This window comes from Thalassobaculum litoreum DSM 18839 (assembly GCF_900102465.1).
Classification (GTDB): domain Bacteria; phylum Pseudomonadota; class Alphaproteobacteria; order Thalassobaculales; family Thalassobaculaceae; genus Thalassobaculum; species Thalassobaculum litoreum.
This window is the reverse complement of sequence record NZ_FNBW01000013.1, coordinates 62,742-160,259: the sequence shown is the minus strand read 5'-3', so window position 1 is coordinate 160,259 and position 97,518 is coordinate 62,742. Positions and strand designations below refer to the sequence as shown.

Annotated in this window: 81 protein-coding genes and 1 pseudogene; 49 read left to right on the top strand and 33 right to left on the bottom strand. The window is 65.4% G+C overall.

Features of this window, described 5'->3' with window-relative positions:
• Both BLS34_RS26255 and lepB read left to right on the top strand, forming a co-directional pair.
• Positions 1-246: hypothetical protein (locus BLS34_RS26255; RefSeq protein WP_215906168.1), on the top strand; the 246-nt coding region annotated here is incomplete at its 5' end.
• On the top strand, positions 219-809 hold the full coding sequence (gene lepB / locus BLS34_RS19585; RefSeq protein WP_093153044.1) for a signal peptidase I: 591 nt from the start codon (positions 219-221) through the stop codon (positions 807-809). The genes BLS34_RS26255 and lepB, both read left to right, overlap by 28 nt.
• Here the strand turns inward: lepB and BLS34_RS19580 are convergent.
• Both BLS34_RS19580 and BLS34_RS19575 read right to left on the bottom strand, forming a co-directional pair.
• Positions 782-1,390: a recombinase family protein gene (locus BLS34_RS19580; protein WP_215906167.1), complete on the bottom strand. Its 609-nt coding sequence runs from the start codon at positions 1,388-1,390 to the stop codon at positions 782-784. The two genes, lepB and BLS34_RS19580, sit on opposite strands and share 28 nt — an antisense overlap.
• 512 nt (positions 1,391-1,902) lie before the next feature.
• A complete protein-coding gene (locus tag BLS34_RS19575) occupies positions 1,903-2,661 on the bottom strand; it encodes a hypothetical protein (RefSeq protein ID WP_139189402.1) in 759 nt (252 codons plus the stop codon).
• Between the two features lie 947 nt (positions 2,662-3,608).
• Between BLS34_RS19575 and BLS34_RS19570 the strand changes: the two genes are divergently transcribed.
• The 4 genes and pseudogenes from BLS34_RS19570 to BLS34_RS19555 form a co-directional block, all read left to right on the top strand.
• On the top strand, positions 3,609-4,166 hold the full coding sequence (locus BLS34_RS19570) for a hypothetical protein (protein ID WP_093153039.1): 558 nt from the start codon (positions 3,609-3,611) through the stop codon (positions 4,164-4,166).
• Positions 4,167-4,271: 105 nt separating this feature from the next.
• On the top strand, positions 4,272-6,050 hold the full coding sequence (locus tag BLS34_RS19565) for an SIR2 family protein (protein ID WP_093153036.1): 1,779 nt from the start codon (positions 4,272-4,274) through the stop codon (positions 6,048-6,050).
• Complete coding sequence (locus tag BLS34_RS19560) at positions 6,047-7,480, top strand: argonaute/piwi family protein (protein WP_215906166.1); 1,434 nt, start codon at positions 6,047-6,049, stop codon at positions 7,478-7,480. The genes BLS34_RS19565 and BLS34_RS19560 overlap by 4 nt, the downstream gene beginning before the upstream one ends.
• Before the next feature lie 198 nt (positions 7,481-7,678).
• Positions 7,679-8,086 (top strand): annotated as a pseudogene (locus BLS34_RS19555) (IS630 family transposase); the annotation flags it as partial.
• 42 nt (positions 8,087-8,128) lie between these two features.
• Here the strand turns inward: BLS34_RS19555 and BLS34_RS19550 are convergent.
• Entirely contained in the window at positions 8,129-9,361 is a 1,233-nt protein-coding gene (locus BLS34_RS19550; RefSeq protein WP_093153033.1) for an ATP-binding protein, read from the bottom strand.
• 421 nt (positions 9,362-9,782) lie between these two features.
• Here BLS34_RS19550 and BLS34_RS19545 point away from each other — a divergent pair, with 421 nt between their 5' ends.
• Together BLS34_RS19545 and BLS34_RS19540 are read left to right on the top strand one after the other, a co-directional pair.
• A complete protein-coding gene (locus BLS34_RS19545) occupies positions 9,783-10,292 on the top strand; it encodes an antirestriction protein ArdA (RefSeq protein WP_093153030.1) in 510 nt (169 codons plus the stop codon).
• An 86-nt stretch (positions 10,293-10,378) separates the two neighbouring features.
• Positions 10,379-12,094 (top strand): ParB/RepB/Spo0J family partition protein, encoded by a 1,716-nt coding sequence (locus BLS34_RS19540; protein ID WP_093153027.1) that lies wholly within the window; start codon positions 10,379-10,381, stop codon positions 12,092-12,094.
• Positions 12,095-12,226: 132 nt separating this feature from the next.
• Here BLS34_RS19540 and BLS34_RS19535 read toward each other — a convergent pair whose 3' ends face one another.
• Positions 12,227-15,757 carry a type ISP restriction/modification enzyme gene (locus BLS34_RS19535; protein ID WP_093153025.1) on the bottom strand — a complete coding sequence of 1,177 codons (3,531 nt, stop codon included), beginning with the start codon at positions 15,755-15,757 and terminating at the stop codon, positions 12,227-12,229.
• Positions 15,758-16,365: 608 nt separating this feature from the next.
• Between BLS34_RS19535 and BLS34_RS25580 the strand changes: the two genes are divergently transcribed.
• Positions 16,366-18,726, top strand: a complete 2,361-nt coding sequence (locus BLS34_RS25580) for a hypothetical protein (protein WP_139189401.1) — start codon at positions 16,366-16,368, stop codon at positions 18,724-18,726.
• Between the two features lie 55 nt (positions 18,727-18,781).
• Here the strand turns inward: BLS34_RS25580 and BLS34_RS19530 are convergent, their stop codons facing one another.
• Positions 18,782-20,032 (bottom strand): relaxase/mobilization nuclease domain-containing protein, encoded by a 1,251-nt coding sequence (locus BLS34_RS19530; protein WP_093153022.1) that lies wholly within the window; start codon positions 20,030-20,032, stop codon positions 18,782-18,784.
• Positions 20,029-20,460 carry a hypothetical protein gene (locus BLS34_RS19525; RefSeq protein WP_093153019.1) on the bottom strand — a complete coding sequence of 144 codons (432 nt, stop codon included), beginning with the start codon at positions 20,458-20,460 and terminating at the stop codon, positions 20,029-20,031. Before BLS34_RS19525 ends, BLS34_RS19530 begins: the two co-directional genes overlap by 4 nt.
• A 291-nt stretch (positions 20,461-20,751) precedes the next feature.
• Here BLS34_RS19525 and BLS34_RS19520 point away from each other — a divergent pair, with 291 nt between their 5' ends.
• The gene (locus BLS34_RS19520; RefSeq protein ID WP_028795077.1) at positions 20,752-23,043 is read left to right on the top strand and encodes an NADP-dependent malic enzyme; all 2,292 of its coding nucleotides are present in this window, start codon (positions 20,752-20,754) and stop codon (positions 23,041-23,043) included.
• Positions 23,044-23,056: 13 nt separating this feature from the next.
• Positions 23,057-24,565: a magnesium transporter gene (gene mgtE / locus BLS34_RS19515; protein ID WP_093153017.1), complete on the top strand. Its 1,509-nt coding sequence runs from the start codon at positions 23,057-23,059 to the stop codon at positions 24,563-24,565.
• 112 nt (positions 24,566-24,677) lie between these two features.
• Here the strand turns inward: mgtE and BLS34_RS19510 are convergent, their stop codons facing one another.
• Complete coding sequence (locus BLS34_RS19510; RefSeq protein ID WP_093153014.1) at positions 24,678-25,733, bottom strand: alcohol dehydrogenase; 1,056 nt, start codon at positions 25,731-25,733, stop codon at positions 24,678-24,680.
• Between the two features lie 48 nt (positions 25,734-25,781).
• Positions 25,782-26,315 carry a 2,4'-dihydroxyacetophenone dioxygenase family protein gene (locus BLS34_RS19505; protein ID WP_038015129.1) on the bottom strand — a complete coding sequence of 178 codons (534 nt, stop codon included), beginning with the start codon at positions 26,313-26,315 and terminating at the stop codon, positions 25,782-25,784.
• Positions 26,316-26,690: 375 nt separating this feature from the next.
• On the opposite strand from BLS34_RS19505, the gene BLS34_RS25970 reads away from it, so the two are divergent.
• The gene (locus BLS34_RS25970; protein ID WP_156907355.1) at positions 26,691-26,867 is read left to right on the top strand and encodes a hypothetical protein; all 177 of its coding nucleotides are present in this window, start codon (positions 26,691-26,693) and stop codon (positions 26,865-26,867) included.
• Here the strand turns inward: BLS34_RS25970 and BLS34_RS19495 are convergent.
• Together BLS34_RS19495 and BLS34_RS19490 are read right to left on the bottom strand one after the other, a co-directional pair.
• Positions 26,864-27,739, bottom strand: coding sequence for a DMT family transporter (locus BLS34_RS19495; protein ID WP_028795072.1), 876 nt, complete (start codon positions 27,737-27,739; stop codon positions 26,864-26,866). The two genes, BLS34_RS25970 and BLS34_RS19495, sit on opposite strands and share 4 nt — an antisense overlap.
• An 11-nt stretch (positions 27,740-27,750) precedes the next feature.
• Positions 27,751-28,650: a DMT family transporter gene (locus BLS34_RS19490; RefSeq protein ID WP_051244914.1), complete on the bottom strand. Its 900-nt coding sequence runs from the start codon at positions 28,648-28,650 to the stop codon at positions 27,751-27,753.
• A gap of 163 nt (positions 28,651-28,813) precedes the next feature.
• Here BLS34_RS19490 and BLS34_RS19485 point away from each other — a divergent pair, with 163 nt between their 5' ends.
• From BLS34_RS19485 to BLS34_RS19460, 6 genes are all read left to right on the top strand, one after another.
• The gene (locus BLS34_RS19485) at positions 28,814-29,860 is read left to right on the top strand and encodes a cyclase family protein (RefSeq protein ID WP_093153009.1); all 1,047 of its coding nucleotides are present in this window, start codon (positions 28,814-28,816) and stop codon (positions 29,858-29,860) included.
• Between the two features lie 14 nt (positions 29,861-29,874).
• The gene (locus tag BLS34_RS19480) at positions 29,875-31,983 is read left to right on the top strand and encodes an acetate--CoA ligase family protein (protein ID WP_093153006.1); all 2,109 of its coding nucleotides are present in this window, start codon (positions 29,875-29,877) and stop codon (positions 31,981-31,983) included.
• Positions 31,984-32,009: 26 nt separating this feature from the next.
• Positions 32,010-33,026, top strand: coding sequence for an NAD(P)H-dependent flavin oxidoreductase (locus tag BLS34_RS19475; RefSeq protein ID WP_093153004.1), 1,017 nt, complete (start codon positions 32,010-32,012; stop codon positions 33,024-33,026).
• Positions 33,023-33,607: a histidine phosphatase family protein gene (locus BLS34_RS19470; RefSeq protein ID WP_093153001.1), complete on the top strand. Its 585-nt coding sequence runs from the start codon at positions 33,023-33,025 to the stop codon at positions 33,605-33,607. The genes BLS34_RS19475 and BLS34_RS19470 overlap by 4 nt, the downstream gene beginning before the upstream one ends.
• Positions 33,608-33,716: 109 nt before the next feature.
• The gene (locus BLS34_RS19465) at positions 33,717-33,968 is read left to right on the top strand and encodes a hypothetical protein (RefSeq protein WP_093152997.1); all 252 of its coding nucleotides are present in this window, start codon (positions 33,717-33,719) and stop codon (positions 33,966-33,968) included.
• 1 nt (position 33,969) lies between these two features.
• The gene (locus BLS34_RS19460; RefSeq protein WP_093152994.1) at positions 33,970-34,365 is read left to right on the top strand and encodes a hypothetical protein; all 396 of its coding nucleotides are present in this window, start codon (positions 33,970-33,972) and stop codon (positions 34,363-34,365) included.
• Between the two features lie 167 nt (positions 34,366-34,532).
• Here the strand turns inward: BLS34_RS19460 and BLS34_RS19455 are convergent, their stop codons facing one another.
• Positions 34,533-35,492: a Gfo/Idh/MocA family protein gene (locus BLS34_RS19455; protein ID WP_093152991.1), complete on the bottom strand. Its 960-nt coding sequence runs from the start codon at positions 35,490-35,492 to the stop codon at positions 34,533-34,535.
• A gap of 171 nt (positions 35,493-35,663) precedes the next feature.
• Entirely contained in the window at positions 35,664-37,247 is a 1,584-nt protein-coding gene (gene ggt, locus BLS34_RS19450) for a gamma-glutamyltransferase (RefSeq protein ID WP_093152989.1), read from the bottom strand.
• Between the two features lie 169 nt (positions 37,248-37,416).
• On the opposite strand from ggt, the gene BLS34_RS19445 reads away from it, so the two are divergent.
• From BLS34_RS19445 to BLS34_RS19435, 3 genes are all read left to right on the top strand, one after another.
• Positions 37,417-38,577 carry an acyl-CoA dehydrogenase family protein gene (locus BLS34_RS19445; RefSeq protein ID WP_093152986.1) on the top strand — a complete coding sequence of 387 codons (1,161 nt, stop codon included), beginning with the start codon at positions 37,417-37,419 and terminating at the stop codon, positions 38,575-38,577.
• Positions 38,578-38,590: 13 nt separating this feature from the next.
• Entirely contained in the window at positions 38,591-40,129 is a 1,539-nt protein-coding gene (locus BLS34_RS19440; protein ID WP_093152983.1) for a class I adenylate-forming enzyme family protein, read from the top strand.
• 375 nt (positions 40,130-40,504) lie between these two features.
• Positions 40,505-42,127, top strand: coding sequence for a BCCT family transporter (locus tag BLS34_RS19435; RefSeq protein WP_028795061.1), 1,623 nt, complete (start codon positions 40,505-40,507; stop codon positions 42,125-42,127).
• 85 nt (positions 42,128-42,212) lie between these two features.
• Here the strand turns inward: BLS34_RS19435 and BLS34_RS19430 are convergent, their stop codons facing one another.
• Both BLS34_RS19430 and BLS34_RS19425 read right to left on the bottom strand, forming a co-directional pair.
• Entirely contained in the window at positions 42,213-44,198 is a 1,986-nt protein-coding gene (locus BLS34_RS19430) for a TRAP transporter permease (RefSeq protein ID WP_028795060.1), read from the bottom strand.
• Positions 44,199-44,231: 33 nt separating this feature from the next.
• Positions 44,232-45,389, bottom strand: coding sequence for a TAXI family TRAP transporter solute-binding subunit (locus BLS34_RS19425; protein WP_093152980.1), 1,158 nt, complete (start codon positions 45,387-45,389; stop codon positions 44,232-44,234).
• 122 nt (positions 45,390-45,511) lie between these two features.
• On the opposite strand from BLS34_RS19425, the gene BLS34_RS19420 reads away from it, so the two are divergent.
• Entirely contained in the window at positions 45,512-46,393 is an 882-nt protein-coding gene (locus BLS34_RS19420) for a beta-keto acid cleavage family enzyme (RefSeq protein WP_028795058.1), read from the top strand.
• Here BLS34_RS19420 and BLS34_RS19415 read toward each other — a convergent pair whose 3' ends face one another.
• Positions 46,394-46,798: a RidA family protein gene (locus BLS34_RS19415; protein WP_093152976.1), complete on the bottom strand. Its 405-nt coding sequence runs from the start codon at positions 46,796-46,798 to the stop codon at positions 46,394-46,396.
• Positions 46,799-46,938: 140 nt separating this feature from the next.
• Between BLS34_RS19415 and BLS34_RS19410 the strand changes: the two genes are divergently transcribed.
• The 4 genes from BLS34_RS19410 (at position 46,939) to BLS34_RS19395 (ending at position 51,459) form a co-directional block, all read left to right on the top strand.
• The gene (locus BLS34_RS19410) at positions 46,939-47,532 is read left to right on the top strand and encodes a TetR/AcrR family transcriptional regulator (RefSeq protein ID WP_093152971.1); all 594 of its coding nucleotides are present in this window, start codon (positions 46,939-46,941) and stop codon (positions 47,530-47,532) included.
• Between the two features lie 122 nt (positions 47,533-47,654).
• Entirely contained in the window at positions 47,655-48,659 is a 1,005-nt protein-coding gene (locus tag BLS34_RS19405) for a zinc-dependent alcohol dehydrogenase family protein (protein ID WP_028795055.1), read from the top strand.
• Between the two features lie 76 nt (positions 48,660-48,735).
• Complete coding sequence (gene pcaF / locus BLS34_RS19400) at positions 48,736-49,944, top strand: 3-oxoadipyl-CoA thiolase (RefSeq protein WP_028795054.1); 1,209 nt, start codon at positions 48,736-48,738, stop codon at positions 49,942-49,944.
• Between the two features lie 3 nt (positions 49,945-49,947).
• Complete coding sequence (locus BLS34_RS19395) at positions 49,948-51,459, top strand: 3-hydroxyacyl-CoA dehydrogenase (protein ID WP_093152968.1); 1,512 nt, start codon at positions 49,948-49,950, stop codon at positions 51,457-51,459.
• Here BLS34_RS19395 and BLS34_RS19390 read toward each other — a convergent pair.
• The gene (locus tag BLS34_RS19390) at positions 51,456-52,742 is read right to left on the bottom strand and encodes an adenylate/guanylate cyclase domain-containing protein (protein ID WP_093152966.1); all 1,287 of its coding nucleotides are present in this window, start codon (positions 52,740-52,742) and stop codon (positions 51,456-51,458) included. The genes BLS34_RS19395 and BLS34_RS19390 overlap by 4 nt on opposite strands.
• A gap of 101 nt (positions 52,743-52,843) precedes the next feature.
• Between BLS34_RS19390 and BLS34_RS19385 the strand changes: the two genes are divergently transcribed.
• From BLS34_RS19385 to BLS34_RS19330, 12 genes are all read left to right on the top strand, one after another.
• On the top strand, positions 52,844-53,752 hold the full coding sequence (locus BLS34_RS19385; protein ID WP_093152963.1) for an EamA family transporter: 909 nt from the start codon (positions 52,844-52,846) through the stop codon (positions 53,750-53,752).
• A 23-nt stretch (positions 53,753-53,775) separates the two neighbouring features.
• Positions 53,776-54,105 carry a hypothetical protein gene (locus tag BLS34_RS19380; protein WP_093152961.1) on the top strand — a complete coding sequence of 110 codons (330 nt, stop codon included), beginning with the start codon at positions 53,776-53,778 and terminating at the stop codon, positions 54,103-54,105.
• On the top strand, positions 54,102-55,484 hold the full coding sequence (locus BLS34_RS19375) for a metallophosphoesterase family protein (RefSeq protein WP_093152958.1): 1,383 nt from the start codon (positions 54,102-54,104) through the stop codon (positions 55,482-55,484). The genes BLS34_RS19380 and BLS34_RS19375 overlap by 4 nt, the downstream gene beginning before the upstream one ends.
• A gap of 39 nt (positions 55,485-55,523) precedes the next feature.
• Positions 55,524-56,414 (top strand): phytanoyl-CoA dioxygenase family protein, encoded by an 891-nt coding sequence (locus BLS34_RS19370; protein ID WP_028795049.1) that lies wholly within the window; start codon positions 55,524-55,526, stop codon positions 56,412-56,414.
• 121 nt (positions 56,415-56,535) lie between these two features.
• Entirely contained in the window at positions 56,536-58,185 is a 1,650-nt protein-coding gene (locus BLS34_RS19365; RefSeq protein WP_175474305.1) for an FAD/NAD(P)-binding protein, read from the top strand.
• A 96-nt stretch (positions 58,186-58,281) separates the two neighbouring features.
• Positions 58,282-59,412, top strand: a complete 1,131-nt coding sequence (locus tag BLS34_RS19360; RefSeq protein ID WP_093152953.1) for a M14 family metallopeptidase — start codon at positions 58,282-58,284, stop codon at positions 59,410-59,412.
• Positions 59,409-59,765, top strand: coding sequence for a Spx/MgsR family RNA polymerase-binding regulatory protein (locus BLS34_RS19355; protein WP_093152950.1), 357 nt, complete (start codon positions 59,409-59,411; stop codon positions 59,763-59,765). Before BLS34_RS19360 ends, BLS34_RS19355 begins: the two co-directional genes overlap by 4 nt.
• A gap of 10 nt (positions 59,766-59,775) precedes the next feature.
• Positions 59,776-60,873: an NAD(P)/FAD-dependent oxidoreductase gene (locus BLS34_RS19350; protein WP_093152948.1), complete on the top strand. Its 1,098-nt coding sequence runs from the start codon at positions 59,776-59,778 to the stop codon at positions 60,871-60,873.
• A gap of 10 nt (positions 60,874-60,883) precedes the next feature.
• Positions 60,884-61,528, top strand: coding sequence for a LysE family translocator (locus BLS34_RS19345; protein ID WP_093152945.1), 645 nt, complete (start codon positions 60,884-60,886; stop codon positions 61,526-61,528).
• Complete coding sequence (locus tag BLS34_RS19340) at positions 61,525-61,815, top strand: (2Fe-2S)-binding protein (protein WP_093152943.1); 291 nt, start codon at positions 61,525-61,527, stop codon at positions 61,813-61,815. Before BLS34_RS19345 ends, BLS34_RS19340 begins: the two co-directional genes overlap by 4 nt.
• On the top strand, positions 61,815-63,206 hold the full coding sequence (locus BLS34_RS19335) for an NAD(P)/FAD-dependent oxidoreductase (protein ID WP_093152940.1): 1,392 nt from the start codon (positions 61,815-61,817) through the stop codon (positions 63,204-63,206). Before BLS34_RS19340 ends, BLS34_RS19335 begins: the two co-directional genes overlap by 1 nt.
• A gap of 165 nt (positions 63,207-63,371) precedes the next feature.
• Positions 63,372-64,163, top strand: coding sequence for a DUF1194 domain-containing protein (locus BLS34_RS19330; protein WP_093152938.1), 792 nt, complete (start codon positions 63,372-63,374; stop codon positions 64,161-64,163).
• A 9-nt stretch (positions 64,164-64,172) separates the two neighbouring features.
• On the opposite strand, the gene BLS34_RS19325 is transcribed toward BLS34_RS19330, so the two are convergent.
• Positions 64,173-65,888 (bottom strand): hypothetical protein, encoded by a 1,716-nt coding sequence (locus BLS34_RS19325; protein WP_093152935.1) that lies wholly within the window; start codon positions 65,886-65,888, stop codon positions 64,173-64,175.
• Between the two features lie 151 nt (positions 65,889-66,039).
• On the opposite strand from BLS34_RS19325, the gene BLS34_RS19320 reads away from it, so the two are divergent.
• Positions 66,040-67,062, top strand: a complete 1,023-nt coding sequence (locus tag BLS34_RS19320) for a DUF6635 family protein (RefSeq protein WP_139189400.1) — start codon at positions 66,040-66,042, stop codon at positions 67,060-67,062.
• Positions 67,063-67,144: 82 nt separating this feature from the next.
• Positions 67,145-68,170 (top strand): isopenicillin N synthase family dioxygenase, encoded by a 1,026-nt coding sequence (locus BLS34_RS19315; protein WP_093152930.1) that lies wholly within the window; start codon positions 67,145-67,147, stop codon positions 68,168-68,170.
• 9 nt (positions 68,171-68,179) lie between these two features.
• On the opposite strand, the gene BLS34_RS19310 is transcribed toward BLS34_RS19315, so the two are convergent.
• Positions 68,180-69,370 carry a benzoate/H(+) symporter BenE family transporter gene (locus BLS34_RS19310; protein WP_093152928.1) on the bottom strand — a complete coding sequence of 397 codons (1,191 nt, stop codon included), beginning with the start codon at positions 69,368-69,370 and terminating at the stop codon, positions 68,180-68,182.
• A gap of 97 nt (positions 69,371-69,467) precedes the next feature.
• On the opposite strand from BLS34_RS19310, the gene BLS34_RS19305 reads away from it, so the two are divergent.
• Entirely contained in the window at positions 69,468-70,151 is a 684-nt protein-coding gene (locus BLS34_RS19305) for a GntR family transcriptional regulator (RefSeq protein ID WP_093152926.1), read from the top strand.
• A gap of 154 nt (positions 70,152-70,305) precedes the next feature.
• Positions 70,306-70,845, top strand: coding sequence for a peroxiredoxin (locus tag BLS34_RS19300; RefSeq protein WP_028795037.1), 540 nt, complete (start codon positions 70,306-70,308; stop codon positions 70,843-70,845).
• 72 nt (positions 70,846-70,917) lie between these two features.
• Here the strand turns inward: BLS34_RS19300 and BLS34_RS19295 are convergent, their stop codons facing one another.
• The 10 genes from BLS34_RS19295 to fliF form a co-directional block, all read right to left on the bottom strand.
• Complete coding sequence (locus tag BLS34_RS19295) at positions 70,918-71,634, bottom strand: HAD family hydrolase (RefSeq protein ID WP_093152924.1); 717 nt, start codon at positions 71,632-71,634, stop codon at positions 70,918-70,920.
• 24 nt (positions 71,635-71,658) lie between these two features.
• Complete coding sequence (locus tag BLS34_RS25575) at positions 71,659-73,617, bottom strand: hypothetical protein (protein ID WP_139189399.1); 1,959 nt, start codon at positions 73,615-73,617, stop codon at positions 71,659-71,661.
• Positions 73,618-73,641: 24 nt separating this feature from the next.
• Positions 73,642-74,436, bottom strand: coding sequence for a MinD/ParA family protein (locus BLS34_RS19280; protein WP_093152916.1), 795 nt, complete (start codon positions 74,434-74,436; stop codon positions 73,642-73,644).
• A 20-nt stretch (positions 74,437-74,456) separates the two neighbouring features.
• The gene (locus BLS34_RS19275; protein ID WP_051244909.1) at positions 74,457-75,416 is read right to left on the bottom strand and encodes a flagellar biosynthesis protein FlhF; all 960 of its coding nucleotides are present in this window, start codon (positions 75,414-75,416) and stop codon (positions 74,457-74,459) included.
• Positions 75,417-75,496: 80 nt separating this feature from the next.
• Positions 75,497-77,632, bottom strand: coding sequence for a flagellar biosynthesis protein FlhA (gene flhA / locus BLS34_RS19270; protein WP_093152914.1), 2,136 nt, complete (start codon positions 77,630-77,632; stop codon positions 75,497-75,499).
• Positions 77,633-77,756: 124 nt separating this feature from the next.
• The gene (flbD, locus tag BLS34_RS19265) at positions 77,757-79,184 is read right to left on the bottom strand and encodes a sigma-54-dependent transcriptional regulator FlbD (protein ID WP_093152911.1); all 1,428 of its coding nucleotides are present in this window, start codon (positions 79,182-79,184) and stop codon (positions 77,757-77,759) included.
• Between the two features lie 26 nt (positions 79,185-79,210).
• Complete coding sequence (locus BLS34_RS19260) at positions 79,211-80,068, bottom strand: motility protein A (protein WP_028795030.1); 858 nt, start codon at positions 80,066-80,068, stop codon at positions 79,211-79,213.
• Positions 80,069-80,133: 65 nt separating this feature from the next.
• A complete protein-coding gene (fliN, locus tag BLS34_RS19255; RefSeq protein WP_028795029.1) occupies positions 80,134-80,505 on the bottom strand; it encodes a flagellar motor switch protein FliN in 372 nt (123 codons plus the stop codon).
• A gap of 12 nt (positions 80,506-80,517) precedes the next feature.
• A complete protein-coding gene (locus tag BLS34_RS19250; RefSeq protein ID WP_093152908.1) occupies positions 80,518-81,375 on the bottom strand; it encodes a FliH/SctL family protein in 858 nt (285 codons plus the stop codon).
• 122 nt (positions 81,376-81,497) lie between these two features.
• Positions 81,498-83,183, bottom strand: coding sequence for a flagellar basal-body MS-ring/collar protein FliF (gene fliF / locus BLS34_RS19245; RefSeq protein WP_028795027.1), 1,686 nt, complete (start codon positions 83,181-83,183; stop codon positions 81,498-81,500).
• 289 nt (positions 83,184-83,472) lie between these two features.
• Between fliF and BLS34_RS19240 the strand changes: the two genes are divergently transcribed.
• Entirely contained in the window at positions 83,473-85,032 is a 1,560-nt protein-coding gene (locus tag BLS34_RS19240) for a tetratricopeptide repeat protein (protein ID WP_093152905.1), read from the top strand.
• Between the two features lie 126 nt (positions 85,033-85,158).
• On the opposite strand, the gene sciP is transcribed toward BLS34_RS19240, so the two are convergent.
• The 4 genes from sciP to BLS34_RS19220 all read right to left on the bottom strand — a co-directional run bounded on the left by sciP (position 85,159) and on the right by BLS34_RS19220 (position 89,611).
• Positions 85,159-85,482 (bottom strand): CtrA inhibitor SciP, encoded by a 324-nt coding sequence (gene sciP / locus BLS34_RS19235; protein WP_084618949.1) that lies wholly within the window; start codon positions 85,480-85,482, stop codon positions 85,159-85,161.
• A gap of 269 nt (positions 85,483-85,751) precedes the next feature.
• A complete protein-coding gene (locus tag BLS34_RS19230; RefSeq protein WP_028795025.1) occupies positions 85,752-87,041 on the bottom strand; it encodes a flagellar hook protein FlgE in 1,290 nt (429 codons plus the stop codon).
• Between the two features lie 114 nt (positions 87,042-87,155).
• On the bottom strand, positions 87,156-87,824 hold the full coding sequence (locus BLS34_RS19225) for a flagellar hook assembly protein FlgD (protein ID WP_051244908.1): 669 nt from the start codon (positions 87,822-87,824) through the stop codon (positions 87,156-87,158).
• An 11-nt stretch (positions 87,825-87,835) separates the two neighbouring features.
• Positions 87,836-89,611 carry a flagellar hook-length control protein FliK gene (locus BLS34_RS19220; RefSeq protein WP_175474304.1) on the bottom strand — a complete coding sequence of 592 codons (1,776 nt, stop codon included), beginning with the start codon at positions 89,609-89,611 and terminating at the stop codon, positions 87,836-87,838.
• Positions 89,612-90,065: 454 nt separating this feature from the next.
• On the opposite strand from BLS34_RS19220, the gene BLS34_RS19215 reads away from it, so the two are divergent.
• Complete coding sequence (locus BLS34_RS19215) at positions 90,066-90,896, top strand: flagellin (RefSeq protein WP_028795023.1); 831 nt, start codon at positions 90,066-90,068, stop codon at positions 90,894-90,896.
• A gap of 298 nt (positions 90,897-91,194) precedes the next feature.
• Complete coding sequence (locus tag BLS34_RS19210) at positions 91,195-92,025, top strand: flagellin (RefSeq protein WP_028795022.1); 831 nt, start codon at positions 91,195-91,197, stop codon at positions 92,023-92,025.
• A gap of 50 nt (positions 92,026-92,075) precedes the next feature.
• On the opposite strand, the gene BLS34_RS19205 is transcribed toward BLS34_RS19210, so the two are convergent.
• On the bottom strand, positions 92,076-93,839 hold the full coding sequence (locus BLS34_RS19205; protein WP_175474303.1) for a tetratricopeptide repeat protein: 1,764 nt from the start codon (positions 93,837-93,839) through the stop codon (positions 92,076-92,078).
• A gap of 175 nt (positions 93,840-94,014) precedes the next feature.
• On the opposite strand from BLS34_RS19205, the gene BLS34_RS19200 reads away from it, so the two are divergent.
• From BLS34_RS19200 to BLS34_RS19185, 4 genes are read left to right on the top strand one after another with little or no spacing between them, the layout of a single operon-like run.
• Positions 94,015-94,452, top strand: a complete 438-nt coding sequence (locus tag BLS34_RS19200) for a flagellar biosynthesis repressor FlbT (protein ID WP_051244907.1) — start codon at positions 94,015-94,017, stop codon at positions 94,450-94,452.
• A gap of 17 nt (positions 94,453-94,469) precedes the next feature.
• Positions 94,470-94,913 carry a flagellar biosynthesis regulator FlaF gene (gene flaF, locus BLS34_RS19195; protein WP_038015221.1) on the top strand — a complete coding sequence of 148 codons (444 nt, stop codon included), beginning with the start codon at positions 94,470-94,472 and terminating at the stop codon, positions 94,911-94,913.
• A gap of 13 nt (positions 94,914-94,926) precedes the next feature.
• Entirely contained in the window at positions 94,927-95,352 is a 426-nt protein-coding gene (locus BLS34_RS19190) for a hypothetical protein (protein ID WP_093152897.1), read from the top strand.
• Positions 95,352-97,271, top strand: coding sequence for a hypothetical protein (locus BLS34_RS19185; RefSeq protein ID WP_093152894.1), 1,920 nt, complete (start codon positions 95,352-95,354; stop codon positions 97,269-97,271). Before BLS34_RS19190 ends, BLS34_RS19185 begins: the two co-directional genes overlap by 1 nt.
• Positions 97,272-97,518: the final 247 nt, after the last annotated feature.

Below are 97,518 nucleotides of genomic sequence, written 5' to 3'. Positions count from 1 at the left end.
AGCAAATGGTGGAGCATGAAGGGCAGCATCACTGGCGATAGCCTTGCCTCCAAAGACTACGTCGACACCGCCGTCGCAGCGGGGGGCGTCAACGGGCGCTATCAATTGATGTGCACAAACTATGGAGTGTATTACAATAATATTACATGTCTTAGAATGGATACCCAGACGGGAAGCGTAATTTGTAAGGATAGAAGTCAACCGGGTGGCGGCGTGCAATGGGGAAATTGCTCGATTCCGTGGTAGTTTTAGGTCATTTTGTATTTTATTTATTTCTGACAGTTCTATGTTTTTATAGAATTATAGCGGATAGTGCTGCTGGAGGCTTCACTGAAGATATTATCTGCACGCTCCGGCCTGTGGACATTGCAGGTAATTCCCTCGCGCCGGTTGTGGCCGATGGTGGGACTGTGATGATGTACCCTGCCAATTGTTCTGGCTCCGCGCAAACTGGCGATCTCGTGGTGTTCCGATCCGGCGCACACAAGATGCCGATCATCAAACAAGTGCGCGGTGTGGCGGGTGATACCTTCGCGATGCGCGGGGATGGCCGCATCATTTTGAACGGTGACGTGCTCCGCAACGCACTCGGCCAACCCTACATCCTCTCCGCTGGGCGCTCTAAAATGATCGCGCTCTATGAACGGGATTTCGATGGGGTGATTCCGCTGGATGCTTATCTCGTGCTCGGCACAATGACCGGCGGCGGGCTGGACAGCACGCGCCTCGGCCTCATCAGCCACCGCGATGTTGTGGGCGTCGTGCGCATGGGTGACGGCGCTCAGGCCGCCTCTAGCGCCAGCCCATAACGGATGAACGCGCGGTCCAGCGTGATCGGCGCAACGCCAAGGGCCATTGCCAGGTCCAGCACGTTCCCACCCGCGTCTGTCATACATTCGTATGCGCCCAGCGCTTGCTCGAACGTGAGCGCGCAGGGCCGCCCAAGCGTCTTGCCTCGGCGGCGGGCGGCTTTCAGGCCCTCAATCGTGTTCTCGGAAATAATGTCCCGCTGGAACTCCGCGAACGCGGCGAAGACGTGGAACACCATCTTGCCGCCCGGCGTGGCGGTGTTGATGCCCTCGCTGAGCGAGCAGAAATTTATGCCCTCTCCATTGAAGCGGACCAGCAGGTCGGAGAGGTGGAATACCGATCGCCCGAGACGGTCCAGCTTATACACCACCACCATGTCGCCGGGCCGGGCCGCCGATAGCAGCTCATCAAGGCCGGGGCGTTCCGCCTTCGCGCCGGATATCCCGTGATCGGAGAACACCGCGTCGCACCCGGCTTGCTCCAGCGCGTCGATCTGCATGCGGAGTTTTTGGTCGGGCATGGAGACGCGCGCGTATCCGAGCTTCCGCCCCGATCCCGCTGTCATTGTCACGGCCATCATCGGAGCCCCCCGGCGTTGACAAAAACGACGGTTTTTGTCGCATGGCGCGGCCCTGTCTCCGGACGGTTGGTGCGGGAATCTGGCTCCCGGATTTCTGCGGTTTTGAAGTGCTGCGATCTCATAGTTACGGTACATTCTCAAAGAATCAATAATGGTCATATTTGAGTCTGGCAAAATCCGCCGTCATCGCAATATCGGTGATGTGTTCATTGGCGATATATCCACAGAAAGCACGCGCAGCAGAGTTCACGAGTGCGGATGTCTTGCGCTGGAGCAAGAGTGGTCAGGAATCGTATTTGGATATATCGTTAACGATGACAGGCGTGATTGCATCACAATTGGATTCAGGGAAATCTGGCTGCATCGACCAGTGGCACCAGAAGGAACGACGGTCGGGATACGAAAAGACGCTTCGGAACATGCGAGAAAACCCGACCTATCATCCGCAGGCTGTCATTCTCTGGCTGGTCCAGCATGAGTGCGGCAAGCTCGGGAAGTAGTCGCTCCGAATGTCAGCTTGGCGCTCCGGTCGGAAGATCAAAGCTCGAGGGCTTTGCTGACGCGTCTGCCAACTCTTGTTCGGGATCGGTGATCCCAAGCTGGCGTGCACCCTGTTCGATATCGTCCTGAATCTGCTTCAACTCATCGGGGGTCGGCGGATTGTCCGGGTCTTCCATACGGTCGTGCGCAGGTCCCAGAACATCGTTCTGATAGCGCAGCAGATCTTCGACCCGTTGGCGCGCATCGCCTTCGGCTTTCCGGCGGGCCAGCAGGTCTTCGTAGCTCGGCTCCCCACCCTTCCAGACAATCGTCTCCGCATCGGGGCCGGAGACAAGCTCGCCGTCTTCGGTGCGGATGTTCCCATCGGCATCGCGGAACACGCGCGTGCCGTCCGGCAGGCGGGCGGCATTATCGAGGGTGGACTGTAGGTCGGTTTCGGTTTGGCTGAGGGCGGCGTGCGCTTCTTCCAGCGCCGCTTCGGTCGCGGTCTCCGCCGTGCGAAGCTGATCGAATGTGTCGTTATACAAGGCGCGGTATGTCGGATCGTTCAGCAGGACTTGGAGACGCGTCAGGGACGCGGTGCGGTCCCGCTCCTCTTTTTCCTTCCGGTCACGCGCGCCGACCGGCTCCTCGCCCGGATGGTCGAGACGCTTGATCCGGCCAGTTTCACGGCCCGCCGTCTCATTGGCCAGGTCGTCGTGAATCCGTCGCCGCTGTTCCGCCTCTAGCCGCGCTTCCCTGTCATGAAATTCGTCATCGTCCAATGCCATACACAATCCCCTGAATATCTTCATATTATATCAAATTGTAACTTATTCTGCAATTTTCGGCGGCATACGACCGCATGATTCGTGGAGTATTGGTGGCAATGGCGGTGAAACGGACTGAGACGATGAACCGGGTCAAATTCTGAATGAAGCGGCGTGTCAGTGGCTCAATCCGATCCGTCATTCACCGTGGGATAGCTGATTTGCGCTGCGCGCAAGCTGACCCTGACTGTCGTCAGGGAGCTTGCTCAGCCGCCGGGTGCGGCTGAGGCAGGGAGACGCTGCGCTCTCCCGTGCACCCTCACGCTGTTGGCGCTTACGCGCCAATCGGACCGTATCGCCGGTCCATCCCTCGAAACGACACCGGCGTTTCAATCCCGGCCGAGCGCTCGCCAGCCGCTCGTGATGTGACGCATCCGGGGCATCGAGCCCACGCCTGCGCCAGAGAAACGTCTTGCCGTTTCATCACGCGCGCCGACAAGTCTCATGCAGAGTGTCGTGCTGCCCCTGCAAGAATCCGATGCCTCAGTTGGGCCCCGCCGTCCCCCTAGACCCCAGGAGCACTGGGAGCACATGATGAGCATATGAGCACAAGAGTACGGTGAGCACAGGCGTCCATTGCGTAACCCGATGTACTGTATGGCCAAATCGCGTTCTCCGCGCGAGTTCCTTGTCCACTGGTGCTTCGAACGAGAGTCATTTGTTGTCTGTTCGGATCGTCAATATGTATCCTTCATGCATTTGCCAAAACATCCTGCGCGTATTAACTAATTGAAATAACGTATTTTTTTCCCAATATATCGTTCATCAGATGATGCTGCTGTCGGGCGTGGTGTCCAATCCATGTCAAGCCAGCACACCAGACAAGTGGCCACTCATTGGCACACATCACTCTGAAGGGCCGGGGGTCCACACTCCGGCCCGACCTTACAGAACGCTAGGGGGATATGATGGTTGCTGGAAACAAACTGATTGTCCGAAGCAAGAAGCGAGTCAGCAAGATTGCTCGCCAGAAGCTCACGCTGCGGGATGAATTATGGGCTGGATTGGATATCTCGCAGCTATGGGATCGGGAGAAGTCAGACGGCTGGCTCAGCGTCCCGCGCGCGATGCCGCTTCTTTTGCAGATCATGGACAGCTTGTCCAAAGGTAAACCTGTCTCCTCGACCTATCTCGAACTCTGGTGCCGCACCTACGATGACGCGTTCATTATCGCCAACAAGGAACGCGAGATGGCTTTCTTCTCGGGCTTCACCGGAGAACGCGCTGTGCGGACTTGGTCGTCGCGTATGCGCATCCTTAAGAGCCTCGGGTTCATCGACATCAAAGAGGGCCCCAGCGGACCTATCAGCTACGTGCTACTGTTGAATCCCTATCATGTGGTGCGCGCTCATTATGAGGCTGGGCATGTCAACGAGGCGTTCTTCAATTCATTGAGGCAGCGGGTGATCGAGATCGGAGCAGACGATTTAGATACGATACCGACAATAAAAAAGAAAGAAAAATGAATAAAAAATTACGATATATTATGTGATATGAGCATCAGATGGTAAGGTGTTAAACAAAATAAATATTGAATTTTAAGAGGGTAATGAACAAAAGGAAAATCTGATATGGACGAAACGAAACTGGTCACTATCCAGGACGGCATCACGCACATGGATGTTGCAGCGTTTCTTCGTGCCTATCAGATGCGGGTCGGCAACATCATGTGGTTCCTTGGAGCCGGCGCTTCTCGGGCCGCTGGGATTAAGACCGCTGGTGATATGATCTGGGATTTCAAACAGAACCTGTACCGCTCACACAAGAAGCTCCCGCCCAATGCGATCACTGACCCAGGTGATCCAGTCGTTCAGCGCAAGCTGCAACGGTACTTTGACGAGCTTCAGGATTTTCCGGCGAGTGGCGCTGCAGATGAGTACGCTCGCTTCTTCGAAGCGACCTATCCGAATGCCAAAGACCGTCAGGCCTACCTCGAACGGCTCATAAAGCTTGGAAAGCCGACCTACGGACACCTGGCACTCGCCCTCCTGATGCGTGAAGGATGCTGCCGCCTCGTCTGGACGACCAACTTCGACCGCACCGTCGAGGACGCTGCCGCTAGGATTTACGGTTCGACGAATGACCTCGTAGTGGCCGATCTCGGCGAGCCACGGAAGGCGGCCGATGCGTTCGACGCTAGGCGCTTCCCGATCTACGGCAAATTGCATGGTGACTATCACTCTGCCTCACTCAAGAACACCGATGGTGAACTCAGACATCAAGATGCCGAGATGCGCCGTGCCTTTGTCCAGGCGTGCGGCTCCAACGGGCTGGCAGTGGTCGGCTATAGTGGCCGGGACGCGTCCGTAGTGGAAGCTTTGCGGGAGGCGTTGAACGAAGGTCGAGGTTTCCCGAATGGCTTGTTCTGGTTCAAGCGCTCCGGCGAGGCGCCGTTCGAGGCGGTGACCGAACTGATCGCGGAAGCTCGTCGTCTTGGTGTAGACGCTCACCTTATCGACAATGAGACATTCGACGAGCTTCTATCTGACCTTGTTCGGTTTCTACCTGAAACTTCCGACAAGCTCCGGGATATTGACGGCGCGAAGCCGCCGCGTCTCGGCAGTGCGGCGCTAAAGCCTCCTGGCGCAATTGTTCCTTCTATCCGGACGAACGCGCTACCGGTCATCTCGCACCCTGTCATGTGTCAGTTGATAGATTGTGAGATTGGCGGATGGTCCGAAATCCAGGACGCCATCGAGAAGGCTGGAGTCGACATCGTAGCCCGGCGCACCAGAGATGGCGTCATCGCGTTTGGCCGCGATCCGCATGTCCGGGCGACCTTTGACCCCTTCGGCATCAAGAGGTTTGAAACACGCTCGATCCCTGACAAGAGCCTCGCTTATGAGAGCGAGGAACGTCGCCTTATCCGAGATGCGCTTATGCGAGCCCTGAGCAACCGTGCAGGTATCCATTTACTACGCCGCGGCTGGCGGGTTTTCGCGCTTCCTGACCCAAAAACTGTGACGCCAGCTCACTTTCAGCGCGGCAGTATCAGGCCTATCGATAGTCTGACTGGTGTGATTGGTAATACCGGGATTCGCTGGACTGAATGCTGCGAACTTCGCCTCGACTACAAACTTGACCGGCTTTGGCTCCTGTTGGACCCGCGCATTCATCGGAATATCCCTGAGCGAGCCACCGCAGAGGAGATCGACGAGTCCAAGGAATTCGTACGCTCTCGTTTGGCGGGGCGCTTCAACCCGAAGGCCAACGCTATGTTGAGCGGATGGACCAGCCTGCTTCTTGGAACTGACCGCACTGTCACCTTACGCAGTTTCGGTATATCCGACGGTATCGATGCAACCTTCGAGATGTCCACCGTCACAGGATTCAGTGGGGCGAGCCGATGACAGCGTCCCCTCAACCATTCCAACTGCCTGGCTACGCCGTTTTAGCGGAACAGGAACTACGTTTTGGGGCCGAGGATCCAAGGGCCGTAGAAGCTCATCCCCTGGAAGGATTGCTTCGGTTTGGTCCGTACTCTCGGGATAAACTCGCTGCGATCGCCGACCCCATTCGCGTCGCCATCATTGCTCCCGCTGGACAAGTAGAGCGGGTCAACGGTCTCTTGCGAGAGCTTCAACAATCCCATCAACCGCGCGAGCGGCGACCGTACCTTCGCGGCTTTCCAGGTTTCTCAAAGGTCTTCCACGTGAATATGGGGCCTGCTGGTCCTCAGGCAAACGTCGAGTTGCCCGGCGATTTGACCGAGCAAATTAAGCGAGCCGAAAAGCCTCATCTCAAGCTTGCTGAAGCGCTTCAGCACGCGCTTCGTACCCTCCGTCATCAACGCGACGCCTTCGATGTAGTCTACATTCTACTGGACAAGGCATGGGAGGTCGGTTTCTTCGGTGGCGAAACAGATGATTTCAATCTGCATGACTACGTGAAGGCTATTGCCGCCTTTGAAGGCATACCCACCCAGTTCCTAAATGAAGACCGTTCTTTGGCTTATCACTGCCGCGCCAGTGTGATGTGGCGTTTGGGTATCGCTCTTTATACAAAAGCCGGTGGAGTGCCCTGGGTTCTGGCCAACATTGATCCGGGTACGGCTTATATCGGTATCGACTACGCACTTCGACCGAACACTGACGCAGATTCAAGATTTGCAATTTGTTGCAGCCAAGTCTTCGACGCGGAAGGATCGGGCCTGGAATTTGTCGCCTATGAAGCCAGCGGTGTCCGGATGTTCGGAAAGAATCCGTTCCTCCATCGGGATCAGATGATGAAGGTTATGTCCCGCAGTCTGGCCGTCTACCAGCGCAAACATGCTGGAGCCGTCCCGTCGCGTATCGTGGTTCACAAGAACACGGAATTTAAGCCCTACGAGATTGATGGAGTTTTCGACGCCTTTCCGAATACCGAAAATATCGAACTTGTTCATGTACAACAAAACAGTGGATGGAAGGGTGTATATATAATCAAACCACAACAACCGAACGGTTACCCGTGCCTTCGTGGTAGTACATTCCAGATAGGGCAACACACATCTTTGCTATGGACACAGGGCGATCTCCCTGTCGTTAGCAATAATGGAAAGTCATACTTCAAAGAAGGAAAGGGAACGCCGGAGCCGCTAATACTGAACCGCCACGCTGGGCGCGGCTCGATGGACGATTTGTGTAAAGAGACGCTGGCGCTGACGAAGATGGACTGGAACAATGATGGCCCTTATGACCGTATGCCAGTAACGCTCAACTTTGCCGGCACGCTCGCATCTGTAGTCAAGCAGATGCCAAAGCTTGAGCCGCGCTCTTACCCGGTCCGTTTGTTCATGTAGAACACGGAGGGGACGATTTATTGGCGTCGATTGACACCTTTGTGAGCTCTCCACCACGTTGATGATCTACACGGGCCGCATGCGCTAGTGGATTGTTCGGGTCAAATGAGTCCCTGTGGGGGATTCCCCTGAGGCGGGTTTGGTGCGAGTCTGCACAGCATGCGCACCGGGATCATGTTCACGCTGTCGAGGATGACGGGGATGAACATGCAGCGCCATCGCCACCAGGAGTTCATCCGTTTCCTGAACCGGCTGGAACGCGACATTCCCGCCGGCAAGGTCGTCCACGTCATCCTCGACAACGTGTCCTCCCACAAGACGCCCGAGGTCCGGCGCTGGCTCGCCCGCCACCCGCGCTGGACCTTCCACTTCACCCCGACCTCGTCGTCATGGCTGAACGCGGTCGAGGGCTTCTTCGCCCGGCTCACCCGGCGTCGCCTGAAGCACGGCGTCTTCCACTCGGTCTGCGATCTGCAGGCCGCCATCAACCGCTTCCTGGCCGAACACAACGACGGCGAGGCAAAGCCCTTCGCATGGCGCGCCGATCCCGACGCCATCATCGCCGCGCGCAGCCGGGGGTTCCAAACGTTGGAATCAATCCACTAGCGTGAAGCAGTCAAATCGCGCGGTTGGTACGAGTGAACGACTTTACGACCACATGGCACTGAAGGGCACCGCCCACATTCCATTGCCGAAGGAGCCGGGAAACTCGCCGGTGTAGAGGACGATCCCGGTGAAGGGCCGGTCCTTGGCAAGGTTGTCACGGAACCATTCCAGATGCGTGAAATCACGCTTATTGACACTCGCGGCGGCCTTCACCTCGATCCCCAGCAGTGCGCCGTCGTCCCGCTCGATCATGAAGTCGATCTCGCGTTTCTCCCGGTCCCGGTAGTGGAACAGCTCGCAGCCGTCACCGGCGGCGTCGATCTGCGCCGAGATCTCGTTGAGAGCGAGGGTTTCAAACAGCTTGCCGACGCGATCCGCATCAAGCCGCACCTGATCGATCCGCCAGCCAAGGACGGAGGCCATCAGCCCGCAGTCGCTCATGAACAGTTTGTCCTGCTTGCCGACCCGCTCATAGTCCGTGCGTGTCCACGGGCGTACCCGCTCCGTCACATACAGCGTCTCGAGCGCGTTGATATAGGACTCCAGGGTCGGACGCCTGATCGAGAGCCCGGACCCGATGGCCGAGACATCCATCAGCTTGGAGGACCATGCCGCAAGAACCGACACCAGGTCGCGCATGGCGTCGATCCGCTGAATCCGGGCGATGTCCCGCAGGTCGCGATCGAGCAGCGCCTCGACATAGTCGCGGTGCCAGCGCCGCCGGGATCGCCCTTCAAGGCGCACGGCCTCAGGGAAGCCGCCACGGAAAGCGATCTCGATCAGTTCGTCGCGATCGAATATCGTCCAGCCGTGATCATACGATCCGGCAAAGGCCAGGTCGAGGAACCGCGGCTTGCTTTCGACAAGCTCGCCCTGTGCGAAGGGGCGCAGCCGTACCTTCGCGATACGCCCCGCCAGTGATTCCCGCACGCTGGGCAGCTCCTGGACGTTGACCGAGCCGGTCAGCAGGAATTGGCCGGGGCGATTATCCTCGTCCACGACCTTCTTGATGGCGGGCAGCAACTCGGGAACGCGCTGGATCTCGTCGATGATGAGCGTCGGGGCATCGTGCCGCACAAATCCGTGCGGGTCGCTCTCCGCAGCCTGTCTCAGGGTCTGGTCGTCGAGTGTCCGGTATTCGGCTTTGTCGGCGGCAAGGGTGCGGGCAAGCGTCGACTTGCCGCACTGGCGCGGGCCGGTGAGCAGCACGACGCGCCGCTCGGCCATCGCCGCTTTCAGGCCCGCTTCCTGCCATCGTGGATATAGCTCTGTCATTCAATGCCTCGTCTTGCGCTGTGCTAGCCTGCGGAGATCGCCGTTCTCCGGTCCGGACCCCCGCGATTTTGCAAATTTAGCGCTGACAATTTTATAAACTAAGTGCCCGCGATTTTACAAATAATCAGACCGCGATTTTATAAGTATCCTGTGGATAAGTATTCCAAAGAGGTTGCGCGCGCCCTTCGGGCCGGGCTGTCGTGAACCGAACCCCGCCAGCGGGTTTCGGCCATACGGCATCCATCCCTCGCGCAAGAGCTTAGGGGCCAGCCCCTCGGCGCACTTCGGAAGAAATAGACGGTCTCCCGAGGCTCGGCTGCGCCTGCGCCCGCCGTCGATTTCTCCCTCCGTTTGCACACCCCGTTCTCGGCGAAGGCCAAGGGTTCAAAAGCGAACCCCTAGCCCAAAGGAGACAGGGAAAATGACCACAACACTTCATGCACAGCCATACGATATTTCAGCCAGCGGTTTCTATTTCGAGACGGTGGAGCAGTACGAGGCCAAGGCGGCCAAGGCCATCAACGACTACGGTGCGAGCGTCGAGGAATTCGAAATTCAATTCATCGACGGCGAGGAGATTGATTGCGCCCTTGCCGGAGCATGGGCGCTCAATCAGGCAAACTTTGCGGCCTATCTGGACGCGGTCGGGCAATGGGACGAAGACCGCAAGCAGCGCTACATCATCGCCGTTGGCGAATGCGGTTATGACCATGAGCAAGTCGCGGACGACCCCGATGCGGGCATGGTCGATATCTACCAGATGGACACTCTGCGGGAGCTCGCCGAGGCATTCGTGGACGAAGGGCTCTTTGGGGACATCCCCGAGGCAATAGCCCGATATCTCGACTATGACGCCATCGCCCGCGACCTCGGTATGGACTACGCCGAGACAACCATTGCCGGACAACGCCTGATTTACCGCTGCGATTGAGAGGGGATTGCAGCCCCGAGCCTCCGGCCTGTTCGGAGGTTCGAGGGTGCAATTCCGCACCGCCTATTGAACGAAAGGACACTATTATGAAACTTCAACACATTGACTTGAACGACCTCAAAGCCACCCGCCTGAATGTGCGGAAAACAGGGGCCAAGGATATCGCCGACATCCTGCCCAGCATCCGCTCCCAAGGCTTGCTGCAACCGCTTCTCGTGCGCCCCAATTGCGAGGGATACGAGATCATCGCCGGACAGCGGCGCTATCACGCGCTGCGAAAGCTGGCGGACGAAGCCGGAGGCAACGGCAGCGCCCCCGTTCCCTGCCTCGTCATGGACGCGGGCGATGATGTAAAAGCCGTCGAAGCCTCTTTGGCTGAAAATCTCGCCCGCCTGCCGATGGACGAGATCGACCAGTACAAGGCGTTCGCCGCACTGGTGAAACAGGGGCGCAGCGCCGATGACATCGCCGCGCATTTCGGGATCACCGAGCGGATGGTCAGCCAGCGGCTCGCTATCGCGAATCTGATAACGCCAATCCTCAAAGCCTACCAAGGCGGCGACATCCATCCCTCCACCTTGCGCATACTGACCATGGCGACCAAGGCGCAGCAAAAGGCGTGGTGGGCGCTCTACGAGAGCGAGGACGGGCACGCCCCCGAAGGATACCGCCTGAAAAACTGGCTGTTCGGCGGGGAACAGATTCTCACCACCAGCGCTCTGTTCGACCTGTCCGCATATGACGGAGCGCTGATCTCTGACCTGTTCGGTGACGAAGTATACTTCGACGATCCCGCCAAGTTCTGGAGCTTGCAGAACACCGCCATCGCGGCGCTGCGCCAATCCTATCTCGATGACGGCTGGCAGGACGTGGCCATTCTGGAGGCCGGCGAACACTGGGCCTCATGGGAGCATGTCGATACATCCAAGGAAGATGGCGGCAGGGTCTATATCCGCATCGCCGACAATGGCGAGGTTACGGCTTATGAGGGACAACTCCCCCGCAAAGAGGCCGAGCGGCGGCTAAACGCCGACAAGGGCGGGGATACGCCCAAACCCAAGCCCGAAATCACCAAGGCCATGCAGAACTATCTGGAACTCCACCGTCACGCGGCGGTGCGGGTCTCGTTGCTGGAACACACCGACATCGCTTTGCGACTGGCGGTGGCGCAGGTCATCGCGGGGTCCGAACTTTGGGACGTGACCGCCGAGCCGCAAAAAGCCGCGACCGAGGCCATCGGGCAGAGCGTGGAGAGCGGCAAGGCCGAACAGAGCTTTGAAGAAGCCCGCAAGACGGTGCGTGGCTTGCTTGGCATAGAGGGCCACACCGACCGGACGCTGGTCACCCGCAAGGACGATTGGGACCGATCCCACGACCTCCATGAGGTGTTCGCCAAATTGCTGACACTCGACGACAACGCGGTCATGCAGGTTCTCACCTTCGTTGTCGCCGAGACGCTTCCCTCTGGCAGCGCGATGGTCGAGGCTTTGGGCAAGTTGCTCGGCACGGACATGGCGACATGCTGGTCACCGGACGAGACGTTCTTGGGTTTGCTACGCGACAAAGAGGTCATCAACACCATGCTCGGCGAAGTGGCGGGCAAGCCAATTGCCGAGGGCAACCTGACCGCCACAGCCAAAGTCCAGAAGGGGATCATTGCCGACTGCCTGACTGGCGCACGCAAATCTGCCAAGCCGGACTGGCAGCCCCGCTACATGCGCTTCCCCATGGCGGCCTACACCAAGCATGGCGGCATCCGTGCTGTGGATGATTGGAAAGCGGTCGGCAAACACTATCGCTGAGCCGCAAGTCTTCGGGGCACCGTCCGGACGCATCCGGCGTCCGGACGGCAACCCGGTCGGCACTGTTTCTCAGGCCGTTAAATCTTCATTCGTCATGCTCACAAATGCCAAGCGGATCTCCCGTGACTGCGATTACCGCTCGATGGCCAATTCGTCAGCAGTGAAAGCGTTTTCGGCTGCTGACGAATAGAGTTCGTCAAGTTTCGGGCTTAACGCGTGGATAGCAGCGATGCGCTGCACCATCGATCGGAACCACCGCCGCTCCTCCGTTGTAAGAGGTTCCCCGTTGCGGTGGTTTGCTTGCCGATATCCCAGCCACTTCTTCAGCACCGGATAGCCGCCGAGTTCATACTTCCATACGGCTTCGGGGACATTGGCGAAGAAGACGTCTTCGGCGATGTACAGATCGCCCGTGCGCTCGCCCCACATTGGCACCGGGTCCTCATCGTGGCTGAAGGGCCTTGGTACCCAACGGCCCTTGGAACCACCCCAGTAGTTCACCGTGATCTTGAGGTCTTCGGGCCGGATAGCCTTGCCATCCTGTCTTCGGAGTTGAGCTAACCGCGCCATACGCTTCTCATCCAGCACGGCTATCACCTCCTCTTGAGCATCGGAGTAGCTGTTGAGGAGACGCGCGATTCTGTCACCTGCATCGGCGATTTCCCGGACGAGCGCAGAATCCTTGGGCACGGGGAGGTGCGCCCAATCAGCGGATAAAGCGCTGCGGTGATCCGACTGATACGAAGGCGCATGGAGGATTGCTAGCGACACGCGAAACAACTGACCCACAAACTGGCGGGCGCTCGCGTCCCTGCGTTCGCCTTTGAAGCCAAAGTGAGCGCGCAGTATGCGCCATGTGGCTTCCGGCAGATTGGCGTCGAGGTCAGCGAGAAATCCTTCACCGCGCGTTTCACGCGGAATAACCACTGACCCGCGTTCATGGACGTGCAGATTTACGAGAGTCGTTGCAAACAACGGTCGCGTTTCGGAAATCTTTCGTGGCTCCGGTACCGTAATAAGGAATTCGTTATTAGAGAGGTTAACGCCGAATTCGGGTCGTGGTCTGTTGAGCCACTTATGTTGTGTTTCATAGTATATCCAGCGTTGGTCGAAGGGAAATGTAAGGAACGCTTTCAGCTTAACTTCGTCGAAGCCGCCCGCAGCTTTAAGCTCTCCCCAAACCTTCTCAGGATCGTATCCAGCATGAACCGTTGCCGCGTCGGGGCAAATCTGGGCAGCGACCTCGAAAGAGGCTGCATTCAAGTATGCCTGCATGCGCGTGCGAAGAGACTTTTCGTCGGTGTCAATGACGCTTCCATCCAAGCCTCGATTGTGGTTTACGCCCTGGAAGCGCACGGGGAACAACTCATCAAGTCCTGGCCACGCTTCGTAAGCTGGTTCCTGTTCATGGGGAGAAAGACGCCAGCGATTCTCCACCGTTGGCGCAATCGGGCTATAGGCGGGCACTTCGGCACCACCCTCAGAATCTCCACCCGATAAACTGGAGAGCAAAGCGGTGCGCTTCCAGTTCGCAAGCCCCCAGAAATCCCGATAGAAAACTGCCGTTTCGCCGGGCTTGTTCTTCGCGGCTGGTAGCTTCAACCATGTAACGATAGCCGTCCCCGGCTGAATACCACGCTGATCTGTATCGGTCGTGAAGGCGCTCTGATCTGCCGTGCCTTCGCCGGGTAAACCTTTGGGGATGACCTTGCCGGTCTTGAATTTGTCGCCGTTGAGATTGTCGATCCAAACCTTGTGGAAGTTCGTCAGCAGCGAGCGCCGCATCATTGGGTGCGAGCGCCCTGTTAGATAAGAGGAGTTGGATATGTAGGAAACGACGCCATGCTCGGCAGCCTCGCCGATACGTTGCTCGGCGAGACGCAAAAATCGGACATAGAGATCGTCGAGGAGCTGCTTGCGTACGCCAAACTCCTTGTACAGAAGGCTTTGACCGCGCTGCTTCTTTTTCGGACGACCGAAATTATCGAGCTTGATCTGGCCGTCTCTTCCGCGCTCCTCGACCAACTCGATGCCCTTGTACTGGGCCACCAACTCGGCCTCTTCAGCTTGGGCCGCTCCAGCAAACCGATCGTAAGGCGGATTGCCAAGCACCACGATGATCTTCGCCGAGTGTTTAAACGCTTGGGAGGCATCGAACTCCTGCTGCATTTCCGGGAAATTGATCCTGAATTCACCGTGATCGTGCCAGCCCGTCAGAGCGTTTGTGAGAAAGATCGAAAGCCGGTGTCCTGCTGGAAGCGTCACGCCCAGCTCAGCGAGAAGGATGTACAGCTGTAACTGCGAGATGGCGAAGGGGGCGGTCAGAATCTCAAAGCCAATGATCCGTTCTTCGAAGGCTTTGAGTAACTCCAGGCCGACAACATCTTCATCACCTTCGCGACGGAGTTCCTCGGCGATACAGCGAGCTGTTTCCAGTAAATATGCGCCTGTCCCGCAACAGGGATCGAGTACGACCACCGCCGGGTCGGCCAGGCCTCGCGGCCGGTTGAGGTCGCTCTTGAGGATGTGATGAACGCGCCGAACCTGATAGCGCACAATCTCAGGCGGCGTGTACCAGACCCCTAACTCTTCCCGAAGTTGCGGGTCGTATGCTTCGAGGAACGGTTCATAAAAGTATGTGATCGCTGCAACGGCGGGATTCTCATCGTCGACTGTCGGAAAACTCATCCGGTTGCTGAAGAGCTCGCGGTCCACGCGGTTCAGCGTGGCGACAGCGCGCTCTAGGTGCGTTGCGAGTTGTAACTCGCGTAAATAGTGTGGGTGCCGGATATCGTAGAAGAGCTGCTCCAGGAACGGAATGCGCAGATGGGACTGCGCTTTTTCCAGATCGAATGGCTCCTCATCCTCGGTTCGCTGCCAGAGAACCCATGCCGCAAAAAGGCTGTAGAACGCCGTCTGAATGAGGCTGGACCGGAAGAACCGGTCACCCTTTTCATCGCCGATGTTGAAGGACAGGCCGAGAGCCTGCCTATAGTCATCTAGCAACGGTGCAATTGGAGCAAGATCGTCTGGTAAAGCATCTTTGGAATCCCGAGCCTGCCTTGCTAATACTTTGGCAAGGTCTGCCGGATCAGCAATCGGAGCGTAGTCAGTAATCGAGCGCGTAACGAGTTCGATAAGCGAATAAACTGCATCGTCATCGACGTGAAATGACCCGCTCTTGCCAGACGCGTTCTCCCACAAATCAACGTTGGTGATCAGCTCTCGCTGGTCCGGAGGAACCGGCGTGCCAGCAACCCGAGTATAGGTTGGCGCGCAAGTGAGCAGGCCGAATCCGCGAACATTGGTGATCAGCACGACTCCGGTTCGAGCAAGATAGCGCCCGATCTGATTATCCCGTTCTGTCGAGACAGCAATCTCTTCCAGGGCAACATCCGGCTTCTTCACCTCGCCAAAGACACCGACGAACAGGGCGGCGTCAGCGAATACAAAATCTGGCCGGTCCGTTCCCCGCGTTTTGGCTTCTGACGTGCCAGTGCGGACTTCAAAGGGCAGGCCCTGTGCGTGCAGAACGAGAGCCAGGAGGTCGCGGATCGCGGGATAAAACGTCTCTTCAGTCGTTGTGCCGAGCCTACTGAGGCGGCGCGTTTCAGTGACGTATTGCGCCGCGCTAACAACAACCGGACTTGCTGACAGGGCCATGCGAGGGATGCTTTCAACTCGGTTGCAAACGGCTTATCCACAATTGGGGCCTGCGGCCCCATTGCCGTCAAGGCCTAGCCCCTCGGGCGTAAATCGGGGACCTTCAACCTTGCCGGAATGTCCATTCAGCATCCCCTCAGATACGTGCTTGCGCCGAGGCCATAGGCGGCGGGCAGTTCCCTGGATTTTGTCGCATCCGCGCCAAGTCACTGCGACAAAATGTGGGCCGCGCTACCTTTGCGGGCCAGGCTCAGATTGCACGGTTGTCTATGCCGTAGAGACGCTGCGCGGATTGGCAGAGCAGTTTGTGGATGACGGTCTATCCGGCGACATCCCCGCGGGCCTCCAATTTTACATCGATTATGGCGCCATCGCGCGAGCTCTCGGTATGGATTACGCCGAAATCAGAATCGCCGGTCAGCGGCTGATATAACGCTGCCGGTAACTTTCACTCACACGACGGCCATTGCCGACTCATATCATTCGTGGAAAGAGCGACGAGCCGCGCCCAGTGGCTGCCCTTGCTTTAGACATGGCAGAAAAGTACGCTCGCGGGCGCCTGTGCGCATTCCAATGCCGCCGCGTTCACTCCCGCTGGAGCAGCAATTATGATGGGCAGCATTGAGCGCGCTGTTAGCCGCGAACTACGGGCACATCACCGTCATAATTCATCGTTCCGATCGCTTTCAGGCCGCCAGGGCTACGCTCTCTATCGTCTATTCAACGGAATACGGTGGACGGCATTGCCGTTCGGATTCTTTTTTATAGCCGTTGCGGCATGCTTCAGTTTGATCTTTATCAAAACTGTCGATTTAGACGAACATCAGGCCAACTTGATCCAAGACGCGGTCGGCTATCTGTTAGCGGCTCAGGTGACATTATTTGCGGTCGCGATCCCAATCATTATTGCCGGTGCCCAACTTCTTCTCGATGGCCGATCTGCAAAAGGCCGGGAACTGGACTTGGCTGTACTCCTGGAGTTTGGGAGACCGCGAGAAATCGCCTGGAGTTCACTTTTTCTCACTGCAGTCCTAATTGCTATGCTCGTGTGGCCGCACGAAATCGTGCTCGGATCGCAGCTAAGCGGGGCGCGCCCCTATATCCTGAGCGGAGCGATCTTATGGTTTCTGGCGAATTTGGCCGGATACCTTGTGCTCGTTTGCACCGCGATCGATCTGGTATCCCGCCGAGGCCGTATTCGGCTGCGAAAAACGTTGGTTGCCTGGGTTGGTTTTGAGGAGGAGGTAGGCAAACGAATTCGTTTTCGTATTTGGCACGAGTTCCGAGAGGAACTCTCCAGGTACGGCCTTGCATTAACGACGGTACAAGAGCTTCCGCAAGACTATCAATGGTTCGGGTTTTCGGTCCACGGCACTGTAGAAGATGTTCGGACTGTAATGCTTCGAGCAGCACTTCGCTGGCTTCGTTTTCGTAGCGGCGCTGTATCGAGAATAGTGGGAATAGGATTTTATTTGAAGGCCGAACACAAGCCAGGGCGACAGTTTGCTGTTTATGAACGTCCCGACTTGATCGGTCGACTATTGTTGCGAGCGTCTTTGAAAATTAGCCGCCGTACATCGAGCGTAGTGGACCGTTTTCAGCCTAGTGACGTACTTGACGCGCTTGGATCGGATGTCGAGCACCAGATTCTTACGGGGACGCCGACCGACGCCCGCGCGGAGTACGATGAGCTATTGGACATGTTCCACGCGCTCTTGGCGGCCTCGGCAAAGGAGGACGGAAACTACGCAACCGAAGTACCATTGATGTCGCTGCTACGCCATTGGGCGCGCCCCGTATACTCGGTCAGTTGGGCAGCAGGAGCCGCATTGAGCAAATCACATGAGTTCGCGGCTTCTATCTCAGATAGTCTTGCAAGGGTCTGCAATCGTTCAATAAGGGCCGGGCTTTCGCCGGAGGTTGCTCAGACTTTTGCAGAGGCGCTTGGCCTGTTGCAGTACGTTGCGTCGCGAAAATCAAAAGAAGACGGAAGATTGGATTCGGCGAGCTATAGGGAGTTCCTGCGGCATAGTCAAAGGGCCACCGGTAATTTAGTTCACGGTGTCGACCGACTACCGGAAAGTGAAGGTCTGTGGTCAAAGTTCCAGAATCATGCGGAGATGCGATTGGCACTCACTAAGCAATTGGCTCAAAATATCGGATACGTAGCATGGATTGGTGATCTGTTTGCTTTTGAACGATATGGCGTTGTATTTCTGGATTTTGCACGGCAGCTTGGTCCAGCGAGTGTTCGAAGAAACTGGTCTCGGTTGCCCATAGACCTATGGAAATGGAGTGAATCGGAAATTACGGATGTGATGCCTGCTGGAGAAACCCTCGAAACTATCGCTGTTGATTGGAATCGGCAAAACTCACTTGATCATTTGCTTTTATTTCAACTGATATGGGCGCAGTGGTTCGCAGAGGGGGTGCGAGTTGATGACGAATGGGTAGCCTTGCTGACTAAACTAATTGGCGCAGTGCGGCGGGAATCACCTGATATTGAACATTATTCATTCTCATTCGGTCCGTTTCTTCAGCGCTTTATCATTGTTTGCGAGGCGAACTCTCGCGGCCATGACGAGTTACTCAATGAATTCGTCCACGATGTTGATAGAATACGCGATTCTGACAAGGAGGGCGGATTCTATTATTCCGACGCGATTAATTTCGTAGAAGACTTGGTGCCGGGTGTTGTGATCTATGCGTTGCTTTCTTTCAATTCATGTGAAATGCCGGGAACAGAGCGCCAGATGGTCAATTTCAGGGACCATGAGCTAATGGAAACTGAAAATGCTCGGCGAATTCTCTGGAAAATGTATGATATTTCATCCAACCTTCCGGATAACCTTGTGCAGGTCATGGAGCGGCATTTTTCGGACTGGACCGAACGCTTAGCAGCTCTTCAAGAGTCGTTCGAGCGATGTGCTGAGTTGTTTGGTGACCGGCCAACACAGGAGTCGGTCTAAGAACCGTGCTCAAGCCTGAGTGCTGATTGTTATAGGCGGACACTCGCATTCGTGTTCAAACTTCCGGCCCGTCCCTACCGTAGTCCATTTGCATATCGTTGTAGGCGCTGAAATCCCGTTCGATGCGGCGGCGCTCGTGCGTAAACTCCCTTCTCAGTTGCATCCGGAACAGATCGACATGACGGCGCTGTTCGAGGTGCCGCTGGATCAACGCGTCGCATTCTTGCTGATCGCGCCGCAGGGATTCCAATGCCTCGCGCTCGTTGAGGGTGCGGATGCGCCTGTTTTGGCCCCGCAAGGTGTCCCAGAGGCCCCGGAAACCGGTCCTGAAGCGCAATTGCCGGGCGCGGACCTCGTTCTCCCGGCGCTCTTCCTGCCGTCGTTCGATCGACTGCCGTTCAAGCCGCTGACGGCGGACCAGTTCGGCTTTCCGGCGCTCGAATTCCTCCGACTTCCGATCTGCCGTATCCTCGATCTCGCCCTTGAAGCGCCGGAGGTTGGAGAGCATCAGGGCGGCGGTCATGGCCTTCGCCTCGCCGACCGTGAGGAAGCGTTCGGGCTTGTCGCGTTCGCTGCCGGTCTTTTCCCGCACGTCCTTTATCCGCAGACCCAGCATCTTGGGCACTGAGTAGACCTCGCCGAACATGTCGACACAGACGAGGCCCGCCCGGTCGCCCTTGGCCAGCTTCATCCCGCGCTCTTGCAACGCCGCCTCGAATGCGGCCTTGGAATCCGAAACCGCCCAGGCCGTCTGAATGGCACTGCGGGCCGTGCGTGGATCGCGCCCGTGCTTCCTGGCTTGATGATATTCCTTGAGCGTGAAGCTTCTGGGATCGCGGTTTTCCCGGTCCAACAGGCCGTCAGGCACCTTCCAGCCGTGACGTAAGAACAGCTCGCGGGTGAGGGGTTGCAATGCCATCCGGTCACCCCGTAGCCGCACCGCCTTCATCGCCCGCGCGTCGATCAGTGACCAGACGGCATGCGCGTGCCTGCGCCCATTCTTCTCGTGGAACACGATGGCGCGGGGCTGGCCGGTAAGCTTCAGCACTTTCTCAGCCTTCTCGACAGCTTCAAGTATCGCCGCCATGCTGGCCGTCTCTCCGGGCGGCGGGTTGACCGAAAGCGAGTAGAGGAACTTCTGGCACTTGGTCCCCCGGCTGATCGCATATGTCTCGTTCAGCGCGCCCATGAGATCGCTCGCCACGAAGCCGCGTAGCTCGTGAACCTGCACATGGTCGTTCTCTTCCTTCATCAGGTGCGCCGCCAAGTCCTTGGCACCGCCTCGCCGGTTCCCCTTGAGAATCATCGTGCCTGGACCCCCAGCGCCTCGATCAGGCGCGTCCGCATATCCTGGACGGCTTCGCAGGCTACCCGGACCTCGGCTTCCACGTCCGGCGTGACGGGCAACGCGCCGATCCTCGCCGCCTTGGCGATCTCAGCCAGGTTCGCGGCGATTTCCGATTGTCCCAGACCACCCAGCATCTTGCCGATCATGGCCAGTTCGGCAGACGGGGACGTGGCCTTACGCGTGTAGGGCTTCCGGTGAGGAGCTATCTCGCCTTCGCCAAACAGCGTCAGGCGGATATACGCCGCCATGGTTAGTACCCCGGCGTCGTGCTTGAGGCGGTCGTATTCGGCCTGACTGAGTCGCACCGTCACCGGCGGCGGCCCCTTGCGCTTGCGCGGAGGCTCCGCAGTTTTTCGGAATGCGTGGATGTAGGAGGAGCCGCTCATGGTGTCGGCTCCTCAAATTCATTCCCATCTTGCGCCGGTTCCGGATGCCCCAAGTGTTTAAGTTGATGCTCCCAATCGCTTAATGTCTGGAATAGTTCGTTCAACTCCCCTCCGCTAAGGGGCACCACATCTCTCTCCGATACATCCAGAAAATGACGGTGACCTCCCCCTTGGGGGCACGCCCGACCGTGCGCGCCAATTGGTCCCGCCATGGACCGCGTACAGCCTCTTGGGCGCGTCCGGTCCGCCGTGTAAGGTCTGCGCCCACATGCGGGCCGACGGGAGCTGGGAATGGCGGAAGATCTCAAAGACGCTGCACTCTACTATCACGAGACGCCGGTGCCCGGGAAAATGGCCGTCGTGCCGACCAAGCCCATGGCGACGCAGCGGGATCTGTCGCTGGCCTATTCCCCCGGCGTGGCCTATGCCTGCACCGCCATCGCCGAGGACCCGAGCACGGCCGCGCGCTATACCGGCCGCCAGAATCTGGTCGGCGTGGTGACCAACGGTACCGCCGTGCTGGGTCTCGGCAATATCGGGCCGCTCGCCTCCAAGCCGGTGATGGAGGGCAAGGCCGCCCTGTTCAAGAAATTCGCCGATATCGACGTATTCGACATCGAGGTGGCGGAGCTGGACGTCGACCGGTTCGTCGAGGTCGTCGCCGCCCTGGAGCCGACCTTCGGCGGCATCAACCTGGAAGACATCAAGGCACCGGAATGCTTCGAGATCGAACGCAAGCTGCGCCAGCGCATGAACATCCCGGTGTTCCATGACGACCAGCACGGCACCGCGATCTGCGTCGGGGCGGCGATCTTCAACGCCCTGCGGCTGGTCGAGAAGCCGATGGAGACGGTGCGGCTCGTCACCTCGGGGGCGGGGGCGGCGGCCATGGCCTGCATCGACCTGCTGGTGGCGATGGGGCTCAAGACCGAGAACGTGATCATCACCGATATCGACGGCGTGGTGTATACCGGCCGCTCCCAGATGAACCCGGTCATCGCCCGCTACGCCACCGACACGCCGATGCGCACCCTGGCCGAGGCGGTGGACGGAGCGGACATCTTCCTCGGCCTGTCGGCGCCCGGCGTGCTGAAGCCGGAGATGGTCAAGACGATGGCCGACCGGCCGATCATCATGGCGCTGGCCAACCCGACGCCGGAGATCATGCCGGAGGAGGCCAAGGCGGTGCGCGACGACGCGATCATCGCCACCGGCCGCTCGGACTATCCGAACCAGGTCAACAACGTCCTCTGCTTCCCGTTCATCTTCCGCGGCGCGCTCGACGTGGGGGCGACGACGATCAACGAGGAGATGAAGATCGCCGCGGTGACGGCCATCGCCGATCTGGCGATGCAGGAGGCCTCCGACATCGTCGCCACCGCCTATAGCGGCCAGGAGCTCTCGTTCGGGCCGGAATACCTGATCCCCAAGCCGTTCGACCCGCGCCTGATCATGGAGATCGCCCCGCGCGTCGCCCAGGCGGCGATGGACAGCGGCGTGGCCGTCCGGCCGATCGAGGATTTCGACGCCTACCGCCAGAAGCTGTCGCAGTTCGTCTACCGCTCCGGCCAGGTGATGCGGCCGATCTTCTCCAAGGCCCGCGAGGAGCCGAAGCGCGTGGTCTTCGCCGAGGGCGAGGAGGAACGGGTACTGCGCGCTGTGCAGTCCGTGCTGGACGAGAAGCTGGCCAAGCCGATCCTGATCGGCCGTCCGGACGTGATCGAGCGGCGACTCGACCGGTTCGGCCTGCGCCTGAAGGTCGGCCGCGACGTCGAGGTGGTCGATCCCAGCAACGACGAGCGCTACGAGCTGTACTGGCGCACCTATCACGGCCTGATGGAGCGCCGGGGCGTGTCGCCGGACCGGGCGCGCGAGGTGGTGCGCACCAACGACACGGTCATCGCCGCGCTGATGATGCAGCTCGGCGACGCTGACGCGGCGATCTGCGGCACGGTGGGCCGGTACTGGGACCATCTGAGGCATATCCGCCAGGTCATCGGCACGCGCCGCGGGGTGAACGAGCTGTCGGCGGTCAGCCTGCTGATCCTGCCTCAGGGCTCCTACTTCATGGTCGACACCCATGTGACGACGGACCCGAGCGCCGATGCGCTGGTGGAGATGGTGGAACTGGCGGCGATCGAGGTGCGGGCCTTCGGCCTGGAGCCCAAGGTCGCCTTCGTCTCCCATTCCCATTTCGGATCCTCCGACGAGCCGTCGGCGCAGAAGATGCGCCAGGCGGTCGCCAAGCTGGCGGCGAAGCATCCGGGCCTGGAGGTCGAGGGCGAAATGCACGCCGACAGCGCGATCTCCGAAGTGGTGCGGAACCGGACCTTCCCGAACTCGCGGCTGCAGGGCGCGGCGAACCTTCTGGTCATGCCGACGTTGGACTCAGCGAACGTGGCGTTTAACCTGATGAAATCGACAGGGCAGGGACTTTCGGTAGGCCCGATGCTGGTCGGAACCGCCAAGCCGATGCATATCCTTACCCAGTCGGTGACCGTGCGCGGCATCATCAACATGACCGCCGTCGCCGTCGTCGACGCCCAGGCCCATGAAGTGGCGCGCCGTAAGCCGGTGCGCTAAAAAGCGGTGATGTATGACCCCAAGCAACCGACCGGACGAGACTGACGCGCCCGAAGCCGAGGTTGGGGAGCAGCAGGGAACCAAGCGCAAGCCGAAGGTCAAGAAGCGTGAGCTGAAGGCGAAGATTCGCGCCCTTGAGGCGGAGATCGCGGAGACCCGCGAGAACGTGCCGGATGAGCCGCTCTACGGCCTGACGCCACGCCTGGAGGCCGCCGTCATGCGGGCGCTGGAGCAGGAGCGCCTGCCCATCATCCCGCGCCTGATGCGCCCGCTCCACCCGGCGGACCAGGCCGACCTGATCGAGCGGCTGGCGCCGGAACAGCGGCTGACCTTGATCGCGGCGATGGGGGCGACCTTCGACGCCGACATCCTGGCCTATCTCGACGCCACGGTGCGCGACGAACTGGTCGGCACCCTGGGCGAGGAGGACCTGACCCGGTTCCTCTCGGCCCTGGACTCCGACGATGCCGTCGACCTGTTCGGCGAACTGGACGAAGAGGAGCAGGCCCGCATTCTGGCGGCCCTGCCCGCCAAGGACCGGATCTTCCTGGAGGAGGGGCTGAACTTCCCGGAGGATTCCGCCGGCCGCCTGATGCAGCGCGAGATGGTCGTGGTGCCGTCCCACTGGACGGTCGGCCAGACCATCGACTTCCTGCGCACCGTCCGCAACCTGCCGGACGACTTCTACGACATCTTCGTGGTCGATCCCGGCCATCGCCCGGTGGGCGAGCTGGCCCTGTCGCACCTGCTGCGCGCCAAGCGGCCGGTGCGGGTCTCCGACATCATGCGCAAGGACTTCCGCAAGGTCCGCGCCGAGATGGACCAGGAGGAGGTGGCGCTGCTGTTCCGCCAGTACGGCCTGGTCGCCGCCCCGGTGGTCAGCGAGGACGACCGGCTGCTCGGCGTGATCACCGTCGACGACGTGGTGGACGTGATCGACGAGGAGGCGGAGGAGGATCTGATGCGCCTCGCCGGTCTGGGCGAGAGCGATCTGTACGGCTCCCTGTGGGACACCACCAAGACCCGGTTCCCCTGGCTGGTGATGAACCTGCTGACCGCGATCGCCGCATCGCTGGTGATCGGCATGTTCGAGGCGACCATCGAGAAGGTGGTGGCCCTGGCGGTCCTGATGCCGATCGTCGCGTCCATGGGCGGCAATGCGGGCACCCAGACCCTGACGGTGGCGGTCCGCGCGCTGGCCATGCGCGACATCGACACCCGCAACGCCATGAAGTTCATCGCCAAGGAGACCCTGGTCGGCTCGCTGAACGGCATCGCCTTCGCGGTGCTGGTGGCCGGCGCGTCGATCGCCTGGTTCGGCGATTTCGAGATCGCCTGGATCATCGCCGTCGCCATGGTGCTGAATCTGGTGGTCGCGGGGCTCGCGGGAACGCTGATCCCGCTCGGCCTGCAGCGCTTCAAGATCGACCCGGCGGTGGCGAGCGGGGTGTTCCTCACCACCGTGACCGACGTGGTCGGGTTCTTCGCGTTTCTGGGGCTGGCGACGCTGTTCCTGCTTTAGGGACTGACCTTGTACCGTCATCCTGATGCAAATCGGGATGACGAAAAGTGCGGACGGGGATGAAGGTCGGTTGGGGCGCCGTAGGCCAGAGCCGTCCGGCGCCCCATACCAGTCAGCTCGTCAGCACCACGCGGCCGGTGATGCGGCCGGCCTTGAGGTCCTGCAGGGTGTCGTAGGCGGTCTCCAGCGGCCGGGTCTCCATCGGGATCGGCTTCACCTTGCCCGCCTTGACCAGTTCCATCAGCTCCTTCAGCTCGCCCAGCGAACCGACATAGGAGCCCATGATCGACAGCGCCCGCATCGGGATGGTCGGCAGGGAGATGGTCAGCTCGCCGCCATACAGGCCGACGATGACGTAGCGGCCGCCCTTGCGCACCGCGCCGATGCCGACGCTGGAGGTCGCCTCGCCGCCCACCGTGTCGACCACCGCCCGCAGCTCGCCGCCGGCGATCTTCTGCAGCTCGGCGATGGCGTTCTCCGCCGTCTTGGTGTTCAGCACCGCGTCGGCGCCCACACCTTTGGCGGCGTCCAGCTTCTCGTCGTCGATATCGACGGAGATGACGTTCTTCACGCCCATGCCCTTGGCGATGGCGACGGCCGACAGGCCGAGACCACCGGCGCCGAAGATCGCCAGCCACTCGCTGTCGAGCACCGGCATCGCCTTCTTCAGCGCCGAGTATACCGTGACGCCGGAGCAGGAATACGGGGTGGCGATGGTCGGATCGACGTCGCCGATATCGACCAGGTACTTCGGATGCGGCACCAGGCAGTGGGTGGCGTAGCCGCCGTCGCGGAAGATGCCGATGGAGCGCATGGTCGGGCAGTGGTTCTCCTGCTCCGCCTTGCAGGCCGAGCACTCGCCGCAGCCGAGCCACGGGTGGACCAGCATGGTCTTGCCGATCGGCGCGTCCTTGGCGTCCGGACCGGCGGCGATGACCTCGCCCAGGACCTCGTGGCCGAGGGTGACCGGCAGGCGCTGGCCGCGGGCCACGATGTCGAGCTTCTTGCCGCCGCCCAGGTCGAAATAGCCGTCGGAGATGTGGATGTCCGAATGGCACACACCGGCGCGGGTCACGCGGACTAGCACTTCGGTCCCGGTCGGTGTCGGATCCTCGCGCTCGACGGCCTCGAACGGCTTGCCGGGCTGAACCAGTTGGTAGCTGCGCATCGTCTTATCGCTCCCTTGGGGCTTTTTGGTGTGGAGGTCTTGAGAAGATCAACGGATCAGGCGGGTGGCGAACTCGGCCCCCAATCCGTTGGCCTCGTAATGCGCCTTGAACTTCTCCAGGCGTGTGAAGACGTCGTCATAGCCGGTCTGGTTGCCCTCGGCATCGACGAAAATCAGCGGTCCGAAATTATGGAACAGGCACTTCATGTGCCCGACCTCGGGGTCGACCACCAGGGTATGGGTCTCGCCCGCGGGCTCGAACAGGAAGGAGCCGGGCGTGGCGGTCCAGTCGTGCTCCAGATAGCCCCAGGCGCCTTCCAGGGTGTAGCCGGTGACCGGGGCCGGATGGCGGTGGCGGCTGACGATGCCCGGCTTGTCGGCCTTGATCAGCGTGACCCAGGAGCCCTGGACTGGGTTGAACAGCATCGGCCGGGCCAGGATCCCGTCGCCGATCGGCATCCAGACGCGCTCGTCGTCCTCGTCGGTGGTGAAGAACAGTTCCCGCGCCGCGTGCTCGGGCAGCGGGATCCGCTTCATGGTGTCGTCTTTATAGGCTTCCAGGCGCGTGATGGCGCTCGACATGGTTTCCTCCGAATCGGCATTGGCTGGGTGTTCTTCTGATTGCCTGAATTTAAGCCTATCCGCGGGGCGGGGCGCAAACCCCCGGATTGCCGCCGGATCTTCCGGAACCCCGAAAAGGAAATTAAGAATTTGCTAAGATATTCTCGTCTACCTTAGATTGATCGCGGGGTGATATACTTGACAAGCGAGGATGTCATGCGGGGATACCAGAAGCTTCCACGGATATCTCAGAGCAAATTGATTACAATTGTCTGCTTTTTGCTCGGCGCTTTCTGCTTCACAAGCGGATCGATAAATATCGATTTCTTGTATGTGGTGTTAAATTCGAGCGTATTTAAAATAATATTCGGGATTTACGTGTTCTCAGGCTGTTTCATGGTTCTCGTCTCGAACCTCTATCTGATCTTCAGTGGGCACGGGCTGGTTCCGGCCCGGGGAGACCTGCATAAAGCACCTGCCGTGGTGCAGATTTCCTACCGGTTTTTCTACCGGCCGCTGATCGCCTGGATCATGTTCCTGGCCGGCGGCGCGTTGGCGAACGCCCTTCTCTAGGCGTCAGCCCGGGCGGCACGCACCCGTTCGCGCCACCACACGTACAGGCCGCTGGCGACGATGACGGTCGCGCCGACCACGGTCCACAGGTCGGGCAGGTCGCCGAAGACAACGAAGCCGATCCCGGTGGCCCAGACCAGCAGGGTGTAGTTGAACGGCTGCAGCACGCTGGCGGGCGCGATCTCCAGCGCCTTGATGACCGTGGCGTGGCCGATCGATCCCAGCAGGCCCGCCAGCACCAGCAGGGCCCAGCCCTTGGCGTCCGGCCAGGTCCAGTCGAACGGGCCGAACAGGCTCATCGCCAGGAACCCGACCCAGCCCGTATAAAGCAGGATCGTCACCATGCCGTCGGTGCGCGACAGCAGTTTGGTCATCACCTGATAGACCGCGAACATGATCGCGCCCGCCAGGGGCAGCAGGGCCGCCACCTCGAAGACGGCAAGGCCCGGCCGCAGGATGACCAGCATGCCGATGAAGCCGATGCCGACGGCGGTCCAGCGCCGCACGCCGACCTGCTCGCCCAGCCAGAGGGCAGACAGGGCCGTGATCACCAGCGGGAAGACGGCGCCGATGGAATGGGACTCGGCGAGCTGCAGGTAGCGGAAGCCGAGGATGAAGCAGCCGATCTCCGCCACCAGCAGCAGCGCGCGGGCGGTCTGGAACACCGGCCGCGTCGTACGGAACTGCGGCAGGATTCCACCGCCGCGCCGCCAGGCGAGGACGGTGGCGAAGGCCGCGAAGAACGCGAAGCGGACCCAGAGGATCTGGGCCACGGAATACTCCATGGTCAGCGTCTTCGACACCGCGTCCATCCCGGCGAAGCCGAAATTTGCCAGCAGGATGAGCAGGATTCCGCGCGCGGCGGTGGACATGGGCACCCGGCTCACGGCGTCGTGACCTGTCGTTCGCGCCACCAGGCATAGAGACCGCTGGCGACGATCACCCCAGCGCCGATCAGGGTAATCCCGTCCGGCAGATGGCCGAATACCACCAGTCCGGCACCTGTCGCCCAGACCACCTGGAGATAGGTGAAGGGCTGCAACGTGCTGGCCGGCGCGCGGGAGAAGGCGACGATGATCAGCCGGTGCCCGATCGTGCCGGCCAGCGCCACGAATGCCAGCAGCAGACCTTCCTCCAGGCTCGGCATGCGCCAGTCGAAGGGCAAGGCGAAGGAGAAGACGGCGAGCCCGATCCAGGCCGTGCTCAACGCGATGCCGTCGCTGCGGTCGGTGCGGCTGAGCAGGCGGGTCAGCACCAGATAGAGGGCGTAGACCGCGCCTGCGAACAGCGCGACGAAGGCGGCGGGGTCGAACACGTCGGTGCCGGGGCGCACCACGATCAGCACGCCGACGAAGCCGATCGCCACCGCCGTCCAGCGGCGCGGCCCCACATGCTCGCCCAGGATCGGCACCGACAAGGCGGTGACGATCAGCGGGAAGGTGCACACCACCGTCGTCACCGTGGCGAGCGGCAGCAGGTTCAGGGCCAGCACCATGGCCGCCATGTTCACCGGCAGCAGCAGGGCGCGGACGATGTGCAGCAGCGGGCGGCGGGTGCGCAGGGCGCCCCGCAGCGAGCCGTTGCGCGCCGCATCGACCGTCGCCGTCACGGTGAAGGCGGCGAAGAAGCCCCAGACGATCTGCGCCGCGCCGAACCCGTCGGACAGCAGCTTCACCATGGTGTCCATGGCGGTGAACACGATCTGGGCGGCGACCATGCAGGCGATGGCCAGCGCCAGGGACTCGTGCAGCGGTTGCGGGGCGGGAATCGGGGGAGCGGACATCGGCACCTCGGGTTGCGGCGCTTCGCTATCACGCGGCCGGTCCTGGCGGTAGTGGTGATGGCGGTAGTGGTCTTGCGCCGGCCAGCGCCACCCGCGACAATCGCCGTCCAACCAAACAAGCGCCGCCCGGCCAAGAGGCGGCATATCCGGGATGGAGGAAGCGATGGCGGGACGGTGGGTGAACCGGCCTGAGGGCTCGAATTGGGGCGATTTCGGCCCGGACGATCAGCTGGGGCGGCTGAATCTTCTCACGCCCGAACGGGTCGTCGAGGCGGTGAAGGAGGTGAAGACCGGCAAGCGGTTCTGTCTCTCCCTGCCGCTGGACCTGCCGGGCGGCCGCGTGCTGAACCCGCGCCGGTTCCCGCCGCGCCTGTTCGCCACCGAGCGCAACAATCTCGCCAACTACAACTTCGCCATGGAGCAGGAGAACCCGGAGCTGACCGACGTCATCTGCGACGACGCGGCGCTGATCTGCCTGCAGTATTCCTCCCAGTGGGACAGCCTCACCCATGTCGGCTCGATGTTTGACGCCAACGGCGACGGGGTGCCCGAGGTCGTCTACTACAACGGCTGGAGCGGCCAGGAGCACAAGCTCGCCGGCGACCCGGACCACAAGGCCGACCCGCTGATGCGCTTCGAGGGCGTGCGGGCCAAGGCGCTGGGCATCGAGAACATGGCCGGCGCCTGCGTCCAGGGCCGCGGCGTGATGATCGACCTGCACCGCCATCTCGGCGACGAGCGCACGGTGGTCGACTTCCAGACCCTGTCGAAGATCATGGACGAGGACGGCGTGGTGGTGGAGGAGGGCGACATGGTCTGCCTGCACACCGGCTTCTCGCAGGGGATCATCGATATGCAGGGCAATCCGGATCCGGAGTTCATGCATAACGGCTGCCCGGCGCTCGACGGCGGCGACCCGGAGCTGCAGGAATGGGTGCGCGACAGCGGCCTGTCGGTGCTGATCGCCGACAACTACGCGGTCGAGCAGGCGCCCGGCAAGGACCGGCGCAACGGCCCGAAGAAGGTGATGCTGCCGCTGCACGAGCTCTGCCTGTTCAAGCTCGGCGTCCATCTGGGCGAGATCTGGTACCTGACGGAACTGGCGAACTGGCTGCACGAGAACGGGCGCAACCGCTTCCTGCTCACGGCCCCGCCGCTGAACCTGCCGGGCGCGGTCGGGTCGCCGGCAAACGCCATCGCCACCGTTTGACCACTGGAAGCCGCATGAGCCAGGACAGACCCGACGTCAGCACCCTGACGCCGCTGATTTCCCCACGTTCCATCGCTGTCATCGGCGCCTCCGACGATCCCAAGCGGATCGGCGGCCGGCCGCTCGGATACATGATCCGGGGCGGCTTCTCCGGCCCGATCTGGCCGGTGAACCCGAAGCGCGACACCGTGCAGGGGCTGCAGGCCTATGCCGATGTCGCCTCCCTACCGTCAGCGCCGGACGCGGCCATCGTCGCCGTGCCGGCGCCGGTGGTGGCCGACACCCTGGAGGCGCTGGCCGACAAGGGCTGCAAGGGCGCGGTGGTGTTCTCCTCCGGCTTCGCCGAGATGGGCGCCGACGGCGCGAAGCTGCAGGACCGGGTGCGCTCGGTGGCCCGGGCCGGCGGGATCCGGGTGCTGGGGCCGAACTGCCTCGGCATCTTCAACGCCCGCTGCAACTGGCTCGCCACCTTCTCCTCCTCGGTGGACCACCTGCTGCCGAAACCGGGCCCGGTTTCGATCGCCAGCCAGTCCGGCGCCTATGGCAGCCATGTCTTCCACCTGATGCGGCAGAAGGGGGTGGAGACCGGGATCTGGATCACCACCGGCAACGAGGCCGATGTGGACGTGGCCGACGCCATCGCCTATCTGGCCGCCGATGACGACACCAAGGTGATCGTCGCCTATGCGGAAGGCATCCGCGACGGCGACGCAACCCGCGCGGCCCTGGAGGCGGCGGCCAAGGCCGGCAAGCCGGTGATCTTCCAGAAGGTCGGACGCTCGGAGATCGGCGCGGCGGCCGCGGCGTCGCACACGGCGGCGCTGGCCGGCTCCGACCGGATCTACGACGCCCTGTTTGCCCAGTACGGCGTGATGCGGGTGGACACCACCGACCAGATGATCGACGCCGCCTATATCTGCTCGCGCGGCGCCTATCCCGACGGCAACGCCATCGGCCTGATGACGATCTCCGGCGGCGTCGGCGTGCAGATGGCGGATGCCGCCATCGACTACGGCCTCGACGTGAAGGAGATGCCGGCCGACACCCAGAAGGCGTTGAAGGAGCTGCTGCCCTTCGCCGCGGTCCGCAACCCGGTGGACATCACCGCCCAGGCGTTCAACGACCTGTCGCTGATCACCACCAACATGCGGATGATGCTGGACGAAGGCGGTTACGACGTGGTGGTGGCGTTCTTCACCATGATCGCCGCCTCGCGCTACATCGCCGACGACCTGATCAAGACCCTGCAGGAGACGCGCGAGCGGTTCCCGGACAAGTCGATCATTCTGTCCCTCATCGCCCCGCCGGAGATCGTCCGGCACTACGAGGAGGGCGGCTATCCGGTGTTCGAGGACCCGACCCGCGCCGTCGCCGCGGCGGCGGTGATCAGCCGCTTCGGCCGGTTCTTCGCCCGCAAGATAGAGGCGGCACCGCCCAGCGCACCGTCCGGCGCCAAGCCGGTGCCGTCCCGGCAGATCGGCGAGCACGAGGCCTCCGACCTGCTGGAGAGCTGGGGCGTGCCCTTCGTGGACCGGCGCCTGGTCACCAGCGCCCATGAGGCCGAGGAAGCGGTGAAGGCGTTGGGCGGCAAGGCGGTCCTGAAGATCGCCTCGGCCGATATCCTGCACAAGACCGAGGTCGGTGGTGTGGTGGTCGGGGTGACCGCGAGCAATGCTTCGGCGGCCTATGACGGACTGGTGACCCGCGTCGCCGAAGCCGCGCCCAAGGCGGAGGTCGACGGGGTTCTGGTCGCCGCCATGGCGCCGGAGGGCGTGGAGACGGTCATCGGCGTGCAGAACGACCCGACCTTCGGGCCGGTGGTGATGGTCGGCCTCGGCGGCATCCTTGTGGAAGTGCTGGAGGATGTGTCGTTCCGGCTCGCGCCCTTCGGTGTCGAGGAGGCCAAACGCATGATCGCCGAGCTGAAGGGCGCGAAGATCTATGGCGGGGTGCGCGGCGCGCCGCCGGCCGATGTGGATGCCCTGGCGGAACTGCTGTCGACGGTCTCGGTCTTCGCCGCCAGCGAGGGCGCGCGGATCGAAAGCGTCGACCTGAACCCGGTGCGGGTGCTACCAAAGGGCGAGGGATGCGTGGCGCTCGACGCCCTGATCGTTCCCCGCTGATCACGCCGGAATAGGGAGCGGCCTCCATGCGACCGCAGCGCTTCAAGACCCGCATCACCGAGCTGTTCGGCATCGACCATCCGATCGTCGCCGGGGGCCTGATGTGGCTGGCCGACGCGGCCTATGTGGCCGGGGTCGTGAACGCGGGCGGCATGGGTTACATCACCGCCAAGACCTTTCCCGGTCCGGGCGAGTTCGAGGCCGAGCTGGATAAGGCGAAGCGCCTCACCGGCGGCAAGCCGTTCGGCGTGAACCTCTACCTGTCGGTCCATACCGATCACAACAAGGACCTGCCGGCCCAACTCGAGATCGCCCTGGACAAAGGCGTGCGCCACTTCGAGACGGCGGGCCTGCCACCGGCCGATTTCGTGGAGCGGATCAAGGACGCCGGCGGCGTGGTGTTCCACAAGGTCGCCACCGTGAAGCACGCGGTCTCCGCCGCCTCCAAGCTGCCGGTCGACGCCATCGCCGTGGTCGGGGCCGAATGCGGCGGCCACCCGGGGCTGAACCTGGTCGGTTCCATCGTGCAGGCGCCGCTGGCGGTTCAACGGGTCGACAAGCCGATCCTGATCGGCGGCGGCATCGGCACCGGCGCTCAGGTCGCGGCGGTGCTTGCCATGGGCGCGGATGCGGCGCTGATCGGCACCCGCTTCCTGGTGGCCAGCGAGATCTGGAGCCACGACGCCATCAAGCAGCGGGTGATCGACGCCCAGGAGACCGACACCGCCCTGGTGCTCGCCTCCATGCGCAACACCTTCCGCGGCATCGACAACGCCACCACCCGCGCCATCGCCGAGCTGGAACGCCAGGGCGTGACCGAGTTCGAGGCGTATCGACCCTATGTAATGGGGCTGGCCCAGAAGCAGGCCTATACCGAGGGCGACCCGGAGAAGGGCATCCTGTCCATGGGCCAGGCCTGCGTCTTTGCCGACAGGATCGAGCCGGTGGAGGCGATCATGGACCGTCTGATCGACGACGCGGTCGCGGCGGCCGGCCGGATGGGTGCGATCTCCGTCGGCGGAGCGGCCGCGGCGGCGGAGTGAGCGGCGAACCCGTCCTCTATTTCATCACCCATCCGGACGTGGTGATCGACCCGGCGGTGCCGATCACCGATTGGCCGCTGTCCGATCGCGGCCGCGTCCGGATCGCGGCGCTGGCCTCGACGCCCTGGCTCTGGAGCCTGTCGGCGATCTATTGCAGCACCGAGCGCAAGGCGCGGGACGGGGCGGCCCTTCTCTGCGGCCTCCGCGGTCTGACCCCGATCGAGCGGACCGACCTGGGCGAGAACGATCGGTCGTCGACCGGCTATCTGCCGCCGGCGGAGTTTCAGGCGACGGCCGATGCCTTCTTCGCCGAGCCCGAGAGCAGCATCCGCGGCTGGGCCCGGGCCGTGGACGAACAGGCCCGGATCGTCGCCGCCCTGGAGGCGGTGATGGCGCAGGCGTCCGGGAGTGTCGCCGTGGTCAGTCACGGGGCCGTGGGGGCTCTGGCTCTGGCACACTATCTCGGCCAGCCGATCTCCCGCGCGCTGGACCAGCCGGGAGCGTCCGGCGGCCACTTCTTTGCCCTCTCGATCGCACAGCGCAGCGTGCTCCACGGCTGGCGGCCGGTCGATCCGTCCTGATTCCGGATGGGCCTGGCGGCTTGATCCTGATGCAAATCAGGATCAAGCCGTTTGCCTGGTTCTCGATGAGTGTTATAAATGTACCAAGATAACATATCGAGATATCCCGATGCCGACCTCAAAAACTGTGGACCGCGTGCAGACCGGTGTGCGCATCGAGCGGCGGCTGCTGAAGGTGATGAAGGGCGTGGCCGAGCTGCACGACATCAGCCTCGGCGATCTGATCGAAGGGGTGATGCTCCACGCCTTCGAGGGCAGGCAGCCGTTCGGCGAGGAGACGCTGAAACGGGCCGCCCAGCTCCGCGAGGTCTACGGGCTCGACCTGACCGCTGCCGACAGCCACAAACTCAAGGAGGCGTGAGATGACCGACGACGCCTTTGTCGGCTCCTTCGAGGCGCTGACGCTCCCGCCGTCGGAATTCCGTCATGCCGCCCATGTGCGGCTCGCCTGGATCTACCTGAAGCGGATGTCCCTGCCGGAGGCCATGACCCGGTATTCGATGAGCCTGCGGGCCTTCGCCGGCCATGTGGGCAAGCCGGGGCTGTTCCACGAGACCATTACCTACGCGTTCCTGATGGTGATCAACGAACGCATCGCCGACGGACCGGACGGGGAAAGCTGGGAGGCGTTTCAAGCACGCAACCCGGATGTGATGGCGGGGGTGAAGGGCGCGCTGGGCCGATACTACACCGACGAGCGCCTCGGCAGTGATCGTGCCCGGGCGCGCTTCGTCATGCCGGATCGGCTGGCGGGGTGAGGGGCCTCAGTAACAGGGCTCGGTCCCGGTCCTGCCCCGGATCAAGTCCGGGTCAGACTGGGATGACGAGATTTTTTACTACAACCACCGTCATCCCGGCTTGTCCCCGGACTTGATCCGGGGCAAGGCCGGGACCTTGAGATAAAAGAGGACAATGGCGAAGACCCTCACGTCCCCGCCAGAATCCCCTCGATCTTCTGCTGCACGCTGAACGCATCGTCCAGCGTGGCGAGCTTCGACGGGCGGCCGCTGAGCAGGTCGTCCAGGGAGCCGAGCTGGGCGCCCAGGCTGATCTTGCGCGGGTCCGCCGGCGGGTCGAGGATCTCCTTCCACGCGCCGCCGTCCGACTGGAACAGCCGGTAGAACTCGGCGACCAGGAAGCCGGTCTTCTCGAAGTTGAGATAGACCTCCTGGCGGTCCGGCTGCACGCCGCCGACCGAGCCGAGGATCGACACCGGCACGCCGGCCTCATTCTCCAGCCGGGCCAGGACCTGGGTCTCGCACAGGGCCGGGTCGGTCGGGTAGGACGGCTTGGCCCAGACCAGCTTCGTGCGGCCGAGGATGCGCTCCGACAGGAAGACGAAGTGGGAGATCACCTCGCGGGTGTAGCCGCCCTCGCCCTTGAAGCGCAGCCAGTCGGCATCGACCTGCCAGGCGCGCGGCCAGGCCGGGTAGGTGACGAGGATGTTGATGTTGCTCAGCGCGCCGGTCGCGCCCGAGGCGATGGCGTCCTGCACGGTGGCGAGCGCCTTGCCGGCTGCCTGGGTGAAGTTGACGGCGGCGGGCACGCCGGACGCCTTCAGCTTCTCCACCAGATCGCGGCTCTCCTCGATATCGACGCCCAGCGGCTTCTCCAGGAACACCGCCTTGCCGGCGGCGGCGGCCTCCAGGGCGTAGGCCTTGCGCGGCACCGGCGGGCAGGCGAGGTAGACCACGTCGGCGGCGGCGATAGCGGCCTGTGCATTGTCGACGATCGGCACGCCCGGCGCTTCCTCGGCAGCCTTCCTGCAGGCGGTTTCGGACGGGTCCCACAGGGCGACCGGTTCGAAGGCCGGGTGCTCCAGGATACGGCCGAGCAGCCGACGGCCCATGATGCCGAGGCCGATGATCGCGATCTTATGGGCCATGGCAGGCTCCCCTTCTGTGTTCGTCTTCCTGGCCTTGCGCCGGGATCCAGCCGTCCGCCGGCTGGACTGTTAGGTTCATGTCCTGGGACGTTCCGGCTGCCCCGCCCTAGGTCCCGGCTCAGGGCCGGGAAGACGGTGAAGGGGAACGTCGACTGATCAAGACCCCGCCGATCAATACCCCAGCGCGCAGCCGTCCTTGCGGGGGTCGGAGCCGGCGACGAGAACGCCGTTCTTCTCGTCGATCAGAACCGCCTGGCCGCCGCCGATCGGCTTCGGCATGCGGGTCAGGCTGTGGCCCTTCTTCTCCAGCGCCGCATAGGTCTCCGGCGCGAAGGTGCTCTCGACCTGCAGGGTGCCCTCGGTGGCGAAGCTGCGGCTGTCGTCCAGCGCTTCCTGCGGGTCCATACCGCGCATCAGCAGGTTCGACAGGAAGGTGGCGTGGCCGGTCGACTGGTACTGGCCGCCCATGACGCCGAACGGGGCGACGGCGCGGCCGTCCTTCACCAGCATGCCGGGGATGATCGTGTGCATCGGCCGCTTGTTCGGCGCGATGGCGTTCGGGTGGCCTTCCACGAGGTGGAACGACTTGCCGCGGTTGTGCAGCATGACGCCGGTGTTCTCGCTCATGATGCAGCTTCCGAAATCGGAGAAGATCGAGTTGATGAAGCTGATCGCGGTGCCGTCCTTGTCGACGCAGGACAGGTAGATCGTGTCCTTGTGGACCGGGAAGTCGCTCGGCTCGAAGGCGCCGGCCTTGTTCGGGTCGATCATCGCGTCCAGCGCCGAGATGTGGGCGTCGGACAGCAGCCAGTCCACCGGCACGTCGACCTGGCGCGGATCGGCGACGTAGCGGTCGCGCTGGGCATAGGCGAGCTTGGTGGCCTCGGCGATCAGGTGCACCCGGTCGGCCTGGCTCAGGCTGGCGACGTCGTGGCGGTCGAGGATCGACAGGATCATCAGCGCGCAGACGCCCTGGCCGTTCGGCGGGCATTCGAAGACGTCATGGCCGGCGAACTTGGCCGTGATCGGCTCCACCCATTCCGGGGCGGCGTTGGCGAAGTCTTCGAGGCTGTGCAGGCCGCCCAGCTTGTTCAGGCTGGCGACCATGTCTTCGGCGACCGCGCCGGTATAGAAGCCGTCGCGGCCCTTCTCGGCGAGGATCTTGAAGGTGGCGGCGAGCTTCGGCTGGCTGTGGCGGGTGCCGATGGCCGGGGCCTTGCCGTTCGGCAGCATGGCCGCCTTGGCCGCCGGATTCTTCGACAGCTTCTCCACCGCGTCGGCCCAGTCGCTGCCGACGCGGGAGCTCACCGGATAACCCTCTTCGGCGTATTTGATCGCCGGCTGCAGCAGCTCGCCCAGGGACTTGCTGCCGAAGCGCTCCAGCAGGGCGGTCCAGGCGCCGATCGCGCCCGGCACGGTGACCGTATGCGGGTCGTTCGAGGCGCCCAGTTCGGTGATGCCCTTTTCCTGGAACCAGGAGAGCTCGGCCTTGCCCGGCGCGCGGCCGGAGCCGTTCATGGCGACGATGTCGCCGCTGCCCTTGGGGGCGACCAGGGCGAAGCAGTCGCCGCCGATGCCGGTCATGTGCGGCTCGACCACGCAGAGCACGGCGCAGGCCGCGACGGCGGCGTCCACGGCGGTGCCGCCGGATTTCAGAACGTCGAGGCCGACCTGGCTCGCCAGCGGGTGGGAGGTGGCGATGGCGGCGTTGGGTGCGTACACCGGGGAACGGCCGGGAAGGTGCAGGTCGCGCATGATGGGTTGTTTCCTCGCTTCGTTCGATTTGCAGCGGTTTAGCCGGTGTATACAAACTCGGCAAGCTGCGTGGACGCCTGGGAGCGCGGAACCTATAGTCCCGCCGACAAATACGGACGTACAGAAAAGCAACCGTGCCGATCAGGCATGACGATCAAGGGAGACCGCCGTGGCGCTCGATCAGGAGACCCTCAACCAGTTTACGGACACCGTCCGCCGCTACGTGACCGAGCGCCTGATTCCGCTGGAGGAACAGGTCAGCCGCGAGGACGCGATCCCCGAGGAAGTGTCTCAGGAAATGGCGGAGATGGGCCTCTACGGCCTCTCGATTCCGGAGGAGTACGGCGGGCTCGGCCTGTCCATGTCGGAGGAGGTGGTGATCGGCAACGAGCTGGGGCACACGGCACCCTGTTTTCGGTCGCTGATCGGCACGAATGTCGGCATCGGCAGCCAGGCCATCGTGATGGACGGCACCGAGGATCAGAAGCGCGACTACCTGCCGCGTCTGGCCTCCGGCGAACTGGTGGGATCGTTCTGCCTGACCGAGCCCGACAGCGGCTCCGACGCCGCCTCGGTGCGGACCTCCGCGAAGAAGGACGGCAACGGCTACGTCCTCAACGGCACCAAGCGGTTCATCACCAACTCGACCAAGGCCGGCGTCTTCACCGTCATGGCGCGCACCGACCCGGACAACAAAGGGGCGGGCGGCATCTCCGCCTTTCTGGTCGACGCCAGGTCGCCCGGCATCTCCACCGGCAAGCCGTACAAGAAGATGGGCCAGCAGGGCACCCATGTGGCCGACGTGATCTTCGAGGACGTGAAGGTCCCGGCCGACGCGATCATCGGCGGGGTCGAGGGCCAGGGCTTCAAGACCGCGATGAAGGTGCTGGACCGGGGTCGGCTGCACCTGTCCTCGGTGTGCATCGGCATGGCCGACCGGCTGATCAACGAGTGTCTGGGCTACGCCACCGAGCGCAAGCAGTTCGGTCAGCTGCTCTCCGACTTCCAGCTCATCCAGGCGATGCTGGCCGACAGCAAGACCGAGGCCTATGCCGCCGAGGCGATGGTCAAGGACGCGGCCGCCAAGTTCGACGCCGGCGAGAACACGGCCATGGTCGCCGCCTGCGCCAAGTATTACGCCTCGGAGATGGTCGGCCGGGTGGCGGACCGGGCGGTGCAGATCCATGGCGGTGCGGGCTACATCAACGAATACGCGGTCGAGCGCTTCTACCGCGACGTTCGGCTGTTCCGGATCTACGAGGGCACCTCGCAGATCCAGCAGATCGTGATCGCCCGCAACATGCTGCGGGCCCACGCGGCCTCCCGCTGACCCGGAGACCGTCATGACGGAAACCTGGGACGGCTCACGTCCGGCGACGGACATCTTCGCCTCGATCGCCGATCCGGTGGCCTGGTGGGCCGAGCGATATCCCGCCATCCCGGCCCTGGCCGAGGGCGAGCGGGTGATGAGCTACGGCGAGGCGGATGCGCGGTCGACCCGTCTGGCCGCCACCCTGGCGGAGCGGGGGCTGGCGGCCGGCGACCGGTTCTACATCGTCGGTGAGAACGGCTTCGCCACCGCTCTGTCGGTTCTGGCGGCGGCGAAGCTCGGCGCCTGGGCGATCCCGATCAATGCGCGGCTGTCCTCGGGCGAGATCGACGCCATCCGCGACCATGCCCGCCCGAAGCTGGCGCTGTATACGGACTCGGTCTCGGACGAGGCGACGGCCCATGGCGCGCGCCACGGAGCGGCGCCGGTGGCCGAGCTGGACGATCTCGGCGCCACCCTGGCGGCGTTCGGCGATGCCGACCCGGCGGTGGACGAGAGCGGCGAGGATCCGGCCGACCGGGTGGCGGTGATGATCTACACCTCCGGCACCACCGGGAAGCCGAAGGGCGTGATGCTGACCCATCGCAACCTGCTGTTCATCGGCGCCCGGTCTGGTGACTCCAGGCGGGTGACGCCGGGCGACCGGATCTACGGCGTGTTGCCGATCAGTCACGTGTTCGGCCTCGCATCGGTGTATCTGGGCAACATGTACATGGGCGGCCGGGTCGACCTGATTCCGCGTTTCTCGGCCGAGCATGCCCTGGCCGCGATCGAGGGCGGCGCGATCAGCCTGTTCAACGGCGTGCCCCAGATGTACGCACGAATCCTTGAGCTCACCACAATCCGTGGCCGAGCGCTGAACCCGGGACGCATCCGTTATCTGTCCTCCGGCGGTGCGCCGCTGGACCTGGGACTGAAGAGGCGGGTGGAGGCGGCCTTCGGGGTGCCGTTGCATAACGGCTACGGAATGACCGAGACCGCGCCGACCATCTCGGTGACCGATATCGACCGTCCGCGCGATGACGACACGGTCGGCGAGATCATTCCCGACGTCCAGGTGCGCATCGTCGGCGACGACGGCGGGGCCCTGCCGACGGACATGGTGGGCGAGATCCAGGTGTCCGGTCCGCTGGTGATGAAGGGCTATTACAAGGCACCCGGGGAAACGGCCGCCGTCCATGACGGGCTGTGGTTCAAGACCGGAGATCTCGGCCGGCTGAACGCCGACGGCCTGCTCTATGTGGTCGGCCGCCGCAAGGAGCTGATCATCCGCTCCGGCTTCAACGTCTACCCGCCGGAGGTGGAGGCGGCGATCACCCTGCATCCCGACGTCGGCCTGTGCGCCGTCGTCGGCCGCCCGGCCAGGGACGGCAACGAGGAAGTGGTGGCCTTCATCCAGCCGGTGCAGGGCCGCACCCCCAGCGCCGCGGACCTCGCGGCCTTCGTGGCCGACAAGCTGTCGGCCTACAAACGGCCTGGGCGCTGGGAGTTCCGAGACAGCCTGCCGGCGACGGCGGCGGGCAAGATTCTCAAGCACAAGCTGGATGGCTGACCGGCGGCTGATCGGCGGATACCACCTGTCGGCTGGCAACTGTGGCGGGTTTTCCACTTAAGCGGCCTGATTCTGTCGAATTCACGACAGTTCCGGGTCGGTGTGTCGATTTGTGGCAAATTGGTGTTTCAGGTTAGGGTAGCGTTTCGATAACGCGGAACCGGCGACCGGTGCCGCCGAACAGCCGGGACAACCGGCGAGTAGCCCGGGGGAGGGGAGCGCGACCTCCGACGGTCGAGCCGAAAGCCGTCCTGCCAGGCGTCGGCTCCAATCCCCCGTCGAAGACGTCCGTCCCGATTCGGGTTCGGGCTCGGTGCGACTGGGGGCCAAGGGGGGCTCGCGGCGCGCTGCAAAACCCAAACGAGAGGGAACTACATGTCCGACCACGCTGTGAAGCCGCCCGACGGGCCGGCGGATCTCATCGATACCGATTACGAAATCGGCCAGGACAACATTCAGAAACAGGTTGGGCCGTTCGGCCTGGACATCCATAATCCGGTGTTCCTGATCTCCGGGCTGGTGATCGTTGCCTTCACGTTTCTGACCCTGATCCTGCACGACCAAGCCGCTGCGGCGTTCGGCGCCCTGCGCGAGACACTGACCTCGACCTTCGACTGGTTCTTCATCGGAGCCGCGAACGTCTTCGTGATTCTTTGCGTCGTCCTGATCGTCACCCCGCTCGGCAAGGTGCGGCTCGGAGGGCGGGACGCGAAGCCCGACTACTCCTATAGCGGTTGGTTCGCGATGCTGTTCGCGGCCGGCATGGGCATCGGGCTGATGTTCTATGGCGTCTCAGAGCCGATCTCGCACTTCAACTCGTCGCTCGCGGAAGGGGCCGGCTCCCCGGAGAGCTGGGCGCCGTTGGCCGGTGCGGCTGGCGATGTGGAGGGCGCGAAGGCGCTTGGCATGGCGGCGACGATCTTCCACTGGGGGCTACACCCCTGGGCGATCTACGCGGTCGTCGCACTGGCCTTGGCCCTGTTCTCCTATAACAAGGGCCTGCCGCTGACGATCCGCAGCGTCTTCCATCCGATCTTCGGCGATGCGGTGTGGGGCTGGACCGGTCACGTCATCGATATCCTGGCGGTGTTCGCCACGCTGTTCGGCCTGGCCACCTCGCTCGGCCTCGGGGCGACCCAGGCCAATGCCGGTCTGGAGTTCCTGTTCGGGACGCCGGTGAGCGATGCCTCCCAGGTCCTGCTGATCTGCGGCATCACCGGCTTGGCGCTGCTTTCGGTACTGGCCGGTCTCGATGCCGGCGTGAAGCGCCTGTCCGAGATCAACATGGTCCTGGCCTTCCTGCTGCTGATGTTCATCATCATCGTCGGGCCGACCATGGCGATCGTGACCGGGTTCTTCTCGAACCTGTTGGCGTATCTCGAGTATCTGCCGGCGCTGTCCAACCCGATCGGCCGCACCGATGCGAATTTCAGCCAGGGCTGGACGTCGTTCTACTGGGCCTGGTGGATCTCCTGGTCGCCGTTCGTGGGCATGTTCATCGCCCGGGTGTCGCGGGGCCGCACGGTGCGGGAGTTCATCACCTGCGTGCTGCTGATCCCGTCGCTGGTGTCGGTGCTTTGGATGACGGCTTTCGGCGGCACGGCGATCAGCTTCGTCGAATCCGGCGTGGTGGCGATCGCCGATGCCGATCTGCCGGTGAAGCTGTTCGTGATGCTCGAGCAGATGCCGTTGGCGCAGATCACGTCCTTCATCGGCATCCTGCTGGTGATCGTGTTCTTCGTGACCTCGTCGGATTCCGGCTCTCTGGTGATCGACACGATCACCGCCGGGGGCAAGACCAACGCCCCGGTGTCGCAGCGGGTGTTCTGGGCCTGCTTCGAGGGGCTGGTGGCGATTGCGCTGCTGCTCGGCGGTGGCCTGACGGCCCTGCAGGCCATGGCGGTCTCGACCGGCTTTCCGTTCACCATCGTCCTGCTGCTGGCGTGCTACGCCATCGTGAAGGGGCTGATGAGCGAGCCGCGGTCGGATACGGCCTGAGGCCGGCGCCCATATCATTGAAAAGGGGAGGCCTCGGCCTCCCCTTTTTTTGTTCAGGGTCTGCTGGAAATGACCGGGGGCCGGTTTACCCCGGAGCCAACTTGCGGGTCAGCAGGCCGAAGCCGAGCCCGATCGCCGCGATGACGGCACCGGCAAGCACCGCGTCCCAATGGCCGATGCCCATGTCCTCGCTGCCGGGAAAGGCGAACAGTACGCCGCCGGCGAAGACGATCACGCGCACGGCCATGGCCATCGCCCCGTCGCCGAAGGTGCCGTAGCCGATCAGGTAGCCCTGGGTGGAGGAGGCGATCAGCAGTACCCCGGCCAGTGCACTCGCCAGCACGACGGCGATCTGCATCGGCGCCCCATTCAGGATCAATGCCGGCTCCAGCACGAAGAAGAACGGGATGAAGTAGATGATCGACCCGAGCCGCATGGCCGAGAATCCGGCCTGCATCGGCGTCGCCCCGGAGATCGTCGCCGCCGCGAAGGCACCGAGCGCCACCGGCGGTGTGATATACGACAGCATTCCCCAGTACAGGATGAACATGTGCACGGCCATCGGGTCCAGGCCCGCCGTCACGAGCGACGGAGCCAGCACGATGGCGAGGAACACATAGGCCGCGGTGACCGTCATCCCCATGCCGAGGATGAAGCTCGTCGCCGCGCCCATCAGCAGCAGGGCATAGACGTTGCCGCCGGCCAGCAGCACCAGGTCGGTGGCGATCGAGCCGACCAGGCCCGTCACCGAGAGGGCGCCGATGATCAGCCCGATGGCGCCCAGAATTGCCACGAGCTCGGCCAGCACCTGACCGGTCTCGTACAGGAAGTGCTTGAGATCGCTCCAGCCGAGCCGCTTTCCGAAGATCTGATTGGCGATCAGCAGCACCGCTGTCGCGTAGTACGGCGCCAGCGCCTCCTGCTTCATGTAGAGCAGGAGATAGACCAGCAGCACCAGCGCGAAGAGATAATGCCAGCCGCGCCGGAACACGGCGCCGAGCTTCGGCAACTCCTCGCGCGGCAGGCCCTTGAGACTCTTGCGGGCGGCATAGGCGTCGATCTGCAGGAACAGGCCGAGATAATAGAGCAGCGACGGTATCACCGCGGCGACGGCGATCTCGATGTAGGGGACGTTCAGGAACGAGGCCATGACGAAGGCCGTGGCCCCCATCACCGGCGGCATCAGCACGCCGCCCGTGGACGCGCAGGCCTCCACCGCGGCGGCGGTCTCCTTGCCGAAGCCCGTGCGCCGCATCGCCGGAATGGTGAGCCGGCCGGTGGTCAGAACGTTGGTGATCACCGAACCGCTCATCGAACCCAGCAGGCCGGATGAGAAGATCGCGACCTTCGCACCGCCGCCGCGCACGTTGCCGAGCAGGGCGAAGGCGAGGTCGATGAAGAAGCGTCCGGCGCCGGTATGCTGCAGGGCGACGCCGAAGATCACGAAGCCGATCACCAGCTTGCCGAAGGCCCGCATGGGAATGCCGAAGATCGCTTCCGACGAGAACAGGTAATACTGGCTGACCTCCCAGAGCGACTGCTGCGCGCCCTGAAGGGGGCCGGGCATCGATTCCGCGAAAGGCGGGTAGAACGAGAAGATCAGCACGATGATGGTGAGCGCGAGACCGCCGGTGCGGCGCACGGCCTCGATCATCAGCGCCCACAGCACGAAGCCGAGGATGCGGGCAGAGGCGGGCGCGAAATACTCCCAGCCGCCCTCGACCGCGGGCACCGCGATCCAGGCCAGGTAGCATCCCAGCACGAAGGTGCCGGCGAAGAGCGCGAGGTCGTAGATCGGTGGCGTCCGACGGTTCTTGTCGCTCGGGCGCATGGGGAACACCAGGAACACGATCGGCAGCAGCAGCGCCACCATCAGGTCCAGGTAGGACAGGTCCAGGATCACCCAGCCGACCATCGAGCCGATGTTGAACAGCTGGTAGATCGACAGCAGAACGGCGGCGGCTGTCATCGCCATGATCACCACGGTCCAGCCGGGCGTGAGAACGCGGTGACGGATGGTATCCGTCACCGCGTCACCCCCGGCGGAGGTGTTCATGATGGGCTCGCTCATCTGCGAGCCTTTCTCTGTAAGTTGCGCCCTAGATCAGCGGATCACCGGATCGAAGCCGGCGGCTTCGAGTGCGGCGACCCGGGCCTTGGCCCAGCCTTCGACGAAGGCGTCCTCATCGGACGGCGCGTCCTTGCTGTAGGAGGTCCAGGCATCGATCAGGACCTTCTGGCGGGCGACCAGCGTATCGTTGTGCGCCTGCATGGCGTCGGTCCACACGCCGGCACCCTTGAATGCCGCGATTGCGCCGTCGTGATACGGCACGGCCCATTCGAACGTCTGGTTGGCCAGCGCCCAGCCGGCGGCACCCGGCGCGCCGTCCTTGAACATGTCGTAGGTCTCGAGCATCGCCTCGGTGATCGATTGCGCCAGTTCATCGGTCATGTCCGAGCGCACGGTCAGAATCGGATACGGATAGGCCTGCCCGTCGATCCCTTCCTTAGGAATGTTCGTGCCGGCCGAGACCGTGTTCTTGGTGTAGTACGGGGCGACGGCCATCATCCGCTTCCAGCCTTCGGTATCGTCGAAGGGCAGGGCCGGCCAGACCAGGCCGCGAGGGCTTGACGCGACCGACTTGGTGGAGCCGGAGACCGTGATCGCGAAGGCGGCATCAACCTGGTCGTTGGTCATGCCTTCCCAGGACGCACCGAAGCCGGCGAACTCGACCTTGGTCACGTCGTCCCAGGTCAGCCCGGCAAAGGCCAGGATCGCGGTGACGTTATGGTTCAGGGCCGGAGCGCTCTTCACCCAGGCAACCCGTTTGCCTTTGAGATCCTTGTATTCCTTGACGCCGGTGTCCTCGGCGACGCCGACCATCAGGCCGGCACTGCCCTTGGATGACATGAGCAGGCGCAGGGGTTGCGGACCCCAATCCGGCTTGTCGAAGCCGAATACGGCTTCCTGGGCGAAGTAGGTGCCGACGCCGTTGGCGACCGCCTCGACCTTGCCGACCTGCAGCGGGCGCAGACGCGAGACGTCGTTCTTGCCCGGAAGAATCCGGAGATTGACGTCGTACTTCTCCTTGAATGCCTTGCCGATCGCAACCGACTGGGCATGCCCCGAGGAGCCTGTGTCGTAGGCGGTCCAGGTCAGGGTGCTGGGCAGTTTGGTTTCAGCGGCGGCCACACCGGCAAAGGTGAGGGCGGCAGCGCCAGCCATCGCGGCGACCGCGCGGGTCCGCAGTGAAATCTCCATCGTTTCCTCCGTCTGTTCTTTGATCGGGTCGGGTTGTTTCCCAACTCCTCCTCGGGGGAGTATGCCGATTGAGAGATGGTATACAAGCGCGCGCATAACAGGCGCCGATTCGGGAGGATGGGATGAACGAGAAGACGGTGATCACCTGCGCGCTCACAGGCGGTTTCGACACGGTGGACAAGAATCCCGCGGTTCCGGTCAGCCCGGAACAGCTCGCCACCTCCGCGCTGGAAGCGGAGCGGGCCGGTGCGGCGATCGCCCATATCCATGTGCGCGATCCGGCCACCGGCAAGCCGTCGATGGACCCGGCCCTGTACCGCGAGACGGTTGAGCGGATCCGCGACGCCGGCTCCAAGCTGGTCCTCAACCTGACCACCGGCCCCGGTGCGCGCTACATCCCGGGTACCCAGGACCCGATGGTGCCGGCCCCTGGCACCACGCTGAAATCGCCGCAGGAACGGGTCGACCACATCGACCAGCTCCGCCCGGAAGTGTGCACCCTGGACATCGCGACGATGAATTTCGGCGAGCACGTGTTCATGAACACACCCGCCCATCTGCGCGAGATGGCGGCCCGCATCCGCGACAGCGGCGTGAAGCCGGAACTGGAAGTGTTCGACGCCGGCCACGCCCGACTGGCGGCCCAACTGGTCAAGGAGGGGCTGGTCGACGCGCCGCCGATGTTCCAACTTTGTCTCGGCATCCCCTGGGGCGCGCCGGCAACGGCGGAGACCATGACCTATCTCGCCAGCCTGCTGCCGGACGGCGCGATCTGGTCCGGCTTCGGCATCAGCCGCATGCAGTTCCCGATGGCCGCCCAGGCGGTGATCCTGGGCGGCCATGTGCGGGTCGGGCTGGAGGACAATCTCTACCTCGACCGCGGCGTGCTGGCCCCGTCCAACGCGGCGCTGGTGGAGCGGGCGGTGACCATCGTCGAGGCGCTCGGCTCCAAGGTCGCCACGCCGGACGAGGCGCGGGAGATCTTCTCCATCAAGGGGCGGTGATCAGGAGGCCCGGGCACTCTCGGGCAGGCGGGCGATGACCTTGATCTCGAAATCGAAACCCGCCAGCCAGGTCACACCGACTGCCGTCCAAGTCGGGAAGGGTGCTTCGGGAAAGACGCGTGCCTTAGCGGCCATGACGTCGTCGAACTGCGTCTCCGGGTCGGTGTGGAACGTCGTCACGTCGATCACGTCGTCGAAGGTGCAGCCGGCGGCTTGCAATACGGCGCCGAGATTGTCGAAGGCCTGACGGAGTTGCTGTTTGAACTCCGGCTCGGGCGTGCCGTCCGACCGACTGCCGACCTGGCCGGAGACGAAGAGCAGATCTCCGGCTCGGATCGCGGCGGAATATCCGTGATTGTCGTACAGGGCGTGGCGACCGGCGGGGAAGATGGCATCGCGGGGCATGGCAGACGTCCTTTGCAAGGTGAAGGAAAGGCGTTCCCGGTGGCTTGGAATTTGGGATACGCTTCGTATGTGAATTGGTGATATACGTACCGTATGTCAATCGAAATACGCAGCGTATGTGAAAATGGAGGCACAGATCCGTGGCTACCCGTCGGATCGAGACGATGGAGAAGAATCGGGCGGCGCTGATTGCGGCGGCCCGCAAGGCCTTTGCCGAGAAGGGATACGCCGCCGCGTCGATGGACGATCTGACGGCGGCGGCGGGCCTGACGCGGGGCGCGCTCTATCACAATTTCGGTGATAAGCGCGGGCTGTTCGCGGCGGTGGTCAGCCAGATCGATACAGAGATGGCGACCCGGGCGAAGGACATAGGCGCCCGCGAGGCGACCGGGTGGAATGCGCTGCTCGCCGAGGCCGAAGCCTATATAGAGATGGCGCTCAACCCGGAGGTCCGGCGGATCGTCCTCCTCGACGGACCGGCGGTTTTGGGCGATCCCTCCCAGTGGCCGAGCCAGGACACGTGTCTGCAGGTGACACTGACGGCAGTGGAGCAGCTCATCGCCGAGGGCGTGATGAAACCCGTGGATCCGGAAGCGGCGGCCCGGCTCCTCAGTGGCGCTGCACTCAATGCGGCGCTGTGGATTGCGGCCAGCGAGGACCCGCCGGCAGTCCTGCCGCGAGCCGTCGACACGTTCCGCCACCTCGCCACCGGGCTGCTGGCCGATCCGACGTGAGGGCCGCGGGTGCGTTGACGGCTGCAGGGTGAATGCTGAATGCTCGCGCCAAACCGAATAGACGGCTCGTATGGCCGCCGCCCTGTTCGGGGGCGGATCTCCCCCACTGAAGGATAGTGATCATGAAAGCCTGGCAGATCGTTTCAGACGGCGGCGTCGACGCGCTCAACCTCGCCGACGTCGCCACGCCGGAGCCCGGCCCGGGCGAGGTGCGGGTGAAGATCGCCGCCTCTTCGATCAACTTCCGCGACCTGATGACGATCAAGGATCCCAAGGCCCGCAACCTGCCCTATCCGCGCATCCCGAATTCCGACGGCGCCGGCACGATCACCGCCGTCGGCGCGGGCGTGACCAAGCTCAAGGTGGGGGATCGGGTCGCCTCCTGCTTCTTCCAGGACTGGCCGGCCGGGCCGTGCTCGGTGGATGTGATGAACAGCGCGCTGGGCGGCGCCCTGGACGGGGTGCTGGCCGAAGAGGTGGTGCTGAAGGCCGGCGGCGTGATCCCGGTTCCGGCGCATTTCTCGCTGGAACAGGCGGCGACGCTGCCCTGCGCGGCGCTGACCGCCTGGCACGCCCTGGCCGAGGTCGCCGCGGTGAAGGCGGGCGAGACCGTGCTGCTGCTCGGTACCGGCGGGGTGTCGATCTTCGCGCTGCAGTTCGCCAAGATCATGGGCGCGCGGGTGATCCTGACGTCGTCCAGCGACGAGAAGCTGGAGCGGGCCAGGGCCATGGGCGCCGACGAGACGGTCAACTACCGCTCCACGCCGGACTGGCAGGACGCGGTGCTGGACCTGACCGGCGGTGTCGGCGCCGACACCACGGTGGAGGTCGGCGGGGCCGGCACCCTGGCGCGCTCGATCGCGGCGACCCGGGTCGGCGGGTCCATCGGCCTGATCGGCGTGCTGACCGGCGGCGAGATCAATCCCACCCTGATCATGCGCAAGTCCCTGAAGGTACAGGGCATCTATGTCGGATCGTCGAAGATGTTTGCCGACATGAACGCGGCGATCTCGCTGCACAGGCTGGAGCCGGTGATCGACCAGACCTTCGCCTTCGACGATGCGAAATCCGCCTATCGCGCCATGGAGGCGGCCGGTCATTTCGGCAAGATCGTCATCACCGCTTGAAACCCCGGTCAATTGACCGTCCCCCACCTGCATGGCACATCAAGGGTCGAAAAAAGACCCGCTCCCGGAGGAAACCATGACCGAGGCCTTCATCTGTGACGCCGTCCGCACGCCGATCGGGCGTTACGGCGGCGTGCTCGCCCAGGTTCGTACCGACGATCTGGCGACCGTCCCGCTGAAGGCCCTGATGGAGCGCAATCCGTCGGCGGATTGGGAAGCGCTGGACGAGGTGTTCTACGGCTGCGTCAATCAGGCCGGCGAGGACAACCGCAACGTCGCCCGCATGGCGCTGCTGCTGGCCGGCATCCCGGCCAGCGTGCCGGGCGTCACCGTGAACCGGCTCTGCGCCTCGGGGATGATGGCCGTCGCCGACGCGGCGCGGCAGATCAAGACGGGGGAGGGCGACTTCGCCATCGCCGGTGGGGTGGAGAGCATGACCCGCTCGCCTTTCGTGATGGCCAAGGCCGGCACCGCCTTCGCCCGCACCGCCGAGATGCACGACACCACCATCGGCTGGCGCTTCGTCAATCCGGAGATGGAGAAGCGCTTCGGCACCGACAGCATGCCGGAGACCGGCGAGAACGTGGCCGAGAAGTATCAGGTGCGCCGCGAGGACCAGGATCTCTTCGCCTATCACAGCCAGCGCAAGGCCGGTGAAGCCATCGCCCGCGGCCGGATGGCCAAGGAGATCGTCCCGGTCGAGATCAAGGGCCGCAAGGGCGACGTCACGGTGGTCGATACCGACGAGCATCCGCGCCCGGACACCACCCTGGAGAAGCTGGCCAAGCTCGGGACGCCGTTCCGCAAGGAAGGCGGCTCGGTGACCGCCGGCAATGCCAGCGGCGTCAACGACGGGTCGGCCGCCATGCTGATCGCCAGCGAGGCCGCCGCCAAGAAGCACGGCCTCACCCCGCGGGCCCGGATCATCGCCGCGGCGGCTGCCGGCGTGGAGCCGCGCATCATGGGCATCGGCCCGGCACCGGCGTCGCAGAAGGCTCTGCGCATCGCCGGTCTCTCCATCGACGACATGGACGTGATGGAGTTCAACGAGGCTTTCGCCAGCCAGGTGCTCGCCAGCATGCGTGAGCTCGGCCTGAAGGACGACGATCCCCGGGTGAACGTGAATGGCGGCGCCATCGCGCTGGGCCATCCGCTGGGCGCCAGCGGCACCCGGCTGATCCAGACCGCGACCGAGACGCTGGTGGAGACCGGCGGCCGCTATGCCCTGTGCACCATGTGCGTCGGCGTCGGCCAGGGTATGGCCGTGATCATCGAGAGGGTCTGACCGATGGTGGATGTGACCTCCCGCGACCTCGTCATCGGCGTCGTCGGCTGCGGCGCCATGGGCCAGGGCATCATCCAGGTTGCGCTCCAGGGCGGCATGAAGGTGGTCGCCCATGACGCCATGGTGGGCGGCGCCGAGGCCGGCGCGAAGAAGGTGATCGCCCGGCTCGACCGGCTGGTGGAGAAGGGCACGCTGGAGGCCGATGCCGCCGCCGCGATAAAGGACAAGCTGGTGGTCTCGAACGGCATCGAGGACCTCGCCCCCTGCGGCGTGGTCGTGGAAGCCGTGTTCGAGGACATCGAGGTCAAGCGCGACCTGTTCACCGCCATCGAAGGCGTGGTGGCCGAGGATGCGATCATCGCGTCGAACACCTCGTCCCTGCCGATCGGTTCGATCGCCCGGGTATGCAAGCATCCCGGCCGCATCGCCGGCCTGCATTTCTTCAATCCGGTGCCGCTGATGCGGCTGGTGGAGATCATCCAGGGTCCGGCGACCGACGACGCGGTGATCGAGAAGCTGGTCACCGTCGGCGAGCGCTTCGGCCGCACGCCGGTAGTGGTCAAGGACAGCCCCGGCTTCCTGGTCAACCTCGGCGGCCGGGCCTTCACCACCGAGGGCCTGCATCTGGAGCACGAGGCCGTCGCGACCCCGGCCCAGGTCGATGCGGTCATGCGCGACTGCGGCCATTTCCGCATGGGGCCGTTCCAGCTCATGGACCTGACCGGGATCGACGTGAACTATCCGGTCTCGATGATCGTGTTCGAGCAGTTCCTCAACGATCCGCGCCTGCGCACCACGCCGCTGCACCGCGCGCTGGCCGAGGCCGGGCGGTTCGGCCGCAAGACCGGCCAGGGCCATTTCCGCTACGACGACAAGGGCCAGGTGATCGACCCGCCGAGCCCCGACCACGTCACCGATGCGGCCCCCGCGACCACCGTCGCCGTCGCCACCGAAGGCGACGAGGCGCTGGCCGAACTGCTGGAACGCGCCGGGCTCAACGTGCGTAACGACGACGGCACGATGCCCGTCGTCGCCGCGCTGTACGGCGAGGACGCCACCGGCTTCGCCGCGCGCACCGGCACCGACCACACTCGCCTAGTGGCGATCGACACCACCGGCGACACCTCCAAGCGCATCACGCTGATGACCGCGCCGGCGGCCGATCCGGCGCATCGCGACGCGGTGGCGGCGGCGTTCGCGAAGGCCGGTGTCGCGCCGACGGTGATCCAGGACAGCCCCGGCTTCATCCTGCAGCGCATGCGGGCGATGATCGCCAATCTCGGCTGCGAGATGGCGCAGATCGCGCTGGCCACGCCGTCGGATATCGACACGGCGATGAAGCTCGGCCTGAACTACCCGCTCGGCCCGCTGGAGATCGCCGAGCAGATGGGGGTGAAGCGGACCTACGAGATCCTCTCGGCGATCCACGACGCGACCCGGGACCCGCGCTATCGTCCGTCCCTATGGCTGCGCCGCCGGGCGCTGCTGGGACTGGGAGCGCATCAGACGGCTTAGAGGCCGCCGAACACCCGAACGCCGGCCGCGTGTCCGCGCACGGAAACCTCGCCCAGATCCCGAAGGCCGCCGGCACCCCCGGCGGCCTTCGCCGTCTCGGCGCTGACCATCAGCCGGGTGTCGTGCTCCTTGTTGAGTTCCTCCAGCCGGGCGGCAACGTTCACCGTGTCGCCGTAGACCGTGTAGGTCTGGCGCTCCCGGCTACCGGCGATGCCGGCAACGACCTCGCCGGTATGGACGCCGATGCGGATGGCGATGCGCTCGCCGTTGAAGGTCTCCGTCTCGATCGCCGCCAGCAGCGCGGTCGCGGTTTCCAGCGCCGCCGCCGCGTGGTCCGGCACGTCGGCCGGCGCGTTGAAGGCGATCAGCAGGCCGTCGCCCTGAAAGTTGACGATCACCCCGCCGCGCTGGGCGGCGATGGCGCCGACCCGCTCGAAATAGGTGTTCAGCAGGGCCAGCACCACGTCCGGCGTCCGGCTTTCCGACAGGGTGGTGAACCCTTCGATGTCGGTGAACAGCACCGTCGCCTCGCGCTTGCTCGGCTCCAGGGTGGCGTCGCTCTCGGCCAGTCGGGCGACCACCTCCGGCGGGGCGAAGCGGCCGAACAGGCCGGTGATCCGCTGTCGCCCGGTTTCCGAGCGGATCCAGAGCGCCACCACCCGACGCGCCCGGTGCACGGCGAAGGCCATCAGCGCGGTCAGGATGAGGATCGCGATGGACTCCTCCACCCGTCCGCCGGTGTTGACGAAATCCGGGTTCAGCAGCAGCTCGCTATAGGAATGGGGCGCGCCGAGATCGCTCCATTGCAGCGGGTTCTCCAGGCTCGCCGTGATCCAGTAGAACGCCGCCGCCCAGGTCGCCACGATGGCGCCGCCGCACCACAGGATGAGCTTCGGCGACAGGGACAGCGCGGCTGCCCCGAGGACCGGCAGGAAATAGTGGATGCCGTAGGACCGGAAGGCGAAGTGCTGGGGTACCGCCTCGCTGAGGCTGAGCGGCAGGAAGACGAAGATCGCGCCGACCATCAGGATGTCGGCGGTGAAGATCAGGTAGCGGTAGATCGGATGGTCGTGTTCCGAGCCGATCAGCCGCCGGTAGCCGAGTCCGGCCAGCGCGGACAGGGCCATCAGGGCGCTGATCAGGATCGCCTGGGTGGAGAAGATCAGCGGCCAGGCGGCGGCGATGGCGAGCGCGATGCCGCGTCCCAGCATCGCCAGGCGCAGCCCCTGGTTGGCCGCCTGACGCAGCCGCTCGCCCCCCACACCCTCGTCGCGCGATTTCATGGCGGTGAGCCTATAGCGCTTAAACCGCAATCCAGCATGGCGAATTTCGCGGCTTCCCCGATGGATGCGGGCCGCTAGGCTCGCGGGTGGGAGGACCAACCATGCCAATCTGGGCGATCATCGCCGCGCTCGCCGCCTTCGCGCAGACGGCCCGCAACGCCGGACAGAAGCATCTGGCGGGCTCCATGTCCGCCTGGAGCGCAAGCTGGGTCCGGTTCCTGTTCGGTGTGCCGTTCGCGATCGGCTACATGGCCTACGCGCTCGGCCAGCGCACCACACCGGCGCCGGAGGTCCATCTGGAGTTCTTCGTGTGGTGCGCCGGCACGGCGGTGGCGCAGATCCTGGCGACCGTGCTGCTGGTCATGCTGTTCGGCCTGCGAAACTTCGCCGTCGGCTCGTCCTACGCCCGCACCGAGACGATCCCGACCGCCATTCTCGGCTCCACCCTGTTCGGCGAGGCGATCGACGCCGCCGGCTGGACCGCGATCCTGGTCAGCGGCGCCGGTGTGATGCTGATCAGCCTGGCGCGGCAGGGCGTTGGGCTGGGCTCGCTGCTGGCCTCCGCCTTCAACCGGGCGGCCGGCATCGGTCTGCTCTCCGGACTGTTCTTCGCCCTGGCCTCGCTGTTCCTGCGCCAGGCCAGCCTGTCGCTCGGCGATGCCGACGTGATGACGACAGCGTCGATGACCCTGGTCGCGGTGATCGTGCTGCAGACCCTGGGGCTCGGGACCTACGTGGCTGTCACCCGGCCCTGGGAGATCGGGGCCATCGCAAAGGCTTGGAAGGCGGCCGTGTTCGTCGGCTTCACCAGTGCGCTCGGATCGGCGGGATGGTTCACGGCGATGACCATCGAGCGGGCCTCCTATGTGAAGGCCGTGGGGCAGATCGAGTTCGTGCTGGCGATCGCGGTCTCGATCCTGGTGTTCAAGGAGCGGCCCAGTCTGCGCGAGATGATCGGCATGAGCCTGGTCGCTGTCGGCATTGTCGTGCTGCTGGTCTTTGCCAGATGAGCATTGCCGATTAAAGTGCCGTCATGAGCGACGCACAGAACAACGACACTCCGCCGCCGACTTTCTGGCAACGCCCCGCCGTCCGGGGCGTCGTGAACGGCATCGTCTTCGCCGGGCTGCTATTGGTGATGCAGCTTAACGGCGTGTTTCAGCCGCCGCGCGAGCTGAGCGAGGAACTGATCACCCAGGACCTCTTCGCCGGGGTGATCTTCGGCTTCCTGATGTACGTGATCGAGCTGTGGAAGCGGCAGCGCCGGATCAAGGCGGAAACCGTGGCCCGGGAAACGGTCGAACGGCGCCTGGAACGGGAGTCCGATGACGACGAGGACGACGACGACCGCCCGTCGCGATGACCTCCGATCCGGCGATCCCTGCCCTGGAGCCACGGGGTGAGGGCCATTGCTTCGTGATCTACGGCGATGCCTGCGCCGGCGAGCCCGGCGGACGGCACGAGGCGAATTTCGAGCGGGTGAATTCGGTGGTACGCCGGTTCTCGCCCGCGCCCGAGTTCATCATCTTTCCGGGCGACGAGATCATCGGCCTGACGCGCGACGAGGCGGCCCTGCGGGCGCAATGGCGGCACTGGTTCGAGGTCGAGATGGCCTGGCTCGACCGCGACCGCATCCCGATGTTCCACACCACCGCAAACCACACGACCTACGACCCCATGAGCGAGCGGGTCTTCGCCGAGGTGATGGCGCATCTGCCGCGCAACGGCCCGCCGGGTCAGGAGGGGCTGTCCTATTTCGTGCGGCGCGGCGATCTGCTGATGGTCTTCGTGCACACCCTGTGGTCGGGCCTCGGCGGCGAGGGGCATGTGGAGACCGCCTGGCTGGACGCCACCCTCGCCGACCATGCCGATGCCCGGCACAAGCTCGTCATCGGCCATCATCCCGTATTCCCCGTGAACGGGTTCGAAGGTCCCTTCCAGCGCGAGATCGGCCCGCCCCATGCCGAGGCGTTCTGGCGGATCCTGGTGCGCCATGAGGTGGTCGCCTATCTGTGCAGCCATATCCTGGCCTTCGACGTTCAGGTGCATCAGGGCGTGCTGCAGGTGACGACCGCCGGTGCTGGAACCGCCCACCGCATGCCGGAGGGCGTGGAGTATCTGCATGCGCTGCAGGCGGCGCTGGACGACCGGGGCTTCCGGTTCCGGGCGGTCGACGACAGCGGCACCCTGCGCGAGGCGCTGTCCTGGCCTCCCATCCTGCCGCCGGTCGTCTGGTGGCAGGAGATGACGGCGGGGCCGGTGGCGGACACTCGGATCGCCGATGGGCCGCTGGACGCCTCCGTTCGGTGCTGGCGGATCTGCGGGCACGCGTCCGGCGGCGCGGCCCGGGCCCAGACACTGGTGGAAGGCAGCGCCGGGGACGACGCCGTGCCGCCGCTGTGGATCGGTCTGGCCGGTCCGGACCAGCGCCTGCTGGTGGTGCTGGGCTCGGCGCCGGGCCGCAGTCCCCATACCTGGTACGGCCCGCCGCTGCCGCCGGGCCAGCCCTTCGACATTCAGATCGCCCTGCACGGCGCGATGGGACCCGGCGGCCTGCTTTGGCGGTGGGACGAGGCCGCACCCTGGACCTCCCTGCGCGGGGCCTCGGCCCAGGGACTGGAGCGCGTCGCGCCCGTCACCGCCTGGACGGTCGGCCACACCGCGGTCTCCGCCGCCGACCGCCCGTTCCTCGGCTCCGAACTTCGGGTCTGGACGGCCCACGCGCCGCAGGGTGAAATCTAGGCAACGGACGAAGAGCCGACCCAGCCTGGAGGAAGCGAGATGATCAGCGAGGCGGATGCCGCGTTCTACCGCGAGAACGGATATTTGGTAGTCGAGAACGTCTATGCGCCCGAGGAGGTCAAGGCGATGCGCGACGCGCTGTCCGGCCTGATCGACAAGGCGCGCGGCCTGACCGACCATGACAGCATCTACGACCTTGAGCCGGGCCACACGCCGGAGAACCCGCGGGTACGCCGGATCAAGAAGCCGTTCGAGGCAGACCCGGTGTTCCGCGACATGGTCGAGCACCCCAACCTGATCTCGGTCCTGTCGAAGATCGTGTCGCCCGACCTGCGGCTGCATGGCGGCAAGATCAACATCAAGGCGGCCGAGTACGGCTCGCCGGTGGAGTGGCACCAGGACTGGGCGTTCTATCCGCACACCAACGACGACGTGCTGGCCGTCGGCGTGCTGCTGGACGACACGACCGAGGAGAACGGCCCGCTGATGGTCATCCCCGGCAGCCACAAGGGTCCGACCTACGACCACCACGTGGACGGCTGCTTCGCCGGCGCCATGGATCCCGGCGCCTGCGATATCGACTTCTCCAAGGCGGTGGCGCTGACCGGCAAGGCCGGGTCCTGCACCTTCCACCATGTCCGGGCGGTGCACGGCTCGGCGCAGAACACCTCCGGGCGGGACCGGCAGTTGCTGCTTTACCAGATCGCCGCGGCCGATGCCTGGGATCTGCGCGGCGTGCCGGGCGGCTGGGAGGAGAACGAGAGCCGGATGATCGCCGGCACCTCGACCCTGACCCCGCGGGTGGTCGACTGCCCCGTGCGCCTGCCGTACCCCAAGGCGAAGCGCGAGGGCTCGATCTACGAGAATCAGACGGCGCTGAAGAACCGCTACTTCGCCTTCGACCCGAAAGTGGGCACGGCGGCGGAGTAGGGGCGTGCACAACCGGCCGAACTTGCGTCTGTGACGCCGTCGGCCAACGGGAACCTCCGGTCGGGGCCGGCGTTTATCGGTCGGCTTCGATCGATTGATGCGAGGCTTCTCCGGAGGTCTCGTGTCCAGGAAAATCGCCATCATCGGGTCCGGCCCTACGGCCACCTACACCCTGAAATACATGATCGGCGCCGAGCCCGGTCTTGAGATCCTCATCTTCGAGGCGGGCCGACGCGCCGGGCCGGGCATGCCCTACAGCCGGCAGTTCAACACCCCGCAGGTTCTGGCCAACATCGCGTCGATCGAGATCCCGCCGCTGACCCGGACTCTGGTCGACTGGCTCGGTTCGCTTTCCGACAACCGGCTCGAAACGCTCGGGATCGACCGCCCGGAGATCGCCGACCGGGCTTTCTATCCCCGGGTCGTGCTGGGCGACTACTTCGCCGCCGAGTTCTCCGCCCTGTGCCGGGACGCCGTGGGACGGGGACATCGGGTGACGGTTCTCACCGAGCACCGGGTCGCCGATATCGTCCCCCGCAGGACCGGCTTCCAGATCGTTGCGGACACGGCGGCGGGCCGAAAGCGCTGCCGGGTCGATGCCGTGGTGGTCGCCACCTGTCATCGCCAGAAGACGACCCAGGAGGCGCCCTATCTCTATCGTTCGCCCTATCCGCTGAAGACTCTGGCTCTGGGGGAGGAGAGATCGGCGGCGATCATCGGCTCCTCGCTCAGCGCCATCGATGCCGCCCTGACCCTCGCGGCCCGGTATGGGTACTTCGACACCTGCAACGGGCGGGTGACCTATACGACGCTCTCCGAGCGGTCCCTGCGGATCGCTCTGCTGTCGCGCAAGGGACTGCTGCCGGAGGCCGACTTCTACTACCCGATCCCCGAGGAGCCGCTGGACATCTTCAGCGAGACGGCGATCGAGGCGCTGATCGCCAAGGGCAAGACGGGTCTGCTGTCCCGGGCCATGCGGCTGTTTCGCGCCCAGTTGCTGCAGGACGATCCGGCGTTCTTTGCCGAACTCGGGATCAAGCGCTTCACGCCCGAGGGATTGAACCGGGCGTATTTCGGCCGGCGGGAACAGAGCGACCTGTTCACCGCCACCATCGCCAATCTGGCGGAGGCTAGGCGCAATCACCGCGCCCGCAGGACCGTGATGTGGCGCTATACTCTGATGCGCGCCCACGAGATGTTCTCCCTGGTGCTTCCCTATCTCACCGACCGGGATCTGCGACGGTTTCACGACACGCTGAAGTCGGTATTTGCCGATGCCTATGGCTGCGTGCCCCATGCCTCCATCGCCCGGCTTCTGGCGATCAGACGCAGCGGCGTTCTGTCGGTCGTCGTCCTGGGCGAGCGCGGCCGTCTGGTGCGCCGGGACGGCAGGTTCGCCATCGACGGGGCCGGCGATGGCGAAACCTACGAAACGCTGATCGACGCCCGGGGTCAGCAGGCGATGACGCTGCATGATCTCGGCTTCGCCAGCCTGGCCGACGCGTCGGACGAGAGCGACCCCTTCCGCAAGAACCGGCGCAGCCGATCGGTCGACGATTTCCGCCTGCACCTCAGGCCCGGCCTGGCGCAGCAGATCTTCTGCGTGTCGCTGCCTCTGCTGCTGAAGCGGCATCCCTTCGCCCAGGGGCTGGTGTCGTCGGAGAATTTCGGGAAGGCGGTTGCCGCCGGTCTGTTGGGGACCCGCCCGATCCGTGCCCTCGGCGCCAGCGGGCGAAGCAAGATGGCGCAGGAGACGCGGCTGGCGGGATAGCGCGCGACCCGGAGCCGGACACCCGCACGTTCACGGTCTTTTCAATCCCCCACCCCCGGACTACGTTCTGAGGCCACCCGGCGCCCAGGAGAAACCGTGATCCATATCTCGAGCCAGTTCGACGGCGGCAACATCGAGGTTGTCGACGCCTCCGACCCCAGCGACATACGCCTCACCATCCGCAAGGACGGCAATTCCGACTTCTTCCAGTGGTTCTATTTCCGGGTCTCCGGTGCCAGGGGCGTGCCGCTGACCATGACCATCGAGAATGCCGGCGCGTCCAGCTACCCCAAGGGCTGGGAGGACTACCGGGCGGTGGTGTCTGAGGACCGCGCCAACTGGTGGCGCACCGAGACCCGATACGACGGCAGCCGGCTGACCATCACCCATACGCCGGAAACCGATTTCGCCTGGTTCGCGTATCTGGCCCCCTATACCCTGGAGCAGCATGCCGATCTGGTCGCCTTTGCCCAGGCGTGCGGAGCCGCGCGGGCGGAGCGATTGGGCTCGACCCTGGACGGCCGCGATCTCGACCTGCTGACCTTCGGCTCCGGCGAGAAGCCGCTGTGGATCATCGCCCGCCAGCATCCGGGCGAGAGCATGGCCGGCTGGTTCGTCGAGGGGATCGTGGAGAAGCTCTGCGACGCCCAGGACCCGGTCTCCCGCGCCCTGCTGTCGGCGGCGACCATTCATCTGGTGCCGAACATGAACCCGGATGGCGTCTATCGCGGCAACCTGCGGGTCAACGCCGCCGGCACCAACCTGAACCGCGAATGGCGCGCGCCGAGCCTGGAGAAGAGCCCCGAGGTCTACCACGTCGTCCGCAAGATGGAGCAGACCGGGGTCGCCATGTGCCTGGACGCCCATGGAGACGAGGGGCTGCCGTACAACTTCATCGCCGGCTACGAGGGCGTGCCCGACGCGACCGAGGCGCATCTGGCGCCGCTCAACCGGTTCCGCGCCGAGTTGGCGCGCCTGACGCCGGATTTCCAGACCGAGCACGGTTATCCCAAGGCGTCGCCCGGCAAGGGCAACCTGACCACGTCCACCGGGCATATCGCCAACACCTTCCGCTGCCCGGCGATGACGCTGGAGATGCCGTTCAAGGACACCGCGAACAACCCGATGCCTGAGGTCGGCTGGTCGCCGGACCGCTGCAAGCACCTCGCCGGGAAGTGCCTTGAGGCGATGCTGCTGATGATCGACGACTGGGGGAGTGGGCTTTGATCACCGTCTGGGGACTGAAGAACTGCGATACCTGCAAGAAGGCGCGCACCTGGCTCGAGGGCAAGGGGGCGAGCTTCGCCTTCAAGGATGTCCGCGCCGACGGGCTGACCGCGGACCGGATCACCGAGTGGCTGGCGGCGGTCGGCGCCGACACGCTGATCAACCGGCGCGGCACCACCTGGCGCGGCCTCCCGGCGGAAGTGCAGGCGGCGGCCGAGGACGACGACAGCGCCATCGCCCTGATGCAGGCCAACCCGGCCCTGATCAAGCGGCCGATCTTCGAGATGGCGGATGGCTCGGTGATCGTCGGCTTCGCCAAGGCCCAGCAGGACGCGGTGGAGGCGGGGCTGTGAGGCGCCGGCCGTGAGCGACGTCGCCGTCATCGGCGGCGGGTTGGTCGGCTCCGCCGTCGCCTGGGGCCTGGCGCGTGCCGGGGCCAAGGTCACCGTGCTGGACGAGGGCGATGACGCCTTCCGGGCCAGCCGGGGCAATTTCGGCCTGGTCTGGGTCCAGGGCAAGGGCGACGGGATGCACGACTACGCGTCCTGGACACGCCGGAGTGCCGAGGTCTGGCCGGAACTCGCCGCCGCCATCGCCGAGGAGGAGGGGGTCGATGTCGGCCTACGTCAGCCCGGCGGGATCGAGGCCTGCCTGGACGAGGAGGAATACGACGAGCGCGCCCTCTCGGTGAAGCGCATGCACAACCAGCCGGGCGTCGGCGGCAACGACGTGCGGATGATCTCCGCCGCCGAGGCGCGGGAGCTGGAACCGTCCCTGAGCCCCGATATCGCCGGGGCGAGCTACTGTCCCCATGACGGCCATGTCAGCCCGCTCTACCTGCTGCGCGGCCTGCATGCCGGGTTGGGGCGGTATAAGGTGGATCACCGCCTCGACCACAAGGTGGATCGGATCAGCCATACGGGCGACGGCTTCGCGCTGGAGACGGCGCGCGGCACCGTCCACGCCGACAAGGTCGTGCTCGCCGCCGGCCTGGGAAACGGCCGTCTCGGGCCGATGGTCGGGCTCGACGTCCCGACGGCGCCGGATCACGGCCAGATCCTGGTGACCCAGCGTCTGCCGCAGATGTTCAGCCATCCCATCGGTCGCCTGCGCCAGACCGAGGAGGGCTCGGTCATGATCGGCGCCAGCCACGCCCGGGTCGGCTACAGCACCGAACTGGACATCGCCACCTCGGCCAGACTCGCCGACCGGGCGCGGCGTCTGGTGCCGGCCCTGGGCAAGGCGCGGATCGTGCGGACCTGGGCGGCGCTGCGGATCATGTCGCCGGACGGCTTCCCGATCTACGCGGAGAGCGAGAGCTGTTCCGGCGCCTTCGTCGTCACCTGCCACAGCGGCGTCACCCTGGCCGGCGCCCACGCGCTGGACCTGGCCCCGACGATCCTGGACGGGACGTTCGCCGAGCGTTTCGATCCCTTCCATTTCCGGCGTTTCGTCACCTGAGGAGCCTGGGATGCCGTCGCTCGACACGCTGATCGTCTTCACCGTGGCCGCCGTGCTGCTGAACCTGTCGCCCGGGCCGTCGAACCTCTACATCATGGCCCGCAGCGTCAGCCAGGGGCCGCGCGCCGGGGTGGTCGCGGCAGCGGGACTGTTCACCGGGTCCTTCGCCCATGTCGCCGCCGCGACCCTCGGGGTGTCGGCGATCGTCATGGCCTCGGCCGAGGCGTTCACCGTGCTGAAATGGGCCGGGGCGGCCTACCTGATCTGGCTCGGCATCCAGCATTTCCGCGAGGCCGGCGGCCTGATCGTGCCGGTGGGCCGGGTGCCGGCGAAATCCATGGGGAAGATCTACCGGGAGAGCATTCTGGTGGAGGTGCTGAACCCGAAGACCGCGCTGTTCTTTCTCGCCCTGCTGCCGCAGTTCGTGGACCCGGCCGCCGGTTCGGTGACGGCGCAGAGCCTGATCCTGGGCCTGATCGTGGTGTTCACCGCCATTCCCTCCGACGTCCTGATCGCCTTCGCCGCCGGCGGCGTCGCCCGCAGACTGTCCGCCAACCCCTGGTTCGCCCTATGGATGGACAAGGTGTCGGGGGCGGTGCTGATCGGCCTCGGGGCGCTCGTCGCCGCCGGCGAGGCTCCTGAGAGTGCGAAATGACCTTTGCCCGACTTGCCGGCCCGACCAAGGCCGCCGCCGTCACCCTGACCGTCGATGGCCAGCGGATCGCCGCCCGCGACGGCGACACCGTTGCCGCGGCCCTGCTCGCGGCCGGCCGGCAGGCGATCCGACGCTCGGCCGTTACCGGGGAGCCGCGCGCACCCTATTGCCAGATGGGCGTCTGCTTCGAATGCCTGGTGGAGATCGACGGCGTTGCCGACCGCCAGGCCTGTCTGGTGCCCGTCCGTAACGGCATGGTCGTCGCCACCCAGCAGGGAGAGGGGTGATGCGCGACCTCGTCATCATCGGCGCCGGCCCGGCCGGGCTCAGTGCCGCCGCGACCGCCCATGCGCTGGGGCTCGATACGCTGATCCTGGACGAACAGCCGTCGGCGGGCGGGCAGATCTACCGTAATGTGGAGCGGGTGACCGACCAGCGGCCGGCCGATCTCGCCTTCCTCGGCCGCGACTACGCGCACGGCCGGACGCTGGCCCGGGCCGCGTCGGCCGTCGACCGGCGCCAGGGGGCGACCGTCTGGCATATCGGTCCGATGACGCGGACCGAGGGGCGCCAGGTCGTCTGGTCGGAAGAGGGAAAGGCGCAGAAGGTCAATGCCCGCGCCGTGCTGCTGGCGACCGGGGCGATGGAACGCCCGGTACCGATCCCCGGCTGGACCTTGCCCGGCGTGACCACGGTCGGCGCGTTGCAGACCGTGCTGAAACAGTCCGGGATCTTTCCGCGCGGCCGGGTCGTTCTGGCCGGGAGCGGACCGCTGTTGATGCTGCTCGCCAGCCAGTATTTTGCCGCCGGCATCCGGATCGAGGCGATCCTCGACACCACTCCGCCGGGCGGGCTGAACCGGGCGATGCTGTGGCTGCCGCTGGCGACGGTCGGCGCCCGTCGGGCCATCCTGAAAGGCCGCAGGCTGCGTGCCGTCTATGGCCGGGCCGCCCGCGAGGTCTGGCGTGGCGTGACCGGTATCCGGGCCGAGGGCGACGGCGCTCTGCAGACGGTCCGCTTCACCGATGCGAGCGGCGTCGCCCACGAGATCGCGGCGGATGCGCTGGCCCTGCATGAGGGCGTCATCCCCAACCCGCAGCTTCCCCGGCTGGTCGAGGCGGTTCATGACTGGGATCCCCGCCAGCGCTGCTTCCGGCCGGTGCTGGATGCCTATGGCGCGAGTTCGGCGTCCGGCGTGTATGTCGCCGGCGACGGCGGCGGGATCCTCGGGGCCGAGGCGGCCGAGGCGTCGGGCCGGGTGGCGGCGGCGACGGTGGCCCTGGGCCTGGGACGGATCGCCGAGGCCGAACGCGACCTGCGCGCGGCACCGGATCTCAACCGGCTGACGGGCCAGCGCTGGCTGCGCCGCTTCCTCGACGCCATGTTTCCGCCGCCGGACTGGATCGGCCGCATGGCCGATGCGACCACCGTGTGCCGCTGCGAGGAGGTCCGGGCCGCCGATATCCGCAAGGTCGCGGATCACGCCCAGGGACCGAACCAGCTCAAGGCCTATACCCGTGCGGGCATGGGGCCGTGCCAGGGCCGGATGTGCGGGCACACCGTCACCGAGGTGCTGGCCGAGGCCAAGGCCATGGCGCCGGGCGCTGTCGGCTACTACCACATCCGCCCGCCGGCCAAGCCGGTCACCGTGGAGGAAATGGCGGCGCTGGTGGAGTAGGCCTGCCGGGCCGAAGGTCTTGTTTCCAGTGTCGTCGTTAGCCCGGCAGACCCGCGGGTCGGGCCAGGGGGCTCGCCGGGATGACGGTCAGTTCGCAAGGAGCACCGGTTCCGGTGGCACCAGCTTCCGCTGGACAGGCCCTGTGGCTTCCCCTGCAATGGAGACATGGTCCGTGCGCTGCTCATCCTGGCGATGCTGTGTGCCGCCGTGTCGGCGCGGGCGGAGGAGGCCGTCGATCTCGAACTGGTGCTTGCCGTCGATGTCTCCGGCTCGATCGACACCTCCGAGGCGATGCTCCAGCGCCAGGGATACGTCGCCGCCCTGTCCAGCGACGAGGTGATCGCCGCGGTCACCTCGGGACCGCTGGGACGGATCGCGCTCGCCTATGTGGAATGGGCCGGCCTCGGGACGGCACGCACAGTCGTCGACTGGCGGATCATCGACGGCGCGGCTGCGGCGGCCGGGTTCCTGGCCGAGCTGGAGGGCAGGTGGCCCCATACCGGACGCCGCACCTCCATCAGCGGGGTGATCGAGCACGTCCTGCCGATGTTCGACGGGAACGGCTATTCGGGTAGCCGGCGCATCATCGACATCTCCGGAGACGGGCCGAACAACAACGGCATGCCCATCCTGACCGCCCGCGGCCGCGCGGCGGAGCGGGGGGTGGGCATCAACGGTCTGGTGATCCTGAACTACGACCCCGGCCCGCTCGGCTTTCCGGTTCTGGAGGACCTGGACATCTATTTCGAGGAATGCGTCATCACCGGCCAGGCGGCTTTCGTGCTCGCCGCGGACGGCTTCGCCGATTTCGGCCGGGCGATCCGCCGCAAGCTGGTGCTCGAGATCGCCGGGCTGGCGCCGCGCCGGCCATGGGTCCAGCGGGTGCAGGGATACGACTGCATGATCGGCGAGAAGCAGCTCCGCGAGTGGCTGCGCCGCTACCCGTTCGACCCCTGAAGGCCGCCCCTACTGCATGAAGCCGCAGCGGTAGAGCTGGACATGGAAGTCGCGGAGCACGCGCTCCCTTTCCGGTCCCGGGACGTGCGCCACGAGCTCGGACTCGAAATTCTTGCGGCGCAGGTGCTTCACCACGATGGCACGGGCCAGCTTCGAGGCTTCGCCCTCGGGCAGCATGTCGGGGCTGCACATGGACAGCAGCATGAAGGCCCGCACATGCAGCGGCCGGCTCGGATCGTCCAGCTTGTCGAGGATCTTGTCCTCGGTGATGTAGCGGGCCAGCAGATGATCGAGCCGGTTGATGATCCGCGTCTTCAGCGTGTCGTCCAGCGAGGAGTTCCGGAACTTGTGATAGACGGCGGTGACCGTCTGCATCTTCTTGTTGGGGGGACGGTTGTCGCGGATGATCTGTTTCACCGAGTCCGGTCGCACGAACAGCCCCTCGAGCTGCGTCGCGATCTCGTCCCCGATGATCTGCGCCAGCGAACTCTCCGACAGGGAGATCAGGTAGGCCGCCTTGCGTACCGGGTCCCCGAAGGTCGGAAGCAGGCGTCCCGTCGCCTCCCGCAGCCCGTTCACCCCGCCGCGGTTGATGATCCGGGACTGCCGGTGGGTCAGCGCCTCGGCCATCTGGCCGCCGCCCAGCAGGGAGTCCACGGGCATCAGGCGGTCGATCAGTCCCTTCAGCGCCTCCTCCTCCCCGCCGTCCTCGCGGGAAAGGGTCGACTTGCCTTCCATCTGGCGGCGGATCCGGTCCACCAGAACGATCTTGCTCTCGGGCAACGCGCCGGAGGCGAACAGCTCGGTCAGTCGGCCCGCCGTGGCTTCGGGCGCGTCATCGGGCTTGCCCTCGGCGGCCGCATCGAAGGAACCGTGGGCGAGCTCGATCAGCGCGCCGAGCGCGTCGGCGAGATTGTTCTGGGGGCCGAGCAGATCCTGCAGGGTCTCGCCGTTGCACAGCGTGTCGGAGATATAGATGTCCGCCGCTTCCCGGCCGAGCCTGCTCTCGCTCGGGGTCGCCCAGGCCACCGCCTGGCTCAGCTTGCCGAAATATGAGCGCTGCTGGACCAGTTCCCGGGCGATTGCGACGCGGATCAGATAGGCGCAATCCTCGTCGTCCGTGAGAGCCGAGAGCTTGTCGACCACGGCCTCGTAGCCGTCCCTGGCGATGGTCGGCAGGGTCTTTGCGGCCGCCGTGCGGGCCCGGTCGGACAGGGCGTCCAGGAAGCCGAACAGCGCGTCGCGCCGGGCCGCCGCGTCGCCGGCCTGCGGGTACGCCTTGGCCTGCAGGGAGGCGACCTTCCCGACGCCGGACATGATCAGGGTGTCGGCGTCCATCAGCCGGCGCAGCTCGCGGAATTCGTGCATCACCTCGCTGGCGGTGACGCCGTTCTTGTCGAGATAGCTGCGGAACAGGCGGTTCAGGACCAGGCGCCCGTCGGAGCCGAACAGCGCGTCCGCATCCTCGCAGAGCGGCGCGCTGTCCACCTCTCCGACCAGGATCTTGTCGCTGCCGCCGCTCTTGGTCTTTTCGAAGACGACCTGCTCGCGGGCGGTACTGCCCCGCGTCGTCTCCTTGATCACACGGACGCCCGTCACGCCCTGACGGTTCAGGACTTTCTTGGCGAGGTCTTCGGCTTCGGGCTGGCTATGCGCGCTGGAATCGATGCGCCACTGCCCGTCGCGCTCAAGATGGATTTCGAATATCTCGACTTTCGTAGCCATGTCCCACTCCGCGTGTCCCGCGGATCTCCCATGCAAAGCTTACGCCACGGTGGAAAAATAGCAATTGCCTGGAATTGTTCGCATTTTACGAAATAGCGCTCTAAACGTCGGCGCTTATTGACCCGCGCCCCGGAATTGCCATCTACACATCATGCAGGACTTGCCGAGCTCACCGCTGGCCATACCGAACGCCGCAGGGTTGCCCTTCGACCCGTCGACGGCCCGATCCGTCGTAGACGACGCGATCACCCGGTATGTGGAGAGCCGCCGCGCGCGGGTGAAGGACTTCATCGACGTTCATTACGGCTGGAAGGGGTCGGCCCGGCTGCACCGCAACGCGTTCGGCTACGACCTCCTGCGCGCGCCGCTGAACGTGGCGCTGGTGCCGCCGCAGCTGGCGATCAACGTGTCCGGCATGGTCGCCGAGCGGGTCGGTGCACGGCGGGCGGGCCATTGGATGAAGACCCGCCGTCTGCTGCTGCGCACCTCTGTCGATCGCGAGCTGGAATGGCGGCTTTGGACGGAGTTCCTGGAACTGCCCTATACCGACGGCGAGCGCGTCTCCACCCGCGACGCTCTGGCGGAGGCGATGTTCGCCGATCCCCGGCTGCACCACGCCCTGGGCGAGCCCCTGGCGGAGATCGCCCGCCATGCGGAGGATCCCGACGTGCGGCACCGGGTGGAGGAGACGCTGGCCTCCTATACCGGCACCCGAGCGGCCGCCTCCGATCTGGTCGGCGCGATGATGTCCACCGGGGTCGGCTATGCCGCCGCCCATCAGATCACGCCGAGCGTGTGGACTCTCGGCCCGGTGCTGGCAGGCATGCTGGCGCAGCACATGGCGGTTTCCACATTCCCCCTGGGCGCGACCCTGGGCGGGGCTTGGTACGGCGCCTTTCCGGCGGCGGCGAGTTCGATGCTGGTCGGCACGACCGTGGCGTCTCTGGCGGCGGTTGGGGCCATCGTCGCGGCCTTCGCCGGCATCCTGGCCGATCCGCTGCAGCGCTCCTTCGGCATGCACCGGCGCCGGATGAACCGGATGCTGGACACGATCGAGATGAACTTCCGCGGCGAGGGCCCCGCCGCCTTCTCACCCCGCGACCACTACGTGGCCCGCCTCGTGGACGCGGTCGACGTGGTGCGCATCGCCCATCGGATCGCCACCGGCTCCTGAGGCCGGCGCGCGGATTGCCCCTGGCGCCGCATCCCTTGCGGGTGTGTACTGAAAGCCAGCGTCGGTCGGCCGGAGGTGTGCCATGGGTTCGGGTGCGTTGGCGGAAGTTGAGCTTTCCGAGGATCTGCAGGGGCGGGAGGTTGCGTTCGACAGCATCCCCGTCATCGACATCTCCACGCTGGCGGACGGCAGCGACGAGGCCGCAGTGGCCGCGAAGCTGCGCGACGCCGCGGAGCGGGTCGGCTTCCTCTACGTGACCGGCCACGGCATCCCCCAGACGATGATCGACGGCATGTTCGCCCAGGCCCGGGCGTTCTTCGACCGCCCGCAGGACGAGAAGATGGCGGTGCATATCGGCAAATGGCCGGTGCATCGCGGCTACTTCCCGCTGTTCGAGGAGAATACCGACCCCGCCATGACGGCGGACCTCAAGGAAGGCTTCGACATCGGCCGGGATCTCGGCCCCGACGATCCGGAGGTGCTGGCCGGGCTGCCGCTGCACGGCGCCAACCAGTGGCCGCAGGGCGATCCGTCCTTCAGGGCGGCAGCGGACGGATATTTCAACGCGTTGTGCCGGCTCGGCGCGCGGCTGATGCGCGGCTTCGCCATCGCCCTGGATCTGGAGCCGGACTTCTTCGCAGATAAGATCGACCGGCCGCTGGCCCAGCTCCGCCTGCTGCACTACCCGCCCCAGAGCGGGCATGTGGCGGCGAAGACCATCGGCTGCGGCGCCCATACCGACTACGGCTGCGTGACCGTCCTGGCCCAGGACGCCAATGGGGGGCTGCAGGTGCGCAACACCGAGGGCGAGTGGATCTCCGCACCGCCGGTGCCGGGCGCCTTCGTGGTCAATCTCGGCGACCAGATGGCGCGCTGGACCAACGGCCGGTTCCAGGCCACGCCGCACCGGGTGATCAACGTGTCGGGCAAGGAGCGGTATTCGATGCCGTTCTTTTTCGATCCGAACTGGGAAGCGGAGATCGCCTGTCTGCCGAGCTGCGAGATCCCGGGCGAGGCGCCGAAATTCGCCCCCGTCCTCGCCGGGCCGTATCTGCAGTCGCGGTTCGACGCGACCTTTACCTACCGACAGGACAAGGCGGCGCTCTAGCTGCGACGGCTACGCGCTCTTTCCCAACTTGAGCAGCGCCAGCATCGCCCCGCCGGCGAGCAGACCCCAGAAGGCCGCGCCGATCCCGAGGATCGACAGGCCTGACGCGGTCGTCACGAAGGTGACGATGGCGGGGACGTGCTCGTCCGGTTTGGACAGGGCAGAGGCTGCGGCACCGGCGAGACTGGCGAGCAGGGCCAGCCCGGCCACCGTCTGGATCAGCAGCGGCGGCGACGCCGTGGCGAAGGCTGCGGCGATGCCGGCCAGCAGGGCGATGACGATGTAGGACCCGCCGGCGGTCAGCGAGGCGATGTAGCGCTTCTTCGGGTCGGGATGGGCGTCGGGCCCCGCGCACAGGGCCGCGGTGATCGCCGCCAGGTTCAGCATATGCCCGCCGAAGAAGGCGGTGACGGCGCTGGCCGCCCCGGTGGTCACGAAGAGAGGCGAGGCGGCCGGCCGGTATCCGTTGGCGTTCAGCACGGCGAGGCCGGGAATGTTCTGCGACGCCATGGTGACCAGGAACAGCGGCAGGGAGATGCCGATGATCGAGTCCAGGCTGAAGGTCGGCATCACCAGGACCGGAACCGGCCACGCGGTCTCGACTATGCCCTCGGGCAGCGGCGTGGAGAGCGGGATCACCACCGCCGCGACCGCCACCGCCGCCAGCACCGCGTAGAGCCGGGCGAAACGCAGGGTCACCGCCCAGGCGACGATGATCGCCGCCGCCTGCCAGGGGAAAGCCTCGATCGCCTCGATCGGCGCCAGGCAGAGATTCAGCAGAACGCCGGCCAGCATGGCGCTGGCCAGGCTGGTCGGGATCGCTTCCACCGCCTGGCCGAACCGCCGCCACAGGCCCGCCGCCACGATCAGACCCGCCGCCACCAGGAAGGCGCCGACCGCTTCGGCGAACCCCGCATGGGGCATGCCGGTGGAGACCAGCAGAGCCGCCCCCGGCGTCGACCATGCGAAGCTGAGCGGCAGCTTGCTGCGCCAGGCCAGCACGATCATCAGCAGGCCCTGTCCCGCCGACAGGGCGATCAGGCCCGAGGCGGCCTGTTCCGGCGTCGCCCCCACGGCCTGCAGGCCGGCCAACACGACCGCGAACGAACTGGCGAACCCGACGATGGCCGTAAGCAGACCGGCCGAGATCGGCACGGCGGCGGACGCGCGGGGCGGGGGAGCGGTGGGCGTGTCGGACATGAGCGGTACCCGGAGGACGTGGCGGCGCGGGATTTGACAACGGTCCCGCGGAGCGTAGACTTAACATTGGATCCAATCAACAGATGGATATAGCCGCATGAGTACCGAGGACGGGTTCGACTTCGCCGCCCTGGTCGCCGGCGGTGGCGACCGCCCGCGCACCGCCTCGGAATTCGTTCAGCGGGCGCTGCGCACCGCCATCCTGGAGGGGCGCATTCCGCCGGGCACGCCGCTGCGCCAGGAGGCGCTGGCCGCCGCCTTCGATGTCAGCCGGATGCCGGTGCGCGAGGCGCTGCGCCAGCTCGAGGCGCAGGCCCTGTTGGAATTCACGCCCCACAAGGGTGCGGTGGTGGCGGAACTCTCGGCCCAGGACCAGGCGGACACGTACCTGATCCGCCGGGCGCTGGAGCCGGTCGCTCTCGCCCGGTCGATTCCGCATCTGACGCGCGATGATCTCGACCGGGCGGAGGATCTGATCGCCGACATGGACCGCGAGTCGGACCACGGGCGCCTGGGTGAACTGAACCGGCGCTTCCATCTCTCGCTCTATGCCCATGCCGGCAGTCCGAAACTGCTTCGCCTGGTGGAGCGGCAACTGACGGAGCACGACCGTTATCTGCGGTTTCACCTGGCGATGATGGGCCGGGACCGCATGTCCCAGGACGATCATCTCGCCATGGTGGCCGCGGCGGCGGCCCGCGACATCGAGGCCGCGACAGTCGTGCTGCAGCGCCACATCGATGTCGCCGCCGAAGACAGCGCCCGCTTCTTTGATCGGTGAAATCAGATGCTTCACATTATCTTACAAGGGCCTGTTCAATTTTTTGCAGTGCGACATTTCCGCCCTCGACGGAGCGGATCGTAGAGGTTAGACACGTTCCAATCTGGTAGTGCCTGACATTACCTGTCCAGATTACGATCCAATGGAGGGATATATGATCGGCCGTAAGGTTCCGTCGGTGACGTTCAGGACCCGCGTGCGTGACGAGTCCATCGAGGGCCCGAATCCGTATCGCTGGCAGGACGTGTCGAGCGACGATTACTTTAAGGGCAAGCGCGTTGTGCTGTTCTCGCTGCCCGGCGCCTTCACCCCGACCTGCTCGACCTACCAGCTTCCGGACTTCGAGAAGCTGTACGACGACTTCAAGGCCGCCGGCATCGACGCGATCTACTGCCTGTCGGTCAACGACGCCTTCGTCATGAACGCCTGGGGCAAGTCCCAGGGCGTGGAGAAGGTCGGTCTGATCCCCGACGGCTCCGGCGAGTTCACCCGCAAGATGGGCATGCTGGTCGCCAAGGACAATCTGGGCTTCGGCATGCGGTCCTGGCGCTACGGCGCGGTGGTCAATGACGGCGTCGTCGAGATGTGGTTCGAGGAGCCGGGTCACTCCGACCTGTGCGAGACCGACCCGTACGGCGAGAGCTCGCCGCAGACCATCCTGAAGGCCGTTCAGGAAAAGGCCGCCGCCGCCTGATTGGCGCGACGCGACCGGCTCAAGATCGACGGGGGCGCTTCGGCGCCCCCGTTTGCATGTCGGGCGGCCGTATCAGTCTTCCAGCAGTTCTGCCAGCCGCGTGACGATGCGGTCCGGCTTCGCTTCGCTGCCGTCGGGCAGGCCCTTGCCGATGGGATCGCGCCAGATCGAATAGAAGCCCAGGCGCTGGGGAACGACGACCTCCCAGTCCAGGTTGTCGCCGATGATCCAGGTCTCCTCAACCGGGGTGCCCAGCTTCTCCAGGGCATGGGCGTAGGCCCGTTCCTCAGGCTTGCCGAAGCCGACCTCTCCTTCGATCTGAATATGGTGGAAATGCCGGGCCAGTTCGAAACGGTCGACCTTGGCGCGCTGCTCGATGGCATTGCCGTTGGTGATCAGGCCGAGCCGCACGCCGCGCTGGGCGAGGCCGTCCAGAGTCTCGACCGCATCGGGAAACAGCTTGGTGTCGTTGGTTCGCTGCTCGGTGAAATGGCGGCTTAGCCGGTCGATCAGGTCTTCGTCCTCGGCCCAGCCGATCTCCTTGAACGCCCTGGTCAGGATGGTCTTGCGGGCGGTGAGAATGTCGAGGCGCCCGACACGATGACGCTCGGCATCGGACCAGTACCATTTTGCCGATGTATGGATCGCCGTGGCCGCGTCTTCCGCCATGGGGTCGCCGGGCAACCCGTCCAGGCTCTGCAGCGCCTTCGTCCAGGCCTCGCGCGGGTGCAGGTGGGCGGAGATCAGGGTGTCGTCCAGGTCGAACAGAATGGCGGTCGGCAGGCCCATGGAGGATCCTTCGTCACAGGTCGGTCAGGCGAACAGCGACTCCGTGTCGCCCGCGGCCCCGGCCTGGAGATCGGCGATCGGCAGCGGCGGCAGGACGGGGGTCGCCTTGAAGGCGAGGCGGCCCTGAATGCCGGTGCGGTCCAGGGTTCCGTCGAACAGCGCCTTGATGTCATGGCGCACCAGGGGGGGCAACGGTTTCGTGGTGCGGATCCACAGGTCGATCAGGTCGTTGCGGACCAGCCCGTCGAGCCGGAACGGGCCGAGCCGCGACAGCTCCAGATCGACCAGGAAAGCGGTGCCGTCGTCGCCGGCACCGCCGTCCTTGCCCCGGTCGCCGCGTCTGCGGCCCCGGGTCAGTACCCGGATCGGCCGCTTCTCCTCGCCGACGACGGGGACGAGAAACGCGCGCCAGCCGTTGTCCCCGGGTTCGGTCGCGCGCTGCAGCGTCTGGAAATCCTCTGCCAGCGTCGACAGCAGCCCGCCGCGGCCCGCACTCTCCAGCGCCCTGGACGCCTCATTGCCGAACCAGGACCGCATGTCGCCGGCCTTCAGGGCGTTCATGAAGAACAGCATGGCGGCGGTCATCTGCGGCGAGGGGCGGACCATCGCCTGGGTCATCTGCGCGGCAGCCTGCGGACCCAGGGCCTCCTGCAGGGCGCGCATGGCGCCTTCCAGGGCCGGCCATTCGCGGGCCAGGACCGACAGGGGGGCCGGGCGCTCGGCCGTGGGCATTTCGCCGACACGGCTGGCGAGCACGTCCAATGCGACGCGGTCGCCGATCCGCAGGTCGCTGGTGGCGTTGATCGCCAGATGCCCGAACGGCGTGGCGATCACAGGACGTCCCGACTGGGTCACGCCGGAAACGGTGCCCGAGAGCAGGGTGGACACGCCGCCACCGCTTGCGGACGGGGTCGGGCCGTCGCTGCGTGCGCCGACGAAACGGGCGGCGTCCTGGCCGGTGGCGAGCACGCGGACCGTCACCACCGCGCCGACCGGAAGCTGCGAGCCGCCCGGCGCGCTCGGCACCGTCGCCGCGGCGAGGCCGGCGCCCGAGGAAGCGCCCGCCGGCGCCCCCGCGGCTGCAGGCGCGCCGCGCGCTGTCGATGCGGGCGGGGCCTGGTCCGCCCGGCCGGTGAGTCCCAGGGCGTTGCGATAGGCCGACTGGACGGCGAGGGCGTTCGGCGTGGTCGAGGTCGCTGGGGAAGAGGTTGCCGGGGAAGAGGCTGGCGGTATGCCCTGCCCGCTCGGCGGTTGCGCGGAGGGTTGGGCCGGAGGCTGGGTTGGCGATTGCGCCGGGGTCTGTGCCGGCGCCTGTGCCGGGATCTGCCCCGGCGTCGGCGCGGCACCCTGACCGGCCGCAGCGGCGGCGCCCGCGCCGGGCGCCGGGGGCGCGGTGGCAGCCGGTGTGCCGGCCGGGGCGGGAGCCTGGCCTTGGGGCGCGGTCGGCACCTGTCCCGCCGGGCTCGCGGCGGGGCCCGGGACCGTGACGGCCTGGAGAATGCGGCCGACGGTCAGCGGCACTGTCGGCGACGGCGTGCTGGCGCCGGTTGAGACCGCCGGTTGGGCGACGCCCCCGGGTCGGACGGTCACGACGAGCTGCGGCGGCGCGGCGGTGGGGTTGCGCAACTCCACCGTGACCCGGCCGCCGTTGCGAAGAAGCTCGGCGACCTGGGCGCGGGCGAGGTCGGCGCGGATGTCACCCTGCGCGGTACGCAGGGTGACGCTGCCGTCGGCGTTGCGCGTCACTGCCTCGGCCTCGATCACGGTGCCCGGCTGGGCACGGGCGAGATCGGGCGGCAGCGGCTGCTGTGCCTGGGCGTTGCTGCTGGCGGGTTGCGGTGCGGCGCCTTGGCCCGGCTGCGCTGAAGGGTTCTGGGTCGCCGGGTTCTGGGTCGGCTGACCCTGGGCGGGCGTATTCGTGGCCGCCGGTGTCGAGCTGGAGCCCGGCGGGAGGGGAGGGGGCGCGGATGCCCCGTCGGTCATGGTGCCGGGCTCATCGCTGCGCGGTCAGTCGTCGCCGTGGATCAGGCCGTCGGCGATGCGCTCCACATCGCTGCCGGCGTCGGAGGTCGGCGCGCGGGTCAGCAGCGGCACCTGGGCGCGGATGGCGTCGGACACCTTGCGGTCGCGGCGGATCACCCCGGCCATCGGCGGCGTGACATGCAGGAAGTTCTGGCAGGCCTTGCGCAGCGTCTCGTAGGTCTTCAGACCCTCGCCGCGGGTATCGGCGTTGTTGACCACGATGCGCACGTCGGCCGTGCTGTCGGCGCCGAGGACCACCTTCACGAAGGCATAGGCGTCGGTGAGGGAGGTCGGCTCCGGCGTGGTGACCACCAGGCAGGTGCCGGCCCGCGCGGCCAGCATGCGCACGGTGCGGTCGAGCCCGGCGCCCAGGTCCATCACCACGGTGTCGTACCCGGTGCAGAGCTGCACCAGCTCGGTGCCGAGGCTGGCGAGCTTGGCCGAGGGGAGCTGGGCGAGGTTTCCGGACCCGGAGCGCCCGGCGATGATGTCGAACTTGCCGTCGTCGTAGCGCACCTTGGCCTGGGCCAGGGTGAGGCGGCCGGACAGCACGCCGCCCAGATCGCGCTGCGGCATCAGCCCGAGCTGGATGTCCACGTTGGCGAGGCCGAGATCGGCGTCGAACAGCAGGACCTTGCGACCCATCCGCGCCAGGGCGTGGCACAGCGTGACGGAGAACCATGTCTTGCCGACGCCGCCCTTGCCGGAGGCCACCGCAATCAGGTTAGTCGCCTTCTGAAGCTTGCCACCCGTTACCGCGGGGGCGTCACTGGGAACCATCGCAGGTCCTTTCCTAACCGTCATTCTGCCGCTTCCTCGCGGGCCGAGTGTTCATTGGGAAGCAAGAGTCGCGCCAAAGAGACCGGGTTGAGCGGACCAAGGCCGTCGGCGACCCCGGAACCGATGCCGACCTCGGCGAAGGCAAGGCGCCCGGCATCGGCTGCCGCCAGGACCGAGCCCAGGCGCCGGGCGATGTCGAGCCGGGTGGCGATCAGCCGCCGCGCGCCGATGCGGGCATAGGCACGAGCCTGGTCGATCGCGTCCAGCGGGTCGGTGCCGGCGGCCATGACCAGCACCATCTCGGCGTCCAGCCCTTCCACCAGGCGGCGCTGGTGCTCCAGATCCTCCGGGTCGAACGGGTTGCCGCCGGCGCAGTCCACCAGGGTCAGGGTGCCGGGCGCGCTGGCGGCGACCGCGTCGCTCAATTCGTCGCAGGTGCCGGCCGTCAGCAGGTCGATCTTCAGCAGCCGGGTGAAGGCCTCCAACTGGTCGTATCCGCCGGCGCGCACCATGTCGGTGGTGATCACGTTGACCGGCTTCTTCTTCATCACCTGACGGGTGGCGAGCTTCGCCGTGGTCACCGTCTTGCCGGCACCGGGCAGGCCGACCAGGACGATCGGCCGGGTGCCGGTGACCGGCAGGGGCTGGAACTTGAAGTGCTGGTCCAGCGCCCCGGCCAGCGCCAGCTTGGCGTCGTCGGCATCCAGCGAGCCGGCGATGCGGGTCAGCTTCTCCGACAGCTCGGCGATGACGTTGTGATGGGTCAGAGCCTCGACGATCTCGTCGATCGGGTCGATATGATCCTCGTCGTAGTCCCAGGCGTCCTCCTCCTCCGGCGCCTCGATCGCGGCGGTCAGGCGCACGCCGATCCCGCCTTCGCCCTTCTGGGTCGACACGATGATCGCGTCCGGACCCAGATGGGTTTTGACGAGCTGCATGGCCTCGTTCATCGAGGCTGCGGTGAAGGTCTTTAGACGCATGCGTTAGTCGTTGCCCCGCTCATTCCTTGTACCGTCCGCTTCTGCCGCGGATCTCGATATTGGTACGGTTCCGGACGATGTCAGATCTGCCCCAGGGTGCGGATCTTCGCCTTCGGATGAATTTCGTTCTGCGATATTATCACGGTCTGCGGCCTGAACCGCTCGATGATCGACCGGACATAGGGCCGGATCGCCGGCGAGGTCAGCAGCGCCGGCTGCTCGCCCATGGCGGTGTACTTGTCGAACTGGTGGCGGATCGTGGTGATGAACTGCTGCAGCCGGCTCGGCGCCATGGAGAGCTGGCGGTCGTCGCCCTGTCCGACCATGGATTCCGCGAAGGCCTGCTCCCATTCCGGCGACAGCGAGACCAGCGGGATCACTCCGTCCTCGCCGGCCTGGGATTCGCTGATCTGGCGCGCCAGCCGCGAGCGCACATGCTCGGTGATGGTGGAGACGTTGCGGCTGTAGCCGGCGGCCTCGCCGACCCCTTCCAGGATCGTCGGCAGGTCGCGGATCGACACCCGCTCGTTCAGCAGGCTCTGCAGGACCCGCTGCAGCCCGCCCAGCGAGATCTGCCCCGGGACGATGTCGGCGACCAGCTTCTGGTGCTCCGGCGCCAGCTCGTCCAGCAGCTTCTGTGTCTCGCCGTAGGACAGCAGCTCCGACATGTGGTCGCGGATCGTCTCCGTGAGATGGGTGGTGATCACCGTCGACGGATCGACCACCGTATAGCCCTTGAACAGGGCCTCCTCGCGGTTCTCCGGCGCCACCCACATGGCCGGCAGGCCGAAGGTCGGCTCCCGCGTCGCGGTTCCCGGCAGGTCGATCTGACCGCCGCCCGGATCCATCACCAGCAGCCGGTTCGGGCGCAGCTCGCCGGTGCCGACCTCGATCTCCTTGATCCGGATGACATAGGCGTTGGCGCCGAGCTGCAGGTTATCCTGGATGCGGACCTGCGGCATGATGAAGCCGCTCTCGATCGCGAGCTGCCGGCGCAGCGCCTTGATCTGGTCGGTCAGGCGCTGACCTTCCGTCGCCTCGTTGATCAGCGGCAGCAGTCCGTAACCCAGCTCCAGACGGATCAGGTCGATATGCAGGGCGGAGCCGATCGGCTCCTCCGGCGGCGGCGCGGAGGCTTCGACCTCGGCTTCGTCCAGCACCCGCTGGGCGGCGTTCTCGGTCTTGCGCCACAGGTAGTAGGAGGCGGCGCCCGTCGCGGCCGCGATCATCAGGAAGGGCAGCATCGGGATGCCGGGCAGGGTCGACATGATCACCATCAGCCCGGAACTCATCGCCATGGCCTTGGGATAGCCGCCGAGCTGGCCGAACACCGCCTTGTCGGCCGACCCCACGGTGCCCGCCTTGGTGACCAGCATACCGGCGGCGGTCGAGACGATCAGGGCCGGGATCTGGCTGACCAGTCCGTCGCCTACGGTCAGGACGGTGTAGGTGTTGGCCGCGTCGGCGAAGGACAGGTCGTTCTGCGCCATGCCGATGATCATGCCGCCGATCACGTTGATGAAGGTGATCAGCAGGCCGGCGATGGCATCGCCGCGCACGAACTTCGACGCACCGTCCATGGAGCCGTAGAAGCTGCTCTCCGAGGTCAGTTCCTCGCGCCGGCTCCGGGCCTCGTCCTCGTTGATCAGGCCGCTCGACAGGTCGGCGTCGATCGCCATCTGCTTGCCGGGCATGGCATCCAGGCTGAAGCGCGCCGAGACTTCGGCGATACGCCCGGAACCCTTGGTGATGACGATGAAGTTCACCAGCACCAGGATGGCGAACACGATCACGCCGATGACCGGATTGCCGGACATCATGAAGTTGCCGAACGCCTCGATGACCTGTCCGGCGGCGTCGGGGCCGGTATGGCCTTCGCCCAGGATCAGCCGGGTGGACGCCAGGTTCAGCGACAGCCGCAGCATGGTGGCGATCAGCAGGATCGTCGGGAAGGCGCTGAACTGCAGCGGCTTCTCGATGAACATCACCGTCATCAGGATCAGGACCGAGAACACCAGGCTGATCGCCAGGCTGAAATCCAGCAGCCAGGTCGGCATCGGCAGGATCAGCACCGACAGGATGGCGATGACGCCACCGGCCAGCAGGATGTCGCCGCGCTTGGACAGGCTCTCCAGGCTCAGGGACTGCATGGAGAAACCGCCGCCTCCGCCGCCCTGATTACCGCCGCCGCCCGCCTGGTTCGAGGTATCCGCCATGGCTCAGCCCATCATCCCGGTCGAGGGGACGGTTGATCAATGATCCCACGACCATTCCCCGGCACGAGGACCGGGAGTGCCGGACGGGAAAGGAGGAGGCGAGGAGGTTGCATCATCCGTGGCCTCAACCGGCCACCCGGTCGCCGTCGCCCGGCGACGGAACCTCGAAACCTTCGTCGGTGTACTGCTTGACCTTGTTGCGCAGCGTGCGGATCGAGATCCCCAGGATGTTCGCCGCGTGAGTCCGGTTGCCGAGGCAATGGGACAGCGTGTCGATGATCAGGTGCCGCTCCACATCGGCGACGGTGCGCCCGACGAGGCCGCCGGTATCGGCTCCGGCGGCGGAGCCCATGTCGCTCGGTGCCTGAGGCGCCGGTGCTGTGGGCGGCGGGGCCGCCGCTTCCGTGCGCGGCGCGCTGGAGAAGGCCGGCGTCGGCGAGGCGGGCGTCATGCCCTCGCCGGTCAGGATGATGGCGTCGAGGTCGATCGCGTCGCCATGGGCGAGCAGCACGGCACGGTGCATGGTGTTTTCTAGCTCGCGCACGTTGCCGCGCCAGGTATGGCTCTCCAGCCGGGCCAGGGCCCCCTCGGTCAGCGAGCGTTCGGGCGTGTCGTTGGCCTCGGCGTATTTCTTGACGAAATGGTTGGCCAGCGCGCGGATGTCGCCTGGCCGGTCGCGCAGGGCAGGAAGCTGCAGGTTGAACACGTTCAGCCGGAAATACAGATCCTCGCGGAAGTGCCCGTTCTGGACGTGGCGCTCCAGGTCGCGGTTCGAGGTGGCGATCAGGCGGATGTCCACCTTCACCGGCGTGCTGCCGCCGACCCGGTCGATCTCGCGTTCCTGGATCGCGCGCAGCAGCTTGGCCTGCAGGCGGATGTCCATCTCGCTGATTTCGTCGAGCAGCAGGGTGCCGCCATGGGCCTCTTCGAACTTGCCGATGCGCTTGGCGACGGCGCCGGTGAAGGCGCCCTTCTCGTGGCCGAACAGTTCCGACTCGAGGAGATTGTCCGGGATCGCCGCGCAGTTCACGGAGACGAACTTCTCGTTCGTGCGGCGCGACTTGGCGTGGACGTAGCGGGCCAGGACCTCCTTACCGGTGCCGGACTCGCCGGTGATCAGCACGCTGGCGTCGGACGGCGCGATCTGGTCGGCGAGTTTCAGCACGCCGGCCATGATCGGATCGCGGAAGATGACCGCGGTCTGCTCCTCCGCCACGGCGGCGAGAATGGCGGCGATCAGCTCCGCGTTCGGCGGCAGCGGCATGTATTCCTTGGCACCGGCGCGGATCGCGGCGACGGCGGCATCGGGATCGGACTGCACGCCGCAGGCGACGACAGGGCAGTTGATCCGCTCCTGCTTCATCTGCTTCAGCATCTTGGCGACGGGCTGGCGGATATCGACCATGGTCAGGTCGGCGCCCGGCCCCTCGCGCAGAATCTTCAGCCCGGCCTCGATGCCGTCCACATGGCTGACCTTCGCTCCGCGCTGGAGCGCGATTTGGCCGGCGGCGCTGATATGGCCTTCCAGGGTTCCGACGATCAACAGACGCATTTATCAGTCTCCGACGGGCTATTCGGTCAAGTGTAAGAGGTCAGCCGCTGCGAGGGCGGCAGGACCGTGTTGAGCATGGTTTCGAGCTGGCGCGGGTTTTCCTGACGGGCGATGGAGGTCGCGCAGACCATGTAGATCTGCTGGATCAGCCGCTCGTCGGCCGCGTTGCGGTCCACCTTCGCCGCCACCGGCGCGAAGATCATGTAGGCCATCACCGCGCCGTAGAAGGTCGTCAGCAGCGCCACCGCCATGGCCGGTCCGATGCTGTTCGGGTCGTTCAGGGTCGACAGCATCTGGATCAGGCCGACCAGGGTGCCGATCAGGCCCATGGCCGGGGCGACTTCGGCCGCCCGGCGCAGCACGTTGGCCGACCGGGTCATGCGCTCGGTGGTCGCCTCGATCTCGGTGTGCAGCACTTCCTCGATCTGGTCCGGGTTGGCGCCGTCCACCGCCATGGCGACGGCGCGCTGCAGGAACGGCTCGTTTTCGAGCTGCGGCAGGATCGCGTCGAGGGCGAGCACGCCGGCCCGCCGTCCGATCTCGGCCAGGCTCATCGCCCGCTCGCAGGCCCGGCGGCCGTCGCGCTGGGGCGGGAAGATGGTACGGAAGATCAGCGGAACGACGCCGAACGCCTCGCCGATGGAGAACGAGACCGTGGTCACCGCCATGGTGCCCAGCAGCACGATCAGGATGCTCGGCAGGTTCCAGAACGCCGCCAGCGAGCCGCTCCACATCATCGCCGCGGCGACCAGGACGAAGGCGGTGATCAGGCCGAGAAGCAGCGCGCCGTCAACCGTCGTGCCGGTCGACGGCACGTCATAGGACACCGTTCCCCCGCCGGCCTGCGGGGCAGCGCGGGAAGGCACGTAATCCGCATCCGCCATGCGTCGTTCTCCGTCATCCGGCACGGTGTGGCCCTCTCCGGTCCGTCACTGCCCGCGATCGGCCATCAGGCCGGCCGGTCGGACTTGATGATTTCCGTCATGGTCACGCCGAGCCGTTCGTCGACGATCACCACTTCACCGCGGGCGACGAGGCGGTTGTTCACGTAGATGTCGATGGCCTCGCCGACCTTGCGGTCGAGTTCGACCACGGCGCCGCGGCCGAGCTTCAGCAACTGGCTGACCTGCATGCTGGTCTTGCCCAGCACGGCGGAGACCTGAACCGGGATGTCGTAGACCGCCTCCAGTTCGCGCGCCGTGATCTGGCCCTTGCCGTCGTCACCGAACACCTCTTCGGGTTCCTCGGCGTCCTGCTGGGCCATGGCCGCCGCCATGTCGTCGTCGTCCAGGTCGTCGAGATTGAGATCGTCGTCGGACATGGCGTCCTCCTATCAGGCGGGAATGGATTGCGGGTCGGCCGCGGACTGCTCCGCGCCCATCTCGTCGGATTCGGCCCCGGAGGCCTCCGCAGGCCTCTCGTCGGCGCTCTCCTGCTCGTCGGCGCTCTCCTGCTCGTCGGCGCTGTCCGGCGCCGGCGTCGGGACGGAGATCTCGGCCGGGGCTTCCGTCTTCGACCGCGTCGGCGCGCCGGTGAGCACCCGCTCGGTGATCTGTTCGATCTGGCCCCAGACATCGTCCAGGGACCGTTCCACGGCGCCGGCCTGCCAGGAGACGCGGCAGTCGTCGATCGGCAGGTCCGGGTCGCCCACCAGCACCACCTGGCCCTCGTAGCCGACGCGCGAGGCCATCAGTTCGACCTTGCCGGACAGCGGCTCCTCCAGTTCCTTGGCGACGCGGATCATCACCTTGGGCTGCTCGGTCAGGAAGCCGAACGCCTCGCGGATGACCGCCTCCACCTCCGGCAGTTCCCGCTCCCGGGCCAGCTCCGGCGCCAGACGGCCGATCACCGCCAGGCCGAGCCGGGCCGCATCGCTCTCCATCTGCTTGGTCCAGTCGCTATGCTGCTCGAACACCTTGGAGATGCGCGAGAATACCGCGTCGAGGGTGCGCGCGACCTGCTGCTCGATGCCGGCCATGGCATCGTCCATGCCTTGCTGACGGCCCTGGGCATAGGCTTCGGCCTTGGCGGTCTCGAGTTCCTCCACGGTGAAGGTCGGCGGCCTGTTCGCCTCCGCCTGCTCCGCCGCGTTCCGGGCGGCCTGCTCGGCGGCCAGACGCGCCTCGTCGGCTCCGTCGTCGAAGCTGTAGTCGAACATGAATGGCTTCGGCTTGGTCTTAGGCTTGGCCATGCACAGTCGCTCCCCATTCCGGCGGCATCGGCGCCACCGTCAACGCGCCCACCCTAACAGTCCCGTTGCGCTCCATGCGACCCGCCGCGGCGGCCGTCCCGGAGAACGCCCGGCGGTGCCGATCAGGTCTGGGCCCCTTCCTGGTACATCCAGTTCCGGATGATGGCCACGGCCTCTTCCGGGTGCTTGTCGACGATTTCGCCGATCTTGCGCAGGGACGAGGCACGCACGCGGCCCTCCACCTGATTGATGTCGATCATCTGGTCGAGCAGGCTTTCCTCGGCATCCTCCTCGCCCTCCAGCAGTTCGGCCATGTCGGCGGTGGCGCCGGGGCCGGCCAGCTGCGCCATCTCGCCGCCGCCCATCAGGCTGCCGGCGCCGCCGGCGCCGCCGGCCAAGGTCGTCGGCATGCTCTCGAACAGACGGGTGAGGACCGGCCGGACCACCAGCAGGATGACCAGCAGACCGACCACCGCCAGCACCAGCACCTCGGCGAGCTGCAGCAGCTCCTCCTTGGAGATGCCGAACAGCAGCGATCCGTCGTCCAGTTCGCCGGGATCGAGCTTCACGAACTCCATATTCACGACTTCGACCACGTCGTTGCGGTCGTCGTTGAAACCGATGGCCGACTTCACCAGCGTCTCGATCGCGTCGAGCTGCTCCTGGCTGCGCGGCTCGTAGACCCGGTCGCCGTCGTCGTTGCGCGTATAGTTGCCATCGACCAGCACCGCGACCGACAGCCGCTGCACCTCGCCGCCTTCCTTCACCCGCTCGGTGACGGTGCGGGAGATCTCGTAGTTGGTGGTCTCCTCGGTGCGGTTCTGCTGGCGGTTCGAGGTGTTGGTGTTGCCGCCGTTGTTGACGTCGGCTTCCGGCAGATTGTTCTGGACCGTGACCGTGTCCTCGCCGGCGCGCTCGGACTCGTTGCTGGTCTCTTCGATCGCCTGGGTCGAGCGGGCGACCACTTCGTCCGGATTATAGCGCTCCCGGCTTTCGGTCAGCCGGTCGTAGTCGATCTCCGCCGTCACCTCGGCGCGGACGCGACCGAGGCCGACGGTCTGTTCGACCAGTTCCTCGATCTGCTGGCGCAGCCGGTTCTCGAAGGCGGTGCGCATCTCCTCGGCGTTCTGCAGCGCCAGGGCGGCGGAGCCTTCCTCGCCGAAGCCGCGGGCCAGAAGCTGGCCGCGGTCGTCCAGGATCGACACGCCCTCCGGCGTCAACTGGGGGACGGCGGCCGCGACCAGGTGCTGGATCGCCAGGATCTCTTCCTTGCCCGGTCGCAGCGTGCCGTTGGTCTGCAGCACCACCGACGCGCTCGGCTCCTGCTGCTGGCGCGAGAACAGCTCGCGGCGCGGCAGCACCAGGTGGACGCGGGCGGCGCGGACGTTGCGGATCGACGCGATGGTGCGGCCGAGCTCGCCTTCCAGGGCGCGGACCAGGTTGACGTTCTGGACGAAGCTGGTGGTGCCGAGGCCCTGGCTCTCGTCGAAGACCTCGTAGCCGACGCCACCGCCGCCGGGAATGCCCTGCTCGGCCAGGCTGACGCGCAGGTTCAGCATCTGATCGGACGGCACGAACACCTGGGTGCCGCCGGCCTTGAGCTGGTAGGGGACGCTCCGGCTCTCCAGCTCGCGCACGATGGCGCCGCTATCGGCCGGATCGAGGTCCGAATAGAGCAGCGACATGCTGCCGCTCGACAGGCGCGAGACCAGGAAGATGAAAAACCCGACAACGGCGAGCGCCGTTCCGGCGAGTGCCGCCAGACGGACCGGCCCGAGGTTTCGAACGAGATCGGCAAACGGATTCATGATCGGTCACTTCCCCCAAAGCGGGCCCGAAGGCGGACCTCGAAACGGGCGCTGGCACGAACGGTGTCTCCGTCGGCCTGGCCGGCGTCTCCGACGTTGTGCGGCTGTGATGCTGCCGTTAATTTCTGTAAAATTTTATACAAAACCCTGGCACCATTGTCCATGGCTATGTGGGCAAAATTTTCCTACCCAAGCTATCATTGTTTTCTGTAAAAGTTAACAGGTAATTAGAGGCGATCGTTTGAGTGCCAACTGAACCAGTTGGCTCCAGTTAGCGGGGGAGTGTGCAATGGCGCGAGGCGCTAAGACGCCTGGATCACGGCAGCCGCCGCCGCGTTGGGCCGATCCGCGCAATCCACTGGCGCAGCAGCATGCCGCCCTGGTCCAGGCCGGAATCGCCGCCTATGAGGCGGGGGATATCGACGGCGCCCGGGCGCGCTTTCGCGCGGTGCTGGATCAGGATATCGAGCACCCGGACGCCCTGATGGGGATGGGGATCGTCGCCCGGGCGATGCGCCAGCACCAGACGGCGGCGGAACTGCTGCGCCGCTCGGTCGCCGTGAACCCGAAATCCTCGACGGCCTGGTCGAACCTGGGCAACGCGCTGCAGGATCTCGACCTGTGGGACGATGCGGTGCGCGCCAACGAGGAGGCGGTGAAGCTTGAACCCGGCCACCCCGGCATCCGCCAGAATCTCGGCAGCGTCCTCAACTCGATCGACCGGCCCTATCAGGCGTTGCCGCATTTCCGCGAGGCGCTGAAGCGCAGCGGTGGGCCGATCGACGCGGTGATCAACTATGCCACCGTGCTGTCCCGGGTCGGTGAGTACGGGGCGGCCGATCGCAATTTCAAGCGCGCGCTCAAAGAGGTTCCGGCCCATCCGGTGGCGAATTTCCACTACGGCATGAACCAGCTCTGGCAGGGCAACTGGTCGGAGGGCTGGCCGCTGCACGAGTGGCGCTTCCTGTCGGGCACCTATGCCGGCTCGCTGCGGCAGATCGCGGTGACCGCCCCGCTGCCCGACTCGCTTGCGGGCAAGCGCGTGTTCCTGTTCCGCGAGCAGGGCATCGGCGACGAGCTGCGCTTCGCCACAATGGTCCAGGATATCGCGGCGCGCGGCGGCGACATCACCCTGGAATGCTCGGCCAAGCTGATGCCGCTCTTCGCGCGCAGTTTTCCCGGCCTGACGCTCGTCGAGGCCCGCCATCTGGCGGTCGATCGCGGCGAGGAGGTGTTCGACGTCACCCTGCCGACCGGCAGTCTGGCCCAGTATGTCCGCCGCACGCGCGCGGATTTCCCCCGAAACCGCACGTTGCTGAAGACCGATCCCCGGCGCGTCGCGGCCTTCGCCGACCGCCTGGCGGCGCTCGGTCCGGGGCCGAAGGTCGGCCTGTCCTGGCGCAGCGGCCTGCGCGGCCGCCTGCGCTCCGACATGTATGCGGCGATCGAGGATCTGGCGCCGCTGTTCCGGCTGAAGGATATCGTGTTCGTCAACCTTCAGTACGACGACGCGCGTGAGGAGCTGGCCCAGGTGAAGGACAGGTTCGGCGTGACGGTCCATGCGGTCGAGGACCTCGACCTGTTCGATGATCTGGACGGGTCGGCCGCCCTGACCCGGGCGCTCGATTTCGTCGTCAGCGCCAATACCTCGGTGGCGACGATCGCCGGCGGCGTGTCGACGCCCGGTATCGAGTTCTTCGGCCGACCGATCCCGAAAGGTTATCCGATCGACGGCAGCGATCCCTGGTTTCCGTCCATCCGGCCCATGGGAAAGCGTCCCAGCGAACCGTGGAGCGGGCTGATGCGGGAGATCGCGAAGGTCTTGGGTGATTTGACCCGAAAACAATAAGAGAGAGAGAGATGATTCACGCACGCTGACGCGATCACGAAGCGATCCCATCACCGTACGATCTTCTCTATAAACGGCGGCCTCACACCGCTCGGCGCCGCATCGGCGACGCGGAGCGGAGTGCGGTCAGCTCGACTTGCGGCGATACTGCTGAATGCGGGTCGCCCGCAGGCCGCGGACGCCATGGCGATCGATCAGGCGCTGCCAGGAGGCGAACTCCTCCTCGCTCAGATTCCACCGTTCACAGGCTTCCTCCACGGTGAGCATGCGGCCGCGAACGGCCGCCACCACTTCCGCCTTGCGTCGCATGACCCATCGCTGGGTGTCCCGCGGGGGAAGATCCTCCAGGCTGAGGAGGGTCCCGTCCGGCCCGACGACCTCTGTGGCCCGGTCATCCTGGGCAAGGTCCGAGTTGGCGGGTGCATAGTCAAATGTCGAATGTGCGGTCATGGTCCGGTACGTGTGTTGGTATCGGTGACCTGAAGATGCCATCGTCGGCTTAACAAAAGGCTAAGCTGAGGGACGGTTGGCGCAATTTGTATGCCGTCACGCGAAAGCGCCGCCGCCGGCGGACCGGGGCGGGGACGAAACGACAAAAAAGCTGGTACGGGGCGGAGCTTTCCGGGAAACGGGCTTTCCGGGAAACTGGTTCATCGGGAAAAGGGCCCCGGCCAGAAGGCCGGGGCTAAGGAAAGCGGTATCGTTAGCGGGGGCTCCGATTACCGCTTAACGCGGATGATCTCGTCGAGCAGTTCGTCACCGGTCGTGATGACCCGGGTGGCGGCCGAGTAGGCGCGCTGGGTGATGATCAGGTCGGTGAATTCCGCGGAGATGTCGACCGTCGAGCGTTCCAGCGCCTCCGATTGGACGAAGCCCAATCCTTGTGTGCCGGGTCTGCCCAGGACGAGTTCGCCGGAGTCGTTGGACAGGGCGTAAGCGTTGCCGCTCTCCTGACGCAACTCGGTGGCGGCGGGGACCGATGCCAGGGCCAACTGGTACAGCGCACGCGATTCGCCGTTTCGGAACTGTCCGGTGACCAGGCCATCGTCATCGATATCGACCTGCAGCAGGTCCGACGGGCCAGAACCGTCCTGGTTCAGCAGAGTCGCTTCATAGATATCGTCGAACTGCCCGAGACCGGTGGAGCTGTCAAACGTGCCCCAGATGACCGTGGGCGTGGAGGCATTCGCACCAGTGGAGAACAGGTTGGCCGGGATCGTCAACGTCGTGGAGGCGGTCGCGCCCGATGCGCCCGCAGTGCCGTCGACACTCTCCAGCGTACCGTCGCCGTTGAACAGCACGGTCTGGGCAGCAGCGACCTGGTTGGTGTTGCCGTTGGAGTTCGTGAGGTCGACCGTATAGGTCCAGGTGTTGGCCACTGCCGACTTGGTCCAGTTGACGGTCAGCAGGTGGTCGGTGCCCAGCGAGTCGAAGATCGTCAGGTTGGTCGTCGCCGTGGTGCCGGTGGCCGAGGCGGCCGGCAGGTTGGCAGCAATGTTCATCCGTGTCGTCGGATTGGCGATCGCGCTGAAGCCCGTCAGGTTCACGGTCTCCAGGCTGGTGAGCAGGTCCTGGGTGGTGGCATTGACGATGTTGCCGGAGGTGTCGGTGCGCCAGCCCTGCAGATAATAGCCTGCGGTGTTCACCAGATTGCCGTCCTCGTCCTGGTTGAAGGACCCGGCGCGGGTGAACAGGAACTCGCCGTCGGAGCCGTCGTTCTGGTTGACGACGAAGAAGCCTTCGCCGATCAGCGCCAGGTCGGTGTCCGACGTGGTGCCCTGGATCTGGCCCTGCTTTTCGGGGTCGGTGAAGGGACGGGCGATGACGCCGCCCGGTGCGAACTGGGTGTCGCTGGCCGACTCGGTCACCAGGGTCTGGAAGCGGACCCGGGTCTCCTTGTAGCCGACCGTGTTCACGTTCGCGATGTTGTCTGAAATGGCCGCGAAGGCAGTGGACTGGGCGCTGATGGCCGCCACGCCAGCGAACAAGCCGCCGTATATACCGCTCATTTTTCTTATCCTCCATGGGATGCGCGCGGTCTGGACCGCCGTCCGCATCGGGAAGCTTGATCTGGCGCCTTCTGGCTAGGGAGATCGGCCGCCTTCTGGGGCCGGATATTCAGGTCAGGCGTTGCCGGCCCCGCGGACCGCCATGACTTCGCCCAGTGAGTATTCGGCATCGCCGATCATCAGGGTCGGGCCGCTGTCGGAGGTTCCGGTTCCGGTGACCCGGCCGGTGATATCGACAGTCCCGTGAACCGTATCGCCTTCGGAATTCTCGGCAGCGATGGCGAAGTAATAGAGGCCGGGCTCGGTCGGATCGCCGTTCTGATCGGTGCCGTCCCAGGTGACAGTGTGTCGCTGGCTGCTCGTGCTGCCTTCGAACTCGCGGATCACCTTGCCCGCACTGTCGTAGATCTTGACGGCGAGTTCCTGGGTGTCCTTCGGCGGCGTGTAGCCGAAGGTGACCGGGTTCTCGCCATCGTAATGGGTGATGTCGCCTTCGACCTGCACGTCCTTGCCGATATAGGACAAGGCGGCAGCGTCGGCGCTCGAGTTCAGCAGTCCGATGAGGGACTCGAGATTGTCGTTCTGCTTGATCTGCTGTTCCACCGACGCGAAGTTGACCAGCTGGTTCACCATGTCCTTGTTGTCCATGGGATTCAGCGGATCCTGGTTCTGCAGCTGGGTGGTCAGCAGGGTCAGGAACTGATCGTACTGATCCGCCAGTCCGGTCATCGAAGTTGGTGCGGCTGAGCTGCTGCTGGTGCCGGTCGTGCTTGAGACGTCCATGTCCTTACCTCCTAGGCGACGAGATCGAGGCTGCCGTCGGCCTTGATGCCGCCGGACCCCTCATCGCCCTGTTGGTCTGCGGCGACCCCGTCGCCATCAATGCTCTGGGAGGCAAGCTCCCCGTCAGCCGGTCCATTGCCGCCGGCTCCGTCATCGGCGTCGTCGGCATGGTCACTGCCGCCGCGCAGATCGAATTCGAGGGACTCACCGTCGGTCTGCAGCCCGGCGTCCTGGAGGACCCGTTCCAGACCCTTGGCGTCCCTCTGGAGCAGTTCCAGGGTTTCCGGTCGGTCCACGGCAACCACCGCTCGGACCAGACCGTCCTTGGAGATCTCCATCTTGATGTCGACCTTGCCCAGTTCTTCCGGACTCAGTCGGATCGTCACCTTGCCGCCACCATCCTTGGCCGTGGCGGACATCTTCATGGCGACCTGGTCGGCCGGGGTGCCCAGATTGGCACCCGGCCGGCCATGAGCGGTTGCGGCCGCCCGGTCGGCCGGAGAGGCGGAGGTATGCGTGCTCTGGGGTCCGCCAACCCCGGCCATGGTCATGGGTGTCGATGAGGAGGAGGTGCCCGTCGGGCGTCCGGCCTCGCCGCCGGCAAGAGACACGGGCTGGGCCCGCGCGGTCCGGGTGGCGAGAATTTCCTGGAACTGGGCCCGCGAGGCGTCGCCACCGAAACCGCGCTGGCCGATCGTCGCGCCGAAGCTGATCCCGACCTGCTGCGGGTTGGGCTGACCGCCCTGACCCTGGTTCTGAGACTGGTTGTTGGCGCCGCCGTTCTGGCCGCCGGCATTGTTACCGTTGGCGCCCTGGCCGTTTGCCGAGTTCGTCGCGGATCCGTCGGCGCCGACGAAGGTGGGCTGGTTGCCGCCCACGTGCAGCGTCCCGGCCCCGCCATTGGCGTTCGACGTCTGGACCTGACCGCCGGCCGCCGCCTGCTGAGCCTGGACGAGGACCGCGGACGACACGCCCTGCGACCGCGCCACCGGAACCGGCGTCTCCACCGTTACCTTCGCTCCCATCAGGGAGTCGGCACGGCCGGACGCGGTGTTGGGCTTCTGGGCGTCTCCGGCGGTCTGGGTGTCGCCGGTCTTCTGGGTGCCGGTCGAGCTGGCGGCCGGATCGATCCGGTCGCGCTGGCCCATCGCCTGGCGGGCCAGGGCGGCAACATCATCCGTCGGCGGTGCCACCGGAGCCTGCGTCGACTGCGCGGCCGGTTGGGCCGCGGCGGACTGAGGAGGGGCGGATGCCGGCTGCGCCGCTGCTGTGGCGACCGCTGCCGGGTCTTGCGGTTTTCCTGGCTCTGCCGGCGTGGCGGGCTCTGCAGCCTTCGCGGCGGCCTCTGCCGGCTGTTCGGTCGTTTCAGCGACAACATCGACTTCGGCGTCGCCTGGCGTGCCCGGTGCGACGGCCTGATCCGTGCCGGCGGTCCGGACCGGGGCCGGCGGGGGCATGTCGACGACTGCCGGTGCTCCGACCGGTTCGTCGGCGGCGGTGGTCTTTTCCGTCGGCGCGTCCTTCTCGGTCTCGGCCTCGGTCTGGGTGGCCTCGTCCTTACGCGTCGCCTTTTCCTTGCGATCCGCGCGGGGCTCACGCTCCGTCCGGTCGGCCTGCGACGGGCGCGTCGGCTCGTTGCGCTCCCGCGCCTGGTTCTCGCTTCGGTTCTCGTCAATCTTCGCCATCATCTGCATCACGCCCTGGAAGGCGTCGCCGGTCGACGACTTGGATTTGCGGCTGTCCGCCGCCAGGGACGATGCCCGTGGATCGATCGCGTTGAGGTCCATGATCCCACCTGCCTGATCATTGTCGCTAAGGGCTGTGCAAGGGCCGGGCCAGTTTCGATCGGGCCTCTCGGTGGAGAAAATCCGCGGATTTCGAGGATTTTCCGCCCGAGCGCCCGGAGGCGGCGATCCGGCGCGCTCGGTGGGTGGCAGAACTTGCCGGGTCAGGGGGCGAGGGACGGCAAGCCTTGCCGCCCTGACCTGAAACTGTGCGGGGAGGGGCCGTGGTTTCGGCCGACCGGATGCCGGCAGGTCCCGATATTCCGTCCCGGCACGATGCATGCAGGGTGCCGTTCGCGAATTCGGCGGTCTGTCATTATATAAAATACATCTTTTTTTTATCTAAAATGCTTGACGATAGGGTTGGGGATGTGATTTAAGGGTTCACGAGACGGAGTGATCCGTTTTCGGTCCGGCAAAAAGCCGGTCAATCCATCCTTAGAACGAGGACAGAACCATGGCTGTGCAGAACTCTATCAATACGAACCCGGCCTCCTTCGTGGCCCTGCGTAACCTCAACTCCGTCAACCGGACCCTCGACACCATCCAGAACCGTGTGTCGACCGGCTTGAAGGTCACTGGTGCTCTTGACGATGCGTCGAACTTCGCCATCGCCCAGGGCATCCGCGGTGAGCTCAAGGCAATCGGAGCGGTCACCCAGGGTCTGAACAACGCGAAGGGCATCGGAAAGGTGGCTATCGCCGGCACAACCGGCATTTCAGATCTGCTGCAGACAGTGCGTCAGAAGCTGACCGAGCTCTCGAACGAAGGTATCACCACTCAGCAGCGTGATATCCTGACCACGGACTTCAACCAGCTTCTGTCTCAGGCGGCGAACTTCATCGACAACGCGGTGTTCAACGGCGTCAACCTGCTGGACACCACGAACGCCTCGCCGGATGTGAACACACTGTCGAACCTGACGGGCGGCACGCTGACCCTGACGGGACAGGATCTGCGGACCACGACCCTGTCTCTGGCGGCTGGCGATGTCAGCTCGGCGACCAACGCACAGGGCGTCATCGCCAACGAGTACGCCAACCTGGAGTCGGTCGTGAATGCGGCCCTGGGTTCGCTGGGTGCGGAGGTTCGGGCTCTTGAGCTGCAGACCTCCTTCCTGGAGCAGATCTCGGACGCGACCGAGGAAGGCCTGGGCAACATCGTCGATGCCGATCTGGCACGCGAGTCGGCCCGACTGACCTCCAAGCAGGTGCAGCAGCAGCTGTCGATCCAGACGCTCGGCATTGCCAACCAGCGTCCGCAGACCCTGCTGGGGCTGTTCGGGTAAGCCACCCGAAGCGCGAAAGCGACAACATCACGTGGGGTGGAGCCGCCGGCTCCACCCCCACCCCGAAAAAAAATCGAGGAGAGCGTAGCGACGTCATAGTTCGAGAATTTCAAAAGAATCCATTCTCTTAGCTGTTTTTCAGCCCAACGCGATGTGGCCTCGGCCCCTGCGGCGTCGTCGTCGACCGAAGAATCCGGTTGACTGGATGATGCGCGCGGGGCAAACGTGTTGGTGCTCTGGGGTCCGTTGACCCCCTTTTCGGACAAAATGTCCGTGTCCTTAGAACGAGGAGGCCACAATGGCTGTTCAGAACTCCATTAATACCAATCCGTCCATCTTCGCCGCTCTCCGGACCCTGAACTCGGTCAACCGGAACCTCGACACCACGCAGAATCGCGTGTCGACGGGCCTGAAGGTTGCCGGTGCTCTCGATGACGCGTCCAACTTCTCCATCGCCCAGGGTATCCGCGGCGAGCTGAAGGGGCTGTCCGCCGTCACCCAGGGTCTGAATAACGCCAAGGGTATCGGCCAGGTGGCCGTCGCCGGTGCGACCGGTGTTTCCAACCTGCTGACCGACATCCGCTCGAAGCTGACCGAGCTGTCCAACGAGGGCATCACCACCGCTCAGCGTGAAATCCTGACGAGCGACTTCAACCAGTTGCTCTCTCAGGCCGCCAACTTCATCGACAACTCGGTGTTCAACGGCGTCAACCTGCTGGATACCGGTGGTAGTTCGGTTGACATCAACACCCTGTCGAACCTGGAAGGCGGTACGCTCACGCTGTCGGCTCAGGATCTTCGGACCACGACGCTGTCCCTGGCTGCCGGTGACGTTACCTCGGCGACGAACGCGCAGGGCGTGCTTGCCAACGAGTTCTCCAACCTGGAATCGGTGGTCAACTCCGCGCTGGGCTCGCTGGGTGCCGAGGTTCGCGCTCTGAATCTGCAGACCACCTTCCTGGAGCAGATCTCTGACGCGACCGAAGAAGGTCTGGGCAACATTGTCGACGCCGATCTGGCGCGCGAGTCCGCGGCTCTGACGTCGCTGCAGGTTCAGCAGCAGCTGTCGATCCAGACGCTGGGCATCGCCAACCAGCGGCCGCAGTCCCTGCTGGGTCTGTTCCGTTAATCGGATCGCCGATACAAAAGTCAGGGCCGGACGAAAGTCCGGCCCTTTTTTTATGTCCGATCCGAAAGTACCCGCTCCACCGTCCGGGCCGCCTCCCTCATGGCCTCCGGCCACGGCATGTCCGGCGGTCGGAAGACGCGTTCTATTCTGGGGAACCAGGGCTGGCGGCCCTGGCCCAGGGCGACCCATCCAGGGTGCAGGGAGAAGCCGACCGTCGGCACGCCGAGCGCTCCTGCGAGCGCCAGCACGGCTGTATCGGCGCTGACCACCAGATCCAGGGCCGCCATCAAGGCGGCAACCCCTTCCTGGTCGTCGTGCCGGTCGAGATCGGGCGGCAGGACGATCTCCGTGCCGGTGCCGAGCGCCAACCCTTCGAGGTCAGAGCGACAGTCATCATATTGAAGAACAACAAAGAACCGGTTCGTGAGGCTCAGAAGCGCCGCACAGTCGCCGAGGGTCGGATAGTGACGGCGACGATGGCCGGCCCGGCTGCCCGACCGCCAGCAGAGGCCGATCGCGGGCCGCCCGCGGGTCTCCCGATCCAACCAGCCGTGCCATTCCGCCACCCGGTTCGGGTCCGGCGCCAGGCCGGGTCTCGCCGCCGCGAAGCTTGCGATGTCGGGGCGCAGCAGCTCCATGAGATCGCCGGCCAGACACCAATGGGTGAAAGGCCCGTCGGCCGGGTTGGGGCGCAGACGCCGCCGCCAGGCGAGGCGGGGCAGGGCCCGGGCGCCGAGCGGGATCAGCCGTTCGTCCGCCTCGACCGTCACCGCCGCGAGACGTCCCTGCGCCAGCTGTCGGTCGAGGTCGCTCCACAGCGTTGAGAACAGAAGCTCGTCGCCCAGTCCCTGTTCGGTGAGGACCAGCAGACGGACCCCGGCCTCGCCGGACCAGCGTGGCAGATCGGGACCGGGTATCCCCCGCCGGGCCGGTCTGTTCCGGAAGATCGGCCAGCCCCCGGCAAGATCTCCCGCGGCCAGCCGGTATGCCGCCAGATTCGCCAGTACCTCCGGATCGGTCGGGGCCGTCACACGGGCCCGGCTCCCGCATGTCACGGCGGCCTCATACCGCGCCAGCCGGTAGAGCGTTTCGGCCCGGTTGCCCCAGGCCGCCGTATGCGCCGGGTCCAGCAGGGCCGCGCGGTGTGTGTCGGCGAGGGCCGGGGACACGGCATCCAGTTCGATCGCCGATGCGGCTCGATCGGCGAGGGCGCGCGGGTCGGCCGGCAGAACCACGAGCGCCCGGTCGGCCAGCATGAGAGCCGTTTCCGGTCTCAGTATGCGTCGCTCCACCTCGGCAAGGTCCAGCCCAATCCACGGGTCCGCCGGCGCAAGACAGAGCGCGCGTCGAAAATCGGTCGCGGCAAAGGCAGGGGTCCGACGGGCTCTTGCAAGACCCGCCCGGCGCCAGACCGTGGCGTCGCCGGGGGCGAGGGCAAGCAGCCAACGCAGGGCCCGATCCTCGCCGGATCGGTGGCGCACCAGGACATCGAGGGCTTCCTGGCCACCCGGCTGCAGGAGGACCGCCCGGCGTGCCGTCTGTGTCGCAGACTGGCCGAGCCGGTCGAGACAGACGGAGAGGTGCATCCAGGCGTTGCCGTTGGTCGGCGCTGCCCGAACGGCCGCCTGCAGGTCGAGGCGGGCATCGGCAATCCGCCCGCTCTGGAGCAGCGCGAAGCCGCGCAGGTGCCGGGCCGTCGGATGATCGGGCGCCAGATCCAGGACCGCGCCGTAGACCGCGATCGCCTTGTTCAGGTCCCCCAACCGGTGGGCATGCAGACCGGCGCTCAAGGCGGTGGTAACGGCGACGGTCATCCTAGTGGAAAGCGAATCGGAGTCGGCCGCCGGCGCCCGCCGACCGCACGGCGCCGGGCAGGGCATCGTCCGGCCACGTGCGAAAATCCGCATGGAGGCTGTGATGCCGAGCGCGTTTCATTGGTCGATTCCCAGCTTAGCTTGACAGTCGGAAAATGAATGCGACATTTAAGGCATGCCACTAAAGGTCAACATCAAGCCTGGGGAAAAGTTCGTCGTCAACGGCGCCGTCATGGTCGCCGGCAACAAGGGCGCGTCCCTGGTGTTGCAGAATGAGGCGACGATCCTGCTGGGCAAGGACATCATGCAGGAGCATGAGGCCGATACCCCGGCCAAGCGGATCTATTTCACGCTTCTGCTGATGTATCTGGATGAGACTGGCCGTCAGGACTACTACCCGACCTTCATGAGATTGATCGAGGATTTCATGGAGGCGACAACGTTCAACGAGGTGCGCAAGACGCTGCTGCACATCGTTCAGGACGCCAATGCCGCCCGCTACTATCGCGCGTTAAAGACTTGTAAAGCATTGATCAGCTATGAAGATCAGGTGCTGGCATTTGGCCGTGGAGAAACGACCGAACGCCCGAGCATCGCTCTGGAAACGCCTTAGTGGACGGTGAAGTCCGAATGTCCAGCTACGACGCCTACAACAGAGCCATCAAGAATACCGCGTCTCCGCGAGACGTAGAGTATCGGCTTCTCGGGCAGGTTACCTCTGCCCTCATGAAAGCCCAGCAGCGGATGTCCGACGCGCGCACCAAGCCCACGGCGATGGCCGAGGTCATGGATGCGCTGAACTGGAACAATCAGGTCTGGGACACGTTCGTTCAGGATGTCGGCACCGAAGGCAATATGTTGCCGCGCGAATTGCGGGCAGCGATCGTCAGCCTCGGAATATGGGTGTCGCGCGAGACCGGCCTGGTGACGTCGGGTGAGGGCGACATCGAAGCGCTCATTTCGGTGAACAAGGCGATCATGCGGGGTCTAAACCCCGGTCGCGCCGAACAGGACGACAAGGCCGAGAAACCGGCGACGGATCCGGGCATTTCGGCGTCCCTCGACTCATTCTGATCGGCACCGGTCCATGACCGGGCAGTCGCTCACGACCGAACGCAAGACAACCCTCACAACTTTGTTCAATCAGTCGATTCATCGGCATACCGGGGGCCATGTGCTCGCCGCCGCGCAGGCCTATGAGCGGGTTCTCAGAGATCTGCCGACCCATGCCGATGTATTGGATCTCTACGGCACGGCGCTGTTTCAGCGAGGTGCCGCGGCGACCGGCCGCGCTTATGTGACAGCGTCGCTCAAGCGGCGGCCGGTTTGCGGATCTGCCTGGAACCATCTGGGCGCTCTCGACCGCGGTCTGCGGGACGGCGGCCCGGCGCAGCGTGCGTTCCAACGTTCGGCTGTCATCGGCGACCGGGACGAGACCGACCGGGGCCTGCGGCTGAACCGCCGCGCGGCGGCGATGCTAGCCACGTTGACGTCGACGGCGGCCGACGCCTGATGCGGCCGCTCGACCCGATCGCGCAACAGGCCCTGCGCCGAGGCCTTGCCGACCGCGCGGCCCAGCGCTCTGCGGCGGCCCAGGACTGGTTCCGGGCGGCGATCTGCGCCGCTCCGGGGGATCCCCGGCTCGTCACCCTGGTGATCGGCGGCGATGCCCGCACCCAGATCCGGTTGTGCGGCCGGGCCCTGTGCCTCGATCCGCTGCAGCCGCAGATTCTGGAACTGGCGGGACAGGCCACGGCGGAACTCGGCGATGGACCGGGATCGGAGAAACTCCTTCGCCGGGCCTTGGTGGTCGACCCGCAGGGGACAGGGCGCGCGGCCTTCGCCATGGCCGACACGCTGACTCGGGCGGGCCGGAGTGCGGCGGCCGTACCCTTCGCGTGGTGGGCGGCGGTTTCGGAGCCGAACCAGCCGACGACGCTGGTGCGTCTGGCTATGGTGGCCGGGCAGGCGGAACGGTGGGCGCTGGCGGCGACCGCGGCGCTGAAGGCCTGCAGGATGTTGCCGCTGCTGCCCGAACTGGCGGTGACGGCCGTCGTCGCAGCCCGCGAGGCGGATCGCGGCCAGGAAGCCTGGGCCTGGGCCAGACGGGCCGTCGCGGCCGCCCCGCAGAACGCCGACGGGGCAAGGCTCCTGAGTGAATCGGCCAACCGGCCCGCCGGCTTGGCCTCGCGTCGCCGATGGGCGAGGCGGGCCACGATGATCCAGCCGCTTTCCGCCGCGGCCTGGGAGCAGCGGGCCTTGGCCGAGCGGGCCGAGGGCGATTTCTCCGCGAGCCAGTCCGCCGCCCGGCGCGGTCTGCTGGTCACGCCCGACGATCGGGGCGGTGCCTGGTCGATGGCCCAGGCGGCGATCAGCCGAGCGCAGTACGATCTCGCCGGCCGGGTCGCCCGGACCGGCTGGACGGCGCATCCGCAGGACAGCGAACTCGCTTATCTGTGGGGCCAGGTGGAGAAGGCGGTCGGCGATCTCGGACGCGGCTGGGATCTGGAGGCGGCGCGGACGACCGGGCCGCGGTTCCACCGGACCGTAGGTCTGCCGCCGCGGGTGGACGGTCCGGATCTGCCCGCAGAAGGCATGCTGGTCGCGGCGGAGCAGGGGATCGGCGACGAACTGCTGTTCATGTCGTGTCTGCCGGATCTGCTGGCGGACTGTCCGGCCCCGGTGGTGGAAGCGGATCCGCGGTTCCATCCGCTGTTCCGCCGCTCGTTCCCCGGCCTCAGGCTGATCGACCGCCAGGTCCGGGCCGAGGGAAAGGGTGCGATCTACGACTATACCGGTGTCGTTCCGGCCCTCGGCCTTACCTCGCACATCCATGCCGGCGACCTGCCGGCGCGTTATCGCCGCGACCGCGCCCGTCCGTCGACACAGGGCGGCTATCTCACGGCCGATCCGGCGAAGGTGGCGGCGTGGCGCGCGAGAGTGGGCGGGCTCGGGGGAGAAGGACCGCTGATCGGCCTGTGTTGGCGCAGCATGATGGGCGGCGGACTGCGGTCCGCCTATTACGCCGAGCTGCCGCAGATGTTGCCGATCCTGCGGGTTCCCGGCTATCGCTTTGTCTGTCTCCAATATGACGAGTGCCGGGACGAGCTCGATTCCCTGCGCCGAGAGCACGGGATCGAGCTGTGGCGGCCGGAGGATCTGGACCAGCTCGAGGATCTCGACGGCGTGGCCGCGCTGATCTCCGCATTGGACGGCGTGGTGTCGACGGCGACCAGCGTGTGCGTGCTCGCCGCCGCCCTTGGATGCCCGACGATCCGGTTGGCCTCCTCGTTCTACAGCATCCTCGACGACCGCGATTTCTTCTTCGCCAACGTCACGCCGACCCTGCGGCGGGATGAGGCGATGGACATCTCGCTCGCGGTCGAGCGTGCCGCCGGACTGCTCCGGACCCGCGCCCAACCCCGGAATTGACGCTTCTTACCGGGACGTTTTTTCCCGATCAGCCGGTGAGTTTCTGCCGCCATACCCGATTTCATCGGGCATGCAGAATCTGCCCTTTTTCCTAACTATATAAAATTAAAGAAAAATTCTGTTCCAAGCCGTTTTGGCCCGCCCCTTGCGGGGGTGGGAACGGACGGACCCAACCCGGCAAATGCCGGCGATCGTGGCGGGGAGCCAGAGATCAGGGGTCAGCAGAAAGTTGACGAAGGAACAGAAC

What these genes read in the sequence shown, in the direction of transcription:
- BLS34_RS19550 (WP_093153033.1), bottom strand. Translation starts at nt 9,361, where the DNA reads ATGACAGAGCTATATCCACGATGGCAGGAAGCGGGCCTGAAAGCGGCG.
- BLS34_RS19475 (WP_093153004.1), top strand. Translation starts at nt 32,010, where the DNA reads ATGCGACCGCAGCGCTTCAAGACCCGCATCACCGAGCTGTTCGGCATC.
- BLS34_RS19420 (WP_028795058.1), top strand. Translation starts at nt 45,512, where the DNA reads ATGAACGAGAAGACGGTGATCACCTGCGCGCTCACAGGCGGTTTCGAC.
- BLS34_RS19320 (WP_139189400.1), top strand. Translation starts at nt 66,040, where the DNA reads ATGCAGGACTTGCCGAGCTCACCGCTGGCCATACCGAACGCCGCAGGG.
- BLS34_RS19435 (WP_028795061.1), top strand. Translation starts at nt 40,505, where the DNA reads ATGTCCGACCACGCTGTGAAGCCGCCCGACGGGCCGGCGGATCTCATC.
- BLS34_RS19340 (WP_093152943.1), top strand. Translation starts at nt 61,525, where the DNA reads ATGACCTTTGCCCGACTTGCCGGCCCGACCAAGGCCGCCGCCGTCACC.
- BLS34_RS19225 (WP_051244908.1), bottom strand. Translation starts at nt 87,824, where the DNA reads ATGGACGTCTCAAGCACGACCGGCACCAGCAGCAGCTCAGCCGCACCA.
- BLS34_RS19425 (WP_093152980.1), bottom strand. Translation starts at nt 45,389, where the DNA reads ATGGAGATTTCACTGCGGACCCGCGCGGTCGCCGCGATGGCTGGCGCT.
- BLS34_RS19560 (WP_215906166.1), top strand. Translation starts at nt 6,047, where the DNA reads ATGACAGCGTCCCCTCAACCATTCCAACTGCCTGGCTACGCCGTTTTA.
- BLS34_RS19330 (WP_093152938.1), top strand. Translation starts at nt 63,372, where the DNA reads ATGGTCCGTGCGCTGCTCATCCTGGCGATGCTGTGTGCCGCCGTGTCG.
- BLS34_RS19535 (WP_093153025.1), bottom strand. Translation starts at nt 15,757, where the DNA reads ATGGCCCTGTCAGCAAGTCCGGTTGTTGTTAGCGCGGCGCAATACGTC.
- BLS34_RS19315 (WP_093152930.1), top strand. Translation starts at nt 67,145, where the DNA reads ATGGGTTCGGGTGCGTTGGCGGAAGTTGAGCTTTCCGAGGATCTGCAG.
- BLS34_RS19205 (WP_175474303.1), bottom strand. Translation starts at nt 93,839, where the DNA reads ATGACCGTCGCCGTTACCACCGCCTTGAGCGCCGGTCTGCATGCCCAC.
- BLS34_RS19280 (WP_093152916.1), bottom strand. Translation starts at nt 74,436, where the DNA reads ATGGTTCCCAGTGACGCCCCCGCGGTAACGGGTGGCAAGCTTCAGAAG.
- mgtE (WP_093153017.1), top strand. Translation starts at nt 23,057, where the DNA reads ATGACCCCAAGCAACCGACCGGACGAGACTGACGCGCCCGAAGCCGAG.
- pcaF (WP_028795054.1), top strand. Translation starts at nt 48,736, where the DNA reads ATGACCGAGGCCTTCATCTGTGACGCCGTCCGCACGCCGATCGGGCGT.
- BLS34_RS19545 (WP_093153030.1), top strand. Translation starts at nt 9,783, where the DNA reads ATGACCACAACACTTCATGCACAGCCATACGATATTTCAGCCAGCGGT.
- BLS34_RS19460 (WP_093152994.1), top strand. Translation starts at nt 33,970, where the DNA reads ATGACCGACGACGCCTTTGTCGGCTCCTTCGAGGCGCTGACGCTCCCG.
- BLS34_RS19385 (WP_093152963.1), top strand. Translation starts at nt 52,844, where the DNA reads ATGCCAATCTGGGCGATCATCGCCGCGCTCGCCGCCTTCGCGCAGACG.
- BLS34_RS19215 (WP_028795023.1), top strand. Translation starts at nt 90,066, where the DNA reads ATGGCTGTGCAGAACTCTATCAATACGAACCCGGCCTCCTTCGTGGCC.
- BLS34_RS19440 (WP_093152983.1), top strand. Translation starts at nt 38,591, where the DNA reads ATGACGGAAACCTGGGACGGCTCACGTCCGGCGACGGACATCTTCGCC.
- BLS34_RS19565 (WP_093153036.1), top strand. Translation starts at nt 4,272, where the DNA reads ATGGACGAAACGAAACTGGTCACTATCCAGGACGGCATCACGCACATG.
- BLS34_RS19520 (WP_028795077.1), top strand. Translation starts at nt 20,752, where the DNA reads ATGGCGGAAGATCTCAAAGACGCTGCACTCTACTATCACGAGACGCCG.
- BLS34_RS19335 (WP_093152940.1), top strand. Translation starts at nt 61,815, where the DNA reads ATGCGCGACCTCGTCATCATCGGCGCCGGCCCGGCCGGGCTCAGTGCC.
- BLS34_RS19345 (WP_093152945.1), top strand. Translation starts at nt 60,884, where the DNA reads ATGCCGTCGCTCGACACGCTGATCGTCTTCACCGTGGCCGCCGTGCTG.
- BLS34_RS19260 (WP_028795030.1), bottom strand. Translation starts at nt 80,068, where the DNA reads ATGGCGGATGCGGATTACGTGCCTTCCCGCGCTGCCCCGCAGGCCGGC.
- BLS34_RS19575 (WP_139189402.1), bottom strand. Translation starts at nt 2,661, where the DNA reads ATGGCATTGGACGATGACGAATTTCATGACAGGGAAGCGCGGCTAGAG.
- fliN (WP_028795029.1), bottom strand. Translation starts at nt 80,505, where the DNA reads ATGTCCGACGACGATCTCAATCTCGACGACCTGGACGACGACGACATG.
- BLS34_RS19230 (WP_028795025.1), bottom strand. Translation starts at nt 87,041, where the DNA reads ATGAGCGGTATATACGGCGGCTTGTTCGCTGGCGTGGCGGCCATCAGC.
- BLS34_RS19395 (WP_093152968.1), top strand. Translation starts at nt 49,948, where the DNA reads ATGGTGGATGTGACCTCCCGCGACCTCGTCATCGGCGTCGTCGGCTGC.
- BLS34_RS19375 (WP_093152958.1), top strand. Translation starts at nt 54,102, where the DNA reads ATGACCTCCGATCCGGCGATCCCTGCCCTGGAGCCACGGGGTGAGGGC.
- BLS34_RS25580 (WP_139189401.1), top strand. Translation starts at nt 16,366, where the DNA reads ATGATGGGCAGCATTGAGCGCGCTGTTAGCCGCGAACTACGGGCACAT.
- BLS34_RS19190 (WP_093152897.1), top strand. Translation starts at nt 94,927, where the DNA reads ATGACCGGGCAGTCGCTCACGACCGAACGCAAGACAACCCTCACAACT.
- BLS34_RS19240 (WP_093152905.1), top strand. Translation starts at nt 83,473, where the DNA reads ATGGCGCGAGGCGCTAAGACGCCTGGATCACGGCAGCCGCCGCCGCGT.
- sciP (WP_084618949.1), bottom strand. Translation starts at nt 85,482, where the DNA reads ATGACCGCACATTCGACATTTGACTATGCACCCGCCAACTCGGACCTT.
- BLS34_RS19570 (WP_093153039.1), top strand. Translation starts at nt 3,609, where the DNA reads ATGGTTGCTGGAAACAAACTGATTGTCCGAAGCAAGAAGCGAGTCAGC.
- flbD (WP_093152911.1), bottom strand. Translation starts at nt 79,184, where the DNA reads ATGCGTCTGTTGATCGTCGGAACCCTGGAAGGCCATATCAGCGCCGCC.
- flhA (WP_093152914.1), bottom strand. Translation starts at nt 77,632, where the DNA reads ATGGCGGATACCTCGAACCAGGCGGGCGGCGGCGGTAATCAGGGCGGC.
- BLS34_RS19370 (WP_028795049.1), top strand. Translation starts at nt 55,524, where the DNA reads ATGATCAGCGAGGCGGATGCCGCGTTCTACCGCGAGAACGGATATTTG.
- BLS34_RS19455 (WP_093152991.1), bottom strand. Translation starts at nt 35,492, where the DNA reads ATGGCCCATAAGATCGCGATCATCGGCCTCGGCATCATGGGCCGTCGG.
- BLS34_RS19530 (WP_093153022.1), bottom strand. Translation starts at nt 20,032, where the DNA reads ATGATTCTCAAGGGGAACCGGCGAGGCGGTGCCAAGGACTTGGCGGCG.
- BLS34_RS19275 (WP_051244909.1), bottom strand. Translation starts at nt 75,416, where the DNA reads ATGCGTCTAAAGACCTTCACCGCAGCCTCGATGAACGAGGCCATGCAG.
- BLS34_RS19210 (WP_028795022.1), top strand. Translation starts at nt 91,195, where the DNA reads ATGGCTGTTCAGAACTCCATTAATACCAATCCGTCCATCTTCGCCGCT.
- BLS34_RS19540 (WP_093153027.1), top strand. Translation starts at nt 10,379, where the DNA reads ATGAAACTTCAACACATTGACTTGAACGACCTCAAAGCCACCCGCCTG.
- BLS34_RS19390 (WP_093152966.1), bottom strand. Translation starts at nt 52,742, where the DNA reads ATGAAATCGCGCGACGAGGGTGTGGGGGGCGAGCGGCTGCGTCAGGCG.
- lepB (WP_093153044.1), top strand. Translation starts at nt 219, where the DNA reads ATGGGGAAATTGCTCGATTCCGTGGTAGTTTTAGGTCATTTTGTATTT.
- BLS34_RS19525 (WP_093153019.1), bottom strand. Translation starts at nt 20,460, where the DNA reads ATGAGCGGCTCCTCCTACATCCACGCATTCCGAAAAACTGCGGAGCCT.
- BLS34_RS19415 (WP_093152976.1), bottom strand. Translation starts at nt 46,798, where the DNA reads ATGCCCCGCGATGCCATCTTCCCCGCCGGTCGCCACGCCCTGTACGAC.
- BLS34_RS25575 (WP_139189399.1), bottom strand. Translation starts at nt 73,617, where the DNA reads ATGACCGACGGGGCATCCGCGCCCCCTCCCCTCCCGCCGGGCTCCAGC.
- BLS34_RS19465 (WP_093152997.1), top strand. Translation starts at nt 33,717, where the DNA reads ATGCCGACCTCAAAAACTGTGGACCGCGTGCAGACCGGTGTGCGCATC.
- BLS34_RS19325 (WP_093152935.1), bottom strand. Translation starts at nt 65,888, where the DNA reads ATGGCTACGAAAGTCGAGATATTCGAAATCCATCTTGAGCGCGACGGG.
- BLS34_RS19490 (WP_051244914.1), bottom strand. Translation starts at nt 28,650, where the DNA reads ATGTCCGCTCCCCCGATTCCCGCCCCGCAACCGCTGCACGAGTCCCTG.
- BLS34_RS19510 (WP_093153014.1), bottom strand. Translation starts at nt 25,733, where the DNA reads ATGCGCAGCTACCAACTGGTTCAGCCCGGCAAGCCGTTCGAGGCCGTC.
- BLS34_RS19380 (WP_093152961.1), top strand. Translation starts at nt 53,776, where the DNA reads ATGAGCGACGCACAGAACAACGACACTCCGCCGCCGACTTTCTGGCAA.
- BLS34_RS19220 (WP_175474304.1), bottom strand. Translation starts at nt 89,611, where the DNA reads ATGGACCTCAACGCGATCGATCCACGGGCATCGTCCCTGGCGGCGGAC.
- BLS34_RS19250 (WP_093152908.1), bottom strand. Translation starts at nt 81,375, where the DNA reads ATGGCCAAGCCTAAGACCAAGCCGAAGCCATTCATGTTCGACTACAGC.
- BLS34_RS19495 (WP_028795072.1), bottom strand. Translation starts at nt 27,739, where the DNA reads ATGTCCACCGCCGCGCGCGGAATCCTGCTCATCCTGCTGGCAAATTTC.
- BLS34_RS19405 (WP_028795055.1), top strand. Translation starts at nt 47,655, where the DNA reads ATGAAAGCCTGGCAGATCGTTTCAGACGGCGGCGTCGACGCGCTCAAC.
- BLS34_RS19480 (WP_093153006.1), top strand. Translation starts at nt 29,875, where the DNA reads ATGAGCCAGGACAGACCCGACGTCAGCACCCTGACGCCGCTGATTTCC.
- BLS34_RS19430 (WP_028795060.1), bottom strand. Translation starts at nt 44,198, where the DNA reads ATGAGCGAGCCCATCATGAACACCTCCGCCGGGGGTGACGCGGTGACG.
- BLS34_RS19300 (WP_028795037.1), top strand. Translation starts at nt 70,306, where the DNA reads ATGATCGGCCGTAAGGTTCCGTCGGTGACGTTCAGGACCCGCGTGCGT.
- BLS34_RS19295 (WP_093152924.1), bottom strand. Translation starts at nt 71,634, where the DNA reads ATGGGCCTGCCGACCGCCATTCTGTTCGACCTGGACGACACCCTGATC.
- BLS34_RS19505 (WP_038015129.1), bottom strand. Translation starts at nt 26,315, where the DNA reads ATGTCGAGCGCCATCACGCGCCTGGAAGCCTATAAAGACGACACCATG.
- BLS34_RS19485 (WP_093153009.1), top strand. Translation starts at nt 28,814, where the DNA reads ATGGCGGGACGGTGGGTGAACCGGCCTGAGGGCTCGAATTGGGGCGAT.
- BLS34_RS19310 (WP_093152928.1), bottom strand. Translation starts at nt 69,370, where the DNA reads ATGTCCGACACGCCCACCGCTCCCCCGCCCCGCGCGTCCGCCGCCGTG.
- ggt (WP_093152989.1), bottom strand. Translation starts at nt 37,247, where the DNA reads ATGCGCGACCTGCACCTTCCCGGCCGTTCCCCGGTGTACGCACCCAAC.
- flaF (WP_038015221.1), top strand. Translation starts at nt 94,470, where the DNA reads ATGTCCAGCTACGACGCCTACAACAGAGCCATCAAGAATACCGCGTCT.
- fliF (WP_028795027.1), bottom strand. Translation starts at nt 83,183, where the DNA reads ATGAATCCGTTTGCCGATCTCGTTCGAAACCTCGGGCCGGTCCGTCTG.
- BLS34_RS19200 (WP_051244907.1), top strand. Translation starts at nt 94,015, where the DNA reads ATGCCACTAAAGGTCAACATCAAGCCTGGGGAAAAGTTCGTCGTCAAC.
- BLS34_RS19580 (WP_215906167.1), bottom strand. Translation starts at nt 1,390, where the DNA reads ATGATGGCCGTGACAATGACAGCGGGATCGGGGCGGAAGCTCGGATAC.
- BLS34_RS19185 (WP_093152894.1), top strand. Translation starts at nt 95,352, where the DNA reads ATGCGGCCGCTCGACCCGATCGCGCAACAGGCCCTGCGCCGAGGCCTT.
- BLS34_RS25970 (WP_156907355.1), top strand. Translation starts at nt 26,691, where the DNA reads ATGGTTCTCGTCTCGAACCTCTATCTGATCTTCAGTGGGCACGGGCTG.
- BLS34_RS19305 (WP_093152926.1), top strand. Translation starts at nt 69,468, where the DNA reads ATGAGTACCGAGGACGGGTTCGACTTCGCCGCCCTGGTCGCCGGCGGT.